The organism is Pseudomonas sp. AC532 (assembly GCF_979258965.1).
The window spans coordinates 2,301,373-2,416,715 of the sequence record NZ_OZ409888.1 but is presented as its reverse complement, the minus strand read 5'-3'; the positions used below and the strand labels follow the sequence as shown (position 1 = coordinate 2,416,715).

At 63.9% G+C, this 115,343-nt stretch carries 92 protein-coding genes and 1 pseudogene (2 of these 93 only partly in view); 50 read left to right on the top strand and 43 right to left on the bottom strand.

What is annotated here, in order from left to right; translation table 11 throughout:
• The 3 genes in view from ACZ0AV_RS11495 to ACZ0AV_RS11485 are tightly spaced (at most 22 nt apart) and all read left to right on the top strand, a layout consistent with a single transcriptional unit that may run on beyond the window.
• On the top strand, positions 1-10,768 hold the 3' portion of the coding sequence (locus tag ACZ0AV_RS11495) for a leukotoxin LktA family filamentous adhesin (RefSeq protein ID WP_499151135.1). Its footprint begins 8,561 nt before the window's first position; only the last 10,768 of its 19,329 coding nucleotides appear in the window; its start codon lies beyond the left edge, outside the window; it ends in the stop codon at positions 10,766-10,768.
• Positions 10,756-12,414 carry a ShlB/FhaC/HecB family hemolysin secretion/activation protein gene (locus tag ACZ0AV_RS11490; RefSeq protein WP_499151134.1) on the top strand — a complete coding sequence of 553 codons (1,659 nt, stop codon included), beginning with the start codon at positions 10,756-10,758 and terminating at the stop codon, positions 12,412-12,414. Before ACZ0AV_RS11495 ends, ACZ0AV_RS11490 begins: the two co-directional genes overlap by 13 nt.
• Before the next feature lie 22 nt (positions 12,415-12,436).
• Entirely contained in the window at positions 12,437-13,177 is a 741-nt protein-coding gene (locus ACZ0AV_RS11485) for a SapC family protein (RefSeq protein ID WP_499151133.1), read from the top strand.
• 59 nt (positions 13,178-13,236) lie between these two features.
• On the opposite strand, the gene ACZ0AV_RS11480 is transcribed toward ACZ0AV_RS11485, so the two are convergent.
• The 4 genes from ACZ0AV_RS11480 to rimA form a co-directional block, all read right to left on the bottom strand.
• Positions 13,237-14,133 carry a S66 peptidase family protein gene (locus ACZ0AV_RS11480; protein ID WP_499151132.1) on the bottom strand — a complete coding sequence of 299 codons (897 nt, stop codon included), beginning with the start codon at positions 14,131-14,133 and terminating at the stop codon, positions 13,237-13,239.
• A 1-nt stretch (position 14,134) separates the two neighbouring features.
• Positions 14,135-15,040 (bottom strand): 30S ribosomal protein S6--L-glutamate ligase, encoded by a 906-nt coding sequence (gene rimK, locus ACZ0AV_RS11475; RefSeq protein ID WP_499151131.1) that lies wholly within the window; start codon positions 15,038-15,040, stop codon positions 14,135-14,137.
• Positions 15,037-15,504: a retropepsin-like aspartic endopeptidase RimB gene (gene rimB / locus ACZ0AV_RS11470; RefSeq protein WP_499151130.1), complete on the bottom strand. Its 468-nt coding sequence runs from the start codon at positions 15,502-15,504 to the stop codon at positions 15,037-15,039. Before rimB ends, rimK begins: the two co-directional genes overlap by 4 nt.
• 77 nt (positions 15,505-15,581) lie before the next feature.
• A complete protein-coding gene (rimA, locus tag ACZ0AV_RS11465) occupies positions 15,582-16,373 on the bottom strand; it encodes a S6 modification regulatory phosphodiesterase RimA (protein ID WP_499151129.1) in 792 nt (263 codons plus the stop codon).
• A gap of 109 nt (positions 16,374-16,482) precedes the next feature.
• Here rimA and ACZ0AV_RS11460 point away from each other — a divergent pair, with 109 nt between their 5' ends.
• Entirely contained in the window at positions 16,483-16,896 is a 414-nt protein-coding gene (locus ACZ0AV_RS11460; RefSeq protein ID WP_499151128.1) for an RNA-binding S4 domain-containing protein, read from the top strand.
• Between the two features lie 4 nt (positions 16,897-16,900).
• Here ACZ0AV_RS11460 and ACZ0AV_RS11455 read toward each other — a convergent pair whose 3' ends face one another.
• Positions 16,901-17,692 (bottom strand): phosphatase PAP2 family protein, encoded by a 792-nt coding sequence (locus ACZ0AV_RS11455; protein ID WP_499151127.1) that lies wholly within the window; start codon positions 17,690-17,692, stop codon positions 16,901-16,903.
• A 219-nt stretch (positions 17,693-17,911) separates the two neighbouring features.
• On the opposite strand from ACZ0AV_RS11455, the gene hslO reads away from it, so the two are divergent.
• The 4 genes from hslO to ACZ0AV_RS11435 all read left to right on the top strand — a co-directional run bounded on the left by hslO (position 17,912) and on the right by ACZ0AV_RS11435 (position 23,971).
• Complete coding sequence (gene hslO, locus ACZ0AV_RS11450; protein WP_499151126.1) at positions 17,912-18,799, top strand: Hsp33 family molecular chaperone HslO; 888 nt, start codon at positions 17,912-17,914, stop codon at positions 18,797-18,799.
• Positions 18,800-18,951: 152 nt separating this feature from the next.
• Complete coding sequence (locus ACZ0AV_RS11445; RefSeq protein ID WP_499151125.1) at positions 18,952-20,493, top strand: phosphoenolpyruvate carboxykinase; 1,542 nt, start codon at positions 18,952-18,954, stop codon at positions 20,491-20,493.
• Between the two features lie 152 nt (positions 20,494-20,645).
• Positions 20,646-22,604 carry a RecQ family ATP-dependent DNA helicase gene (locus ACZ0AV_RS11440; protein WP_499151124.1) on the top strand — a complete coding sequence of 653 codons (1,959 nt, stop codon included), beginning with the start codon at positions 20,646-20,648 and terminating at the stop codon, positions 22,602-22,604.
• A 38-nt stretch (positions 22,605-22,642) separates the two neighbouring features.
• Positions 22,643-23,971 carry an NTP/NDP exchange transporter gene (locus ACZ0AV_RS11435; protein WP_499151123.1) on the top strand — a complete coding sequence of 443 codons (1,329 nt, stop codon included), beginning with the start codon at positions 22,643-22,645 and terminating at the stop codon, positions 23,969-23,971.
• On the opposite strand, the gene ACZ0AV_RS11430 is transcribed toward ACZ0AV_RS11435, so the two are convergent.
• The 14 genes from ACZ0AV_RS11430 to ACZ0AV_RS11365 all read right to left on the bottom strand — a co-directional run bounded on the left by ACZ0AV_RS11430 (position 23,961) and on the right by ACZ0AV_RS11365 (position 43,605).
• Complete coding sequence (locus ACZ0AV_RS11430; RefSeq protein WP_499151122.1) at positions 23,961-24,845, bottom strand: LysR family transcriptional regulator; 885 nt, start codon at positions 24,843-24,845, stop codon at positions 23,961-23,963. The genes ACZ0AV_RS11435 and ACZ0AV_RS11430 overlap by 11 nt on opposite strands.
• Positions 24,846-24,929: 84 nt before the next feature.
• Positions 24,930-27,719 carry a hybrid sensor histidine kinase/response regulator gene (locus ACZ0AV_RS11425; RefSeq protein ID WP_499151121.1) on the bottom strand — a complete coding sequence of 930 codons (2,790 nt, stop codon included), beginning with the start codon at positions 27,717-27,719 and terminating at the stop codon, positions 24,930-24,932.
• Positions 27,720-27,879: 160 nt separating this feature from the next.
• A complete protein-coding gene (gene purD, locus ACZ0AV_RS11420; RefSeq protein WP_499151120.1) occupies positions 27,880-29,169 on the bottom strand; it encodes a phosphoribosylamine--glycine ligase in 1,290 nt (429 codons plus the stop codon).
• Between the two features lie 197 nt (positions 29,170-29,366).
• Positions 29,367-30,971, bottom strand: a complete 1,605-nt coding sequence (purH, locus tag ACZ0AV_RS11415; protein WP_499151119.1) for a bifunctional phosphoribosylaminoimidazolecarboxamide formyltransferase/IMP cyclohydrolase — start codon at positions 30,969-30,971, stop codon at positions 29,367-29,369.
• Positions 30,972-31,045: 74 nt separating this feature from the next.
• A complete protein-coding gene (fis, locus tag ACZ0AV_RS11410; RefSeq protein WP_042554510.1) occupies positions 31,046-31,366 on the bottom strand; it encodes a DNA-binding transcriptional regulator Fis in 321 nt (106 codons plus the stop codon).
• Positions 31,363-32,361 carry a tRNA dihydrouridine synthase DusB gene (dusB, locus tag ACZ0AV_RS11405; protein ID WP_499151118.1) on the bottom strand — a complete coding sequence of 333 codons (999 nt, stop codon included), beginning with the start codon at positions 32,359-32,361 and terminating at the stop codon, positions 31,363-31,365. The genes fis and dusB overlap by 4 nt, the downstream gene beginning before the upstream one ends.
• A 202-nt stretch (positions 32,362-32,563) precedes the next feature.
• Positions 32,564-33,964 carry a DUF3426 domain-containing protein gene (locus ACZ0AV_RS11400; protein WP_499151117.1) on the bottom strand — a complete coding sequence of 467 codons (1,401 nt, stop codon included), beginning with the start codon at positions 33,962-33,964 and terminating at the stop codon, positions 32,564-32,566.
• Between the two features lie 102 nt (positions 33,965-34,066).
• On the bottom strand, positions 34,067-34,945 hold the full coding sequence (prmA, locus tag ACZ0AV_RS11395) for a 50S ribosomal protein L11 methyltransferase (protein ID WP_499151116.1): 879 nt from the start codon (positions 34,943-34,945) through the stop codon (positions 34,067-34,069).
• A gap of 133 nt (positions 34,946-35,078) precedes the next feature.
• Positions 35,079-36,434 carry an acetyl-CoA carboxylase biotin carboxylase subunit gene (accC, locus tag ACZ0AV_RS11390; RefSeq protein WP_499151115.1) on the bottom strand — a complete coding sequence of 452 codons (1,356 nt, stop codon included), beginning with the start codon at positions 36,432-36,434 and terminating at the stop codon, positions 35,079-35,081.
• A 17-nt stretch (positions 36,435-36,451) separates the two neighbouring features.
• Positions 36,452-36,904, bottom strand: coding sequence for an acetyl-CoA carboxylase biotin carboxyl carrier protein (accB, locus tag ACZ0AV_RS11385; RefSeq protein ID WP_499151114.1), 453 nt, complete (start codon positions 36,902-36,904; stop codon positions 36,452-36,454).
• 216 nt (positions 36,905-37,120) lie between these two features.
• Entirely contained in the window at positions 37,121-37,570 is a 450-nt protein-coding gene (gene aroQ, locus ACZ0AV_RS11380) for a type II 3-dehydroquinate dehydratase (RefSeq protein ID WP_499151113.1), read from the bottom strand.
• Positions 37,571-37,689: 119 nt separating this feature from the next.
• The gene (locus tag ACZ0AV_RS11375) at positions 37,690-39,459 is read right to left on the bottom strand and encodes a protein-disulfide reductase DsbD (protein WP_499151112.1); all 1,770 of its coding nucleotides are present in this window, start codon (positions 39,457-39,459) and stop codon (positions 37,690-37,692) included.
• Positions 39,460-39,820: 361 nt separating this feature from the next.
• Entirely contained in the window at positions 39,821-40,864 is a 1,044-nt protein-coding gene (locus ACZ0AV_RS11370) for a methyl-accepting chemotaxis protein (protein ID WP_499153348.1), read from the bottom strand.
• Positions 40,865-41,991: 1,127 nt separating this feature from the next.
• Entirely contained in the window at positions 41,992-43,605 is a 1,614-nt protein-coding gene (locus ACZ0AV_RS11365; RefSeq protein WP_499151111.1) for a diguanylate cyclase, read from the bottom strand.
• 348 nt (positions 43,606-43,953) lie between these two features.
• Between ACZ0AV_RS11365 and ACZ0AV_RS11360 the strand changes: the two genes are divergently transcribed.
• From ACZ0AV_RS11360 to ACZ0AV_RS11325, 8 genes are all read left to right on the top strand, one after another.
• Positions 43,954-45,021, top strand: a complete 1,068-nt coding sequence (locus ACZ0AV_RS11360; protein ID WP_499151110.1) for a DUF2333 family protein — start codon at positions 43,954-43,956, stop codon at positions 45,019-45,021.
• A 3-nt stretch (positions 45,022-45,024) separates the two neighbouring features.
• Positions 45,025-45,558 carry an NUDIX hydrolase gene (locus ACZ0AV_RS11355; RefSeq protein WP_499151109.1) on the top strand — a complete coding sequence of 178 codons (534 nt, stop codon included), beginning with the start codon at positions 45,025-45,027 and terminating at the stop codon, positions 45,556-45,558.
• Between the two features lie 109 nt (positions 45,559-45,667).
• Positions 45,668-46,039, top strand: coding sequence for a translation initiation factor Sui1 (locus ACZ0AV_RS11350; RefSeq protein WP_499151108.1), 372 nt, complete (start codon positions 45,668-45,670; stop codon positions 46,037-46,039).
• 133 nt (positions 46,040-46,172) lie between these two features.
• Positions 46,173-48,086, top strand: a complete 1,914-nt coding sequence (gene speA / locus ACZ0AV_RS11345; RefSeq protein ID WP_499151107.1) for an arginine decarboxylase — start codon at positions 46,173-46,175, stop codon at positions 48,084-48,086.
• A gap of 109 nt (positions 48,087-48,195) precedes the next feature.
• Complete coding sequence (locus ACZ0AV_RS11340) at positions 48,196-48,615, top strand: DUF4174 domain-containing protein (protein ID WP_499151106.1); 420 nt, start codon at positions 48,196-48,198, stop codon at positions 48,613-48,615.
• Between the two features lie 96 nt (positions 48,616-48,711).
• The gene (locus tag ACZ0AV_RS11335; protein ID WP_499151105.1) at positions 48,712-49,161 is read left to right on the top strand and encodes a GNAT family N-acetyltransferase; all 450 of its coding nucleotides are present in this window, start codon (positions 48,712-48,714) and stop codon (positions 49,159-49,161) included.
• Positions 49,158-49,781: an FMN-dependent NADH-azoreductase gene (locus ACZ0AV_RS11330; protein WP_499151104.1), complete on the top strand. Its 624-nt coding sequence runs from the start codon at positions 49,158-49,160 to the stop codon at positions 49,779-49,781. The genes ACZ0AV_RS11335 and ACZ0AV_RS11330 overlap by 4 nt, the downstream gene beginning before the upstream one ends.
• The gene (locus tag ACZ0AV_RS11325; protein ID WP_499151103.1) at positions 49,778-50,209 is read left to right on the top strand and encodes a carboxymuconolactone decarboxylase family protein; all 432 of its coding nucleotides are present in this window, start codon (positions 49,778-49,780) and stop codon (positions 50,207-50,209) included. Before ACZ0AV_RS11330 ends, ACZ0AV_RS11325 begins: the two co-directional genes overlap by 4 nt.
• A gap of 190 nt (positions 50,210-50,399) precedes the next feature.
• Here the strand turns inward: ACZ0AV_RS11325 and ACZ0AV_RS11320 are convergent, their stop codons facing one another.
• Together ACZ0AV_RS11320 and ACZ0AV_RS11315 are read right to left on the bottom strand one after the other, a co-directional pair.
• On the bottom strand, positions 50,400-51,110 hold the full coding sequence (locus ACZ0AV_RS11320; protein ID WP_499151102.1) for an NUDIX hydrolase: 711 nt from the start codon (positions 51,108-51,110) through the stop codon (positions 50,400-50,402).
• Positions 51,107-51,688, bottom strand: coding sequence for an adenylyltransferase/cytidyltransferase family protein (locus ACZ0AV_RS11315; RefSeq protein WP_499151101.1), 582 nt, complete (start codon positions 51,686-51,688; stop codon positions 51,107-51,109). Before ACZ0AV_RS11315 ends, ACZ0AV_RS11320 begins: the two co-directional genes overlap by 4 nt.
• A 99-nt stretch (positions 51,689-51,787) precedes the next feature.
• On the opposite strand from ACZ0AV_RS11315, the gene ACZ0AV_RS11310 reads away from it, so the two are divergent.
• The 3 genes from ACZ0AV_RS11310 to nadE are packed head-to-tail and all read left to right on the top strand — an operon-like array spanning position 51,788 to position 54,487.
• On the top strand, positions 51,788-52,441 hold the full coding sequence (locus ACZ0AV_RS11310; RefSeq protein ID WP_499151100.1) for an isochorismatase family protein: 654 nt from the start codon (positions 51,788-51,790) through the stop codon (positions 52,439-52,441).
• Positions 52,434-53,639 carry a nicotinate phosphoribosyltransferase gene (pncB, locus tag ACZ0AV_RS11305; RefSeq protein WP_499151099.1) on the top strand — a complete coding sequence of 402 codons (1,206 nt, stop codon included), beginning with the start codon at positions 52,434-52,436 and terminating at the stop codon, positions 53,637-53,639. The genes ACZ0AV_RS11310 and pncB overlap by 8 nt, the downstream gene beginning before the upstream one ends.
• Positions 53,640-53,659: 20 nt before the next feature.
• Positions 53,660-54,487 carry an NAD(+) synthase gene (gene nadE, locus ACZ0AV_RS11300; protein WP_499151098.1) on the top strand — a complete coding sequence of 276 codons (828 nt, stop codon included), beginning with the start codon at positions 53,660-53,662 and terminating at the stop codon, positions 54,485-54,487.
• Between the two features lie 77 nt (positions 54,488-54,564).
• Here the strand turns inward: nadE and ACZ0AV_RS11295 are convergent, their stop codons facing one another.
• Complete coding sequence (locus ACZ0AV_RS11295) at positions 54,565-55,908, bottom strand: MATE family efflux transporter (protein ID WP_499151097.1); 1,344 nt, start codon at positions 55,906-55,908, stop codon at positions 54,565-54,567.
• A 321-nt stretch (positions 55,909-56,229) separates the two neighbouring features.
• Between ACZ0AV_RS11295 and ACZ0AV_RS11290 the strand changes: the two genes are divergently transcribed.
• From ACZ0AV_RS11290 to ACZ0AV_RS11265, 6 genes are all read left to right on the top strand, one after another.
• On the top strand, positions 56,230-57,228 hold the full coding sequence (locus ACZ0AV_RS11290) for a DctP family TRAP transporter solute-binding subunit (protein WP_499151096.1): 999 nt from the start codon (positions 56,230-56,232) through the stop codon (positions 57,226-57,228).
• 48 nt (positions 57,229-57,276) lie between these two features.
• Positions 57,277-57,753, top strand: a complete 477-nt coding sequence (locus ACZ0AV_RS11285) for a TRAP transporter small permease (protein ID WP_070880118.1) — start codon at positions 57,277-57,279, stop codon at positions 57,751-57,753.
• A complete protein-coding gene (locus tag ACZ0AV_RS11280; protein WP_499151095.1) occupies positions 57,743-59,041 on the top strand; it encodes a TRAP transporter large permease in 1,299 nt (432 codons plus the stop codon). Before ACZ0AV_RS11285 ends, ACZ0AV_RS11280 begins: the two co-directional genes overlap by 11 nt.
• A gap of 137 nt (positions 59,042-59,178) precedes the next feature.
• Complete coding sequence (locus ACZ0AV_RS11275) at positions 59,179-59,682, top strand: RNA polymerase sigma factor (RefSeq protein ID WP_499151094.1); 504 nt, start codon at positions 59,179-59,181, stop codon at positions 59,680-59,682.
• Positions 59,679-60,623 (top strand): FecR family protein, encoded by a 945-nt coding sequence (locus ACZ0AV_RS11270; RefSeq protein ID WP_499151093.1) that lies wholly within the window; start codon positions 59,679-59,681, stop codon positions 60,621-60,623. Before ACZ0AV_RS11275 ends, ACZ0AV_RS11270 begins: the two co-directional genes overlap by 4 nt.
• A gap of 134 nt (positions 60,624-60,757) precedes the next feature.
• Entirely contained in the window at positions 60,758-63,151 is a 2,394-nt protein-coding gene (locus ACZ0AV_RS11265; protein WP_499151092.1) for a TonB-dependent siderophore receptor, read from the top strand.
• 86 nt (positions 63,152-63,237) lie between these two features.
• Here ACZ0AV_RS11265 and ACZ0AV_RS11260 read toward each other — a convergent pair whose 3' ends face one another.
• Complete coding sequence (locus ACZ0AV_RS11260; RefSeq protein ID WP_499151091.1) at positions 63,238-65,415, bottom strand: TonB-dependent receptor family protein; 2,178 nt, start codon at positions 65,413-65,415, stop codon at positions 63,238-63,240.
• A 313-nt stretch (positions 65,416-65,728) separates the two neighbouring features.
• Between ACZ0AV_RS11260 and ACZ0AV_RS11255 the strand changes: the two genes are divergently transcribed.
• The 5 genes from ACZ0AV_RS11255 to ACZ0AV_RS11235 all read left to right on the top strand — a co-directional run bounded on the left by ACZ0AV_RS11255 (position 65,729) and on the right by ACZ0AV_RS11235 (position 70,859).
• On the top strand, positions 65,729-67,174 hold the full coding sequence (locus ACZ0AV_RS11255; RefSeq protein ID WP_499151090.1) for a cytochrome ubiquinol oxidase subunit I: 1,446 nt from the start codon (positions 65,729-65,731) through the stop codon (positions 67,172-67,174).
• 2 nt (positions 67,175-67,176) lie between these two features.
• Positions 67,177-68,184: a cytochrome d ubiquinol oxidase subunit II gene (gene cydB, locus ACZ0AV_RS11250; RefSeq protein WP_070880112.1), complete on the top strand. Its 1,008-nt coding sequence runs from the start codon at positions 67,177-67,179 to the stop codon at positions 68,182-68,184.
• On the top strand, positions 68,181-68,330 hold the full coding sequence (locus ACZ0AV_RS11245) for a DUF2474 domain-containing protein (protein ID WP_499153347.1): 150 nt from the start codon (positions 68,181-68,183) through the stop codon (positions 68,328-68,330). The genes cydB and ACZ0AV_RS11245 overlap by 4 nt, the downstream gene beginning before the upstream one ends.
• Positions 68,331-68,889: 559 nt before the next feature.
• Positions 68,890-70,023: a methyl-accepting chemotaxis protein gene (locus ACZ0AV_RS11240; RefSeq protein ID WP_499151089.1), complete on the top strand. Its 1,134-nt coding sequence runs from the start codon at positions 68,890-68,892 to the stop codon at positions 70,021-70,023.
• Entirely contained in the window at positions 70,023-70,859 is an 837-nt protein-coding gene (locus ACZ0AV_RS11235) for a nitrate- and nitrite sensing domain-containing protein (protein ID WP_499151088.1), read from the top strand. The genes ACZ0AV_RS11240 and ACZ0AV_RS11235 overlap by 1 nt, the downstream gene beginning before the upstream one ends.
• A gap of 193 nt (positions 70,860-71,052) precedes the next feature.
• Here the strand turns inward: ACZ0AV_RS11235 and ACZ0AV_RS11230 are convergent, their stop codons facing one another.
• The gene (locus tag ACZ0AV_RS11230) at positions 71,053-71,841 is read right to left on the bottom strand and encodes a transporter substrate-binding domain-containing protein (RefSeq protein ID WP_499151087.1); all 789 of its coding nucleotides are present in this window, start codon (positions 71,839-71,841) and stop codon (positions 71,053-71,055) included.
• 157 nt (positions 71,842-71,998) lie between these two features.
• Positions 71,999-73,147: an NADH-dependent flavin oxidoreductase gene (locus ACZ0AV_RS11225; protein ID WP_499151086.1), complete on the bottom strand. Its 1,149-nt coding sequence runs from the start codon at positions 73,145-73,147 to the stop codon at positions 71,999-72,001.
• Positions 73,148-73,350: 203 nt separating this feature from the next.
• On the opposite strand from ACZ0AV_RS11225, the gene ACZ0AV_RS11220 reads away from it, so the two are divergent.
• Together ACZ0AV_RS11220 and ACZ0AV_RS11215 are read left to right on the top strand one after the other, a co-directional pair.
• Positions 73,351-74,265: an AraC family transcriptional regulator gene (locus ACZ0AV_RS11220; protein ID WP_499151085.1), complete on the top strand. Its 915-nt coding sequence runs from the start codon at positions 73,351-73,353 to the stop codon at positions 74,263-74,265.
• 62 nt (positions 74,266-74,327) lie between these two features.
• A pseudogene (locus ACZ0AV_RS11215) lies at positions 74,328-74,585 on the top strand (TldD/PmbA family protein); the annotation flags it as partial.
• Positions 74,586-74,743: 158 nt separating this feature from the next.
• On the opposite strand, the gene ACZ0AV_RS11210 reads toward ACZ0AV_RS11215, so the two are convergent.
• Complete coding sequence (locus ACZ0AV_RS11210) at positions 74,744-75,400, bottom strand: glutathione S-transferase (protein ID WP_499153346.1); 657 nt, start codon at positions 75,398-75,400, stop codon at positions 74,744-74,746.
• Positions 75,401-75,576: 176 nt separating this feature from the next.
• Here ACZ0AV_RS11210 and ACZ0AV_RS11205 point away from each other — a divergent pair, with 176 nt between their 5' ends.
• The 3 genes from ACZ0AV_RS11205 to ACZ0AV_RS11195 all read left to right on the top strand — a co-directional run bounded on the left by ACZ0AV_RS11205 (position 75,577) and on the right by ACZ0AV_RS11195 (position 78,999).
• Complete coding sequence (locus ACZ0AV_RS11205) at positions 75,577-76,140, top strand: TetR/AcrR family transcriptional regulator (protein WP_499153345.1); 564 nt, start codon at positions 75,577-75,579, stop codon at positions 76,138-76,140.
• 97 nt (positions 76,141-76,237) lie between these two features.
• The gene (locus ACZ0AV_RS11200) at positions 76,238-77,680 is read left to right on the top strand and encodes a TldD/PmbA family protein (protein WP_499151084.1); all 1,443 of its coding nucleotides are present in this window, start codon (positions 76,238-76,240) and stop codon (positions 77,678-77,680) included.
• On the top strand, positions 77,680-78,999 hold the full coding sequence (locus tag ACZ0AV_RS11195) for a TldD/PmbA family protein (protein ID WP_499151083.1): 1,320 nt from the start codon (positions 77,680-77,682) through the stop codon (positions 78,997-78,999). Before ACZ0AV_RS11200 ends, ACZ0AV_RS11195 begins: the two co-directional genes overlap by 1 nt.
• A 141-nt stretch (positions 79,000-79,140) precedes the next feature.
• Here the strand turns inward: ACZ0AV_RS11195 and ACZ0AV_RS11190 are convergent, their stop codons facing one another.
• Positions 79,141-80,262 carry a methyltransferase gene (locus ACZ0AV_RS11190; RefSeq protein ID WP_499151082.1) on the bottom strand — a complete coding sequence of 374 codons (1,122 nt, stop codon included), beginning with the start codon at positions 80,260-80,262 and terminating at the stop codon, positions 79,141-79,143.
• Positions 80,263-80,577: 315 nt separating this feature from the next.
• Between ACZ0AV_RS11190 and ACZ0AV_RS11185 the strand changes: the two genes are divergently transcribed.
• Complete coding sequence (locus ACZ0AV_RS11185) at positions 80,578-81,567, top strand: TRAP transporter substrate-binding protein (RefSeq protein WP_499151081.1); 990 nt, start codon at positions 80,578-80,580, stop codon at positions 81,565-81,567.
• A gap of 118 nt (positions 81,568-81,685) precedes the next feature.
• On the opposite strand, the gene ACZ0AV_RS11180 is transcribed toward ACZ0AV_RS11185, so the two are convergent.
• Complete coding sequence (locus tag ACZ0AV_RS11180) at positions 81,686-82,606, bottom strand: LysR family transcriptional regulator (RefSeq protein ID WP_499151080.1); 921 nt, start codon at positions 82,604-82,606, stop codon at positions 81,686-81,688.
• Between the two features lie 116 nt (positions 82,607-82,722).
• Between ACZ0AV_RS11180 and araD1 the strand changes: the two genes are divergently transcribed.
• The 4 genes from araD1 to ACZ0AV_RS11160 all read left to right on the top strand — a co-directional run bounded on the left by araD1 (position 82,723) and on the right by ACZ0AV_RS11160 (position 89,862).
• Positions 82,723-83,721, top strand: a complete 999-nt coding sequence (gene araD1 / locus ACZ0AV_RS11175; protein WP_499151079.1) for an AraD1 family protein — start codon at positions 82,723-82,725, stop codon at positions 83,719-83,721.
• A 56-nt stretch (positions 83,722-83,777) separates the two neighbouring features.
• Positions 83,778-85,355, top strand: coding sequence for an aldehyde dehydrogenase (NADP(+)) (locus tag ACZ0AV_RS11170; protein WP_499151078.1), 1,578 nt, complete (start codon positions 83,778-83,780; stop codon positions 85,353-85,355).
• 1,885 nt (positions 85,356-87,240) lie between these two features.
• Positions 87,241-88,014 carry a ferredoxin--NADP reductase gene (locus ACZ0AV_RS11165; protein ID WP_499151077.1) on the top strand — a complete coding sequence of 258 codons (774 nt, stop codon included), beginning with the start codon at positions 87,241-87,243 and terminating at the stop codon, positions 88,012-88,014.
• Positions 88,015-88,296: 282 nt separating this feature from the next.
• Positions 88,297-89,862, top strand: coding sequence for a TerC family protein (locus ACZ0AV_RS11160; RefSeq protein ID WP_499151076.1), 1,566 nt, complete (start codon positions 88,297-88,299; stop codon positions 89,860-89,862).
• 59 nt (positions 89,863-89,921) lie between these two features.
• On the opposite strand, the gene mscL is transcribed toward ACZ0AV_RS11160, so the two are convergent.
• Positions 89,922-90,335 carry a large-conductance mechanosensitive channel protein MscL gene (gene mscL / locus ACZ0AV_RS11155; protein WP_499151075.1) on the bottom strand — a complete coding sequence of 138 codons (414 nt, stop codon included), beginning with the start codon at positions 90,333-90,335 and terminating at the stop codon, positions 89,922-89,924.
• A 286-nt stretch (positions 90,336-90,621) separates the two neighbouring features.
• On the opposite strand from mscL, the gene ACZ0AV_RS11150 reads away from it, so the two are divergent.
• Together ACZ0AV_RS11150 and ACZ0AV_RS11145 are read left to right on the top strand one after the other, a co-directional pair.
• Positions 90,622-90,876 (top strand): DUF465 domain-containing protein, encoded by a 255-nt coding sequence (locus tag ACZ0AV_RS11150; protein WP_499151074.1) that lies wholly within the window; start codon positions 90,622-90,624, stop codon positions 90,874-90,876.
• A gap of 78 nt (positions 90,877-90,954) precedes the next feature.
• On the top strand, positions 90,955-91,191 hold the full coding sequence (locus tag ACZ0AV_RS11145) for an HP1242/YdcH family protein (protein ID WP_499151073.1): 237 nt from the start codon (positions 90,955-90,957) through the stop codon (positions 91,189-91,191).
• A 685-nt stretch (positions 91,192-91,876) separates the two neighbouring features.
• Here ACZ0AV_RS11145 and ACZ0AV_RS11140 read toward each other — a convergent pair.
• Entirely contained in the window at positions 91,877-92,362 is a 486-nt protein-coding gene (locus tag ACZ0AV_RS11140) for a GNAT family N-acetyltransferase (RefSeq protein ID WP_499151072.1), read from the bottom strand.
• A 135-nt stretch (positions 92,363-92,497) separates the two neighbouring features.
• Between ACZ0AV_RS11140 and radA the strand changes: the two genes are divergently transcribed.
• Both radA and ACZ0AV_RS11130 read left to right on the top strand, forming a co-directional pair.
• A complete protein-coding gene (radA, locus tag ACZ0AV_RS11135) occupies positions 92,498-93,865 on the top strand; it encodes a DNA repair protein RadA (protein WP_499151071.1) in 1,368 nt (455 codons plus the stop codon).
• Positions 93,866-93,972: 107 nt separating this feature from the next.
• Positions 93,973-94,143 (top strand): hypothetical protein, encoded by a 171-nt coding sequence (locus tag ACZ0AV_RS11130; RefSeq protein WP_499151070.1) that lies wholly within the window; start codon positions 93,973-93,975, stop codon positions 94,141-94,143.
• A 75-nt stretch (positions 94,144-94,218) separates the two neighbouring features.
• Here the strand turns inward: ACZ0AV_RS11130 and ACZ0AV_RS11125 are convergent, their stop codons facing one another.
• The 3 genes from ACZ0AV_RS11125 to ACZ0AV_RS11115 form a co-directional block, all read right to left on the bottom strand.
• The gene (locus ACZ0AV_RS11125; RefSeq protein WP_499151069.1) at positions 94,219-94,590 is read right to left on the bottom strand and encodes a PilZ domain-containing protein; all 372 of its coding nucleotides are present in this window, start codon (positions 94,588-94,590) and stop codon (positions 94,219-94,221) included.
• A 142-nt stretch (positions 94,591-94,732) separates the two neighbouring features.
• Positions 94,733-95,359: a response regulator gene (locus ACZ0AV_RS11120; protein WP_499151068.1), complete on the bottom strand. Its 627-nt coding sequence runs from the start codon at positions 95,357-95,359 to the stop codon at positions 94,733-94,735.
• On the bottom strand, positions 95,356-96,732 hold the full coding sequence (locus ACZ0AV_RS11115; RefSeq protein ID WP_499151067.1) for a cache domain-containing protein: 1,377 nt from the start codon (positions 96,730-96,732) through the stop codon (positions 95,356-95,358). The genes ACZ0AV_RS11120 and ACZ0AV_RS11115 overlap by 4 nt, the downstream gene beginning before the upstream one ends.
• Before the next feature lie 267 nt (positions 96,733-96,999).
• Between ACZ0AV_RS11115 and ACZ0AV_RS11110 the strand changes: the two genes are divergently transcribed.
• The 3 genes from ACZ0AV_RS11110 to yjiA all read left to right on the top strand — a co-directional run bounded on the left by ACZ0AV_RS11110 (position 97,000) and on the right by yjiA (position 100,321).
• The gene (locus ACZ0AV_RS11110) at positions 97,000-99,081 is read left to right on the top strand and encodes a carbon starvation CstA family protein (RefSeq protein WP_499151066.1); all 2,082 of its coding nucleotides are present in this window, start codon (positions 97,000-97,002) and stop codon (positions 99,079-99,081) included.
• The gene (locus tag ACZ0AV_RS11105; RefSeq protein ID WP_499151065.1) at positions 99,071-99,274 is read left to right on the top strand and encodes a YbdD/YjiX family protein; all 204 of its coding nucleotides are present in this window, start codon (positions 99,071-99,073) and stop codon (positions 99,272-99,274) included. The genes ACZ0AV_RS11110 and ACZ0AV_RS11105 overlap by 11 nt, the downstream gene beginning before the upstream one ends.
• Positions 99,275-99,355: 81 nt before the next feature.
• Positions 99,356-100,321: a GTPase gene (gene yjiA / locus ACZ0AV_RS11100; protein ID WP_499151064.1), complete on the top strand. Its 966-nt coding sequence runs from the start codon at positions 99,356-99,358 to the stop codon at positions 100,319-100,321.
• Positions 100,322-100,386: 65 nt separating this feature from the next.
• On the opposite strand, the gene rpoD is transcribed toward yjiA, so the two are convergent.
• From rpoD to rpsU, 3 genes are all read right to left on the bottom strand, one after another.
• Positions 100,387-102,231: an RNA polymerase sigma factor RpoD gene (gene rpoD / locus ACZ0AV_RS11095; RefSeq protein WP_499151063.1), complete on the bottom strand. Its 1,845-nt coding sequence runs from the start codon at positions 102,229-102,231 to the stop codon at positions 100,387-100,389.
• A 67-nt stretch (positions 102,232-102,298) separates the two neighbouring features.
• Positions 102,299-104,275, bottom strand: coding sequence for a DNA primase (gene dnaG / locus ACZ0AV_RS11090; protein WP_499151062.1), 1,977 nt, complete (start codon positions 104,273-104,275; stop codon positions 102,299-102,301).
• A 142-nt stretch (positions 104,276-104,417) separates the two neighbouring features.
• Positions 104,418-104,633: a 30S ribosomal protein S21 gene (rpsU, locus tag ACZ0AV_RS11085; RefSeq protein WP_003296736.1), complete on the bottom strand. Its 216-nt coding sequence runs from the start codon at positions 104,631-104,633 to the stop codon at positions 104,418-104,420.
• A 205-nt stretch (positions 104,634-104,838) separates the two neighbouring features.
• Between rpsU and tsaD the strand changes: the two genes are divergently transcribed.
• Positions 104,839-105,864 (top strand): tRNA (adenosine(37)-N6)-threonylcarbamoyltransferase complex transferase subunit TsaD, encoded by a 1,026-nt coding sequence (gene tsaD / locus ACZ0AV_RS11080; RefSeq protein ID WP_499151061.1) that lies wholly within the window; start codon positions 104,839-104,841, stop codon positions 105,862-105,864.
• A gap of 277 nt (positions 105,865-106,141) precedes the next feature.
• Here the strand turns inward: tsaD and plsY are convergent, their stop codons facing one another.
• Positions 106,142-106,711: a glycerol-3-phosphate 1-O-acyltransferase PlsY gene (gene plsY, locus ACZ0AV_RS11075; RefSeq protein WP_499151060.1), complete on the bottom strand. Its 570-nt coding sequence runs from the start codon at positions 106,709-106,711 to the stop codon at positions 106,142-106,144.
• Between the two features lie 74 nt (positions 106,712-106,785).
• Here plsY and folB point away from each other — a divergent pair, with 74 nt between their 5' ends.
• A complete protein-coding gene (folB, locus tag ACZ0AV_RS11070) occupies positions 106,786-107,142 on the top strand; it encodes a dihydroneopterin aldolase (RefSeq protein WP_499151059.1) in 357 nt (118 codons plus the stop codon).
• On the top strand, positions 107,133-107,660 hold the full coding sequence (gene folK / locus ACZ0AV_RS11065) for a 2-amino-4-hydroxy-6-hydroxymethyldihydropteridine diphosphokinase (RefSeq protein WP_499151058.1): 528 nt from the start codon (positions 107,133-107,135) through the stop codon (positions 107,658-107,660). Before folB ends, folK begins: the two co-directional genes overlap by 10 nt.
• Here folK and ACZ0AV_RS11060 read toward each other — a convergent pair.
• The 6 genes from ACZ0AV_RS11060 to ACZ0AV_RS11035 all read right to left on the bottom strand — a co-directional run.
• On the bottom strand, positions 107,657-108,889 hold the full coding sequence (locus ACZ0AV_RS11060) for a multifunctional CCA addition/repair protein (protein WP_499151057.1): 1,233 nt from the start codon (positions 108,887-108,889) through the stop codon (positions 107,657-107,659). The two genes, folK and ACZ0AV_RS11060, sit on opposite strands and share 4 nt — an antisense overlap.
• A gap of 85 nt (positions 108,890-108,974) precedes the next feature.
• The gene (locus ACZ0AV_RS11055; RefSeq protein ID WP_499151056.1) at positions 108,975-110,534 is read right to left on the bottom strand and encodes a SpoVR family protein; all 1,560 of its coding nucleotides are present in this window, start codon (positions 110,532-110,534) and stop codon (positions 108,975-108,977) included.
• Entirely contained in the window at positions 110,531-111,802 is a 1,272-nt protein-coding gene (locus ACZ0AV_RS11050) for a YeaH/YhbH family protein (RefSeq protein ID WP_499151055.1), read from the bottom strand. Before ACZ0AV_RS11050 ends, ACZ0AV_RS11055 begins: the two co-directional genes overlap by 4 nt.
• A gap of 64 nt (positions 111,803-111,866) precedes the next feature.
• Complete coding sequence (locus tag ACZ0AV_RS11045) at positions 111,867-113,789, bottom strand: PrkA family serine protein kinase (protein WP_499151054.1); 1,923 nt, start codon at positions 113,787-113,789, stop codon at positions 111,867-111,869.
• Between the two features lie 490 nt (positions 113,790-114,279).
• Entirely contained in the window at positions 114,280-114,609 is a 330-nt protein-coding gene (gene glpE, locus ACZ0AV_RS11040; protein ID WP_499151053.1) for a thiosulfate sulfurtransferase GlpE, read from the bottom strand.
• On the bottom strand, positions 114,606-115,343 hold the 3' portion of the coding sequence (locus ACZ0AV_RS11035) for a symmetrical bis(5'-nucleosyl)-tetraphosphatase (RefSeq protein ID WP_499151052.1). Its footprint extends 87 nt past the window's final position; only the last 738 of its 825 coding nucleotides appear in the window; the start codon falls outside the window, past its right edge — the gene reads right to left on this strand; it ends in the stop codon at positions 114,606-114,608. The genes glpE and ACZ0AV_RS11035 overlap by 4 nt, the downstream gene beginning before the upstream one ends.

Here is a 115,343-nt window from a genome sequence, read left to right as displayed (position 1 = left end):
CACGCTGACCACCGCCAGCAACAGCAGCGACACCGCGCGCCTGAACAGCGCCACCCGCAACGTGGCAGTGAAGTCACGCCTGCAGGACACCAGCTACAAGCAGGAAACCGTTGCCCGCGTCAGTGCCAGCACGGTCACCGCGAAAGGCGCCAGCAACGTCAGCGCCAGCGACAAGCTGTCGTCCAGCAACCTCGCCGGTAGCGTCGTGGTTGGCGGCACCGCCTTTGGCGCCGGCATTGCCTACACCTTGTCCAACGCCCGCGTCATTGCCGAAGTGCTGGGTGGCAACCTGAACAGCAACGGCCTGACCGTTAATGCCGTGGCGCAAAACCTCAACAGCTCACCGGCGGTCACGGTGAAAGCCATCACCGGCGCTGGTGGGCTGGGCATTGGCCTGGGCGCGGCAGTCGGCGTGGCGGTGATGAACAACCTCGTCAACGCCAACCTCAGCGGCATTGTCGCCAGCACCGGCGCGTTGACGGCCTCGGCCAGCGATAAACAAGCGCTCGACGTGCAAGCCCTTGGCGTAGCAGCCGGCGGCCTCGGCGGCGCCGGGCTGGTGCTGGGCGTGGCGGCGCATAACAGCACCGTCACCACCAACGTGGCCGAAAACTCCAAATTGAGCGGCAGCGATATCGGCCTGAGCGCAAGCTCCCAAGTGCCGGTCAGCCTGAAGGCACAAGGCGCTGCGGGTGGTTTGCTGGTCGGCCTCAATGCTGCGGTGGTCAAGGCTTCGGATGTCAGCAGTGCTGCTGTCACCATAGGCAGCGATGCCGAACTGAAGGCCACCAACAACCTGAGCCTGAAAGCTGAAGCGAGCCCGCAACTGAAGGCAGAGACCCTCAGCGCCGTCCTCGGTGGCGCAGTGTCGGCGGGTGCCTCGGTGATCGATGCGCTGGCCAAAGCCAGTACGCGTGTGATCATAGGCAACGGCGCTCTGCTGCAAGGCAAAAGTGCCAGCCTGAGTGCGCAGATCACTCGCAACGGCAGTAACGATACGGTCAATGTGCACGGCCTCGGCGTCAGTGGCGGCCTGGGCATCTCGGCTAACGCCGTGGTTGCCACCGCCCGCAACGAAAGCAGCAGCCTGGTGCAGACCGATAGCAGCAACCAGTTCGTCGGCCTGGGCGGCGGCAACTGGACCTTCAGCGCCAGCCGCGACAGCCGCCAGCGTGCCGCCGCAGAAGGTTACGCCGCCGGTTTCTTCGCCGTCGGTGCCACCGTGGCCAATGCCAGTGCTACCGGCAGCACACAGGCTCTGGTCAAAGGTCGCTTCAGCGGCAACATCGGCACGTTTACCGTCAGTGCCACCGGGGTCGTCGATAACCTAGCGACCGCAGCCTCCGGGCAGGGCGGCTTGATCAGCGGCGCTGCGGCACTTGCCACGACTGGCGATAGCAGTATCACCAAGGCCATGCTTTATGCACGCGGTAAAGACGACACCGTCGCCAACCGCGACTCACTGTTCCAGAAGGTGGTGCTCAGTGCCTTGCACCAGAGCACCTTCAACGCTTTCGTCGACAGCGTCAACGCGTCACTGGTCGGTGCCAGCGGTGCCCACGCCCAGAACGATTTGACGCTGACCACCACCAGCGAGCTGGCCGGCGGCTCACGCCTGCAAACCTACGCCTACGAGCAGACCGCCAAGGCCCTGGTAACCAAGGCCCAGAGCAGCGACTACAACGTGCGCTCCGGTTCCGGCGGCGTGGTCGACGCGGCCGCGGCGCAGAGCGTCTCTACCCTGGCGCTGAACACCAGTGCCCTGGTGGGGGCCAATGCCTACCTGCACCTGATCGGCGACTTCCGTGTGCCGGTCGACCTGTTGGTCAGCGCCTACAACCAGGTCACAGCTTACGACAAGGTGCGCCTGGACAGCGGTGGCGCAATCGCCATCGCCCTGGCTAAATCACAGGTGAACGTCAAGCAGAGCAAGGCTGGTGTCTCTATCGGTGAAGGCGCAGACCTGTCGAGCATTGGTGACATCGTGCTCAGCGGCAGCGGCGACTACACCATCGACACTGCGGTGATTGGCAAAACCTGGGGGCTGGCTGGTGCGGCCCAGGGAGCGACCCTGGCCAAAGTGGTCGCCGACTACGATGTCGACCTGGCGAAAAACTCCCTGCTGCTGGGCTATGGCGATATCCGCCTGTACGCCGGCCGCAGTGCTACCGGTCGCTCCAGCCAGGCGACGCTGACCGCGCGCACCGACCTGTGGAACAACACCGCCTTTCCGGTGCGGACCAAGCCCGATGCCGACGCTACCTACGAGCGTTACAGTGACATCAGCGTAGCGGCCGGCAGCCAGGTGAACAGCGTCGGCGATGTATTCGCTTACGCTGACAAAGGTTGGGGCAACCTGCTCGGTAAAGGCGTAGCCAAGGATCTTTATACCGAGGCCCTGAGCGCACTCGGCCTGTCGGTCGAAATCGAGTCGGGCAGCGCCACAAACGCCTCCACCAGCGTGGTGAGGGTCGATGGCGCGCTGAATTCCGGCTACTACAACAAGCGCTCGGTGCACATCGAGGGCCTGGAGTACTGGGTAAACGGAGTGAAGAAGACCCTGGGCGAGATCGCCGCGATGACCATCGCCGACAGCGACACCCTGGTGGTGAAGCCGAAGGTGACCACCAGCGACAGCAACATTACCTACCGCCTGAGCGAAGGCGTCTACTCGCAGTTCATCACCCAGCGCCTGGCTGACCTGGACAAACAGCTTGCCGACTACGGCCTCTCCACAGTCGAGCGCACCGCCATGACCGCCGAGCAGACCGTGCTGCGCAAGGCGCTGGACAAGCTCTACACCGAAATGGGCGGCAGCAGCGCCAGTGGCGCCAGCCTGGCCCGCGACCAGGGCATCTGGATCTTCGAATTGGACCCGATCCTGGCCAAGCCGGGCAACGTCTTCGTCACCGGCGATGCCCTGGTTGGCAGCGGCAGGCTCAACGCCCCGGGCGATGCGGCCATTACCGTGACCAACGACAGCTCGGCCTTCCTGCGCATTCTCGGCCTTGAAGTGCCCTACCGTGAAGGCGGCCAGTTGCTGTTCAACGACGCCTCGCTGAGCACCGCCTCGGCGATCAACAACGCCAACGCCACCGGTTACAGGGGCCAGGCCACCTTCTCGGCGATCACCGTCTCGGGCAACTCACCGGATCCGGTCATTACTGTGCTCAACAACTATGACCCGAGCAAAGGCATTGCCGGCCAGGATGGCCTGCGTGCGCCGGCACCGGATATCTATATCGCCGGGCGTATCTTCAACCAGCGTGGCTTGGTCACGGTCAAGGCCGAGTTCGGTAGCATCTACGCCAACGCCGACATCCGCGGCAAGACGCTGGCGATCAGTGCCGGGCGCGACTTCGTGCTCAACTCCGCCGACCCGTTCTTCCACGTCGGCGGCGACCCGGCCACCAACAACGACGGCACCAAGCTCACCAGCCCGGCGGCGGGCTCCGGCGTGGTGGCCGGCAACAACGTGGTGATCAGCGCCCAGTACCTGAACATCAACGGCCTGGTGCAGAGCGGCGTGCCTTTCTGGACCGCCAGCATCGACGCCAGCACCGGACTGGACGCGCTCATCGCTGCCGGCCAGGCAGCCTACGACGCGAAGAGGGGGCCGTCCTTCCTGCAGCTCAAGGCGCGCAACCTGCGTACCGGCGAGCTGGGCTACGGCTACGACTTCGCCACCCGCAGCATTGTGCTCGACTCGGTGGACGTGGCCGGCGGCTACATGGAGCTCACCGGCTATATCATGAGCACCGGCAACGGCCAGCTGAACGTGCTGGACGGCTACAGCCAGGTACTGGTGAGGAACAACAGTCACTACCAGATCGGCCTCAACCAGATCGACCTGGGCTCCGGCACCGAAGGCACCCTGCGTATCAACGATGTACGCCGCGACGCCTCGGGCGACGAATACGTCTGGTCGTCGATCTACACCCGCGATTTCAACACCGCTACCGGCCTTTACAACGTGATGCTGCGCCAAGGCTACAGCAACAACGTGCTGACCCAGGCCAACGTGCGCATCGGCGACGGCCGCGCCGCCACTTACACGCCAGTGAGCGGCCGTTCCTACGTGTGGCTCGGTGGCGCCGACCGTACCGCCACCACCACCAATGTCTATTACAAGGACAGCTTGTGGGGCGCCTTCAACGTGGGCGACGGTAACCTCAGTTCATCCACCACCAGGACCGGCGCCGAGCGCCCGATCGATGGCGCCGAGTACATGGGCACCAGCGGGGGCCTGGCCGGCGGGGTGATCAACAAGGAAACCGAGATCAAGGACACCGGTGACTCCAACACCGAGACCAGCCGCTGGACCAGTTGCGCGAAGAAGTTCATCTGGTGCCAGGTCAAGCGCAGCTGGATGCAGACCGTCACCGCCAAGGGCCAGAAGGTCATCAACCGCTACACCGTGGCGGCAGACAATGCCATCAACATCGGTTTCATCGGTTACGACAGCGGCCTGATCGACGTCAACTCGACAGGCAACGTGGTTGTGCTGGGATCGCTGTTCAACCAGAACGGCGATACCCGCATCAACACCGCAGGCTCCCTTGCCCAGGGCGCCGCCGGCGCAGTGCTACAGGCGAAGAACCTGACCCTGGACGCCGGCGCCGGCATCGGCAGCAGTGCCCAGGCCCTGCGCGTGCAGGTGGGCAACCTGCTGTCGGCCAAGTCGACTCAGGGTGATGTCGCCATCGCTGGTATCAACGGCGGTCTCAACATCAGCCGCATGGACGCGCTGGCCGGCAACCTCAACCTCAAGGCCCAGGGCAACATCACCACCGCCAACGGTGCGGTGCTGCGCGGCCACGGCATCAGCCTGACCTCTACCCACGGCGCCATCGGTGCCGCCGGGGCGCTGCTGAACATCGACACCAACACCGACAACGGTGCCGTCACCAGCTCGGCTGCCAGCCTCAACGCGCAGTCCGTGGGCGGCGTGTTCCTCAACGAGGTGAGCGGCAACCTGTCGGTGGATCAGGTGATCAGCGGTGGCGACGTGCACCTGAAGGTAGTCAACGGCGATATCGTCGATGGCAATACCTCGCTGTCTTATGACGAGCGCGACCTGGCCAAGCTGCGCGCCCTGTGGAGTGAGATGGGGCTCACCGGCGCTGAAGCCGATGCCGCTCTGGTCGAGCAGAAGGCACAAATGATCAAGGCCGGCCAGGCCAGCTACGAGCGCTACTGGAGCCTGCGTGCCGGCCAGGTCTTCGACCTGGAGCAGGTGGCATTCAGCAACGACCAGATCGAGCAGATTAAAAACCTGCTGAAAAACCAGATTCAAAGCCTGGATCCTGCCAAAACCGATGCCCAGGTCAATGCCGAGGTTACCGCCAAGCTCGCCGCCGAGCAGTTGCGTGCCGAGAACGATTACCTGGCGTTGCACGAGCAATTCGGCGGTGCGACCTATGACGCCCATTACCAATACGCTCTTTCGGCCAAAGAAACCGCAGACCTGGACAAAACCGCCAAGTGGAGCGAGGACCAACTGCGTTATTCGTTGTCCGCCGCACTGGTCAACCGTACCGACACCCAGGTGAAAATCGAGAAGGACAACATTCAGGCTGCCAACATCACCCTGGAGGCCAACCGGGTGGGCAAGGTGCTGGCCGACGACGTGCTCGTGGACCTCGGTGCTGGTGTCGCAAACCTGACCCAGGCTCAACTGGCCGCCTTGGGCGGTGCCGAGCTGGACGATATCTACGTCGACGACAAAACCCAGCCGAACAAGCTGCGTATCGTGCAGCGCGATGACCTCAACGTGACCGCTCGCGGCACCATTGCAGTTACCGCCAAGCATGATGTGTACCTGGGTGGCAGCAAAGACTTCAACATCTATAACGTGCAGGGCGATACCGTCCGGATCAAAACCGACGGCAATATCGAAAGTGCCCGGGGCAACAATGTGGTCGTCACCGGTGCCGATGTGGTGCTCGAAGCCTCCGCTGGCAACATCGGTGGCAATGGCAGCCTGCATGTCAATGTCAGTGGTGATCTGACTGCCCGCGCGGGCAAGGCCATCGCCCTGACTCAAGCCGGCAACCTGAACATTCAAAGCCTGACCGCTGGCGCCGGAGTCAACCTCAATGTGGGCGGTAACCTCATGGGCCTCGGCCTGGTTGGCGAGCACATCAAGGCCGGTGGCGACATTCTGCTCAGGCTCGGTGGCAACCTCGGTTCGGCTGCCCAGCGCATTCAGCTCAACAGCCAGACCGACAAGATCGATCTGGACGTTGACCGCAATGCCTATATCGGTGGCCGTCAGGGCACCGCGCAATCGGGCGATCTGAACATCCGCACGGCCAGCGTCGACGGGCTGCTGGATATTGCCCAGACCGATACCCTTACTCAGAGCGGCGACTGGAGCCTGGGCGCATTGCTGATGGACCTGGGTGCTAACTGGAGCATGGGCAGTGGCAACAGCGTCACTGCGCAGACCAGCCTGGACGCTACGCTGGGCAACAACGCCAACCTGGGTGCACTCAGTGTCATGGGCACCACTGGCAATCTGAGCCTCAAGGCCAAGACGTTGCAGAGCAACGCCGACGGTGTGCTGTGGAAAGCAGACTCTGTCAGTCTGACCAGCACGGGCACGCCAACCTCCAGCGGCGATATCGGTGCACTCAGCCGTTACCTGCGCGTACAGGGTAAAGACGTGAACGTCAGCGCCAGCGGCAAGCTGTTCCTCGAGCTGGCAGCAGGCGTCACCAGTGGCAAGCTGATCAGTCAGGGTGTTCTGAGCCTCAAGTCCATGGGCGACCTGAGCCTGGCCAAGGTGCAGAGCAAGACCGGTGCCGTGCAGCTGCGTGGCCTTGGTGTACTGAAAATCACCGAGCTGCTGGCCTACAGCGACATCGACGTGGATGGCAGCGGCTTCAGCCTGGCCAGCACCACGGTCACCAGCGAGCACGGCAATCTGCTGATGAACCTGGGCGGTGCGCTCAGCGCCGACAACGTCAATGCCAGCCAGGGGCTATGGAACCTGAAGGCCGGCAACGCCGATATCGGTACCGCCAGCATCGGCCATGCTGTCGACATGACGCTGGCAGGTGACCTCCGCCTGGATCAGCTGACCGCGGGTGGCGCCTGGACGCTGGATGCGCGCAACGCCAGCCTTGGCGTTGCCGACATCATCGGGCAGGTCAACACCACTCTGAGTGGCGATCTGCAGCAGCTCACCAGGTTGGTTGGCCAGTCCGACTGGACGCTAAAGGCGGTCAACGCCAGCATCGGCGAAGCCGACCTCAAAGGCGCCGTGCAGCAGACCGTAACCGGCATGCTGAACATGACCGACCTGAAAGCCGGTGGCCTGTGGAACCTCTCCAGCAAGACGGCGACCATCACCAAGGCGGACGTCACCGGTGCGGTCGACATGACCCAGACCGGTTTGCTGACGCTGGGTACCCTGCTGGGCGCCAGCACCTGGACGCTCGACGGCACCGATGCCTCGATCGGCAACGCCACCGTGAGTGGCCAGGTCAACACCACACTCAGCGGCAGCCTGCTGCAACTGACCAAGCTGGTTGGCCAGTCCGGCTGGACGCTGAACGCGGTCAATGCCGACATCGGCAGCGCCGATCTGCAAGGCAATGTGCTGCAGACCGTCACTGGCGTGTTGGACATGGACAGCCTGGCCAGCAAAGGCCTGTGGACCCTCAAGGGCCACACCTCGACCATCGGCACCATCTCGGTCGACAAGGCGGTGGACATCATCCAGACCGGCTTGCTGACTCTTAACAACCTGACTGGCAAGCAAACCCTGGTGCTTAATGGCACTGATGCCGTAATCGGTACTGCAGCTATCGCGGATACCAGCGCGATGACCCTGAGCGGCGATCTCAAGCTGGCCTCGTTAGCCAGTGGTGACGACGCCACTCTGAACATCGGTTCCGGTTCGGACATTGGCATCTTGAACGTCACCGGTGACCTGGACCTGAACGTGGCCGGCGTGCTCGACCTCGACTCGGCTACCAGCACCGGCAACACCTTGCTGCATCACCGTGGCCTGGCCGGTACAGCGCTACGTTATGGCGACCTGAATGTGGGCGGCAACCTGTCCGTGACCGGCCCAGGCAACTGGACCGGTAACGAGGCCACCGTAGTCGGCGATGCTACCTACGATGTGGGCAGCGCCGATCTGCACAGCCTGATCAGCAACACCGGCACGCTGTCGCTCGACGCGCTTGGCCTGTTCGCCGCCGATGTACTGAACAGCAAGACCCGCTCGGTGGTGCTGCAGGCGGGCTCCGCGGCGCTGGGAGCCGTCAATGCCGACACCTTCCTCAAGGCCAACACCAACGGCAACCTGACCATCGCCACCGGGCGCAGCGTCAATGACCTGACCCTGACCACTACGGCCGGCTCGCTGGGCACCATTCGCTTTGGCGAACTGATGAATCCGAATGCGCCAGGTGCGCTCGACACCGCGCATCTGAAGTCGGGGGAGAACCTGTACGTCGAGACCGATGGCGATGTCTTCGGTGGCAACGCCGAGGCCGAGTATCTGGTTTCGATCAAGGGCCGCAACATGACCTTCGGCCGTGTGCAGAGCCTGCAGGAAGATGTTTCGCTGATCGCCAGCGGCCTCTATGAAGAGGGCAATGGCAACATCACGGGTCTGCTGGTGGAAGGCAAGCGTGACGTCGGCATCATCGCTGGCGGCAACCTGACCATGCCGGAGGTGAAGTTCGGGCGCGCATACTCGCTGAAGGCCGGCCGCGATCTGACCGTCGGCATTCGTGGTGATCTGAACGTCAACGGCCTGGCAGAGGCCGGCCGCGATCTGCTGTTCAACATCGGCGGTAATGTCGATCTGCAAGGCATCAAGGCGGGTCGCAATGTCGACGTCACCTCCGGCGGCTTCATCAACCTGGATGACCGCATCGACGCCGGCGGGCACGTGAAGCTGCAGGCCAAAGGCGGTGACGTCACGGTCGGCCAGGGGATCTATTCGACCGGGCAGTACGACGGTCACGCCGTGGCCGCCAACGTGGCAATCGATGCCACGGGCAACGTATCCACTCCAGAAATCGTCGCTGCTGGTGGCAGTATCAATGTACAGGGCGGCAGCAACCTGCGTATCGGTACGCTGAGCGCCAAAGACGATACCGACCTGCTGGCAGGTGGCCTGATCCACGTGGCGGGTATCAGCCGCAGTGGCACCGATCAGCGCTGGACGGCCGGCAGCAGCATCGACTTCGGTCGTGTGCTGGCCGGCGGTTCGGTCGATCTCAAGGCGGTTGCGGACATCACTGGCGATGAAGTGGAGGGCAGCCTGATCAAAATCGATGGCCGCAATCTGCGCGTCACCGACCTGTCGTCCGACACGACCACCGACCTGCTGGCAGGTGGCCTGATTCACGTGGCAGGTATCAGCCGCAGTGGCACCGATCAGCGTTGGAATGCCGGCAACAGCATCGACTTCGGTCGCGTGCTGGCTGATGGTTCGGTCGATCTCAAGGCGGTTGCGGACATCACTGGCGACGAAGTAGAGGGCAGCCTGATCAAAATCGATGGCCGCAATCTGCGCGTCACCGACCTGTCGTCCGACACGACCACCGACCTGCTGGCAGGTGGCCTGATTCACGTGGCGGGTATCAGCCGCAGTGGCATCGATCAGCGTTGGAATGCCGGCAACGGCATCGACTTCGGTCGTGTGCTGGCCGGCGGTTCGGTCGATCTCAAGGCGGTTGCGGACATCACTGGCGATGAAGTGGAGGGTAGCCTGATCAAGGTCGCTGGCCACAGCCTGCGGTTTACGGACCTCACCGCCAATACCGATACCGACCTCATGGCTCGCGGCCTGATTCGCATCAGCAGCACCAGCCAGAGCGGCGGTAGCCAGAACTGGCATGCCGATGACAGCATCTTCTTCGACCGTCTTCTGGCGGGCGGCCAGGCGTTGCTCGACAGCATGCTGACCACGCAAGGCAACGTGCTGCGCGCCGATCAAGGCGCGACAATCAACGCCGGCTGGCGCAATGGCGTTGCCAGCAACGCCGATATCCTGCTCGGCCAAGCCACTGCATCGACTCTAAGTCTGTGGGCGGGCAGCCTGATCCGGGTCGCTGATGCCAACATCGGTCATTCGACCGACCTGCACGGCCAGGACATCGAACTCTATGGTCGCCACACCGGCTCCGGGCAGCTCAACCTCTGGGTGGAGGGCAGCGGCCAGGCCCTGGCGCGCCGCTTTGACACTCGCCTGCAAGCCGCGAATATCGTTTCACCGCGCCTGCATGTGATCGACAGCCGTATCGAGACCACCGGCAGCAAGGTGGATCTGCAGGATGCCGCTGGCGTCGACCGTCTCGCCCTGTACAGCGCTCAGGCGGTGCTTATCGCGGACAACACCACGCCGACCTACCGCCAGGACGCGGATGTGCAACTCTATGAGTTGGATAAAGCTTTCCAGCTCAAGCAGGACGGATTGACCACCACCACCAGCGCGTACGTGCTGCACCGCAAGTCGACGCACCAGGTGCTGGTGCAGAACTTCAGTGAGCAGCACGCGGCGACGCCGGGCGAGGGCATGTTGTATCAGGGCATCAGCGCGGCTCGCTACAGCGAGCAGAACCTGTCGGCTGGCTTGAACGAGCAGCGTATCGCGGCTGTCTTGCAGCAGTTGGTTCCAGTGTTGCCACTGGCCTCTGGCTGGGCACCGAGCTGGCGCGCGGCACCGATGGAAACCCGGATGAACCTTGAGATGGGCGCATCCGCGCCGGCTGACGATGGAGTAGAAGCGTGGGAGCTTTGATGATGGGGCGTTTCGCTGCGTTGTGCAGAGTCTCCAGCGGCATGTTGTTGGTGCTGACGGTTCCTTTGGCTCAGGCCCAGGTTCCGCCAGCTGCTATCCCGGGGCAGATCGATCCAGGCCTGCAGCGTGAGCAGTTGCAGCGTAACCAGGAGCAGCGTGCCATCGAAGATCGCGCCCGGCGTGTCGAGGTACCTGCCCTGCGCGGTGATGAGCCCGCCGAGCAGGTACTGCCGGATCAGGGAGAGCGCTTTGAGCTGAGCGGGGTCAGCTTCAACGCGTCGGTATTCCTGCCGCGCGAGCAACTGGAGCAGATTGCCAAGGCCTATGTAGGCCGTCCGATCAGCTTCAGTGACCTCAATGCGCTGCTGCGAGACGTCAATGCACTTTATGAAGCGCAGGGGCAGCTCACCGCGCGGGCAATAATTCCGCCACAGACCCTGGCCGATGGGCAGCTGAAAATCGTTCTGGTGGAAGCCAAGGTCGACAAGGTGGCTTGGCAGAAAACGCCGCGGGTCGATGAGTCGTTCTACACCGACCGGCTTGGCGTCGAGCCAGGCCAGGTGCTCGACAGCCCTGCCTTGATGACCGCCATTCAGCGCTTCAACACCACGACGCCAGGGCCCCAGGTGACGGCGAGCCTGGCGCCGGGGGAAGGTTTCGGCACGACCCGAGTGGATCTCGAGTCGTTCGAGCCAGATCCCTGGCAGTGGTCGGTGTTCGTCAACAATCACGGTACCGAAGGCACCGGGCGCGAGCAGTATGGCGGCAGCCTGACCTGGTTCTCGCCGACCGGTGTTGCCGATGCGCTGAATGCCGTCGTGGTTGCTACCTCCGGTTCTCAGTATGGCAGCCTGCGTTACAGCCGCCCGGTCAATCGCTATAACGGCGTGGTGTACGCCGAAGGCAGCGCCAATACCCTGGAAATCGAAAAGGGGCCGTTCGCAGCGCTGAATATCGAAGGCGACTCGCAATCCTACGGCTTGGGCTATGACCACCCGTTCTGGGTCAACGAGCACTGGAACCTGCAGGCCGGTGTTGGCTACAACCAGCAGGAGTCGGAAACCACCATCCAGGGCCTGAGCCTGAGCGAAACCAGCACCGATGAAATGGTGCTGCGCGGGCAGGTCGAATACCGCGCCGCGCCCTGGTACATGCGCTATGAGCAGCGGCTGCGTCAGGTATCCGCCGACAACCGCACCAACGGTGAGAGCGGTACTTTCCAGTTACTCAATGGCGCGGCCTATCTAAGCCGTGCGTTGGGTGAACGCTTCGAGGCGGTAGGCCGATTCGGCTGGCAGTACGCCAGCGACACGCAGGCCCTGCCGTCTGCACTGCTCTATCAGTTCGGCGGTGTCAGCAGCATTCGTGGCTATGATCCAGGCGTGATCGCCTCACCGCAGGGCGTGACCCTGAACCTGGAAACGTATTGGAACTACAGTGAACGCTGGAGGCCGTTCGTATTCTTCGATTATGGGCGGGCGATGGATTTGGGAACCGCCGATATCGACCTGCAAAGCGTCGGTCTCGGTCTGAATTTCAACTGGGGGCGCCGTTTGAGTATCAACCTGATCGCCGCCAACCCACTCAAGGATGTCGTGCCGGATCAGGACAGTGGTCAGGTTCTCGCGCAGATCATCATCCGCTAACTCATTTCAAGGGGAATCACACATGACCACGATGTTGCTCTACAAAGAAATCAAGGCACTCAACCGCGAAGATCACAAGACGCTGAAGCTCAAGCCCGCCAGCGACTGCGCCTTTGCCGCCAGCACCCACCTGGTGCCACTGGCCGGTCTTGAGTTCTTCCAGGCCGCACGGCATTACCCGATCGTCTTCATCGGTGAAGGCGACAAGGCCATGCCGATCGCGCTGCTGGGCCTCAAGGAAGGCCACAATGGCTACACGGACAGCGAGCATCAGTGGCAGGCGAACACTTATATTCCGGCCTTCGTTCGTCGTTATCCGTTCGTGCTGGCGCAGGACGATGCCAACAACTTCACCGTCTGCTTCGATGCGGCCCATGAAGGCTGGAACGAGGACGACGGGCGTGAGCTGTTTGCCGAAGACGGCAAGAACAGCGAGTTTCTCGAAGAGATGATCCAGTTCCTGCAGAACTTCACTGCGGAGATGGAGCGTACGCGTCTGTTCGTCGACAAGCTTAACGAGCTGGAGCTGCTGTCCAGCCGCACCCTGAAGCTGACTCACACCAGCGGCGAAAGCTTCGTGCTGAGCGACTTCCAGGCCGTTGACGAAGAGAAGTTCCTCAGCCTGCCGGATGACAAGGTGCTCGAACTGCACAAGGCTGGCGTGCTTGGCTGGATTTACGCTCACCTGATGTCGCTGGGCAACACCAACCAGCTGTTCGATGACTACCTGAGCAAGAAGCTGGGTGACGTCACCAAGCACTGATCGGCGCGCTACCCAGGCCGGGCGTTACTTCACGTGACGCCCGGCTTTTTTGTGCGCGCTCACCAGCTCAGGCGGTTGCCTTGCAGCCGCGCATGCCGGCCATACGGCCAGGCGAAGTTGGCGTCGCCGTGGCCGCTGGGCAACTCGCCGTAGAGCGGGATGCCGAAGGGTGCGAGGTACTCGCCGATGATGTCCTCGATGCTGTGCTGCACGCCGCGCCGCGGGCAATCGGTGAAACTGCCCAGGCACACCGCGGCCGGGCGGCGCTCGGCAAAGCTCTCGAACAACTGCCAGAAGCTGCGTTCCAGGCGGTAGTAGGGCTCGCCGACGTCTTCGAGAATCAGGATGGCGTTGTCCGGCAATTGCATGCCGGCGACGGTGCCGCAGCCGCTGGCCAGGGCGGTGAGGTTGCCGCCCACCAGTGGCCCTTCGACGAGCGTTGCGGGGCCGCTGATGTGCCGTACGGGCAAGGGCTGGCCGCAGTCGCGCAGCACATCCCACAGTGAACGCATGGAAGCCAGCCGCTCGCGCTGGCCGGTCGGGGCTGCCAGTGGCTGCAGACCGAGCGCGGTGGCGACCGGCCCATGAATGCCCGGCAGCCCATGGCGGCCGAAGGCATCGAGCAGCAGCGACAGGTCCGAGTAGCCGATCAGCGGGCGCGGGCTGGCGCCTTGCAGCAGCGCCCAGTCGATGCCGGGCAGCAGTTGCGCACAACCGTAACCGCCACGCAGGCACCAGACGGCATCGATGCCCGGCAGCGAGAAGGCTTCGTGCAGATCGTCCAGGCGCTGCGCTGGCGTACCGGCCAGATAGCGGTGGCGGGCGCGCGTATTGTGGCCCAGGTGATAGTCGATGCCCTGCACTTCGAGCTGCGCCAGGGTCGCGTCGAACACCTCGTCGGCAATGGCCGAGGCGGGCGCGATCAGGGCCAGGCGGCCGGCGAACGGCTTGCTCATCTCAACCCTTGCCCTTGGTGCGCGTCAGGTTGGGACCGCCGTTCTTTTCCAGGTACTGGATGATCATCCCGGCGACGTCCTTGCCGGTGGTGACTTCGATGCCCTCCAGGCCTGGCGATGAATTCACTTCCATCACCAGCGGGCCGTGGTTGGAGCGCAGGATATCGACACCCGCCACCGACAGGCCCATGACCTTGGCCGCGCGGATCGCGGTCATGCGTTCCTCGGGGGTGATCTTGATCAGGCTGGCGGTGCCGCCGCGGTGCAGGTTGGAGCGAAACTCGCCAGGCTTGGCCTGGCGCTTCATCGCCGCGATCACCTTGTCGCCGACCACGAAGCAGCGGATATCGGCACCGCCGGCCTCCTTGATGTACTCCTGCACCATGATGTTCTGCTTGAGGCCCATGAACGCCTCGATCACCGACTCGGCGGCCTTCTCGGTTTCGCACAGCACTACGCCGATGCCCTGTGTGCCTTCCAGCACCTTGATCACAAGGGGCGCGCCGTTGACCATCTGGATCAGGTCGGGAATGTCGTCCGGCGAGTGGGCAAAACCAGTCACCGGCAGGCCGACGCCGCGCCGTGACAGCAATTGCAGCGAGCGCAGCTTGTCCCGCGAGCGGGCGATAGCCACCGATTCGTTGAGCGGCACGACACCCATCATTTCGAACTGGCGCAGCACCGCGCAGCCGTAGAAGGTCACCGAGGCGCCAATACGCGGGATCACCGCGTCGAAGTCTTCCAGCGGTTTGCCGCGATAGTGGATCTGCGGCTTGTGGCTGGCGATGTTCATGTAGGCGCGCAGGGTGTCGATCACCACCATTTCATGGCCGCGCTGCTGCCCGGCTTCGACCAGGCGGCGGGTGGAATACAGGCGCGGATTGCGCGACAGCACAGCGATTTTCATTGGGCACCGCTAAGGTCGGTAAGCGAAGGTTTTTCCTGAACGTAGGTCAGCGCCGGATTGACCACCAGTTGGCCGTCGATCAACGCTTTGGAACCGAGCAACATGCGATAGCGCATGGTCTTGCGGCTGGCCAGCGTGAACTCCACCGGCCATGACAAATCACCGAGCATCAGGCTGGTACGAATAACGTAGCGGCTTTGTGCCTGGCCGTTGGAACTCTTGATGCTTTTCACCGTGACCAGGCGCGCTTCGCAGCGATGGCGACGCTGCACCTGGGTGCCGATGTAGGCCGTGAAGCGCACCCACTCTTCGCCATCACGCTCGAAGGTCTGGATGTCGCTGGCGTGCAGGCTGGATGTGCTGGCACCTGTGTCGATCTTGGCGCGCAGGCCGATGATGCCGAGCTCCGGGAGGTTGACCCATTCGCGCAGGCCGATCACGTTGAGGTGGTCGAATGTCTTCAAGAAAGGCTTCCGTGGCTGCTGGATCTGGGCGCGATGGCGCTCATGGTACTGAAAAATTGCGTGGCCATGTGCGCCTGTCAGTGAGCGGTGTCGGCCGCTCGCCAGGCCGCCTCGGCGAGCACTGGCAGCCCCTTGAACTGCGGCTTGGCGAACAGATAGCCCTGCATCAGTTCGATCCCGCTGTCAGCGAGAAAGTCCCGCTCGCCGGGCGTCTCGATACCTTCGGCGATGATCTGGATGCCGAGGTCGCGGCAGATGGCGATGATGCCGCGCACGATGGCCTGGCGGGCCCTGTCCTGATCGATGCTGCGAATCAGCGCCATGTCCAGCTTGATCAGGTCGGGCTGGAAATCGGCCAGCAGGGTGAGCCCCGAGTGACCGGCGCCGAAATCATCGATCGCCGTCTTGAAGCCGAACTCCTGGTACTGACGCAGGATGTTGGTCAGGTGCCGGCTGTCCAGCAGGTGGTCACTCTCGATGGTCTCGAAGATCAACCTGTCCAGAGGGAAATTATGCAGCCGGGCCGCCTCCAGCGTACTGCGGATGCACAGCTCCGGGCGGTAGACGGCATTGGGCAGGAAATTGATCGAAAGAAAGGACTGCATGCCCAGTTGCATCGCCTCGGCAATCGCCTGGGTGCGGCAGCGCTGGTCGAACCGGTAGCGGTTGTCGTCGTTGACGCGGTCGAGCACGCTGAACGCGCCTTCGCCCGCGGGGCCGCGCACCAGCGCCTCGTGGGCGAACACCTGGCGGGTGTGGAAATTCACGATGGGCTGGAAGGCGAAGTTGAACGCGAAGTCCAGCTCCTGGCTAGCCTGGCAGCCACGGCATTTTTCGGGATGGGTGAGTTCGCTGGGAAAATGGGTCACTGCTGCTCCGCAATGGCTGGTGCACGATCAAATACTTGTGTCGTTGTGACAATAGAGACAGGCTGATGTAGCAGCAAATTATGACGATGACTCAATCAACGGTGAGGTGATGGTGGCAAAGCAGGATACCGATGACAAGGTACGGCTGGACAAGTGGCTGTGGGCGGCGCGTTTCTTCAAGACCCGCGCGCTGGCCAAGGCGGCGATCGAGGGCGGCAAGGTGCATTGTCGTGGCGAGCGCTGCAAGCCGGGCAAGGAGCCGAAGGTGGGTGAGGAATATGTGATTCGCACTGGCGTCGACGAGCGCACGGTGATCGTCCAGGCGCTGTCGGTGGTACGCCGGGGCGCTCCCGAGGCGCAGGCGCTGTACGCCGAGACTGGCGAGAGCATCGTGCGCCGCGAGCGTGCCGCCGAGCAGCGCAAGGCTGGCGCCCTGGGCGTGCAGACCGATGGGCGGCCCAGCAAGAAGCAGCGCCGCCAGCTGTTCTATCTGCGCGGCGGCTCCGGCGAGTGGGTGGAGTAGGGCTTCAGCGCCCACCGATCAGGCTGGTCGAGCCCAGCAGCGGTACCTTGGCGAGGCGCTTTATCAGCGGCAGGGTCAGCCGCTCCAGCGCGACGCTGGCACCGAGCGCCAGTGGTGTGTAGCAGCTCCAGGCGATGCCCAGCACGCTGAGCAGCACACCGCCTACCAGGGCGTCCGTGCCCCAGTGGGCGCCGGCCACCAGCCGTGGCAGCATGCCGATCACCGCGACCGCCCAGACCAGCAGGCGGCGCCAGCCGGCCGCGAAAAAGCTGCAGAACATCGCCCAGATCATCAGCACCGAGGCGTGATCGCCAGGGAAGCTGCGGCTGGCGCTGTCCTTGAGGTCCCAGCGCTCCTCCCAGGCCGGGAACATCTCGGTCAATCGAGCGCTGCCCTCCACCACCAGTGACGGGCTGGCGTGCTGCCAACCCATGTACTCGACGAGATCGGCGAACAGCACGCGCATCAGCAGCATGACCGTCAGTGCCACCAGAAAAGCATACAGCCCGGTGCGCACCTGGGCTGCCGGAAAGACCAGGCCGGCGCGCAGCATGATGGCCAGCATCACCACGCCCACCCCGGCATCCACCGGGCGCATGCTGCCGATCGCCCAGAGTTGCGCCCACAGCCCGGCCGCATGCGCCGGGTCGTTGAGCAGGTGGAACAGCCACAGGTCGAATTGATTCCAGTAGTGGCGCGTCAACGGCCACAACCAACTGGCGAACAGCAGGGCGATGAGCAGGTGACTGATGATCAGCGCGCGGGGGCGCCATTGAGCGTGCAAAGCGAGGGGCATGGCGGAGGGCTTTCAAGGAAAACCGCCGATTCTAGGCAGCGCGCGGGTGGCGCTGGGGCCTTTCGGGCAACTGTTCAGCCGGCGTTCAGGAGACCGTCGCTGGGCCGTTCTTCGCATTCAGCTTGGTCGACGTCACGTTTGCGCCTAAAATTGCCGACCCCCAGGCCACCTGGAACGACTTCCCTGGCCTGTCTCGCATCTATAAGCAGGCGATCCGTTATGTCCGACTTCACCCAACGCTTTCTTTTCGACGACACCGATGTGCGCGGTGAATTGGTCGGGTTGTCCGGCAGTTACCAGCAGGTGCTGGCCAAGCATGATTACCCGCGCCCGGTTGCGCAGTTGCTCGGCGAACTGCTGGCTGCGGCATCGTTGCTGGTCGGTACGCTGAAGTTCGACGGCCTGCTGGTGCTGCAGGTGCGCTCCGAAGGCCCGGTGCCATTGCTGATGGTGGAATGCTCGAGTGACGGTGAAGTACGCGGTATCGCCCGCTACGAAGCCGAGCGGATCGCCGACGGCGACGGCCTGCTGCAACTGATGCCCGACGGCGTGCTGGCGATGACCGTCGACCCCAGGCAGGGCCAGCGCTACCAAGGCATCGTGTCGCTGGACGGCGACACCCTGGCCGACTGCCTGACCAACTACTTCGCCACCTCCGAGCAGTTGGCCACACGCTTCTGGTTGTGCGCCGACGGCCTGCGCGCGCGCGGCTTTCTGCTGCAGCAGTTGCCTGCCGACCGGCTGACCGACGACGACGAGCGCGCGGCCAGCTGGGAGCACCTGGTGACCCTCGCCGACACCCTGCAGAACGAGGAATTGCTGGGCCTGGACAACGAAACCCTGCTGCATCGGCTCTACCACCAGGAGACGGTTCGCCTGTTCGAGCCACGCCTCATCCAGTTCCGTTGTAGCTGCTCGCGTGAACGCTCAGCGAAAGCGCTGGTCAGTTTAGGGCGGGCCGATGCCGAGCTGCTGCTCAGCGAGCATCACGGCCGCGTGGAAATCGACTGCCAATTCTGCAATGAGCGCTATGGGTTCGATGCCGCTGACATCGCCCAGCTGTTCGCCGGCGGAGGCAGTCAGCAGCCCTCTGACACCCGTCATTGAGGGCCGCCAGCAACGCGTAGGGTGTTCTGATTGGGGGCTGCACCCGCAGCCTGCTTTTCTGGCATAATCCGCGCACTTTTTTAGCTGTAGTCTGCTCTTTGCATGACTACAAACGTTTGGAAGACTCGGCCGTTCGGCCGACGGGGACTCACATGACGCAAGCCAACAACGCTGTGTACACCGACATCAGCACCGCTCAACTGGTCGAGGAAGCCCTTCGTCGCGGTGAGGGCGAACTGGCGTCCACTGGTGCTCTGGTTGTACGCACCGGCCATCGTACCGGGCGTTCTCCGGTCGACCGTTTCATCGTCGACGAGCCGAGCACGTCGGCAGACATCGGCTGGGGCCCGATCAACCGCAAGTTTCCGGCCGACAAGTTCGATGCCCTGTGGGATCGCGTCCAGGCGTTCTCCGATGCACAGGACAGCTTCGTTTCCCACGTTCATGTAGGTTCCGCCGAAGCTCACTACCTGCCCGTCAAGATGACCACTGCCACTGCCTGGCAGAACCTCTTCGGCCGTCAGCTGTTCATCGAGCCGACCCAGTACAACCCGTCTGGCAAGCAGGAGTGGCAAGTACTCAATGTCGCCAACTTCGAGTGCGTGCCGGAGCGTGATGGCACCAACTCCGACGGCTGCGTGATCATCAACTTCGCACAGAAGAAGGTGCTGATCGCTGGCATGCGTTACGCCGGTGAGATGAAGAAAGCCATGTTCAGCGTGCAGAACTTCCTGCTGCCGGCCGCCGATGTGCTGCCGATGCACTGCGCTGCCAACATCGGCGAAGAAGGCGACGTGACCCTGTTCTTTGGCCTGTCCGGCACCGGCAAGACCACCCTGTCCGCCGATGAAAGCCGCTACCTGATCGGTGACGACGAGCACGGCTGGGGCACTGGCGTGGTGTTCAACATCGAAGGCGGTTGCTATGCCAAGTGCATCGACCTCTCCGAGAAGAACGAGCCGGTGATCTGGAAGGCCATCAAGTTCGGCACCGTGCTGGAAAACGTGGTGCTCGACGAGCAGCGTGCGCCGGACTACACCGACGACAGCCTGACCCAGAACAGCCGCGCCGCCTACCCGCTGGAATTCGTCGAGAAGCGCAGCGAGAAGAACCTCGGCGGCGAGCCCAATGCAGTGATCTTCCTGACCTGCGACCTGACCGGCGTACTGCCGCCAGTGTCGATCCTCAACGAAGAGCAGGCGGCGTACCACTTCCTGTCCGGTTACACCGCGCTGGTCGGTTCCACCGAAATGGGTTCGGGTCCTGGCATCAAGTCGACCTTCTCCACCTGCTTTGGCGCGCCGTTCTTCCCGCGTCCGGCTGGCGTATACGCCGAGCTGCTGATCAAGCGCATCCAGGCCTTCGGCTCCAAGGTTTACCTGGTCAACACCGGCTGGACCGGCGGTGGTTATGGCGTCGGCAAGCGTTTCAACATCCCGACCACCCGTGGCGTGATCGCGGCTATCCAGAGCGGCGCGCTGATCGGTACCGAAACCGAGCACCTGCCAATCATCAACCTGAGCGTGCCGAAGGCCGTTCCGGGCGTCGAGACCAACCTGCTCAACCCGCGCAACACCTGGGCTGACCAGAGTGCCTACGACGAAGCCGCCAAAGGCCTGGCCAAACTGTTCATCGACAACTTCACCAAGTTCGATGTCAGCGATGCCATCAAGAGCGCCGGCCCGCAGCTGTAAGCTCGCGCCGTGTTCGACAAGGCCGCCTTCGGGCGGCTTTGTCATTTAGGGTGCAACACTTCTTCTCACACGTGCAGGCGATGCGCGCTGTGAAACGCTCTCTACACAGGTTACGGTTATTGGCCATTCAGCGGTCAATGGAGTGACAGCGTATGCCCACTACCCTCCAACGTGTCTTCGGTTTCAGTCAGCTTCGCCCTGGTCAGGAGCGCGTGATCAGTGCCGTGCTCGCCGGCCGCTCGGCCGCGGCGATCTTTCCCACCGGCTCCGGCAAATCCCTCTGCTACCAGCTGCCGGCGCTGCATCTGCCGCACCTCACGGTGGTGGTCTCGCCGTTGCTGGCGCTGATGCAGGATCAGCTGGCCTTCCTGCACCGGCACGGTATCAGTGCGGCCAGCATCGATTCGGCGCAGAGCCGTGAGCAGGTCAGCGAAACCATGGCCAAGGCCAAATCCGGGGAGCTGAAGATTCTGATGATTTCGGTCGAGCGCCTGAAGAACGAGCGCTTCCGCAACTTCATCGCCGGGGTGCCGATTTCTCTGCTGGTGGTCGACGAAGCCCACTGCATTTCCGAGTGGGGGCACAATTTTCGCCCGGATTACCTGAAACTGCCGGATTACCAGCGCCAGTTCGGTATCGCCCAGGTGCTGCTGCTCACCGCCACGGCAACGCCTCCGGTGATTGCCGACATGCAGAAGAAATTCGCCATCGCCGCCGATGACGTGGTCACCACTGGCTTCTACCGGCCCAACCTGAATCTGCTGGTCGAGCCGGTGGCCGGGCATGACAAGCAGCGGCGCCTGGGGCAGTGGCTCGGCGCCAGGCAAGGCGAGCCGAGCATCGTTTATGTCACCCAGCAGAAGACTGCCGAGCAGGTTGCCGAACAGCTGAGCCAGCAGGGGCTTTCCGTCAACGCCTACCATGCCGGCATGGCGCACGACGTACGCGAGGCGATCCAGCGTCGCTTCATGGCCGGTGAACTGGGCTGTATCGTCGCCACCATCGCCTTTGGCATGGGCATCGACAAGCGCGACATCCGCAATGTGGTGCATTTCGACCTGCCCAAGTCGGTGGAGAATTACAGCCAGGAAATCGGCCGTGCCGGACGTGATGGCGAGCCGTCCGACTGCCTGGTGCTGGCCAACCGCGACAGCCTCAACGTGCTGGAAAATTTCGTATACGGTGACACGCCGGAGCGCGACGGTATCGAGCGCGTCCTTGAGGAAATCCGCGGTAACGCCAGGGACGGTCAGTGGGAAATGACCCTCAATGCACTCAGCGATCACAGCAACATCCGCCAACTGCCGCTCAAGACGCTACTCGTGCAACTGGAGTTACGCGGCATCATCGCGGCACGCTACGCCTATTTCGCCGAGTACCGTTTCAAGTACCTGGTCGAGCCGGACGCCCTGCTGGCCCGCTTCGAGGGTGAGCGGCGGCAGTTCGCCGAGGCCATCGTCAGTGCCTCGACGCGCGCACGCACCTGGTGCACCGTGGATTTCGATGCGCTGTATCGCACGCACCAGGCGGAACGCGCACGGGTGGTCAAGGCGCTGGACTTCTTCCAGGAGCGCGGCTGGATCGAGCTGGAAAGCAAACAGATGACCGATGTCTATGCGCTGCTGCAGCCTGATTTCGACGCGGCGGTACTGGCCACCGAGCTGCACGATTATTTCCTGGCGCAGGAAGGCAGCGAGATCCGCCGCATCCAGGCGATGCTTGAACTGTTCGCCAGCGAGCAGTGCCTGAGCCACCGCTTGGCGGAGTACTTCGGTGACGAGCAGGCACCACAGCAGTGCGGGCACTGTTCAGTGTGCCGCGGCCAGGTCGCGCGGCTGCCCCAGCCACCTTCGCTCCCGCCGCTGGCCACGCTGGATCGCGACGCCCTGTGTGGCGCATTCAGCGAGCGATACCAGGGTGCACGCGGTGGTGAATTGCCCAGTAACGAATGCCTTGCACGCTTTCTCTGCGGCATCAGCGTGCCGCTGTTCACCCGCCTCAAGGCCCGGCAGATCCGCGGTTTCGCGGCGCTGGAGGACTACCCGTATGGCGAAGTACGGGCGTGGCTGGGCGGTAGCGGGGTATCTGGCGCGATGCCGCTGCCGCGATAGGCCATACTGCAAGGCTTCGAGTTTGGAGCCGGTAAGCCATGACCCTATCCGTGCCACGGCGCATGGCCCGCGCGATCAACGCGCAGCCCGCCGAGCTGGCCGCCGCGCTGGCGGGCTTCGCGTTGTTCTTCTGCCTGTTCTGCGGCTATTTCATGCTGCGACCGATCCGCGAGTCGATGGGTATCCAGGCCGGGGTGGACAACCTGCAGTGGCTGTTCACCGCCACTTTCGTGGTCATGCTGCTGGCCGTGCCGCTGTTCGCCTGGCTCAATTCCCGGGTGCCACGCATCCATTTCATCGACTGGGTCTATGGGTTCTTCTGCCTCAACCTGCTGGCGTTCGCCGTAGCCTTCAGCGTCATGGCCGAGAACCTGTGGATGGCGCGGGCATTCTACGTGTGGATCTCGGTCTACAACCTGTTCGTGGTGTCGGTGGCCTGGAGCCTGATGGCCGACGTGTTCGACTCGCCCCAGGCCAAACGGTTGTTCGCCTTTATCGCCGCTGGTGCCAGTGTCGGCGGCCTGGCCGGCCCGGCGGCGAGTGCACTGCTGGTAGGCGCGGTGGGTGCCAGCGGCCTGGCGTTGCTGGCCGCGCTGCTGCTGGCCGGAGCCTTGGCGCTGAAACACTACCTGATGGGCTGGCGCGAGCGCGCCGGGGCGGGGCGCCCGGGCGCCAGCCAGGCGGAAAATCCGCGGCGGCCGGTGGCCGGCAATCCGTTCAGCGGCATGACGCGGGTGTTCAGGTCTTCCTACCTGCTGGGCATTTCCGCTTTCGTGATCCTGCTTGCCACGGTCACCACCTTTCTCTACTTCGAGCAGGCCCGGCTGGTCGCCGAGCTGTTTCCCGACCGCGACGAGCAGGTGCGGGTGTTCGGCCTGATCGACTTCGTGGTTCAGGCCGGTGCGCTGCTCGCCCAGTTGTTCATCACCGGCCGGGTGGCCCAGCGCCTGGGTGTGCGCACGCTGTTGGCCGCAGTGCCGGTCCTGGTGTGCGTGGGGTTCCTGGCCCTGGCGCTGGCGCCGACCTTCGCCGTGCTGGCCGGCCTGATGATCGTGCGGCGTATCGGTGAGTACGCCTTCGTACGGCCGGGACGCGAGATGCTCTTCGCGCCGCTGGACGCCGAGAGCAAGTACAAGGCCAAGAACTTCATCGACACCGTGGTCTATCGCGGTGGCGATGCACTGAGCGGCTGGGCCAAGAGCCTGATCGACATGCTCGGCTACGGGGTGGCGCTGATCGCCGTGATCGGCGCACTGTGTGCGGCCATCTGGGGCCTGCTCGGCTGGTACCTGGGCGGGCGCGCCGACCGCGGCGACACCGGGCTGCCGCCGCCGCGTGGCGACAGCGGGGCGTCCGTCACGCGTTGATCAGAGCGCGCGCTTCGGCGAAGCAGGCTTCGGCCAGCGGCGAGCGTGGCGCGCTGCGGCGCATGATCAGGCCCAGTGGCGCCAGCGTGTGGGCGTCCTCGATGGGCGTCAGCAGCAGGTCGTTGGTGAACTCGGCCAGGCCGTTCTGCAGCGGCATGATCGAGCAGCACAGGCCGGCGCTGACTGCCTGCAGCAGCTGGTGCACGGCATCGGTTTCCAGTTTCGGCAAGGGGGTCAGCCCGCGGGAGCGGAAGCTGTGGTCGATCGACTGGCGAAAGTGCATACCGGCCGACAGCAGGCCCAGGGGCAGATCGATGAGGCTTTCCCAGCGCAGGGTGGTTTCCGTGAACTGGAAGTGACGGCGGTCGTACAGCAGGCCCATGCGCGTCGCCGCCAGCTCGAGGCTGTCGAAGTGCTCGCGGTCGAGGCGGTCGAGGTACGACAGGCCCAGGTCCAGCTGATTGCTGCCCAGGCGTTCGAGGATCTGGTCGCTGCTCAGCGCGAACAGCTGGAAACGCAGCCCGGGATGCTGTTCGGCGAACAGCTGCACCAGCTCCATCGGATCGAAGCCGGACAGCGGCACCACGCCAAGGCGCAAGGTACCGACCAGTTGCCCACGGCAGGCCGCCGCCTCGGCATACAGCCCGTCATGGGCAGCCATCAGGCTGCGCGCCCAGGCGAGGATGCGCTCGCCTTCGGCGCTGAAACCTTCGAAGCGCTGGCCGCGGCGCACCAGCTCCAGCCCCAGTTCGTCTTCCAGGTTGCGCAGGCGCATCGACAGCGTTGGCTGGGTGACATGGCAGCGCGCCGCCGCCTGGCCAAAGTGGCGGGTCTCGTCGAGGGCGATCAGAAACTTGAGCTGCTTGATGTCCATGGGCGTTTCGTCAGGGCGTAGGGGCCGCTGTCACGGCGCAGGAAGGCCTGCAGGGCAGGCGCAGGCAGGAGTCTAGCAGCCCGATCAGGACACCACCGTGTCGTCTTCGGGCTGGGCGTGGCGCTCGCCGACCCAGTACTCGATAAGGTCACGCAGTTGCGACAGCTCCACCGGCTTGGCCATGTGGCCGTCCATACCGACCTGCCGTGCGCGCTCCTTGTGCTCGTTGAGGATGTGCGCGGTCAGCGCCACCACCGGGGTACGCTGGCGGTGTTCGGCGATTTCCCAGGCACGCAACTGCTCGGTTGCCGAGAAACCATCTAGCACCGGCATCTCGCAATCCATCAGCACCAGGTCGTAGCGCTGCGCCTTCATGGCGCTCAGGGCTTCTTCGCCATTGCTCGCGGTGTCGGGTTGCACGTTGAGCTTGCCGAGCATGCCGCGGATCACCTTGGTGGAAATGCTGTTGTCTTCGGCGACCAGAATGCGGAAGTCCTCCGGCACCACCAGTGCTGCGCTGTTGGTGATCATCGGCGTGGCCTGCCCACGCTGGCGCTGGGCCAGCTCGTCGGCCAGGGTGGCCTTGAGGGTGTAGCCGGCCACCGGTTTGGCGAGGATGCGCTTGATCCCGGCGTTGCGCGCGATGATCTTGCTCGGCGCGTGGCTGATGCCGGTGAGCATGACGATCAGAATGTCGTTGTTGAGGCTCGGGTCTTCCTTGATCTTCGCCGCCAGCTGCATGCCGCTCATGCCGGGCATCTCCTGGTCGAGCAGCACCACGTCGAAATACTCGCGCATGTGCGCCTTGGTGCGCAGCAGGGCCAGTGCCTCCTTGCCGGAAGGCACGCTGCTGACGTTCATGCCCCAGGCGTTGCACTGCTGCATCAGCACCTTGCGGCAGGTGTCGTTGTCGTCCACGACCAGCAGACGGGTGCCTTGCAGAATTGCGTCGATATCGGTGTTCGGCTGCTGCAGGCGCGCGTTGTCCAGCGGCAGGGTCAGCCACAGGGTGGAACCCTGGTTGCCACCGCTCTGGATGCCGAACTCGCCGCCCATGAGGCGGATCAACTGGCGGGCGATCACCAGCCCCAGGCGCCCGCCCATACGGGTGGCCGACAGGAAGTCGCGGCTCTGCAGCTCGGTGTTGAGCAATGCGTCGCGCTCGCTGGCGTTCAGTGGGTGTCCGCTGTCCTGCACGGCGAAGCGCAGGCGCGGTTGCTCGCCACTGGTATCGAGTGCCACCACCAGCAGGATCTCGCCCTCGCTGGTCTGCTTGAAGGCGTTGTCGAGCAGGCTCAGCAGGGTCTGGCGCAGCCGGGTCGGGTCGCCGCTGACGATTCGTGGCACCTGTGGCTGGATGAAGCTGATCAGTTCGATCTTCTGCAATTCTGCCTTGGCGCGGAAGATGTCCAGGCAGTCTTCGGTCAGCGCGTTGAGGTCGAACTGCACGTCATCGAGCTCGATCTGCCCGGACTCCAGCTTGGAGATGTCGAGGATCTCGTTGATGAGGTTGAGCAGCTCGTTGCCGGAACTGTGAATGGTCTGCACGTAATCGCGCTGCTTCGCCGACAGCGGCGTGCCGAGCAGCAGCTCGGTCATGCCCAGTACGCCGTTCATCGGGGTGCGGATCTCGTGGCTGATCTTGGCCAGGAACTCGGCCTTGGCCTTGAGTTCTGCATCGCTGGCCGCCAGGGCCGTGCGAGCCCGCGAGGCGGCGCGCTGCAGGTGCCGCTGGTGTTCGGCCAGGGCCGCGCTGAGCACCACGCCGCTGAGGGTGGCGATGCTGAACACGCCGGTTACCAGCCAGCCGGGGTCGAGCTGGTCGAAGCCGAACAGGATCGGTATGAACAGGCCGAAGCCGATGTTGAAGACCACCATGCCGCCGACGATCAGTCGGGCCGACTGGTAACCGTTATGCCAGTGCACGCCGCTGACCAGCAACACGCAGAGGGTACCGACGAACACGGTCAGGTATACCAGGGCGCTGTACCAGAGCATGCCAGTGATGAGGATGGTTGCCCCCAGGCCGAGCGTCAGCAGCGCATGCACGAGCAGCACCGTATTGAGCTTGCTGTGCTGCATCGGCGTGCTGCGGAAGAAACCGAGCGCGAAGCACGACAGGCAGAGGGCGGCGATCAGCGCGCTGATGTCGGCGATCAGCGACTGGTTGTAGCCCAGGCTTGGCACCCAGGCCGCCAGCATGCCCAGATTCGCTGCCGCGCACACCGCCAGGCCGGCGTGCAGGCCCGCCAGCCAGAGGCTGCAGACCGAACGTGCATAGGCGAAGCGGATCAGGTTGTAGACCACCACCAGCAGCAGGGCACCGAGCAGCGCACCGAACAGGTAGGCGGGCTTCTCCAGGCTGACCAGCTCGCTCTCGTCGATGACCTTGAACCAGGCCATCAGCGGGTGGTTGGAGGTCATCCGTACGTAAACTTCCCGGGCCTGCCCGTCATTGGGAAGCGACATCAGGTAGGCCCGGGAGGGCAGCGGCCGCGAGCTCAACGGCATCGACTCGCCGGTGTGCACGCGCTGCTCGATCTGGCTGCCCTGCAGCAGGTAGTAGTCGAGAAACTGCACGCGCGGTGCAAATACCCACAACCAGTACGGTGCCTGGTGCGGCGGCACGTCGAAGCGCAGCCACACGGCCTTTTGGCTGGGTGGGTAGGTGAAGGCGAGGGTGTCGAGGGGCAGAAACTGGTTGCGCCGGGCGCGCACGTCTTCCAGGGTCATCTGTGCGCCATCGTCGGTAAATACCGACCAGCCGGTGGCATAGGGCGCTGCAACCCGCTGTGGTGCCGCGATGCTCGACGTGCAGGCACCGGCCAGAAGCAGGCTAACGAGTAAACCTATGGCAATCCTGAGCCGTCGCACGTGGCAATCCCTTTAGGTGATACGGCTGCATTATAGCCAGCCGTGGGGGGTGCAGACCATGGAACCGAGACGCATGCTGACAGCCGAAAACCACCGATGCTCAGCGGCTTTCGGCATATTGCCGACCGGCGGCAGCGCCGGCCGCCATGGTCTTGTTACATCAGTTTTCGCCGCGCTCCCGGGCGATCGCCCGGTAGCCGATATCCGTGCGATGGAACATGCCGTTCCAGCTGATTTTATCGGCCAGGCGATAGGCCTGCTGCTGGGCATCGGCGACGCTGGCACCGATGGCGGTGGCGCACAGCACGCGGCCACCGGCGGTGACCACTTGGCCATCTTTCAGGACGGTACCGGCATGGAATACCTTGCCTTCCAGCGCCGCAGCCTCGTCCAGGCCCTCGATCACATCACCTTTGGCATAGTCGCCCGGGTAGCCACCGGCGGCCAGCACAACGCCGACGGTCGGGCGTGGATCCCAGCGCGCTTCGACCTTGTCCAACGCCTTGGCCAGCGCCGCCTCGACCAGCAGCACCAGCGACGACTCCAGGCGCACCATGATCGGCTGGGTTTCCGGGTCGCCGAAGCGGCAGTTGAATTCGATGACCTTGGGCTTGCCAGCCTTGTCGATCATCAGGCCGGCGTACAGGAAACCGGTATACACGTTGCCTTCGGCGGCCATGCCGCGCACGGTCGGGTAGATGACTTCGTCCATCACCCGCTTGTGTACCTCGGCGGTGACCACCGGAGCCGGCGAGTAGGCGCCCATACCGCCCGTGTTGGGGCCGCTGTCGGCGTCACCCACGCGCTTGTGGTCCTGGCTGGTGGCCATCGGCAGCACGTTCTCGCCGTCGACCATGACGATGAAGCTGGCTTCCTCGCCGTCGAGGAACTCCTCGATCACCACCCGCGAACCGGCTTCGCCGAAGGCGTTGCCGGCAAGCATGTCGCGCACTGCGTCTTCGGCTTCCTGCAGGGTCATGGCAACGATCACGCCCTTGCCCGCTGCCAGGCCGTCGGCCTTGATGACGATTGGCGCGCCTTTTTCGCGCAGGTACGCCAGCGCCGGCTCGACTTCGGTGAAGTTCTGGTAATCGGCGGTAGGGATGTTCTGGCGCGCCAGGAAATCCTTGGTGAAGGCCTTGGAGCCTTCCAGTTGGGCGGCGGCGGCCGTCGGGCCGAAGATATCCAACCGGCGGGTGCGGAACAGGTCGACCACGCCTTTGACCAGCGGCGCTTCCGGGCCGACGATGGTCAGTTGCACGTTCTGCTCGGCGAAATCGGCCAGGGCCTGGATGTCCAGCACGTCGATGGCGACGTTCTCGCACTTGGCTTCGGTGGCGGTGCCGGCGTTGCCTGGCGCGATGAAGACCTTCTCGACGCGCTTGTCCTGCGCCACTTTCCAGGCCAGGGCGTGTTCACGACCGCCGCTGCCGATGATCAATACGTTCATGTCTCTCTCCCAATGGAGGCGGGCATCAGCCCGTTAGGTGGATAGCAGAGCGCTGTCCACCCTACAAATTCCGAGGTCGCGATCGGGCTGGTAGATGCAAGGCGCAGCGGGTTTCGATAAGCGGAGTTGCCTGTTGGCAATGAGCATTATCGGAGCCAGCTGCAACGCCGCAGATGCCTGTCCGAGTGCGGCCGATTTTAGTGCCTGAAATGGCGCATGCCGGTGAACACCATGGCAATTCCGGCTTCGTCGGCGGCGGCGATCACTTCGTTGTCACGCATCGAGCCGCCCGGCTGGATCACCGCGGTGATGCCTGCCTTGGCTGCGTTGTCGATGCCGTCGCGGAACGGGAAGAAAGCATCGGATGCCATCACTGCGCCGGGTACCGGCAAACCGGCGTGCTCGGCCTTGATGGCGGCGATGCGCGCGGAGTTGACGCGGCTCATCTGGCCGGCGCCGACACCGACGGTCTGGCGGTTCTTGGCATAAACGATGGCGTTGGATTTGACGAACTTGGCCACCTTCCAGGCGAAGATCAGGTCATGCACTTCCTGCTCGCTAGGCGCGCGCTGGGTGACGATCTTCAGGTCATCTGCGCTGATCATGCCGATATCGCGGCTTTGTACCAGCAGGCCGCCGTTGACACGCTTGTAATCCCAGCCCGGAGCGCGCTCGGCCGGCCATTCGCCGCATTCGAGCAGGCGCACGTTGGCCTTGGCGGCAACCACTTCACGGGCGGCGGCGCTGATTTTCGGGGCGATGATCACTTCGACGAACTGGCGCTCGACGATGGCCTTGGCGGTTTCGCCGTCCAGCTCGCGGTTGAAGGCGATGATGCCGCCGAACGCCGACTCGGTATCGGTGGCGTAGGCCAGGTCATAGGCCTTGCGGATACCGCCTTCGTCTTCGGGCACCACGGCCACGCCGCAGGGGTTGGCGTGCTTGACGATCACGCAGGCCGGTTTGACGAAGCTCTTCACGCATTCCAGCGCGGCGTCGGTGTCGGCCACGTTGTTGAACGACAGCTCCTTGCCCTGCAACTGCACGGCCGTGGCCACGCACGCCTCGTCGGCGTGCTCGACGTAGAACGCGGCCTTCTGGTGCGGGTTCTCGCCGTAGCGCATGTCCTGCGCCTTGATGAACTGGGTGGTGAAGGTGCGCGGGAACAGGCTGCGGTCTTCGGTGGACAGGGTGTCGCGGCCCTGGTCGATGGTGCCCAGGTAGTTGGCGATCATGCCGTCATAGGCCGCGGTGTGCTCGAAGGCCTTGAGGGCCAGGTCGAAGCGCTGCGCGTAGCACAGGCCGCCGATTTTCAGGGAGTCGATGACCGCGGCATAGTCGCCGGAATTGACCACGATGGCCACGTCTTTGTGGTTTTTCGCAGCCGAACGCACCATGGTTGGGCCACCGATATCAATGTTCTCGATGGCGTCGGCGAGGTCACAACCCGGCTTGGCCACGGTGGCGGCGAAGGGGTACAGGTTGACTGCCACCAGGTCGATCGGCTTGATGCCGTGCTCGTCCATCACCGCGCCGTCGAGGGCGCGACGACCGAGGATGCCGCCGTGGATCTTCGGGTGTAGGGTTTTCACCCGGCCATCCATCATTTCTGGAAAACCGGTGTAATCGGCCACTTCCACTGCCGCCACGCCATTGTCCTTGAGCAGCTTGTAGGTGCCGCCGGTGGAGAGAATTTCCACGTTGAGGGCAACGAGCTCGCGGGCGAATTCAAGGATGCCGGTCTTGTCGGAGACGCTGATCAGCGCGCGGCGGACGGGGAGGCGGGTGGTCTGGTCGGTCATTTCAGAATCCATCAGAGCAGAGTATTAGCAAAAAAGGCGGCTTCGTTAGAGCCGCCCTTTTCAGGAGTTCGGGATCAGAGCAGATCGTACTGCTTGAGCTTCTTGCGCAACGTGCCGCGATTCAGGCCGAGCAGCTCCGAGGCTTTGGTCTGGTTACCCTTCACATAATTCATGACGGTTTCCAGCAGCGGGGCTTCCACTTCGGTGAGCACCAGGTTGTAGACGTCAGTGACGTCAGCCCCTTCAAGGTGAGCGAAGTAGTTGTGCAGGGCTTTCTCGACACTGCCGCGCAGGGTCTGGCCTTCTTCGCTCGGTGTGTTGAGGTGCTGTTTCAAACTGGCGTTGTCGCTCACGGGTGCAATCCCACTTCCTAAAGTCTCGTTCAACATGGTCATGCGGCCACCCCTTTTTCGTCGTTGTAGCGCTCACCGAAGAACTGGCGAACGCTTGCACACTGCGCCTCCTGGCTGTCCAGACGATTGAACTCGGCTCGGAATTCACGGGCGCCGGGCAGCGTCGCGAGGTACCAGCCGACGTGCTTGCGGGCGATGCGCACACCCATCACGTCGCCATAGAAGACGTGAAGGGCGGCCAGATGCTCGAGCAGAATGCGTTCAATCTCGTTCAGCGCAGGGGCGGGGCAGTGGGCGCCGGTGCGCAGGTAATGCTCAATTTCTCTGAAAATCCATGGGCGGCCCTGAGCCGCGCGGCCGATCAGCAGGCCGTCGGCGCCAGTCGCGGCCAACACCAGGGCGGCCTTTTCCGGTGAGTCGATATCGCCATTGGCCAGCACCGGAATGGACACGGCTTGCTTGATCGCGGCGATGGTCTCGTATTCGGCCTCGCCGGTGTAAAGGTCGGCACGGGTACGCCCGTGTACCGCCAAGGCGACGATGCCGCACTGCTCGGCGATACGTGCCACCTCCACGCCGTTCTTGTTCTGGCGGTCCCAGCCGGTGCGGATCTTCAAGGTCACCGGTACGTCCACCGCAGCGACCACGGCCTCGAGAATCGCCTGCACCAGCGGCTGGTCCTTGAGTAGCGCGGACCCGGCGGCCTTGTTGCAGACCTTCTTGGCCGGGCAGCCCATGTTGATGTCGATGATCTGGGCACCCAACTGCACGTTGGCGCGGGCTGCCTCGGCGAGCATCTGCGGATCACCGCCGGCGATCTGAACGGAGCGCGGCTCCGGATCGCCGCTGTGAATCATGCGCAGGCTCGATTTGCGCGTATTCCACAGGCGCACATCGCTGGTGACCATTTCCGACACCACCATGCCGGCGCCAAGGCGGCGGCAGAGTTGGCGAAATGGCTGATCGGTGACGCCGGCCATGGGGGCCAGGATCAGTCGATTGGGCAATGTATAAGGGCCGATGCTTAGCGCCGACATAGGGCTTCCCTGCTCAAGAGACGTGCTGTTGAGGCCAGTAGGAGAGTGCGAAAAGGGGGGAGATCATACCCGCTCTGAATGACCGGATAAAGGTTGTTTTGAACAAAATCTGAACAGTTGAGCGGTGGCTTTCGGTCGCATGCCGGGTTCGCCGCGTTGCAGAGGGCTGCCCGCGAGCAGCCGTTGATCGGCTGGTCAGGCCTTACTCGGGGGAGTGGAAATTGAGGCTGTAGTTCACTGCCCGTGCGCCCGGATCGAGGATGTCGAGGGCGATGTGGATCGGCGTCTGCGGCGGCATTTCCGCCTGGCCGGCCAGCTCGCCCGCCAGGTACTCGCTGGGTTTGAAGCGTCGGCTGGCGATCAGTTGGCCATTGAGATCGGCGAAGCGCATCTCCAGCAGCGGGAAAGGCTGGGAGAATGGGGCGCGGTTGTAGAGGATCGCATCGACGACCAGCGCGCCGCTGAATTCCGGGTGGCTGCGCACCACCAGGTTACTGCTCTTGATCTGGCCGATGTCGACTTTGGACGGCAAGGTGCACCCGATCACCGGGCAGGCCTGCTCGAACCATGGCCGGTACTGGTCCTGGCGAGCCAGCTCGGCGTAGTGGTAGATCACGTACTGGCCGGCCAGCGCCGTGGCGGCCAGCAGGTTGAGCAGCCCCCAGCCGAGCCAGCGGCCCCACGGTTTGCGCGGTGGTTGCCAGTCGAGCTGCAACGGCTCTTCCTCAAGCTCGAACAGCGCATCGTCACGCAGGTTCGGTTCGCTGCGCGCGCGCGCGCGGGCGGTGGCCTTGCTCTTTGCCGGTGGCGGCTCATCCGCGTCGTCGCCATCCTCATGCAGCGGCTCGGCGGCGGCCGGTTCTTCGTCACGCTGGGCGCTGAGGCTGAAGCTCGGTTCGGCGTCCTCGCGTGCCACCGGGCGCGGGGCATCGATCAGGTCGCGGATGCCGGGCGTCTTCGGAATCGGCGGTACGTCATCGAATGCCTGGGGGCTTGGCGGTGGCGGCTGGCCGAAGTCCGTCGAGCCCATCGAAGGCTGCTCGATCAGTGGTTCGAGCTCCAGCTTGCTGACCGGCGGATCGTCACGCAGCAGGGCTTCTGCCCAACGCTCGTCATCGGCCGGCTCGTCATCCTCGTCCAGCGGGTCGAAGCGTGGCGTTTGCCGCGTGGGCTGGTCCAGCTCCAGGAATTGGCGGGACAACTGCTGCTCCTGGGCTTCGAGCTTGGCCAGCTCTTCGTCCAGGTCCAGGTCGTCGAGGTCCAGGTCGTCGTGAATCCACAGGGTTTCGTCGTCGCGTTTGCCGGCCGGCTTGGCAGCCGCCGCTTCTGGCGCCACGCTGGGTGCAGGTGCAGGTGCAGGTGCAGGTGCAGGTGCAGGTGCAGGTGCAGGTGCAGGTGCAGGTGCAGGTGGCTTGGGCGCTGCTGGCGCGGCGGCTCGCATGTCGGGGATGTGATGACCCTGCTCGCGCAACTGGCGAGCCGCGTTGAACACCTGCAGGCAGGCGCCGCAGCGCACTGAACCCTGGGCAATACCGAGCTGCGCCAGGTTCACGCGGAAACTGGTGTTGCAGTTCGGGCATTGGGTGACGAAGCTTTCGGTCATGCGTAATCCGACGGCCGCTGGACGGCAAAAACGGGGCGATAGTCTACCCCAACAGAGTGCAAAAGCCGCATTAAGTGCCGTGCCCGCAATGCGGGCATCGGCTTAGCGGCGGACACCGCTGATGCGTACCCAGCCATCCTGGGTGGCGGTCGGATCGAGCTCGAAGTCGGCGGCGTAGGCGGCGCGCACTTCCTCGGCCTGTTCGGCGAGGATGCCGGACAGCGCCAGGCGGCCACCGCTCTTCACCAGGCGGGTGATCTGCGGGGCCAGGCTGACGAGCGGGCCGGCAAGAATATTGGCGACCACCACGTCAGCTGGTTCCTGGGGCAGGTCGGCCGGCAGGTAGACCGGGAAGCGCTCGGCAGCGATGCCGTTGCGCCCGGCGTTGTCGCGTGAGGCTTCCAGGGCCTGCGGGTCGATGTCGGTACCGACGGCGTGCGGGGCGCCCAGTAGCAGCGCGGCAATCGCCAGGATGCCCGAGCCACAGCCGAAGTCGAGCACGCTGCAGCCGTCCAGTGGCTGGCCGTCGAGCCACTGCAGGCACAGCGACGTGGTCGGGTGGGTGCCGGTGCCGAATGCCAGGCCGGGATCGAGCAGCAGGTTGACGGCGTCCGGCTCGGGCGCTTCATGCCAGCTCGGCACGATCCACAGGCGCTGGCCAAAACGCATCGGCGCGAAGCCGTCCATCCAGCTGCGTTCCCAATCTTGATCTGCTATGTGTTCGACCTGGTGCTCGGGTAGTGCGCCGTCGGTCAGCAGTTGCAGGTGGGCGAGCAGGGCATCGGCATCGGTGTCCGCCTCGAACAGCGCCAGCAGGTGGGTATTGCTCCACAGTGGGGTAGTGCCCAGGTCGGGCTCGAAGATTGGCTGATCTTCGGCATCCATGAAGGTCACCGATACCGCGCCGACGTCCAGTAACGCGTCTTCATAGGTCGGCGCCTGTTCTGGGGTGATGGCGAGGCGCAGCTGTAACCAGGGCATGGATGACTCCCGTGAGGGCAGCGCGAGATTTGAGGTTCGGGCTGCAAAAAATAGGCGGTCAATGGTAATACGACCGGAAACAACAAGGGAGCGGCCTTGGCCGCTCCCTTGTGCACAGCAGGCTGCGTGTTGCTTAGTGCTTGTCCATACCCAGTTTCTTTTCCAGGTAGTGGATGTTCACGCCGCCGTCGCAGAACCCCTTGTCGCGAACCAGGTCGCGGTGCAGGGGTACGTTGGTCTTGATGCCGTCGACGACGATCTCTTCCAGGGCATTGCGCATGCGGGCCAGGGCCTCGTCACGCGTGGTGCCGTAGGTGATCAGCTTGCCGATCAGGGAGTCGTAGTTCGGCGGCACCGTGTAACCGCTGTACAGGTGCGAGTCGACGCGAACGCCGAAACCGCCTGGTGCGTGGAAGTGCTTCACCTTGCCGGGGCAGGGCATGAAGGTATCCGGGTCTTCGGCGTTGATGCGGCATTCCAGGGCGTGGCCGAGGAGTTTCACATCCTCCTGCTTGTACGACAGCTTGTTGCCAGCGGCGATGCTGAGCATCTCCTTGACGATGTCGATGCCGGTGACCATCTCGGTAACCGGGTGCTCGACCTGCACGCGGGTGTTCATCTCGATGAAGTAGAAACGACCATCTTCATAGAGGAACTCGAACGTGCCGGCGCCGCGGTAGCCGATCTCGATGCAGGCATCGACGCAGCGTTGCAGTACTTCGGCGCGTGCCGTTTCGTCGATCAGGGGTGCCGGGGCTTCTTCCAGCACCTTCTGGTGACGGCGCTGCAGTGAGCAGTCGCGGTCGTACAGGTGAATGGCGTTACCCTGGCCGTCGGACAGTACCTGGACTTCCACGTGACGTGGATTGCCGAGAAACTTCTCTAGGTAGACCATCGGGTTGCCGAACACCGAGCCTGCTTCACTGCGGGTCAGGCGGGCCGATTTGATCAGGTCTTCTTCCTTCCAGACCACGCGCATGCCACGACCACCGCCGCCGCCCGCTGCCTTGATGATCACCGGGTAACCGACTTCGCGGGCGATCGCCAGCGCGGTCTCTTCATCTTCCGGCAGCGGGCCGTCAGAGCCAGGTACCACCGGTACGCCGGCTTTGATCATGGCGTGCTTGGCGGACACCTTGTCGCCCATCAGGCGGATGGTGTCGGCTTTCGGGCCAATGAAGGCGAAACCCGAGTTTTCAACCTGCTCGGCAAAATCGGCGTTTTCCGCGAGGAAACCGTAGCCGGGGTGGATGGCGGTCGCGCCCGTGACTTCCGCGGCACTGATGATCGCCGGGATGTTCAGGTACGACAGGTTGCCAGGCGCAGGGCCAATGCAGACCGACTCGTCGGCCAGGGCCAGGTGCATCAATTCGCGGTCGGCAGTGGAGTGCACGGCTACGGTCTTGATGCCCAGTTCCTTGCAGGCACGCAGGACGCGCAGGGCGATCTCGCCGCGGTTGGCGATCAGAACTTTTTCCAGCTTCTGCATTACGGGTTCCCCGTGCATCAGACGATGGTGAACAGCGGTTGATCGTATTCCACCGGCTGGCCGTTCTCGCCCAGGATGGATTCGATCGTGCCGCTGGTTTCGGCCTCGATGTGGTTCATCATCTTCATCGCTTCGACGATGCAGAGGATGTCGCCTTTCTTCACGGTCGAACCGACTTCAACGAAGTTGCCCGAGGTAGGCGAAGCGGCGCGGTAGAAAGTACCGACCATTGGCGAGCGCACCACGGTGCCGTTCAGCTTGGCAGCGGCCGGGGCAGCAGCTTCTGCAGCGGCAGCCGGAGCGGCGGCAGCAACTGGTGCCGGAGCCGGTGCATAGACAGGCTGGGCATATGCCGGCTGCTTGCCGTGACGGCTGATGCGTACGGACTCTTCGCCTTCCTTGATTTCCAGTTCGTCGATGCCGGACTCTTCCAGCAGCTCGATGAGTTTTTTGACTTTGCGAATATCCATAGGTGTTCAACTCCCAGTCTGGTCAGGGTCGTTCAAGTTGTGGGAATGAACCGCCGCTTGAACAGATTGTGTGAAAGCTACTGCGCTCGGTCATGCTGCGTTAAAAACCGGCTAAAAATGCTCATTTACACCTCGTAAACTGCGCTTTCTCACCATTTTTCGCCTTGCCTGACCTTCGCTCGCGACGCTTTCACACGATCTGTAATGGCGCCGGTTTCAGGTGTTTTTGCTTGCCAGGTTTTCCAGAGCCGCTTCCAGGGCCAGCCGATAACCGCTGGCGCCGAGACCGCAGATCACGCCCACTGCCACGTCGGAAAAGTAGGAGTGATGCCGGAAAGGCTCGCGCTTGTGCACATTGGAGAGGTGCACTTCGATGAATGGGATGCTCACCGCCAGCAATGCGTCACGTAATGCGACGCTGGTGTGGGTGAAAGCCGCCGGATTGATGATGATGAAATCGACGCCTTCGTCGCGAGCGGCGTGGATGCGATCGATCAGCTCGTACTCGGCATTGCTCTGCAGGTAGAGCAGGTGGTGGCCCGCCTCGCGGGCTCGCTGCTCCAGGTCCAGGTTGATCTGCTCGAGGGTCGTGGCGCCATAAGTGGCAGGCTCGCGGGTACCGAGGAGGTTCAGATTGGGGCCGTGCAAAACCAGTAGGGTCGACAAATCCGGGCTTCCTTGTTTTTAGCTGCGCGGACTCTGCCAGAAGTGCCGTAGGGCTGTCCAGTTTTCGGGAGTAGTCAGCACGATCCAAGCAGGGTTGGCCGGATATGTGACCGAATTACCTAAAAACGTTCTCGTGCCTGGCTCAAGCGCTCGGAAAACGCCGGCGCATCGATCTCGCCGACCACGCGCAGGTCATGCATTTCCGCGCCATTTGCAGCAAACAGCTGGATGGCTGGCGGGCCGAACAATTGATAGCGATCAAGGACCGCGCGCTGGGCGGCCGTGCTGTCGGTCATGTCGAAGCGCACCAGGCGGTAGTCCGCGAGTTGCGGGCCGATCTGCGGTGAATGGAACACCTCGCGTTCGATCTTCTTGCAACTGATGCACCAGTCGGCGTACCAGTCGAGCAGCAGCGGCTGGCCGCTGTTCTTGGCCTGCGCCAGGGCGGCATCCAGTTCTGCCGGTGTGCTGACGGTTTGCCATGCGCCAGCCGTCGCACTGCTCTGCTGGGTGGCCGCAAGCCCGGTGCCGAGCGGCCGCAGTGGATCGTCGCGGCCTTGCAGCGCCCCAGTCCAGGCGGCCAGCGCATACATCAGCAGCGCCAGCCCGGCGAGTTGCGCCAGCTTGCCACGCGAGCTCTTCGGGGTGAACTCCAGGGCGCCGAGAAACAGTGCCACGCCCGCCGCCAGCAGGCCCCACAGCGCCAGCGACAGCTCTCCCGGCAGCACTCGCTCGAGCAGCCAGACCGATACCGCCAGTAGCATCACGCCGAAGGCATTGCGTACGGCGACCATCCAGGTGCCGGACTTGGGCAGCAACGCGCCGCCACCCGCGGCGAAGATCACCAGGGGTGTTCCCATGCCCAGCCCCAGGGCGAACAGTTGCAGGGCGCCGCCGACAGCGTCGCCGGTGCTGCTGATATAAAGCAGCAGCGCCGTGAACGGCGCGGTGATGCACGGTGAAACGATCAGGCTGGACAGCACGCCGAGGGTCGCCGCACCGGCCAGGGTACCGCCCTGGGTTTGCGCCGCCTTGCGGTCCAGGCGCTCGCGGATGAAGGCTGGCAGGCGTAATTCGAACACGCCGAACATGGCCAGTGCGAACAGTGCGAAGAACAGCGCGAACGGCACCAGGATCCACGGCGACTGCAGCATCGCCTGCAGGTTGAGCTTGGCGCCGAACAGCCCCATCAGGGCGCCCAGAGCGGCGTAGCAGGCCGCCATCGGCAGTACGTAGGCCAGTGACAGTGCAAGGCCGCGGCCTCTGCTCGGCCTGCCGCGCAGCACGACACCGGAGAGAATCGGCAGCATCGGCAGCACGCAGGGCGTGAAGGTCAGGGTCAGGCCAGCGGCGAACATCAATGCCAGGTCGGCCCAGCTCCAGCTGGCCTGGCCGGGCAGTGCGCTGCCGGATGGAGCGGCGATCCCGCCGTTGATGGCCAGGATCTCGGTTTCCGGCGGATAGCACAGGCCCTTGTCGGCGCAGCCCTGGTAGCTGACGGCAAGGTTGAGGGGCTGGTTGTCCGGATTGTTCAGCGGGATCTCGACGTCCAGCACCTCGTAGAACACCTGCACGTCGCCAAAGTACTGATCGTTCTTGTGCAGACCTTCCGGCACGTCGACCGGCTTGCCTGCCAGCTCAGCGGGTTCGACCTTGAACTTGAACTGGTGGCGATACAGGTAATAGCCCTCGGCCGCAACGAAACGCACCGTCGCCGAGGTTGGCGAGCTGTTCACCACGCTGAGCTTGAATGCTTCGCGCACGGGCAGGAAATCCGCGCTGTTGTTCAGCGCCTGGCCGAGCGGCGCAGCGTTCGGGCGACTGTCGAAAACGCCCGCGCTGGCAGGCAGAACGACGAGCATCAGCAGCAGGCAAAGGAAACGTGGCATGGGCATCTCGTGGGGCAGTGATCGCGCCATGATAACGGAGCTGGCGCTCTGCGGCATGAACCATGCGGTAAGTGAGCGTTGCACTGGCGGGGTGTCGCCTGGCCTGAGGGGAAACCGTGCGGCATAAGGCCGCGAGCATTATCCGAAATAGCGTTGGCTGGTTGAAGGCAGAAGCGGACGTAGGGTGGATGACGCTCTTTTCATCCACCATTGCGATCGCAGAGCGGTGGGCGGTTCGGGCCGCGTAGGTGAGGCGTCGTCCACCCTACGACCTTGGGAGCGGGCCTTGCCCGCGAATAATCACGGGCATGGCCCGTTCCCACAATGAATCACCGAAAGTCCGCTCTCGCTTTTTGTCGGCCTACACCCGAAACGCCTGTACCGCCTGGTTCAACTGTCCACTCAGCTCCTGCAGTTCGCCACTCTGTTCGCGACCCTGGCCGATGCGCCGCAGGTTGTCGCTGCCCAGGTGGTGGATGCGCTCGCTGTGATCGCGGATTTCGCTGACGGCGCCGCCCTGGTAGGCGGTGGCGTCGGCGATGCGGCCGGCCATGCTGGCAATGGTGCGAATCGCGCTGACGATTTCGTCCAGTGCGCCGTCGGCGGCGCGCGCCTGGCCCGCCGTGGCTTCGGCGTGTTCGACCTGGCTGCGCATCGCCACCAGTGAGCCGTTGGCGGCCTTCTGCAGGCGGCCGATCACGTCCTGAATCTGCGTGGTGGCAGCGCTGCTGCGCAGCGACAGGGTGCGTACTTCGTCTGCTACCACGGCAAAGCCGCGACCCGCTTCGCCCGCGCGAGCGGCTTCGATGGCGGCATTGAGGGCCAGCAGGTTGGTTTGCTCGGCGATACTGTGGATGACCGTCAATACGCTGCCGATGGTGTCCGTTTCCCGGGCCAGGCGTTCGATGGCCTGGGCGTTGCCCTGCACCTCCTCGACCAGTGCATGCAGGCCGGTCAGGCTGTTGCCGATGACTCTCTGGCCCTGGGCCAGGGCGCGATCGGCGTCGTGGCTGGCGGTGGCGGTCTGGCTGGCATCTTCGGCAACCTGCAGGATGGTCGCTTCCAGTTCGCCAAGGGCGTCGCGGATCTGTGCGGTATCGCTCGCCTGGCGTTCGGCGCCGTCGTGCAGGCCGCCGCTCAGGTCCGCCAGAGTGTGGCTGGACGCGGAAACCTGGGCAGCATGCTGGTGAATGGTGCCAACCAGATCGACCAGGTAGGCGCGCAGGCGATTGAGTGATTCCTCGATGTCACGCAGTTCACGGGTATTGGTGGCCAGGTGAACCTCGCGGCTGAAATCGCCGGCGGCCCAGGCCGACAGGGCCGGCACCAGGCGTTCGAGCAGGCGGCTGAGGCGTCGTTGCAGGGTGTCGATGACCAGTGCGATGAACAGGATCAGGGCCACCATGATGCCGAGGATCAGGCGCACTTCGCCCTGGATGCGACCATGCTCGGCGCGCACCTGGGGCTCCAGGGTGGTGAACGATTGCTGCACGGCAGCCAGCCGGGCGCGGGTGGCGCCGGCGAGCCGGCTGCGCTGTTCAATCAGGCCGCGGGTACGCGCCAGTTCGCCGGGGTAGCGGCTCAGCAGGCTGATGAGTTCGCGTTTGAGGGCGATGCCGCGATCCTCTTTCTCGGCTTGCTGATCGCCATTGTCCAGCCCCATCAGCGAGGCGAAGGCGTTAGCGCCTGCGGCTTCATCCGCAACACCGAGCAGTGCCAGGCTGTCCAGGACTCTGGCCTGCTCCTGCAGTGATTGCACCTCACGTTCTACGTCTGCGGCCAATTCACTGCGCCCACTGCTGACCAATTTGTCGCGGGCCAATGCCAGGCGAGTGAGATGTTGCGACGCCTCGAATAGCGGGCGGCGATAGGTTTGCGCCAGATTGCCACCCCCTTCGTCGGCATATCTGGCGATCTGCGACAGGGTGTCGGCAATTTCCCGCTCGGCCTGAATCAGCAAGCCCTGAGGGTCTGCTGACAGCTTGCCGGCCGCGAGCAACTGGTCGGCGGCGAAGGTTTTCAGCTCCTGCAAGCTGTTGCCCAGATCGCCCGCCAGATTGGCCGGTAGCTCGGCAACGTTCGCCTGCAACGCATCGAGGCTCTGCACCGCCGCGCTGTGACGTAGCGCGTCACCGCTCTCCATATAACCCAGAATATTTCCCGCGGCTTCCCGCTGAAATTGCTGGGACAGGCCCAGGTACTGCTCCATCAGTACGTAAGGGCGCTCCAGTGCCCGCTGTGACCACCATAGTGTGCAGGCCAGGGCGATGCCGACGCCGACCAGCAGCAGGGTGTTGAGGTTGGTAAGTGATTTAAGGCGCATGGGGCTCGACCGACGACTGAACGGTGCTGGCACTGCGCCATGCAGTGCGGCGGTATCGGTACGGTATTGCGCCTTCATGACAGCGGTATGACGCTGAGGGCTGCGTCACATCAATGACGCCAAAAACATACGAGGGGCCTGGGCGCGCCATGCTGGCGACAGGCGATAGCAACCCGACAGGCAGGTCGCCGGCCAGGGGTCGAGTCAGCCTAGCGATACACCTCGACGCGATTACGCCCGCCATTTTTGGCGACGTACAGCGCTTCGTCCGCACGCTGCGACAAGTGTTTGCTGTCGAGGTCATCGTGCATTTCGGCGATGCCGCAACTGAAGGTGCAACTGAGGTCTTCGGGCTGCGCGGGGTAGCGGATCTCGGCAAAGCGCTTGCGCACTTCATCGAGCACCCTGGCGGCCGTTCGGGCGTCGGTGTTGGGCATCACCACGGCGAACTCCTCGCCACCGTAACGCCCGATGCAGTCGCTCTTGCGCAAGCGCTGCTTGAGGAACAGCGCCAGGCTCTTGATCACTCGGTCGCCCATCGGGTGGCCGTAGTTGTCGTTGACCTTCTTGAAGAAGTCGATATCGAGCATTGCAAAACTCAGTGGCTCCCCGTCGCGCTGCGCACGGAAGCGGGCGTCCTCGAGCAACTGCAGCGTGTGCGTGTGATTGAACAGGCCGGTGAGGCTGTCGCGGACCATGCGCGCCTTGAGATTGCGTGCGCGGTCGGCCCGGTTGCGCACGGTGGCGATCAGGTGGCGCGGCTTGATCGGTTTGGTGAGGAAGTCGTCACCGCCTTCACTCATGGCATCGAGTTGCTTGTCGAGGTCGTCCTCGGCCGACAGGTAGATGATCGGCACACTGACGTAACGGTCGTTGTGGCGGATCACCTGGGCCAGCTCGGTACCGCTGCAGGCCGGCATGTACATGTCGAGGATGATCAGGTCCGGCTGGAACTCGGCCAGTTCGGCCATCGCCTGAATGGGCTCGGTGAGCGTGCGGGTAACGATGCCGGCGCTGTTCAGCACGCGCTCGGTGTGGGTGGCCTGGGCGCGGGAGTCGTCGACGATCAGTACCCGGTACGGTTCGTACTGGGCAACGTGGGTCAACACCTCGATGCGTTCGAGCAGGCTGGAGGCGTCCAGCGTGCCGGTGAAGAATTCGCGGCCCCCGGCGCGCACCGCAGCGAGGCGCGTCGGCGTATCGGTGTCCTCGTGGCTGTAGAACAGCAGCGGAATCTTTTCCTGCAGGCCTTCCTGCACCGCCTGAGCCAGTAGCAGCCCGTTGCCCGGGCCGGCGAAGTCGATCTCCATGAGGATGGCCGCGGGGTGGCGTTCGAGCATGGCGGCGCGAAAGGCGTTGGCGGTGTCCAGCGGCTTGGCGTTCATGCCAAAGAAATCCAGCTGCTGGGCCAGGCGCTCGGCGCGCTCCAGGTGTTGCAGCGCCAGGTACACCGGCTTGCGTAGCGGCGGCAGGGTGGTTTGTTCGAAGCGGTCGCCATGGCGCAGGCCGGTGCGGGACAGGCGCTGCATCAGCTGGTTGAGTTCGCTGATCACGTCGCTGTTGAGGCGGCCGCGGTTGGCGCCCACCGTGCTCAGGCACGCGACGACCTGCTGGGCGAGCTGACGATGCTCGGCCTGCTCGAAGCGCTCCGCATAGCGCTGCAGGAGTTGCGCGGCTTCGCGCAGCTCGTGCATGCCCGCATCGGTCCATTCGGCACGCTGCAGGCGCTGCCACACCTCCAGTACCTGGCGGGCCTGGTGAATGACGCGCTGGGCAAAATGCTGCTTGAGGCGGTCGCGGCTGGGGTCTTCGTGCTCGGGCATGGGTCTTGATCTGCTGCGGGTGGCGGCGAGTCGCTACCGAGTGATGGCTCCATGCTATCACCGGGCGATTATTTTGACAGTCATTTGGCACTAATGTTGTGAATCGCCCCGCAGGGTGGCCATAGCATGCAAAGCGATCTTCGGCTGGCAGGCAGCATTGACGGTACTCGTGGACCGTGTCGGCGCCGTCATGTCGTGAACAGGTTGTCACGCTGCGCGCACGGGCAGCCTTCCCTTATAGTAGGCGGCGTAGGCTGAACGGCCTGGCGGGTTGGCCAAGTATTAGCGCAACCCTGCAAGCGGCCTGTGGTCGAAGGCCTGTACGTCGCACATCAAAGGAAAATCGCCATGCTCGATTGGAAGAACCGCTCCACTGGCACTCACGGTGCCGACGAGGGCGCGACCGCAGGATCACGCCGCCGCGCGGGTGGGCGACTCGGTGGTCTGCTCGTCGGTTTGCTGGGTGCCTACCTGCTGGTGGCGCTGGTCGTCGGCTGGTACTGGAGCCAGGAGCCGGATCTGTTCCCGGTCCAGCAGCGCGTGCAGGCTGCCGCCGAAAGCAGCCAGCGCCAGGTAGTCAATGGTTATACCTCGGTGGAGACCCTCAAGCAGGTCGCCGAGACCCTGCTCGACAAGCCGGGCGGCTACCTGGCCAATGACCTGGCGCCGCCGGGGCTGTGGCTCGACAACATGCCCAGCTGGGAATATGGCGTGGTGGTGCAGGTGCGTGATTTCTCCCGCGCGCTGCGCAAGGACTTCGCCCGCTCGCAGTCGCAATCCACCGAGGACGGCGACCTGGCCCGCGCCGAGCCGAACTTCAACTTCGACAACCGCAGTTGGGCGCTGCCATCGACCGAGTCCAAGTACCGCGAGGGCATCGACTCGCTGGACCGCTACCTCGCTCGGCTGTCCGAACAGGGGCAAGGCGGCGCACGCTTCTACACCCGCGCCGACAACCTCAACAACTGGTTCGGCGACGTCGCCACGCGCCTCGGCTCCCTGTCGCAGCGGCTATCGGCCAGCGTTGGCCAGGTACGCCTGAACAGTGATGTAACCGAGACCACGGAGCTGGCCGAAGGGCAGGTGCCCGAGGTGGTCGAACGCACCTACGAAACGCCGTGGCTGCAGATCGACAACGTGTTCTACGAGGCACGTGGCCAGGCCTGGGCGCTGTCGCACCTGCTGCGCGCCATCGAAGTGGATTTCGCCGACGTGCTGGCCAAGAAGAACGCCACGGTCAGCGTGCGGCAAATCATCCGCGAACTGGAAGCGGCACAGGCCACGCTGTGGAGCCCGATGGTGCTCAATGGCAGCGGCTACGGCGTTCTCGCCAACCACTCGCTGGTCATGGCCAACTACATTTCGCGGGCCAACGCCGCGGTCATCGACCTGCGCCAGCTGCTGTCCCAGGGCTGATCGATGGCCATCGCCGAAACCGAGGTGGCGCACCGCGCCGCCTCGGATGCCGAGCTGATCGCCTGGGTCGACGAGCACGACAATGTGCTGGGCGCGCTACCGCGCGCCGAACTGCGCACTCGCGGCCTGATCGGGCGGGGCACCTTTATCCTGCTGTTCAATGCGGTCGGTGAGCTTTGCGTGCATCGGCGTACGTTGAGCAAGGCGGTGTACCCCGGTTATTGGGATATCGCCGCCGGTGGCATGGTGGCGGCAGGCGAAGGGTATGCACAGTCGGCCGAGCGCGAGCTGGCCGAAGAGTTGGGCATTCGTGAGGCGCCGCTGCGTGACCATGGGCGGTTCTTCTTCGACCAGCCGGAAAACCGCCTGTGGTGCGCGGTATTTTCGGCGGTGTCCGATGCGCCGCTGATCCTGCAGCCCGAGGAAGTGCTCGAAGCGCGCTTCATGACGGTTGCGGCCGCGCAGCTCGACACCCATGCCAAGCCCTACTGCCCTGACTCGCTGCAAGCCCTGCAGCATTATCTCGCCCATCGCTAGTCGCCGTGCGGAGTCGCCAATCCATCAGGGGTTGGCGCATTTCGCTTCTTAGCATCGCCGGCCTTTGTCGTTACACTGCGCCGCTCCCATCCACTGAGGAAAAAACGCGGTGGTCAAGAAAGCCTCTTCATTCGCCGGCCTGGGTGGCCTGGTGTTCTCCACGGATGCAGGTCGGCATTGCCCGGATTGCTCGCAACCGGTGGACGCCTGCAACTGTTCGAGCACGGCGATTCCCGAGGGCGATGGCATTGCCCGGGTGCGCCGTGAGACCAAAGGCCGCGGCGGCAAGACGGTGACCACCGTCAGCGGCGTGCCGCTGGCCGAGGAGCCGCTCAAGGAGCTGGCCTCGGCGTTGAAGAAACGCTGTGGCTGCGGCGGCTCGCTGAAGGACGGCGTCATCGAGATTCAGGGCGAGCACGTCGACCTGTTATTGGCCGAGCTGCTCAAGCGCGGCTTCAAGGCCAAGAAGTCCGGCGGCTGAAAGCCGCCGGCAGACAACGTTCTAAACTTACCGATTGCCCGGCCAGTCCATTGCCGAGCAACCGTCATTTTCAGGCCTTATGCTCGTCGACCTGATCGACCGCATCAGCCAATCCGCTACAGGGGAGACCTCGATGGCCGCACGACGCACACGCAAGGACGATGGAAGCCAATGGACGGTGGCCGACAGCCGCAGTGTCTATGGCATCCGCCATTGGGGCGCGGGTTATTTCTCGATCAACGACGCAGGCCGTGTCGAAGTGCGCCCCAACGGGCCGGACAGCACACCCATCGACCTCTACGAGCAGGTCGACGAGCTGCGCCAGAGCGGCCTGTCGCTGCCTTTGCTGGTGCGTTTCCCGGATATTCTGCAGGACCGCGTACGCAAGCTGACCGGTGCCTTCGACGCCAGCATCGCGCGCCTGGAATACGGCAACCGCTACACCGCGTTGTACCCGATCAAGGTCAACCAGCAGGAAGCGGTGGTCGAGAACATCATCGCTACCGAAAACGTTTCCATCGGCCTGGAAGCCGGCTCCAAGCCCGAGCTGCTGGCCGTGCTGGCGCTGGCGCCGAAGGGTGGCACCATCGTTTGCAATGGCTACAAGGACCGCGAGTTCATACGCCTGGCGTTGATCGGCCAGAAGCTCGGCCACAACGTGTTCATCGTCATCGAAAAGGAATCGGAAGTTTCCCTGGTGATCGAAGAGGCGGCCGAGCTCAAGGTCGCGCCGCAGATCGGTCTGCGCGTGCGCCTGTCGTCACTGGCGTCGTCGAAGTGGGCCGACACCGGCGGTGAGAAGTCCAAGTTCGGTCTGTCGGCGGCGCAACTGCTGTCCGTGGTCGAGCGCTTCCGCAAGGCCGGCCTGGATCAGGGCATTCGCCTGCTGCACTTCCACATGGGCTCGCAGATCGCCAACATCGCCGACTACCGCAAGGGCTTCCGCGAGGCCATTCGTTACTACGGCGAGCTGCGCGCGCTCGGCCTGCCGGTCGACCATATCGACGTTGGCGGCGGTCTTGGCGTGGATTACGACGGCACCCACTCGCGCAACGCCAGCTCGATCAACTACGACATGGAAGACTACGCCGACGCGGTGGTCGACATGCTCAAGGAGTTCTGCGACCGCCAGGAAATCCCGCACCCGCACATCTTCTCGGAAAGCGGTCGGGCGATGACCGCGCACCACGCCGTGTTGCTGGTGCAGGTGACCGACGTCGAGCGCCACAACGACGACGTGCCTGTCATCGACCCCGGTCAGGAACGTCCGGAAGTATTGCAGGTGTTGATCGACCTGCTCGAGGACAGCGACCCGGAGATGGTCGCCGAAACGTACTGGCGCGCGACCCACTACGTCAGTGAGGTGGCTGCGCAGTATTCCGCCGGCAAGCTCGATCTGCCGCAGAAGGCCCTGGCCGAGCAGTGTTACTTCGCCATTTGTCGCCGCCTGTACAACCAGCTCAAGGCCCGCCAACGCTCTCACCGCCAGGTGCTCGACGAGCTCAACGACAAGCTGGCCGACAAGTACATCTGCAACTTCTCGGTGTTCCAGAGCCTGCCGGACACCTGGGCGATCGGTCAGATCCTGCCGATCCTGCCGCTCAATCGCCTGGACGAGGAACCGTTGCGCCGCGCCGTGCTGCAGGACCTGACCTGCGATTCGGACGGCAAGATCAATCAGTACGTCGACGAGCAGTCCATCGAAACCAGCCTGCCGGTGCACGAGCTGCGCGACGGCGAGGATTACGTGCTGGGCATTTTCCTGGTCGGCGCCTATCAGGAAATCCTCGGCGACATGCACAACCTGTTCGGTGACACCGACTCGGTGAACATCTACCAGAACGCTGACGGCAGCATCTACCACGCCGGTATCGAGACCCACGACACCATCGAGGACATGCTGCGCTATGTGCACCTGTCGCCCGAGGAACTGATGACCCACTACCGCGACAAGGTGGCCAGCGCCAAGATCACCGTGCGGGAGCGTACCCAGTACCTCGACGCGCTGCGCCTGGGGCTGACGCGCTCCTCGTACCTGTCGTACTGATCCGGCGGCGAGGCACCCGGCCGATCGACGAAGCTGTCTGGTCGAGCGGGTGCCGATGGCGTCACACTCATCGGCCACTTCAGGTGGCACCCGCCAGAGGAGACGCATGATGAAGAGCCTGTTGAGCATGCTGTTAGCGGCGTTGCCGGTGCTGGCTCAGGCGGCGGACGATCCGCTACAGGCCGAGCGCTGGAAAACCCGTCCGCTGATCGTGCTCGCCGCAAGCGCTGATGATCCCTTGCTGGCGCGCGTGCAGCGGGCCTTGCAGGAGCCTGCCAACCGTGAGGCGTTCGTCGAGCGCGACATGGTGCTGTATACCGTGGTGGGGCAGCAGGGCAGCCGCAACGACCAGCCGCTGGACGGCATCGCCACCAAGCGCCTGCTGCTGGCGCTGGACGCCGGCACCAGCCGCCCGCAGGTGATTCTGGTCGGCAAGGATGGCGGCAAGAAGGTTCAGGAAGGCGCCGATGCCGACCTGCAGGCGATCTTCAGCACCATCGACCGCATGCCGATGCGCCAGAGCGAATGATCCGCTGATGGATCAGTGCTTTTGCACGATCTTGGCTCTATTGGCAGGGCCAGCCTGGCCATAAAGTAGCGTCCATCGATTGCCGAGGACGCACCCATGTCTAGCTCCATAATCCTTCGTGCCGTGGATGACGAGGCCCAGACCCTCGCGTGCTTCGCGGTCATGTGCCAATTGCGTCCCCACCTCCAGGATGCCCAGGCGTTCGCCGAGCAGATCGGTCGTCAGGCCGTTCAGGGGTATCGGCTGCTCGCTGCCTGGCGAGGTAACGAGGTGGTCGCCGTGGCAGGTTATCGGCTGCAGGAAAACACCCTCTACGGGCGGTTCGTCTACCTCGATGACCTGGTGACCCGCGTAACCGAGCAGCGCAGCGGCGTGGGTCAGCAACTGATCGAGGCGGTACGCGGCGAGGCGCTGCGTAACGGCTGTGCCCATCTTGTGCTGGACACCGGCCTGGGCAATGCCCTGGCGCAACGCTTCTACTACCGGCAGGGCCTGCTCGCGCGCGGCATGCACTTCGCCCAATCGCTGCAGGAGATCGGCGCATGAAACGCATCCTGTTACTCGAATGCAGCCCTCATGGGCTACACGCGCGCGGCAATCGCCTGGCCCGCCAGGTGATCGAGCAACGTTGGCCGGCTGCCGAGCTAATTGAACGAGACCTGTCAGGCCAGCCGCTGCCTCCGCTGAGTGCCGACTATGCGACGGCGCTGACGCGTTCTGCGCCGCTCGATGCCCCGGCGTTTGCCTGCTCGGAGACGTTGATCGGCGAGCTGGAGCGCAGCGATTGCCTGATCATCGCCACGCCCATGCACAACTTTGCGGTGCCCGCGGCGCTCAAGCTGTGGATCGATTACGTGTTGCGCATCCACCGCACATTCGCCGCCACGCCGCAGGGCAAAGTTGGCCTGCTCGAGGATCGGCCCACGCTGGTGCTGGTCAGCGCAGGCGGCTTCTACCAGGGCGAGCGTGCGCGGCAGCCGGACTTCCTCACCTCGTACCTGCGCCATGTGCTGGGCACGCTAGGCATCACGCAGGCGGAATTCGTCCATCTGCAGGGCATGGCCCACGGTGCCGACGCGGAGCAGGCCGCGCTGCAGGGCGCGTTGCAGCAGCTGGAACGCACGGCCTATTTTCCCCTCACTCTGTCTAAGGATATCGCCTCATGAGCACCTTGCGCCTGCCTTACAGCCAGTTGTCGCCGGACGCCTACAAAGGCCTGCTGGCCACCAAGAACGCCCTGGCTGTCAGCAGCCTGGGGTTGCCGCTGATCGAACTGGTCTACCTGCGTATCTCGCAGATCAATGGCTGCGCTTTCTGCCTGGAGATGCACGCCAAGGCCCTGCGCCAGGGCGGCATGGCACAGAGCAAGCTCGACAGTCTGGCTGGCTGGCGGATCAGTGCGCATTTCAGCGCCGCTGAGCGCGCGGCGCTGGCCTGGGCCGAGTCGCTGACCGACGTGGCGCGAACCAATGCGCCGGATGAGGCTTTCGAGCCGCTCAAGGCCCATTTCGACGAGACGCAAATCAGCGATCTGACCTTCGCCATTTCGCTGATGAATGCCTTCAATCGGCTGGCGATCGGCATGCGCCAGTAGCCCGCAGAGACGCTAAGAGGCGAGAGCAACCGTAGGGTGGATGACGCTCTTTTCATCCACCATTGCAATCGCAGAGCGGTGGACGGGTCGGGCCGCGTAGGTGAGGCGTCGTCCACCGTACGACCGGTCGCTTGCGCCGCTTTGCTGCCCTTCATACTCAGCAGCAGTACAGCCGCTCCGAGTACCAAGATCAGCTACCTGCGCGGTCTGCCAGCAGGCTGCGGTCGAACACGTAGATGCCGTCGGCCTGCTCGGTCAGCTCCCAGAGCTGCTGGGGGCGGCCCATCTTCGGGAAATTCTTTTCGCCGGTATCGCGAATCCAGCCGGCTTCCTTCATCCGCTCCAGGCGCTTGCGCAGCGAGGTGTTGTTGATCGTCGTCCCCAGGCAGGCCTGGGCGGCGTTCAGGGCGTCGAGCACGGTGAAGCGCGGCGGCGCGAGGTACAGCGGCAGGCTGGTGTAGACGGATTTGCCGGCCAGGCGCTCGACGCCCAGGCGCACCAGTTGCTGGTGGTCGAAGGGCAAGGCGAGGCGCCCGTCGAGCACCTCGTCGAGCGGCACGAAGCGCAGGCCGTCATCGGCGGTTGCGGTATCCGGCGCCAGCAGTGCCAGGTAATAGGTGCTCATTGACCAGCCGCGCGGGTCACGCTCGGCGCTGCCCTCGGTGCCGACCTGTTCGAGGTGGCGTGGCAGCACCTGGGCCTTGTCGCGCAGCACACGGTGGGCTGCTTCTTCGAGATTGGCGTCGCGGGTGCTGCCATTGACGATCACCCCAGGCAGCGCCCACTGGCCCATGAACGGCTCACGCTCGCGGCGGTGCAGCAGCACATGCAGCCGGCGGCTCTCGGCCTCCATGCGCAAGGCGATCAGGTCGACACTGGCCAGAACTTCAACAGAACTCACATCGCCCTCCTGTAAATAGTCATGTCAGCCTGGATTTCCGGCAGTTGCCAGGCTGCGGGAATCGCTTGTCCGCTGACGATCATCGCGCGAATCGCGCTGCTGTGCACGGTCATCTCCTCGCTTGCCACCAGCAGGCCAAAGCGCTCACGCAGTTCGGCGGCGCGGTGGAAGGTGGCGAGCCGCGTCAGGTTATCCTCGCCGATCACCAGCGCCAGGCGCTGCGAAGCCAGGGCGTGATCCTGAGCGATTCGGCTCATCAGGTCGTAGCTGTAGACCACCCGGCCGTCAGCGCCCAGCTCGTGCTCCACGGGCGAGCACGTTACCCGCTCACCGAAGCGTGCGGCCATGCGTTCGACCCAGGCGCAGCGCAGGTCGAAGTCGGCCATGCGCTTGGCATCGGCGTGTCGGTAGCTCGGTACCACCAGCACGTGATCGCAGCTCTCCAGTGCGCGGCGGATCACGCTGGCATGGCCGGCATGAGGCGGATCGAAGGCGCCGCCATAGACGGCCACGGCGAAGCGCTGCGGCATCGGCTGGTCCGCACCGGCCGCGAGACACTGCAGGGGGGATGGCGTCATGGTGAATCTCCTTGCAGGTGGGTGTTGACACACATAATACACCTGGTGGAATATGTGTCCATCCCGCAGTGATGCGGCTCCACCAGCAGGAGGTGTCAGATGAAGATCGCCACGTTCGATGTCGATGCGCAGAAAGGCTTCACCCACCTGTGCCCCGATGAACTGCCAGTGGCAGGCGGCCACGAGATCGCCGCGCCGCTCAACGACATGGCGCGTCGCGGCACTCTGCGCCTCGGTAGCAAGGATGCCCACGCCGCCAATGCCATCTGGGTGGTCGGCAGCCATGCGCAGATGCTCCAGCCGCTGACCCACGCCAACGCCGACCTGACCTGGGTCAGTCACTGCGTGCCGGGCACGCCGGGCTTCGAACTGCTGGATGCGTTGCCCGCCCCGATCGACTATGACTTCTTCGTCTGGAAGGGTGTCGAACCCGATCTGCACCCCTACGGCGCCTGCTTCCACGACCTGGCCGGCAAGCGCAGCACGGGCGTCATCGAATACCTGAAAGTCGCCGGAGTGGAGGCCGTGGTGGTCGGTGGCCTGGCTCTGGATTTCTGCGTGAAGAACACCGCCCTGCAACTGCGTAGCGCCGGCTTGCAGGTGTTGCTGTATCTTCCGGCGTGCCGAGCCATTTCCGAAGCTGGCGCAACGCAAGCCATCGACCAGATGCGTGCGCAGGGCATCATCATCTGCGCCGATAGCGGAGCGCTCGATAGCGAGCTGGCCCGCCTCGAGGAGAGTGACCATGAGTGAGAGCGTATTCGCCCCCAGCATCATCCAGAACCTGCTGGACACCGACTTCTACAAGCTGACCATGATGCAGGCGGTGCTGCACAACTACCCCAACGTCGAAGTGGAGTGGGAATTTCGCTGCCGCAGCAATGAGGACCTGACGCCTTATCTGGCCGAGATCCGCTACCAGATCGAACAACTGGTCAACACCTCGATCACCCCGGACCAGCTCGCCTACCTGGAGAAGATCCCCTTCATCAAGGCCGACTTCATCCGCTTTCTCAGCCTGTTCCGCTTCAACATGCGCTACGTGCACGTCGGCACCGACGATGCCGGCCAGTTGGCGATCCGTGTGCGCGGCCCGTGGCTGCACGTGATCCTCTACGAGATCCCGCTGCTGGCCATCGTCTCGGAAGTGCGCAACCGCTATCGCTACCGCGAGGTGGTGATCGAGCAGGTGCGCGAGCGGCTCTACGAGAAGCTCGACTGGCTCAAGGGCGAGGCCACCGCGTCCGAACTGGCGGGCTTCCAGCTGGCCGACTTCGGCACCCGTCGGCGCTTTTCCTACCGGGTGCAGGAGGAGGTGGTGCACATCCTCAAGCGCGATTTCCCAGGCCGCTTCGTGGGCACCAGCAACGTGCACCTGGCCCGCGAATTCGACCTCAAGCCGATCGGCACCATGGCCCACGAGTGGTTCATGGCGCACCAGCAGCTCGGCCCGCGCTTGATCGACAGCCAGAAGGCCGCGCTGGAATGCTGGGTCAAGGAGTACCGTGGCCTGCTGGGCATCGCGCTGACCGACACCATCGGCATGTCCAGCTTCCTCGAAGATTTCGATCTGTACTTCGCCAAGCTGTTCGACGGCCTGCGCCATGACTCCGGTGACCCGCTGCAGTGGGCCGAAAAGGCCATCGCCCACTACGAGAGCCTGGGCATCGACCCGCAGAGCAAGACGCTGATCTTCTCCGACGGTCTGACGCTGCCCAAGGCGCTTGAACTGTACCGCGCGCTGCATGATCGCATTAATGTCAGCTTCGGCATCGGCACCAACCTGACCTGCGACATTCCCGGTGTCGAGCCGATGAACATCGTCATCAAGATGATCGACTGCAACGGCCAGCCGGTGGCGAAGATCTCCGATACACCCGGCAAGACCCAGTGCCGCGACCCCAACTTCGTGACCTACCTGAAACATGTTTTTCGCCTCGAAGCCAACTGAAGCGAACCAAGGGAGACACCATGAGCAATCGACAAGCTGAAATCGCCAACGCCCTGGGCGTCATCGCCCCGTTCACCTCGGACGCCGACGTGGACGCCGAGATCGCCCGGCGCATCGCCTTCATCAAGGACACCCTCATCGCCTCGCGCACCAAGGCGCTGGTGCTGGGCATCAGTGGCGGGGTGGATTCCACCGCAGCCGGTCGCCTGGCCCAGCTGGCGGTGGAGCAGTTGCGTGACGAAAAACAGGATCAGGACTACCGCTTCATCGCCATCCGCCTGCCGCACAAGGTGCAGCACGACGAATCGGACGCCCAGGCCGCGCTGGCCTTCATCGCCGCCGACGAAGTGCAGACCATCGACATCGCCCCGGCGGTAGCGGGGCTGGCGGGGCAGATCGGTGAGCTGGCAGAGTTGGCATCGTCACGCCGCGACTTCGTGCTCGGCAACACCAAGGCGCGCATGCGCATGCTGGCCCAGTACACCGTTGCCAACGCCCGTAACGGGCTGGTCATCGGCACCGACCACGCGGCCGAAGCGGTGATGGGTTTCTTCACCAAGTTCGGTGACGGCGCCTGCGACCTGGCGCCGCTCAGCGGCCTGGTCAAAGGCCAGGTGCGGCAGATCGCCGAACGCCTCGGCGCACCTGCCGCGGTGTTCTCCAAGGTGCCGACCGCCGACCTGGAAGACGAGCGCCCGGGCATCCCCGACGAGCAGGTGCACGGCGTCAGCTACGCAGACATCGACGCCTTCCTGCAAGGCAAGCCGGTCAGCGACACGGCCTACCAGGCCATCGTGCAGACCTACGACAAGACCCAGCACAAGCGCGAATTGCCGCTGGTGCCTTGAACCCTGCAGCGTGACCCGCAAGCCCGCCTCTTCAGGCGGGCTTTTTTATGGTCAGGGCGACTGCGGGCGTGGCGCGCTTATCCGCCGGGCGCCGCCAGCCATCGATCGCGACGCGCCAAATGCCAGGCCAGGGCGCCGAGTGCCAGGCCGCGCAGTGCCATGAAGATCAGGAAGGCGATCCATAGTCCGTGGTTACCGAAGCCCTGTAGCGCCAGCGCAATGGGCAGGCCGAGGGCCAGGGCCACCAGCATCGCGTTGCGCATTTCGCGGGCGCGGGTGGCGCCGATGAACAGGCCATCGAGCAGGTAGCTCCACACCGCGAACAGCGGCAGCAGGGCGAGATAGGGCAGGTACTGCATGGCGGTTTCGCGCACGGCGGGGATGTTGGTCTGCAGATTGACGAACAGGTGGCCGCCCGCAGCGAAGAACAGCGCGAACAGCAGGCTGGCCAGCAGCGACCAGAGGCCGGCGACGATCAGGCTGCGCCTGAGCGCCAGGCGATCACGCGCGCCGATGGCGTGGCCGCACAGCGCTTCGACCGCGTGGGCCAGGCCATCCAGCGCGTAGGCGGTGACCAGCAGGCCGTTGAGTAGCAGCGCATTCGCCGCCACCGTGGCATCGCCGAGGCGCGCACCCTGGATGGTGATCAGCAGGAACACCGCCTGCAGCGCCAGCGAGCGTAGAAAGATGTCGCGGTTGACTGCGAGCAGTGCTCGCCAGCTCTGCCACTTGCCCATCGCCGCCCACTGCGTACGGCCAGGGTGACGGCGCAGCGCACCGCGGGTCAGCGCCAGGCCGACCAGCAGGCCGCCCCACTCGGCGAGCACCGCAGCGCGCGCCGCGCCGACCACCTCCCAATGCAGGCCGAGCACGAACCACAGCGACAACACGATGTTCAGCAGGTTGGTGACCAGCAGCATCACCAGCGGCGCGCGCGCGTTCTGCGCGCCGAGCAGCCAGCCGATCAGCGCATAGTTGGCCAGCGCAGCAGGCAGGCCGAGCAGGCGGGTCTGCAGGAACTCGCGGGTCAGCGCATCCAGCTCCGCCGACGGGTTCATCAGCCCGAGGGCCAGACCACTGAACGGCACTGCCAGCGCGCCAAGGGTCAGCGCCAATACCGCGGCGAGCAGCAGGCCCTGCACCAGTACCTGGCGCAACGCGCCGCCATCACCGCGCCCACATGCCTGCGCGGCAAACCCGGTGGTGCCCATGCGCAGGAAACCGAGCAGCCCGACGATCAGGATGTACAGGCTGCTGCCCACCGCCACCGCGCCCAGTTGATGGGCATGTGGCAGGTGGCCGACCACGGCGGTATCGACCAGTGCCACCAGCGGCACGGACAGGTTGGAAAGAATCATCGGCGCGGCGAGCGCCCACACCTTGCGGTGGGTCGGCGCATGGCGCCAGGCATCACGAAACATGCAGGGCTTCCTTTGGACTGCGCATTATAGGGGCAGAACCGCCGAATGCCGCGGGCTTGGTGGCGCGCATGCAGCGCTCACGATGATATGGCATGCACGCCGCGCTTCTGGGATAGTTGCCTCACGTCGTATCACTGCAAGGTGGCCCGCTCGTCCACAAGACGGCTTGGCTGCGCTGGCGCCCCAGGGTGCCGTTTTCCGTGCCGACCCCGGCACGTCTGGCGAACCATCCGCTCGCCGCTGGATCTGCTGCGCTGTTGACCTTGGTCGAGGCGTACGCACTTAAAACAACTAGAACCGCGATCCATTCAAGGATGCCCCATGAAATTCACTCGCTTCTTTGCGGCCGTGGCCGCAACTGCTGCACTGTCGGCCGGCTTCGCTGCCCAGGCTCGCGAATATTCCGTGTCTACCGTCCTGTCGGATGCCTTCCCGTGGGGGCAGGCCGCGCAGAAATGGGCGGATCTGGTCAACGAACGGTCCGAGGGGCGCATCACTCTGCGCGTCTACCCCAACGCCCAATTGGTCGCCGGTGACCAGACCAAGGAGTTTTCGGCGATGCGCTCCGGGCTGATCGACATGGCCGTCGGCTCGACCATCAACTGGTCGCCACAAGTGCCTGAGCTGAACCTGTTTTCACTGCCATTTCTGATGCGCGACAGCGCCGACCTGGATGCCATCACCGGAGGCGAGGCCGGCGAGCAGGCGTTCGCGGCCATCGAGCAGCGCGGCATCGTCCCGCTGGCGTGGGGCGAGAACGGTTTTCGCGAAGTCTCCAACTCCTCCAAGCCGGTACGAACCCCCGCTGATCTGGCGGGCCTGAAAATCCGCGTGGTCGGCTCGCCGTTGTTCCAGGACACCTTCAGCGCGCTGGGCGCCAACCCGACGCAGATGAGCTGGGCAGATGCCAAGCCGGCGTTGACCACCGGCGCCGTCGATGGCCAGGAAAATCCGCTGTCGGTGTTCGACGTGGCGCGGGTCGATCAGGTCGGCCAGAAGTACCTGACGCTGTGGCACTACATGGCCGACCCGCTGATCTTCGCGGTCAACCAGCGCGTGTGGAAAACCCTGCCGGAAGCCGACCGTGAATTGCTCGAACAGGCGGCGATCGATGCCGGCAAGTGGGAGGTCGAGCTGTCGCGTGGCCAGCAGGCCAAGCGCCTGGAAGACATCCGCAGTCGCGGCGTTGAAGTGGTCGAGCTCAGTGAGGCCGAACGCCAGGCGTTCGTCGATGCGACCCAGAGCGTCCACGAAAAGTGGGCACCGAAAATCGGTGACAAGCTGCTCGACGCTGCCCGCAGCGCCATTGCCCAGCCCTGATAAGTGCGAGGGAGCCGGCCCCGGCTCCCGTTTTGCTGCGAGAACCTCATGAACAAACAAGCGGACGCGCCGCTCGAGCGCGGGCTCGCCACCCTGGCGCTGCTGATCATCGGCCTGATCAGCCTGGCCAACGTGGTGGTGCGCTACTTCACCAATGCCTCTTTTGCCTTCACCGAAGAATTGTCGGTGTTCCTCCTGGTCGTCCTGACGTTCGCGGGCGCCTCGGTGGCGCTGCGCCGCAATCGGCATATTCGTATCGGTTTTCTCGAACGGCTGTGCCCGGCGCTGCGCACGCCGCTGATCATTCTGCAATGGCTGGCGGCCACGCTGGTGTTGGGGCTGGTGCTGTGGTTCGGCGGGCAATTCGCGCTGGAGGAATATCAGTGGCAATCCGAGTCGCCGGGCCTGGGGCTGCCGAACTGGTGGTACGTGGTCTGGCTGCCGGTGCTCAGCCTGCTGATGTTCGTGCGCTTGTGCCAGATGACCCTGGAGCGGCTGCGCGGGGGCGAACACGATGAGTCCTGATCTATGGTTGATCGCCAGTTTTCTGGTGTTGCTGCTGCTCGGCGTGCCGGTGGCGTTTGCCCTGGGGCTTTCTGGCGCTATCGGCATCATCGCCGGGCTGTCGCCGGAGATGCTCGCGACCCTGGGCACCAACACCTACAACGGCGTGGCCAAATACCCGCTGATCGCCATCCCGCTGTTCATTCTTACCGGCCTGGTATTCGAGAAGGCCGGGGTGGCGCTGCGTCTGGTGCGCTTCGCCCAGGCGATGATCGGCCCGCGCCACGGTGGCCTGGCGATGGTGGCGGTGCTGGTGTGCCTGATCATGGGCGGCATGAGCGGCTCCGGCCCGGCGGACGCGGCCGCGGTGGCCATGGTGATGCTGCCGAGCATGACCAAGGCGGGCTACCCCAAGCCGTTTTCCGCAACCCTGATCGCAGCATCGGCCTCGACCGCCATCCTCATTCCGCCGTCGATCGCGCTGATTCTGTATTCGATCGTGGTGCCGGGCGTCGACCTGCGTGCGCTATTCGCGGCCGGCCTGTTTCCCGGCATCCTGGCCGGTGCGGTGCTGTTGTTGCCGGTCTGGCTGCTGTCGCGGCGTTATGGCTGGGAATCACCCGAGGGCGTCGAGCGGCCGCCGTTATGGCCCAGTTTCAAGCAGGCATTGCCAGCCCTGCTGGCGCCGGTACTCATCCTTGGTGGCCTGCGCAGCGGCCTGTTCACACCCACCGAAGCAGCCGTGGTAGGCGTGGCTTATGGCGTGGCGGTCGGGCTGTTCGTCACCCGTGAGCTGGATTGGCGCAGCCTGTGGCGCCTATGTGGCGAGGCCGCGGTGATTTCCGGGGTGGTGATGCTGATCATCGCCCTGGCCGGGATTTTCGCCTGGGCCGGCACCATGCTCGGCACGTTCCGGCACATGGCCGAATGGCTGATCTCGCTGTCCGATAACGGCACGGTGCTGCTGGTGCTGGTGATGATCGCCGTGCTGCTGGCCGGCATGCTGCTGGACGCCATCTCGATCTACCTGATCCTGATGCCGATCCTCATCCCGGTGATGCAGCACTTCGGCTGGAACCCGGTGTGGTTCGGCATCCTACTGGCGATGAACATCGCCATCGGCCAGTTCACCCCGCCGGTGGCGATCAACCTGATGGTCACCACCGAAGTGGCGAAGATTCGCCTGGAACAGACCATCGGCTGGGCGCTGTTGTTCGTTGCGGTGATGGGTTGCGCGCTGGTGCTGGTCGCGGCGTTCCCGGAGATCGCGCTGTGGTTGCCGCGGGTGTTGGGGTACGCGGTCGATTGAGCCGCTGGGCACCGGGTGCTTGGATGCGGCGCCCGGTGCCCAACGCGTCATGCAAGCGGTCGACGGTCGCCTTTTGTTGAAAATAGTTATCAGCGGCGATATGTTCGCAACCCGTTCCCCTGCACGAGATTTCTCGAGTGCGTCCGCCCCACGACTCCGATGCCCAGGACGGCCAGTTTCAGCGCCATGCCGGTGAGCTGCTGCGCTTCTTTACCCGCCAGGTGAAGTGCGACGAGCTGGCCGCTGACCTGCGCCAGGAAACCTGGCTGCGCCTTCAGCGTCGTGGCAGCGGCGATGTGGAGAACCTGCGCGCGTTTCTCTACCGCATCGCCCGTAACCTGATCATCGACCACCGACGCCAGCAGCAGACGCGGCCGGTGCAGGAAAGCGTGTCGGTCGAACTGGAGTCGGATCAGCCCGGGCCCGAACAGATCGTCGAGGGCGGCCAACAGCTTGCCCGCCTGCAGGATATTCTTCAGGATCTGCCACCCCACCTGCGTCAGGCCCTGTTGTGGAACCGCCTCGAGGGCCTGACCCAGAAGGAAATCGGCCTGCGTCTCGGCGTCTCCGAAAGCATGGCCGGGCGCTATATCCTCAAGGCCCTGGAGCAGTGTCAGCAGAAAATGGATTTGATGCCGTGACCACCGATTCAACGCTTCTCGCCCAGGCCCGGGAATGGCAGGTGCTGCTGCATTCCGGCCGCGCTACGGCGGCTGATCGCCTCGCCGCCAGTGCCTGGCGTTGCACCTCGCCTGCGCACGAGCAGGCCGCCATGGACGTGGAACGGTTGTGGGCGTTGCTCGGCCAGTTGGCTGAACAACCGGCCAGCGAACCAGCCGCTGCGCAAGTGCGCCCGCTGCGTCGGCGACGGTCACTGCGCTGGGCCGTGCCGCTGGCGAGCGCCGCGCTGTTGGTGCTGGCGCTTTGGCTGCCGCAGGGCGTTTGGAGGAGCTGGAACGCCGACTTCGCCACCGCGCCGGGCGAGATACGCAGCGTCGAACTGGAAGACGGTTCGATCCTCACCCTCAACGGTGCGACCGCGCTGGACTGGACGATCAGCGAGGGCCGCCGGGAGATTCGTTTGTACCGCGGCGAAGCGGACTTCCAGGTGGCCAAAGATGCCACACGGCCTTTTTTCGTCGAGGCCGGCCCCGCGCGCATTCGCGTCACCGGCACGCGGTTCGATGTCGACTACGACGGCAAGGACGTCGTGCTGGCAGTGACGCAAGGGCAGGTGCAGGCCAGCGATGCCCGGGCGCAGCCGCTGTTGGTCGGTGCCAGCCAGCAGGTGCGCTGGAGCGGCGCGCGCCTGCAGCCGCTACAAGCCCTCGATGCCCGTCAGCAACTGGCCTGGCAGCGCGGCAAGCTGGTGTTTCGCGCGCAGCCGCTGAGCGAGGTGTTCACTGAGCTGGAACGCAGCCAGCGCCAGCGGGTTATCTTTCTCGACCAGAGCGTGCGCGACCTCAAGGTGACTGGCGTATTCGCCCACGATGACCCGCAGGCGGTGCTGCGTGCCATCGAAAGCAACCTGCCGGTGCGGCTGGTGCGCCTGCCTGGTCTGCTGCTGGTCAGCCGCACTTGAGGGCTTGCTCGCCCCTGAAGCGCGCGCAATGAAAAATAGTTTTCATTGACGGTTCAGAAGTGCCTGGCTGTTTCGTCTTCCGTTTCTGCAAATGCGACTTTTTCGCATGATCTTTCGCAGAACAGGACACCCGCATGCGTATGACGCGTTCTCCTCTTTTCCAGGCACTGGCTGCCGCCCACCTGCTGCTCGCCGCCGCCAGCGCGTCGGCAGTGGAGTTCGACCTTCCGGCCCAGCGCCTCGACGTGGCGCTCACCGATTTCGCTGAGCAGGCCAACGTGCGCCTGCTCTACGACGCCAGCCTGACCGAAGGCGACCGTCAGGCGCCGGCGCTGCAGGGTGACTATTCGGTTGCCGAAGGCCTGCAGCGGCTGTTGCAGGGCAGTGGCCTGAGCTACCTGATCGGCACCGACGGCACGGTCAGCCTGGTGCCGCTGAGCAGCGATGCCAGTTCGCTGCAGCTCGACGCCACCACCGTCAGCGGCCAGGCCGAAGGGCGCCTCGACCTGCCGGTGGAATACGCCGGTGGCCAGGTCGCCCGCGGTGCGCGCATCGGCATGCTGGGCAATCAGGATATGCAGGACGTGCCGTTCAGCGCCGCCAGCTATACCAACGAACTGATCGAGAACCGCCAGGCGCGCAGCCTCGGCGAGGTGCTGGCCAGCGACCCGGCGATTCGCCAGTCCAACGGTTTTGGTAATTTCTCCCAGGTATTCGTGGTGCGCGGCTTCCAGCTGTACACCGACGATATTGCTTTCAACGGCCTGTACGGCATTTTGCCGCGGCAGATCATCTCCACCGAAGCGGTCGAACGCGTTGAGGTTTTCAAGGGCGCCAACGCCTTTCTCAATGGTGTCGCGCCAGGTGGTAGCGGGGTGGGAGGGGCCATCAACGTGGTTTCCAAGCGCGCCGAGGACACGCCCAACCGCAGCATCACGCTCGATTACGCCAGCGACTCGCGCACCGGCGGCCATGTCGACCTCGGCCGCCGTTTCGGCGAAGACAACCGTTTCGGAGCCCGCGTCAATGTGGCCAAGCGCGACGGCGAAACGGCAATCGACGGTGAGCATTCGCACTTCAGCCTGGCCACCGTCGGCCTGGATTACCGTGGCGAGCGCCTTCGCCTGTCCACCGATTTCGGCTATCAGAAACAGCGCATCAACGAAGGCCGCTCGGTGGTCTACCTGACCCCCGCCGGGTTGGGCGGCAAGGTGCCCAAGGTGCCTGACTCCGACGCCAACTATTCGCAGCCCTGGAGCTGGTCACAACTGGAAGACACCTACGGCATGTTCAACGCCGAATACGACCTGAGTGAAAACTGGACGGCGTACCTGGCCGGTGGCGGCAAATACACCCGTGAGAACGGTGTGTATTCCTCGGTGTACGTGGCATCATCGGATGGTCGTGGGGAGGTAGGGCGGCTGTATTCGCCCCTCGATCAGGAAACCTTCAGCAGCGTGGCGGGCCTGCGTGGCAACCTGCAGACCGGTCCGGTGAGCCATCAGCTTAACGTTTCCATGAATGGGCTTTGGCAAGAGCGGCGCAACGCGTTCGAGTCGACCAGTGCAGCCAATCGGGTGCCGGGCAGCCTCTATGATCCGCAACCGGTGCGCGAACCGGTCGCCAGCGTCAGTGGCGATCTGCACGACCCGCGCAAGACCGCCAAGGTGATCACCCGCAGCGTGGCCGTTTCCGACACGCTGGGTTTTTTCGATGACCGGCTGCTGGTGACGCTTGGGCTGCGCCGCCAATCCATCGGCGCGGATGCCTGGAGCGCGGGCACCGGCGCTCGCACCGCCAACTACCAGGACAGCATCACCACGCCTGCTTACGGCCTGGTGTTCAAGGCGACCGATGTCGTGTCGCTGTATGCCAACCGCATCGAGTCCCTGCAGCAGGGGCCGACTGCGCCGGCTGCCGCCAGCAACCGCGGAACGATGTTCGCGCCCTATCGCACCAAGCAGATCGAGGCCGGCGTCAAACTGGACTGGGGCACCTTTGGCGGCAGCCTTGGCGTGTACCGGATCGAACAGCCGCAGGGCGTGACCCAGAACGGCACCTTCAGCGTGGACGCCCAACAGCGTAACCGCGGTGTGGAACTCAACCTGTTCGGCGAGCCACTTTCCGGGCTACGCGTGCTGGCGGGCGCGACGCTGATGGACACCGAACTCAGCGGTACGGCGAATGGCGCCAATGATGGTAACCGCGCCGTTGGCGTGCCCGAGTTTCAGTACAACGTGGGCGCTGACTGGGACGTGCCTGGCGTTGCCGGCCTGAGTTTCAACGGCCTGCTACTGCGTACCGGCGGGCAGTACTACGACACCGCCAACACCCTGAGCATTCCCGCCTGGACCCGCGTGGACCTGGGTGCCCGCTACGCCCTGAAACTGGATGAAGAGCGCCAGCTGACCTTGCGCGCCGGCCTCGAAAACGTTGCCGACAAGGCCTACTGGGCGTCCACCAATGGCGGTTATCTAACTCAGGGCGAGCCGCGTACGTTGAAGGTATCGGCCACCCTGGATTTCTGATCACGCCAACGCACCCGCGGCGCTTGGCGGGTAATGCTCCCGGGTGTCGCTGCGCTCGACCCAGGCTACTGGGTAGGGCGCCGGGCTCAATTGAAGCTGTACGACACGCCGACGAACGCCCCGAAACCTTCGCCCGGAGTCGAGCGGGCAACGTCGGCGCCGTTGTCGTCGTAGCCTGGCGTGACGGTGGCGGCGTAGCGTTTGTCGGTCAGGTTGCGCAGGTCCAGCCAGGTCTGCCAGTCGTCTTTCGGCGAGGCGTACCCAAGGGTCGCACCGAAGATCGCGTAGGCGTCGGCGTAGTAGGAATTGGCGTAGTCCACCGCGACCTTGGAGGCGTACTGGCTGTTGAGCCCGGCGTAGAAGCCGCTCGGGTGGTCGTAGCGCAGCTCGGCCTGGTAGTAATGGCGCGGCAGGCCCGGCAGGCGGTTGTCGCCGAAGGCATCGTCGTCGCGGTAGTGGAAGTCGCTGTACGTGTAAGCCTGGCGCAGGGCCAGGGCGCCGGCTGCGCCGCCGTTCCACAACGGGCTGTCGAGGCCGAGCTCGATGCCCTGGTGGATGGTCGGGCTGGCGTTGGATTCGGAGGGAGGGATCCCAGGAGTGATTTCCACCGTCAGCAGTTCATGGCGCACTACTGAGTAGTAGTAAGCGAGATCCCACTGGCCCAGCACGGAGTCGCCACGGCCGCCGATTTCAAAGGTCGTAGCCGTCTGGTTATCCAGCGAGATCGGCGCGCGCTGGCGAGCGCTGTAGGGCTGATTGCTGTTCGGGAAGCGCAACGGCGAACTCCAGAGCATCGACCAGGCATGGGGCGGCTCGACCGAGCGGCTGATATTGCCGTACAGCTGTACGTCCGGGTTGAGTTGGTAGCGCAGGCCGATGCGCGGCGCGTAATCCCAGGTGTGTTCGCTGAGCTTGTCGTCGGTGGCCGGCCAGGTCACCTGTACTTCACGGCGCGTGTAGATCAACGCCAGGCCGCTGGTCAGCCACAGATCGGGCGCCAGTTCGGTTTCGTTGCCGATATGCAGCACGTTGTCCGAACCCAGGTGCTCGTAGGCGCGCATCAGGGTGCCGGCCGGGTAAGTGGCTGTCGGGCCGCCGCTCGCGCCGACGGTTATTGGTAGCGCAGCATTTTCCCTGGACTTGCTGCTCGGCAGGTTGGTGGTGCTGCGAAAACCGAGGGTGGTGGTGCTGTCGAGGCCGAACAGGGTGTGACGACGAGTGTAGTTCAGGGTGCCGCTGACATCGCTGTAATCCACGCGCACCCGGTACGTGTTGCCGTTGGGCGAGCTGTTCTCGACGATATCCATCGGGTAGTGGTGGTAGGCCAGGCCCGCCACCAGCGTCGAATCGTCGTCGATTTGCCAGGTGGTCTTGTTGGCCAGCCAGGTGCTGCCGGGTTGATCGCGGTGCGCATCGATACGCAGGTTGTTGGCGGCTGCAGCCCTTGGGTCGTGCTTGATCTGCGCTTTGGTCAGGCGGCCCGGTACCTCGTGTTCGGTCTCCCGATAACGCAGGTAGAAGCGCGTCTCGAGGTTCTCGTTGAGGCGATAGCCGACGTTGGCCGCCACGCCCTGGCCTTTGCCCGAGGCGTGGTCCTGATAACCGTCGTAGCGGCTATCGGTGACATTGATGTAGTAATCGAAATCGCCCAGTACCTGGCCGGAGCTGATGCTGCGTTTCTGGTAGCCGTGGCTGCCCGCCTCGTAGCGCAGCTGTAGCGTGTCGGCATCGCGGCCGGTGCGGGTGATGTAGTCGACGGCGCCGCCCAGCGCCAGCGAGCCCTTGTCGAAGCCGTTGGCGCCGCGCAGCACTTCGGCGCGGCTCAGCCACAGCGGCTCCAGCAGCTCATAGGGCGTGCCGCCCGGGCCGGTCAACGGCAGACCGTCGAGCATGATGTGGTTGCCCGAGGCGTGGGAGCCGGTGCCGCGGTTGATGCCCGAGCCGCGGATGGCAATCTTGATGCCCTCGTTGCCGGGCGATTGCGCATACACGCCCGGCTGGTAGGCCAATACATCCTGATTGCCAGCCACGCGGCCTTCTTCGACGCGCTGCAGATCAACCAGGTTGGTGCCGCCCGGTACCCGCTTGAGCTGCTCCGCCGCCGCCTGCCGTTCGGTCAGCGGCTGGTCGGATACCCGTATGCCGTCCAGCTGCACGGCGCCCGGTGTGGTCTGGGCGTGGGCAACGGGAAGCGCCGCACAGGTCAGCAGGCTGGCTGCCAGCAGGTGGCGCGGGCGCAGGGCAAAGGGGGGCAGGGAACGCATTATCGGGAATCTCCATGGGAACAGCTGGCAGCGGTTGTAGCAGGCAGCGCCGGATAGGACGGCCGCCGCGCAGGATAAGCCACGTATTCCCTTCGTCCGATAGTCCGCACAGCGACCAGGCTCATGGAACTAAGTCAGAACGCCGCACGTGACGGCCTGTCGCGCGGCAACCCACCACGGCGGCAAGACGCGCGGTGGGGCGTAGTCTTCTGCAGAGCGGTTGATCCAGGTCAAGGCGGTGTTTGCCGGACCTGCTCGAGCCGTTGCAGACAACCAGAAGTCGGTCAACGACAAACCTGATGAGGACGCCTACATGTTCGGCCTAGAGGCTTTGGATCTTGCACGCATCCAGTTCGCCTTCACCATTTCCTTCCACATCATCTTCCCGGCCATCACCATCGGCCTGGCGAGTTACCTGGCGGTGCTCGAAGGCCTGTGGCTGAAGACCGGGCAAACGGTGTACCGCGACCTGTACCACTTCTGGGCGAAGATCTTCGCGGTCAACTTCGGCATGGGCGTGGTGTCCGGCCTGGTGATGGCCTACCAGTTCGGTACCAACTGGAGCGCCTTCTCGGATTTCGCCGGCTCGGTGACCGGGCCGCTGCTGGCTTACGAGGTGCTTACCGCGTTCTTCCTCGAAGCGGGCTTCCTTGGTGTCATGCTGTTCGGCTGGAACCGCGTCGGGCCGGGGCTGCACTTCTTCTCGACGATCATGGTGGCGGTTGGCACGCTGATCTCGACCTTCTGGATTCTCGCCTCCAACAGCTGGATGCAGACGCCCCAGGGCTTCGAGATCGTCGACGGTCGGGTGATCCCGGTGGACTGGTTCGCCGTGGTGTTCAACCCTTCGTTCCCGTACCGCCTGGCGCACATGGCCACCGCTGCCTTCCTCGCCACCGCGTTCTTCGTCGGCGCCTCGGCAGCCTGGCACCTGCTGCGTGGCCGCAACACCCCGGCGATGCGCAAGATGTTTTCCATGGCCCTGTGGATGGCCTTGCTGGTCGCGCCGGTGCAGGCGGTGATCGGCGACTTCCACGGCCTCAATACCCTGGAACACCAGCCTGCCAAGATCGCCGCCATCGAGGGCCACTGGGACAACAGCTCCGGCGAGCCGACGCCGCTGATTCTGTTCGGCTGGCCGGACATGGAGCGCGAGGAAACCCGCTTCAAGGTCGAGGTGCCGTACCTGGGCAGCCTGATTCTCACCCACAGCCTGGACAAGCAAGTGCCGGCGCTCAAGGAGTTCGCCAAGGAAGACCGGCCCAACTCGACCATCGTTTTCTGGTCGTTCCGGGTGATGGTCGCCATGGGCCTGCTGATGATCCTCACCGGCCTGTGGAGCCTGTGGCTGCGCTGGCGCGGCGGGCTCTTTGAGTCGCGGCCGTTCCTGTACTTCTGCCTGTGGATGGGGCCCTCCGGGCTGATCGCCATCCTCGCCGGCTGGTTCACCACGGAGATCGGCCGCCAGCCCTGGGTGGTGTACGGGATCATGCGCACCGCCGACGGTGTGTCGGCGCACAGCGCCGGGCAGCTGGGGCTGACCCTGGTGCTGTTTGTGGTCATCTACTTCGCGGTGTTCGGCGCCGGCATGAGCTACGTGATGCGCCTGGTGCGCAAAGGGCCGGTCACCGGTGAAGGTGACCATCAGGACGACGGCGGGCCGGGCACCCGGCATACGCCCGCGCGGCCGCTGTCTGCACCCAAGGAGGGGACGCACGACAGTGACCACGGTGGTGAAAACGCAGAAGGGAGGGCATGACCATGGGTATCGATCTCTCGATCATCTGGGCGGTGATCATCGTCTTCGGCGTGATGATGTACGTGATCATGGACGGCTTCGACCTGGGCATCGGCATTCTCTTCCCGTTCGTGCCGGACAAGGGCGAGCGCGACATCATGATGAACACCGTGGCGCCGGTCTGGGACGGCAACGAAACCTGGCTGGTGCTCGGCGGCGCCGGGCTGTTCGCAGCGTTCCCGCTGGCCTACTCGGTGGTGCTCAGTGCGCTGTACCTGCCGTTGATCTTCATGCTGCTGGGGCTGGTATTCCGCGGCGTGGCCTTCGAGTTCCGTTTCAAGGCCCGCGATCACAAGCGGCACATCTGGGACAAGGCCTTTATCGGCGGCTCGGTGGCGGCGACCTTCTTCCAGGGCGTGGCGCTCGGCGCCTTCATCGAAGGCATTCCGGTCGAGGGGCGGGCGTTTTCCGGTGGCTCGCTGGACTGGCTGGCGCCGTTCCCGCTGTTCAGCGGCCTGGGCTTGATCGCCGCTTACGCACTGCTCGGCTGCACCTGGTTGATCATGAAAACCGAAGGTCGCCTGCAGCAGCAGATGCACGACATGGCCCGCCCGCTGGCGCTGGCCCTGCTGGCGGTGATCGGCATCGTCAGCCTGTGGACGCCGCTGTCCCAGGCGAGCATCGCCGAGCGCTGGTTCACCCTGCCCAACCTGTTCTGGTTCGCCCCGGTGCCGCTGCTGGTGCTGGCGAGCTTCTTCTACCTGCTGCGCTCGGTGGCCAACTACGACAACAGCAAGCCCTTCGTGCTGACCCTGGCGCTGATCTTCCTCGGCTACAGCGGCCTGGGCATCAGCCTGTGGCCGAATATCGTGCCCGGCTCGCTGACCATCTGGCAGGCCGCCGCGCCGCCACAAAGCCAGGGCTTCGCGCTGGTCGGCGCACTGCTGATCATCCCGATCATCCTCGTCTACACCGCCTGGAGCTACTACGTGTTCCGCGGCAAGGTCACACCGGATCAGGGGTACCACTGATGCCAGGCAAACCCACCGAAAAGAAACCCCTCTGGCAACGCATCGCCTGGCTGGCCGGCATCTGGACGGTCAGCGTGCTGAGTTTGGGGCTGGTGTCGTACCTGCTGCGGCTGTTCATGAATGCGGCGGGGTTGAGTACGCCGTAGCAGCGCTGATCATTCCTAAGCAGAGCGTGGAATGTTCCGAACGTAGCAGGGCAAGACCTAGAGCGGGGGCACATGCCGTGCAGGCCCGTGTTCTGACTGGGTGCTCTGAGTGCGGTGGACAAGCTCCGCGTTGTCCGCCGTTGGACCTACGCATGTTCGGGCTATTCGCTGTTCATTAGCGCGGCGGGGCTGAGGGCGCCTTAGGCCAGCAGGCGCTCGCCAAGGCGGAGCCGTGAGCGAACTTCGCGCCTGTGTGCCGAACCGCGCACCAAGCTGGTGAGCAACGTGCATCTCGATCCGTGTTGGATACTGGCCAGGTGCCGCCTGGCAGCACCCTCGGAGCGTTTTCGGCGCGCTGGCATCGTTTCTGCATTGCGTCCTTCACGAAATATACGGGCAGGGTTCATCCTGCAGGGCAATGGCGCCTGATGCACTGCGGCTTTGATCGCGGTGCTTCAGGCGTTTTTTTTGCGGATATGGCCTGGACGGTAGCGCCTGAAGTTGCCATGCCTTGGCAACCGCTAAGCGAAATCATTTGCGGCGCTCGGCGGAGAATAAAATGATGAAGTGGCTTAGCTACCCCGTGCTGCTGGTGCTGCGCGAACTGGGCGTCGTTGGCATGCTGCGCATCTTGCTCGGCATCGCCCTGACGAGCACTGCCCTGACCCTGTGGGCGACCGCGCAACCGGCCTTGCTGGCCTGGGCGTTGTTGGCCTACCTCGCGATTTCCAGCCTATGGCTCCTGTGGCACGAGCTGCTGCTGTTGCAGGGCTATCACGAGTCGCATGCCGAGCAGGCGGGCCAGGAGCCCTTGGGCACCGACTGGACATTACTGCAGCCGATCGGTCGCAGCCTGCAGCAATGGCTGCACCATGAGCGCCGCCAGCAACAGCTTCTGCAGCAACGCCTGGACGAGATATCGCATTCCTCCCGAGAGCTTGAGCGTAGCGCCGTGCTGGTGACTCGCAACGCCGAGGATCAGAGCGACGCGGCGAGCATGGCGGCGGCCGCTGTCGAGCAATTGAATGCAAGCATCGTCCAGGTCGCGGCGTTGGCCGAGCAGTCGCGGCAGAGCAGTCTGGTGGCTAGCGGGCAACTGAGTGATGGCATTGCGCGGCTCGGCGAGCTGGTTCAGCAGGTCGCGGATATGAGCCAACAGGCGGAAACCACTAACGAGCTGATTCTGTTGCTCAACGCCAACTCGCATACCATCAATCAGATGTCTGGCACCATCCGGGGTATCGCCGACCAGACCAACCTGCTGGCGCTGAACGCAGCGATAGAGGCCGCGCGCGCCGGTGAAAGTGGTCGCGGCTTCACCGTCGTCGCCGACGAGGTCAGACGCTTGGCCCTGCACAGCCAGGAGTCGGCGGCAGAAATCAGCCGCAACATCGTCGCGGTGCAACAACACATACAAAGTGCCACGGTGAAGGTGGCCGGCCTTAGCGAGATGGCCCGATACAGCGCAAGCAGCTCAGAAACGGTGTGCTGCCTGCTCGAGCAGGTTCAGCAGTGCACCCGGCAACTGACCGAGCAAGTCGACCAGGTGGCCGTCAGCACCGAGCAGCAGGGCAAGGCGGTGGCGGAAATCGCCGAACTGTCCGACCGCGTGCGCCAGGGCAATGTCGATAACCTCAAAGCAGCCGACCAGGCGCGCGCCATCGCCCATCATCTGGCGAGTCTGACGGGGTAATGACTATGGATGCATGGTACGGCTTCGCCTCTGCCGCGTGCGTGCTGATCGCTCTGGCGCTGCTGATCTTCGTGTTGCATCACCGTCGGCTGCGACACAGGCAGGCGCACATTCGCTCCAATATTCGTCAGCTGGCCCTGTTGCGCGTCCTGATCGCCGGGCTCCAGCGCCATCGAGGCCTGAGCAACGGCGTGCTCTGTGGCGACGTCGGGCTGAGCCAGGAACTGGCCGCAACCCGGCAGTCGCTGGACGAGCATATGCGCACCGCCGCGGGCTTCAGTGGTAGCCACGGCGATGCCTGGAACGGCCTGATCGATCACTGGTCGCGCCTCCATGAAGGGCGCAGCACCGATGCAGCCAACAGCCTGGCACAGCATCACCTGATCATCCGCAACAGCATTTTTCTGATGGAAGACGTGGCCAGCGAAGTCGACCTCAGCGAAGGTCGTGCCGACTTCGGCTACCTGCCGTGCATCTGGCGCGAGGTGGTGCAGGCGGCCGAATGGGCTGGCCAGGCCCGGGCGCTGGGCACCGGAATAGCCGCTGCAGGCAAGAGCAGCGCCGAGCAGCGGATACGGCTACGTTTTCTCTACCAGAAGATCGAGCAATTGGCAGCTGACGCCTTCGTTACCCTGCAACCTCAGCGTGAGCTGTTCCGCCTGTCCCAGCGCCAGCAGGTGATCGATGCGTTTTTGCTGTGCATCGACCGGGAACTCCTCGGCCAGGAGCAACCCACCATCGTTGCAAAAGTTTACTTTCAGTACGCCACCCAAGCCATCGAGGAGCTGCTGGGCCTGGTCGATACGGCGTTGCAGCAACTGCAGCCTCAGGCTTGAACAGCGCTCGGTGGCGCCTTGCTAGCGAACCAGATCGCAATGCCCGCGAAGCAGCATGCTGCTGACATTCGCTGCTGCGTATCCGTTACTGCCTGACGACTCGTCAAGCCTAACCGCCAGTAGTTGATCCACCACGCCACTCGTTCCCATACTGCCCCGTCACCACCAGCCAAGGGGGCCTCATGTTGGATCGTTATTGCCCCGGCACCGCCAGCCAGTGACCTAGCGTCTTCTGATAGGCGCCGGTGGCCTTGCTCAAGTGCAGCCACTGATCGACGTAGCTTTTCCAGGTCATGTCGTCGCGGGGCAGCAGGTAGGCTTTCTCGCCGTATTGCATATAGTCCGTCGGGTTGACGGCACACAGGCCGGGCATGCGTTTCTGCTGATACAGGGCTTCGGACGAGTCGGTGATCATCACATCGGCGCGCTTATCCAGTAGCTCCTGGAAGATGGTCTTGTTGTCATGGAAGTTCAGCTGAGCTTTCGGCAGGTGGGCTCGCGCAAAGGCCTCGTTGGTGCCGCCGGCCGGTTCGATCAAACGCACCGAAGGCTGGTTGATCTGCTCGATGGTCTGGTAGCGCGAAACGTCTTCACAGCGCACCAGCGGAATCTTGCCGTCGACATCCAGGGTGCTGCTGAAAAAGGCCTTCTTCTGGCGCTCCAGCGTCACCGAAATGCCGCCCATGCCGATATCGCACTTACCCGCCACCATATCCGGCATCAGGGTTTTCCAGGTGGTCGGTACCCACTGCACCTTCACCCCAAGGCTCTGTGCGAGCGATTGGGCCATCTCGATATCGATGCCTTCGTACCCGCCGTCCTGACGCAGGAAGGTGTAGGGCTTGTAATCACCAGTGGTGCACACCGCCAGCTGTCCCTTCTCCAGCACCTTGTCCAGGTGTGATGGCGTTTCCTGAGCCTGGGCAAAACCCGACAGGCCGATAAGCAGGGTGGTGATGGCGCTGATTTTTAGATTTTTCATGGTGGATGAGGCTCGCGGTTGAGGGCGGGGTAAAGCGAGCGGACAAGGTAAGGACAAGAGCATGGCTGGAGCAAGGCCCAGAGAAGGGGGCGTGTTCTGCATCAGGTGCTCTGAAAAAGGCGGACAAGCTTCGCGTTGTCCACCAATCCGGCATCCATCAGGCGCTTGCGGGGGTGTCCTCGAGGAGGGGGAACCAGCCCTTTGCCATCTGGATGACGCCCCACAGCTTGTCAGGGATCAACAGGTTCGGCACGAGCTTGGGGTCGAGCTCGGTGGCAATCTCGGCTGCTTTGCCTTGGCCTGCGAGTTCCACCCAAGTTGGGTTTATCACCAGGCCCTGGCCGACGGCGACCAGTGACAGGCCGGCGTTCAGCGCTTGCTCTGCGTCCTCGGGCGTGCGGATAAGGCCCGCAGCAATCAGCGGCAGGCGCTCACCGACATACTCGGCAAGCAGCTCGGCGGTCGTGCGCTCATGGCCTATCGGGCGAGCATGCGGGATGTTGAAGAGCGAGGCATGGAGGTAATCGATACCAGCCTCAATCAGTCGGTCTATCAGCACGAAGCTGTCGTCGATGCGCAGCCCGCCTTCTTCCGATTCTTCCGGCGATATGCGGTAGCCCAGCAGGAACGGCTGCTTGGCGTGCTCGGCGATGACGCGCTGCACTTCCTGCACCACGGCCAAGGGGAAACGCATGCGGTTTTCAAGCGAGCCACCCCACTGATCGTCGCGCTGGTTGTACAGGGGCGAGAAGAAGTTCTGGATGAGGAAACCATGCGCGCCATGCAGCTCGATGCCGTCGAAACCGGCCTCGATGGCGCGGCGAGCGGTTTCACCGAAGGCTTTGATGATCGTCTCGACTTCTGTTTCGCTCAGTGCATCGCTGGTCACTTCGGCGTTGTTGAATGGGCTCGGTGGCACCTTGAGTGCGCTGGCGCTGACTACGCGGCCATCGGGTACCAGGTACGGCAAGGCTTTGTTGCCGGCATGGAATATCTGCAGGATCGCCGGCGCACCACCGCTCTTGGCTGCCTCGGCGAGGCTGCGCAGGCTGGGGGTAAAGCTGTCGTCGTAGCTGGCAAACTCGTCGGTGAAGCCGATGCCGTCTGGCGTTACGTGGGTGCAGCCGGTAATCACCAGGCCAACGCCGTTGACGCGAGCGCGGTAGTAGGCGAGCTCTTGTGCGGAGAGGGTGCCGTCGGGGTTTGCCGACCATGTGGTCATCGGTGCCATGACGACGCGGTTGCGCAAGGTCAGGCCATTGTTGAAAGTCAGAGGCTGGAACAGCCTCGATTCGCTAGACGTCATAGCACTGCATCTCCGTGAGCTGAATAGGGCATCGTGGTTGGGGGGCAGTATCACGGCGAAGGGATGCTGGGCGGTTGCCGGAATCGTTTTGTTTTTTGCCTGATTTGATGAGGATCGCTCGTTTGTCGAGTGGCTTGTTAGACGCGCTGCTAAGCTTTTTTCATCTAGGTCAATGGTGGGCGACCAATTTAATGGGGATTTAAATGACGCTTAAGGCTGGCGCGGGTATCGACAGACTTTCCGATTTGATTGCGGAAATTGCCCAATTTGATGGGGACTACGACACTGCGATTCCGACGTTGAAGATGCGCCGCTGCAGTTCCACTACTGAGCCTATGCCCTGTATCTACGGTCTGGGCCTGGCGCTGATCGTGCAGGGCGGCAAGCGGTTGATGTTGGGCGACGAGATATTCGACTACGGCCCAGGGCAAACGCTGATCACCACTGTGGACATGCCCGTGGTCGCCTATGTCACTCGCGCCAGTTCGGCAGAGCCTTTCCTCGGCATGTGGTTGCAACTGGATGCACGAATGATTGCCCAGGTGGCAGCGGAAATGGAGTTTGCGACGCCTATTCAGGCTTCAGCAGGGCGCGGAATATCCCTGGCAGCGCTGGATACTGGGCTGCAGGAGGCGTTGACCAGGCTGATCCGGCTACTGGCCGAGCCGGCGCTGATTTCCTCCATCGCACCGCTGATCCAGCAGGAGATCGTGGTTCGCTTGCTCAGTGGTGGGCATGGCCCCAGCCTGCGCCGTCTGATTGCGGTGGGCTCGCCGAGCCAGCAAGTGGCCAAGGTCGTTGCCTGGCTCAAGCAGCATTACACCGAGAGCGTACCGATGGATGACTTGGCGGCTAGAGCACACATGAGCCCGTCGACATTTCGTCAGCATTTTCGTGCTGTGGTCGGCATGAGCCCCCTGCAGTATCTGAAAAACCTGCGCCTGCTCGATGCCCGGCAACTGATGCTCAATGAACACCTGGATGCCGGGAGCGCAGCTACCCGTGTCGGCTATGAGAGCGCCTCCCAGTTCAGCCGCGAGTACAGCCGTTTATTCGGCTACCCGCCGAACCGCGATATAAAACGGGTGCGAGGGCTGAGAGAGAGCCATGCCTACTGAGAATAGTGCGTGGTTGATCGCACTGCGGGGTTCTCATACTGGCCTCCTTTGCCTGAGCCTCGATGTTCGCCCTTTGCGATACCCTGCAACGCCGCTTCGCCGCGCTGAAAAGCCATGCCGATTTCTGGTCGCTGCGCCATGTGCAGGAAAGCCGGGAGTCCTACTGGGTTAGGCGGCATGTGGCGCAGGTACTGTCCTTGGTCGACGATGCCGGCGCCATGTTGATTGCGCGCTATGCAGGCGTCGAAGCCTATGCGGCCAACAGCGATCTCAGCCTTGCCGGGTTGCAGGCCGCGTTGGAGCGGGCCGAGCAGTTGGCAGTACGGCTCACCATTGCTCAACGTGACCTTCGACCCGAAGGTTACGGGCGAGCGGGCCAGCTATCGCCAGGTGCTTTGAAAGCGGCGGACAAGTTTCGCGTTTTCCGCCCTCGTGTCTTGCAGCGTATATCAGACCATCCTGTGGCTAGCCGCAACGGTCAACCCAATGGCTCGCCTTTTTCAACCAGTGCGGCCCACGCCACTACGCTGGGGCGCTTTTGCATCCGGGCGTACCACTCGCGAAGCGCTTCGCATTCCTCGGGAACCGATAGCTCCACGAGCGTCGAGAAGATCATGCCGCCAATCACGGCGATATCTGCCATGGAAAACGACGATCCAGCTACGAATGGTTGGCTCTTCAATACATCATTGAGGTAGCGCATGCCTCGTACGGCCTTGTCGCGCATGCGCAGGCCCCATTCCTCATTCTGATAGAGCTCGACGTGTGGGCCCAGGCCCGGGGTGGCATGGTGAAAGTACAGGCTCACGGCATCGAGAAACTCGATTTCGGCGCGCTTGGTCATCATGTGGATCAGACCTTTCTCAACGGCGGTTTTGCCGGTAAGCGTGGGTGAGCCATCCAGATCGTCCAGATACTGGGTGATAGCCGTGCATTCCGCGATGCGGGTGCCGTCCTCCAGCTCCAGAACCGGAAGCGTGCCCGAGTAGTTTATTTCGAGAAACTCAGGCGTCTTGTGCTCACCTTTCCAGAGGTTGATCGATACGAAATCAACCTTTTGGAAAAGGTCTTTCTCTGCGAGCGCTATGCGAACTCGCGCCGGGTAAGGGCCGTTGTACCAGTCGTAGATTTTCATCGGCGAATGGCGGGTGTCGGTGTGGAGGTGTGAAGTGTTCATGTGAATACCTATCTATCAGTTGGTAGGTATAGGTATAGGCTCATTTCTCCTGCTGTCAATGCCTATCTATCAGTTGGCAGGTTAGTGAGTTGCGGTTAGCATCCAAGTCATCTTCTAACCGGAAAGGTGGCGGTGTGAGTACAAATGCAAAAGAAGCCATCCTGGCGGCTGCCAAGCAGGCGGCGCAGTCCCATGGCTACGGCGGGCTGAATTTCCGCGACCTGGCGGCTGCAGTGGGCATCAAGAGCGCGAGTATCTACTACCACTTTCCCAGCAAGGCCGATCTCGGTTCTGCGGTAGCCAGGCGCTACTGGGAAGACACTGCAGCCGAACTGCAGGCGATGCAGGCAGGGGCTGACAGCCCGCTTGAATGCCTGCAGCGGTATCCCTCGATTTTTCGACGGTCGCTCGAGAGCGACAACAGGTTGTGCCTTTGCAGTTTCATGGCCGCGGAGTACGAAGACCTTCCCTCGCAAGTGAAGAGCGAGGTGCAGGCGTTCGCCACCGTGAACGTGGCCTGGCTTTCCAAGGTTTTGCTTGCGGCCGGGCTCGGCGATCCGGCAGCGTGCGAGGAGCGAGCAAACGCGATTTTTGCTGCCGTTGCCGGTGCCCAGCTCATGGCCCGCAGCCGCGCCGATATCGCGTTGTTCGACTCGCTTCTGGATGGCTACCGGAAGGCTGGGCTCCTGCCTGCCTGAGTTTCAGGCTTTGTGGCTGACACACAATAGCCTCCGTCACGTGCAGCCTTGCAGGGTTGTTAGACTGTCCTCCTTACCGCCATTCAAAGGGGATTCCATGTTCGCCCTCAGCGAAACCCTCCAACGCCGCTTCGCTACCCTGCACTCCACCGCCGACTTCTGGTCACTGCGCCATGTGCGGGAGACCACCGAGCGCTATTGGGTGCGCCGCGATGTGGCGCGGGCGCCGTCGTTTTCCGACGATGCGGGCGCCATGCTCAGCGTGCGCGTCGCTGGCGTGGAGGCCTACGCGGCTACCAGCGATCTCAGCCAGGCCGGGTTGCAGGCGGCGCTCGACAAGGCTGAGCGGCTGGCGCGGCAGTTGGCGGGGCGCAATCTGCTCGATCTGCATGAGCTGCCGGTGCCCCATGGGCAGGCCGATGACGTGATGCCCGGTTACCAGCGCACTCTCGCCAGCCCGGCACATTGGTACGAGCTACTGGCGGCCGAGTCGGCGCGGGTGCCGCGGGACGAACGGCTGGTGGACTGGTATGCCGGCCTGAGCTTTACCGCCACCGAGCAGATCTACCTCAACAGCGTCGGCGCCCGTTTGCGCCGCGCTCAGCACTATGTATTTCCGCAGCTAGGCGTTACCGCCAGTGATGGCGCCGACAGCCAGAGCCGCAGCTTCGGCGGTACTCATCTGGCGCGCCAGGGCGGTGCCGAGGTGATCGATGAGCTGGGCGTAGTCGGCACTGCCGGTCGTATCGCCGACGAGGCGCTGCAGCTGTTGCTGGCGCCGAATACGCCGAGTGGCCACCGCGACCTGCTGCTGATGCCGGACCAGATGATCCTGCAGATCCACGAGTCCATCGGCCATCCGCTGGAGCTGGATCGTATCCTCGGTGACGAGCGCAATTTCGCCGGCACCAGCTTTATTCGCCAGGAAGATTTCGGCCGCTATCAGTACGGCTCGCCGTTGCTTAATGTCACCTTCGACCCGACGGTCGCGGGCGAGCTGGCCAGCTATCGCCATGACGACGACGGCACCCCGGCGCAGCGCGACTACCTGATCCGCGAGGGCATCCTGCAGCGGCCGCTCGGTGGCGCGCTGTCGCAGTGGCGCAGCGGGCTGGCCGGCGTGGCCAACAGCCGTGCCTGCAGCTGGAACCGGCCGACGCTGGACCGCATGGCCAACCTCAACGTCGAGCCCGGCGCGCAGCGGCTGGAGCAGCTCATCGGTGGTATCGAGCGCGGCATTCTGATGAGCAACAACCGCTCCTGGTCGATCGACGACGCGCGCAACAAATTCCAGTTCGGTTGCGAGTGGGGCCGGCTGATCGAGAACGGCGAACTCAAGGGCGTGGTGAAGAACCCCAACTACCGCGGCATCTCCGCGCGCTTCTGGCGCAACCTCAAGGCGGTCGGCGACGCCAGTACCTTCGAGGTGCTGGGCACGCCGTATTGCGGCAAGGGCGAGCCGAACCAGGTGATCCGCGTCGGGCACGCCACGCCAGCGTGCGTGTTCGCCGATATCGATGTATTTGGGGGGGTCGCCTGATGAACGCACGTCGGCATTTCGAGGATTTGCTCGCCTACCTCACTACCCAACTGCAGGCCGGTGAAGGTTTCACCCTGGAGTACCAGGCCGAGGCCTCGGACTTCATCCGCTTCAACCACGCCCGCGTGCGCCAGGCCGGCCAGGTGCAGCAGGTGTACGCCACCCTGGCGCTGTATCAGGGCGAACGGCATGGCGACTTCGAACTGGCCCTGAGCGGGGTGATCGACGATGACCGGCCGCGTCTCGACCAGGCGTTGCAGCGCCTGCGCGCGGTATTGCCGACGCTCGCCGACGACCCCTACCTGCGCCTGAACCGCGAGGCCTGGCGCAGCGAGACTGCGGCGGGTGAGGCGGCTCAGTACAGCGAGGCGGCCATCGCGCAAATCGTCGAGGCCTCGGCCGGGCTGGATCTGGTCGGCTTCTACGCCGCCGGGCCGCAGTACCAGGGTTTCGCCAGTTCCTGGGGCGCCTTTGGCTGGCACGCGGCGAGCAGCTTCAACTTCGAATTTAGCCTGTTCCACCAGAACGGCCAGGCAGTGAAAAGTATCTACGCCGGCGAGCAGTGGGATGCTCAGGCTTTTGCCCGCAAGTTGACATTCGCCCGCGAGCAACTCGAGTACCTGGGCAAGCCTGCCCATGAGCTGAAGCCGGGCGCTTATCGCGCTTACCTGACGCCAGCGGCGCTGGAGGAACTGTTCGGGCTGTTCGCCTGGGGCTTTTCCGCCGAGGCGCTGGCCACCGGTGGCAGCCCGCTGCAGCGGCTGTTCGCCGGCAGCGCCAGCCTGAGCGACAAGCTGACGCTCGACGAGCGTATCGAAGGTGGCCTGGCGCCGGCCTTCACCCGCGAGGGGCCGCGCCAGCCGCTGCGTTTGGTGAGCGCAGGGCGGCCGGGCGAACGCCTGGTCAGCTCACGCAGCGCCGCCGAACACGGGCTGATCGCCAACGGCGCGGGCAGTGGCGAGTACCCATTCGCGCTACACCTGCACGGCGGCGAGCTGGAGGAGGGCGAGATCCTGCAACGCCTCGGCACCGGGCTGTATATCGGCAACCTCTGGTACAGCAACTTCTCCGACCTGCCGGCCGGGCGCCTCACCGGGATGACCCGCTTCGCCACTTTCTGGGTCGAAAACGGCCGCATCCAGGCGCCGGTAGATACCATGCGTTTCGACGATTCGCTGTTCGATTTCCTCGGCCCGAATCTGGAAGCGTTGACCCGTGAGCCGGAGCTTCTGTTGCCGAACGGCACCTATGGCGCCCGGCAGACCGGCTCGATGGCGTTGCCGGGGGCATTGCTGTCGCGCTTTACCTTGACGCTGTAGGTCGGCGGTGCCCGTTCCTGGGTATCGCTGCGCTCAACCGCAGGCTACGCGGTCACAACGCTCTGGTAGCCCGGCGTTGAGCGCAGCGATACCCGGGGAGCGGTAGAGAGTCTGCCAAACATGCAAGCTGACCCGACACGCTTATTTGGTCGCCCTGAGCACCACGAACTTCGGCGTGGCCGCCACCTGGTCGACGCCGCGGAACAGGCGCGCCAGCTTGGTGTGGTAACCCAGGTGGCGGTTGCCGACGATCCACAGCTCGCCGCCGGTGACCAGGGCGTTACGCGCCTGCTGGAACATCCGCCAGGCGAGGAAGTCGCCGACCACCTGTTGCTGGTGAAAGGGCGGGTTGCACAGCACCAGGTCGAGCGAGTCGGCCGGCTGTTCGGCCAGGCCGTCACCGGCGCGCACGGTTACCGGGCGGTCGCCTAGCGCGGCCCGCCAGTTCTCAGTGGCGGATTGCACGGCCATGTAGGACTCGTCCACCAGGGTCAGCTCGGCACCAGGGCTGTTCAGTGCGTAGGCGATGCCCAGCACTCCGTTGCCGCAGCCCAGGTCGGCGACCCGCCGGTTGTCCAGATGCTTTGGCAGGTGAGGCAGAAACGCTCGGGTGCCGATGTCCAGGCCTTCGCGGCAGAACAGGTTGGCGTGGTTGCTCAGTTCCAGCGCCGGCTTGTCGAGGCGGTAGCGGGTCGGGTAGGGCGAGGTCGGTGCGGCTTTGGCTTCTGGCGTGGCATGCAGCAGGCGGGCTTTTTTCACCGCCAGCGAGGCCTGTACCGGGCCGATGTATTTCTCCAGCAGGTCGCCCGCCGCACGCGGCAGGTGCTTGATCATGCCGCCGGCAATCACCTGGGCGCCCGGCGCCAGCTGGCCGTGCAGGCGGATTAGCTGTTCTTCCAGCAGCGCCAGGGTTTTCGGTACGCGGATCAGCACCCGATCGAAGGGCCCGCGTACCGGCTCGCTGGCCGGCACGAAGGTCACGGCATCTTCGGCCAGGCCGTTGCGCGCCAGGTTCAGGCGCAGCGCCAGGTGGCCGAGGTGCGAGTCACCGCTGCTGGTGACCTGGGCGCGCCCAGCCAGCGCGCAGGCCAATGCGCCGAAGCTGTCGTTGAGCACCAGCACGCGGGTGGTGGCAGGTAGCGCCTGAGCCTGCTCGAGCAGGTAGGCGTCGGCGGCGTCGAACGCCTGCAGCGGCATGCCGGGCTGCTCGGGCTGACGCTGCAGTTCCAGGGTGGCGAACGGGGTGACGAAGGACGACGACATGCTGATCTCGTGATGGTGTGGCGGCGCGCATTCTGCCATGGCGCGGCTATTGAATCTTCAAGCTGTGCAGCAGTTGGCGTAATTGCGGCTTGTTCGGCGGCGGGGGATCGACAAGAATCGCGCACCTGCCAAAACGCGCCGGTTAGCCCGAGCCGTTGCCGCAGCCCCTCCAATAATAGTCGGACACCCGCGCCACGCGTCGGGCGCAGCCGACAGCGCTTCACCGATACCTCGCTTGAGGTCACTCGATAACTCTATTTCCTTCAGGTGCCTGCCTCGCGCATGCGCCTTCGCCTGCCATTGCCAAGGTGTTGCATGTCCAAGTCCGTATTGTCCATTGCCCTGTCAGCGCTGCTGCTGATCTGCACGTCGGCCACCGCCGCCGAGCCCATCGTCATCAAGTTTTCCCATGTGGTCGCCGAAGACACCCCCAAGGGCCGAGGCGCGCTGCTGTTCAAACAATTGGTGGAAGAGCGCCTGGGCGACAAGGTGAAGGTCGAGGTGTACCCGAACTCCACGCTGTTCGGTGACGACGACGAGCTGCAGGCCCTGCGCGATGGCAAGGTGCAGCTGCTGGCACCGTCGCTGTCGAAGTTCGATGCCTACACCAAGCAACTGCAGGTGTTCGACCTGCCATTCCTGTTCGATGACCTGGAGGCGGTGAAGCGCTTCCAGAAACGCGAGAAGAGCCGCGAGCTGCTGCGCTCCATGGCGAGCCACGACATCTACGGCCTGGCGTACTGGAACAACGGCATGAAGCAGCTCTCCGCCAACCGGGCGCTGAAGCTGCCGGCCGATGCCAAGGGCCTGGCGTTCCGCATTCAGCCATCGCCAGTTCTGGAGGCGCAGTTCGCGCAGATCGGCGCGACCACCAGCAAGCTGGCTTTCAGCGAAACCCTGGCGGCGCTGCAGAAGGGCACCGTGCAGGGTGCGGAAAACCCCTGGTCGAACCTGGCCAGCCAGAAGCTCGACAGCGTGCAGCCGTTCATCACCGAAACCAACCACGGCTCGCTCAACTACATGCTGATCAGCAATTCCAAGTTCTGGGTCAGCATTCCCTATCAGCTGCGTACGCAGCTTGAAGCGATCATCGAGGAAGTGAGTTTCAAGGTTAACCAGGATGCCGAGGAGCTGAACCGCAAGAGCCGCGAGCAGATCGTTGCCGCCGGTCGCGCGCAGATCCTCACCCTGACGCCCGAGCAGCGCGAGGCCTGGCGTGAAGCGATGCGCCCGGTGTGGCAGCGGTTCGAGGCGGAGATCGGGGCTGATGTGCTGCGTGCGGCGCAGACCGTCAATCGGCGCTGAGCACCTCTGTCGGCTCGGCACGCAGTTCGTAGGGTGGACGACGCTTCACCTACGCGGCCCGACCCGTCCACCGCTGCAATCGTAATGGTGGATGAAAAAAGCGTCATCCACCCTACAACTACGAAGCGCGCAGCTCCTCCAGCAGCAAACGGGCGGGTGATGAAAGCGGCGCGCCGCGCCGGCTGATCACCCCGTAGGGCTCGCTGCGCAACACCTGATCCAGCTCCAGGCACGCCAGCGTGCCGAACCGCGCCGCCGACTGGGCGGTTTCTCGCGGCATCAGCGCCACCAGATGCGGGTCTTCCTGCAGCAGCATCAGGGTGGCGAAGGTCGAGGCGGTTTCCAGCGGGTAACGTGGAAACTCCAGCGCGGCGTCGCTGAACGCCCGCTCCAGCACCAGGCGCATCGGCATGTTCGCCGGGAACACCACCCAGCGGTAGGCGGCCAACTGCGCCAGGCTCAGGCCCGGCGTGGAAGCCAGCGGGTGCGCGGTGTTGGCCACCACCTTCAGCTGTTCGTCATGCAGGCTCAGGCAGTCGTAGTCATCTGGCCGGCGGCTGACGCTGGTGCGGCAGATTGCCAGGTCCAGGCGGCCCTGATCGATAAGGCTGAGCAGCCGCGCGCTGGTGTCTTCGACGATTTCCACCGACAGCTCCGGCTGGCGCGCCCGCAAGCGCGACAGTGCGCGTGTCAGGTGAGGCACCGCGCCCATGATCACCCCCACCACCAAACGCCCGCCCTGGCCCTGCAGGATGCCCAGCATCTCCTCGCGCAGGTGCGCCAGGTCACTGTGGATCAGCCGCGCGTAGCGAATCGCGCAGCGCCCCAGGTCATTGGCCTCCAACCCCTGGCTGGTACGCGTGAACAGACGCGTGCCGAATGCCGATTCGATTTCGTTGAGCGCTTTCGTCGCCCCCGGCTGGCTGATCGCCACGGCTTCGGCGGCCTTGTGCAGCGAGCCCTGCTCGTCGAGGGCGATCAGCAGGCGCAGCTGTTTGAGGCGCAGTCGGGAAACCAGGGCGGGCAGGGAAGCGAGCATGGTGATAACCATCGGTTATTGCTTGATCAGAGCCTGTCATTAGGCAGGCTGGCGCGCAGTTCGTAAAGTCTGCCCTATACCCGTTCGGGCCAACCGCCAAACAAGAGAGATAAGCCATGCGACTGATCCAGTTCGAATCCACCGAGGGCCATCGCCAGGTTGGCGTTGTCGGCGGCGACACCGTCCGCACCGTGCGCGGCGTTGCCAGCACCCGTGAGCTGGCGCTCGCGGCGATCCGCGCCGGGCGCAGCCTGCAGGGCGAAGTCGATAGCCGCGGCAGCGACACCGGCCCGGCGTATGCCGAGCTGCAGCAGAGCGGACGTATCCTGCCGCCGCTGGATCATGAAGACCCGGCGCATTGCCTGATCACCGGCACCGGCCTGACCCACCTGGGCAGCGCTGCGACCCGCGACAAGATGCACCAGCAGAAGGCCGCTCAAGACGAGACCGCGCTGACCGACACCATGCGCATGTTCCGCTGGGGCCTGGAAGGCGGCAAGCCCGGTGCAGGCAAGGTCGGCGCGCAGCCGGAGTGGTTCTACAAGGGCGACGGCGGCATCGTCGTGCGCCCCGGCGCCGACCTGCCGGTACCGGTGTTCGCCGAAGACGGTGGCGAGGAGCCCGAGTTGGTCGGGCTGTATGTGATCGGTGACGACGGCAAGCCATATCGCCTCGGTTATGCGCTGGGTAACGAGTTCTCCGACCACGTGCTGGAGCGCCGCAGCTACCTGTACCTGGCGCATTCCAAGTTGCGCTTCTGCGCCTACGGTCCGGAGTTGCGCGTTGGTGAGCTGCCGGCGCACCTGTCCGGCACCAGCCGCATTCACCGCGATGGCGCCGTGCTGTGGGAGAAGGAGTTTCTCAGCGGTGAGGAAAACATGTGCCACAGCCTGGAGAACCTGGAGTTCCACCACTTCAAGTACCAGCAGTTCCTGCGCCCGGGTGATGTGCATGTGCATTACTTCGGAACCGCTACGCTGTCTTATGCCGACGGTATCAAGGCCCAGCCTGGCGATACCTTCGAGATCGAAATGAACGAGTTTGGCGCACCCTTGCGCAACGGGCTGGTAGCGGCCGACGAGCCGCTCGAGCCAGGCGGTGTTACCGCCCTCTAAACAGCATTCACCGGGGCCTTCAGGCCCCGCTTGGTTTTTGCACAGGAGGAATATTCATGTCCGTTAACGGCCATAACATCATCGGCGGCGCCTACAGCGCCCGTGGTTCGGTGAACCTGCAGAGCGTCGATGCCACGACCGGGGAAGCGCTGCCTTACGCATTCGTCGAAGCCACCCCCGATGAAGTCGACGCTGCTGCCGAAGCGGCCGCGGCGGCCTACCCGATTTACCGCAGCCTGCCGGCCACCAAGCGCGCCGATTTCCTCGACGCCATCGCCGACGAGCTGGACGCCCTGGGCGACGAATTCGTCGCTACCGTGTGCCGCGAAACCGCGCTACCTGCCGGCCGTATTCAGGGCGAGCGTGGCCGTACCAGTGGCCAGATGCGCCTGTTCGCCACCGTGCTGCGCCGTGGCGATTTCTTCGGCGCGCGCATCGACCGTGCGCTGCCGGATCGCCAGCCGCTGCCGCGCCCGGACATTCGCCAGTACCGCATCGGCCTCGGCCCGGTGGCGGTGTTCGGCGCCAGCAACTTCCCGCTGGCGTTCTCCACCGCGGGCGGCGACACCGCCTCCGCCCTGGCTGCCGGCTGCCCGGTGGTGTTCAAGGCGCACCCCGGCCATATGGCCACCACCGCGCTGGTTGGTGCGGCGCTGCTGCGCGCGGCCGAGAAAACCGCCATGCCGAAGGGCGTTTTCAACATGATCTACGGTGGTAGCGTTGGTGCTGCGCTGGTCAAGCACCCGGTCATTCAGGCCGTCGGCTTCACCGGTTCGCTGCGTGGCGGTCGCGCGCTGTGCGACATGGCTGCGGCGCGCCCGCAGCCGATCCCGGTGTTCGCCGAGATGAGCAGCATCAATCCGGTGATCCTGCTGCCCGAAGCCCTGAAAGCACGTGGCGAGAAAATCGCCGGCGAGCTGGCGGCTTCGGTGGTGCTCGGCGCTGGGCAGTTCTGTACCAATCCTGGCCTGGTGCTGGGTATCCGTTCGCCGGAGTTCACGGCGTTTCTGGAGCGCCTCACCGCTCACATGGCTGAACAACCGGCCCAGACCCTGCTCAACGCAGCTGGCCTGGAAAGCTACGGCAAAGGCGTGGCTGCACTTGCCGCGTACGCTGGCATCACCCATTTGAGTGGTGCCACACAGGAAGGCAGCCAGGCTCGACCGCAGTTGTTCAAGGCCGATGTCAGCTTGTTGCTGAACGGTGACGAGCGGCTGCAGGAAGAGGTTTTCGGCCCGACCACTCTTGTAGTCGAAGTGGCCGACAAGGCCGAATTGCTGGCTGCCATCAAGGGTCTGCATGGCCAGCTGACCGCCACGCTGATCACCGAGCCGGGCGACCTGGCAGGCAGCGAAGAACTGTTCGCACTGCTTGAACAGAAAGTCGGCCGCGTGCTGTTCAACGGCTACCCGACTGGTGTGGAAGTTTGCGATTCGATGGTGCACGGCGGCCCGTACCCGGCGACTTCCGATGCCCGTGGCACCTCGGTGGGCACCCTCGCCATCGACCGCTTCCTGCGGCCGGTGTGCTACCAGAACTGCCCGGACGCCCTGCTGCCCGACGCGCTGAAGAACGCCAATCCGCTGGGTATCGCCCGCCTGGTTGACGGCGCCAGTAGCCGCGACGCGCTGTAAGAAACGGCTCAGCGCTACGGCGCCCGCCCGCTTTGGGGTGGAAGAAAAGCCGACCTCAGGGTCGGCTTTTTCGTGTGTGCGGTTTGATACATGGGTAGCGCAACGCCCTTCCCGGGTATCGCTTCGCTCAACCCAGGCTACGGGTCTCTAGGAGCCGCACCCCGCGGTGAATGGTGGCCGTGATGCGGTGGTGCGGTATGGCCACCATCGCATCGCGCCGAGGTCGACGCTCCTACGCGATGGGCAGCGGCACGCCCAGGTTTCATCCTGCCACCACGAACCTGTAGGAGCCGCGACCCCGCGGCGAATGGTGGCCGTGATGCGGTGGTGCGGGATGGCCGCCGCCATCGCATCGCGCCGGGGTCGACGCTCCTACGCGATGGGCAATGGCACGCCTGGGTTTCATCCTGCGACCACGAACCTGTAGGAGCCGCGACCCCGCGGCGAATGGTGGCCGTGATGCGGTGGTGCGGGATGGCCGCCGCCATCGCATCGCGCCGGGGTCGACGCTCCTACGCGATGGGCAATGGCACACCTGGGTTTCATCCTGCGACCACGGACCTGAGGAGCCGCGACCCCGCGGCGAATGGTGGCCGTGATGCGGTGGTGCGGTATGGCCACCATCGCATCGCGCCCGGGTCGACGCTCCTACGCGGCGGGTGGCGGCACGCCTGGGTTTCATCCTGCGACCACGAACCTGTAGGAGCCGCGACCCCGCGGCGAATGGTGGCCGTGACGCGGTGGTGCGGTATGGCCGCCGCCATCGCATCGCGCCGGGGTCGACGCTCCTACGCGATGGGCAATGGCACGCCCAGGTTTCATCCTGCGACCACGAACCTGTAGGAGCCGCGACCCCGCGGCGAATGGTGGCCGTGATGCGGTGGTGCGGGATGGCCGCCGCCATCGCATCGCGCCGGGGTCGACGCTCCTACGCGGCGGGTGGCGGCACGCCTGGGTTTCATCCTGCGACCACGAACCTGTAGGAGCCGCGACCCCGCGGCGAATGGTGGCCGTGATGCGGTGGTGCGGGATGGCCGCCATCCCATCGCGCCGAGGTCGACGCTCCTACGCGATGGGCAGCGGCACGCCCAGGTTTCATCCTGCGACCACGAACCTGTAGGAGCCGCGACCCCGCGGTGAATGGTGGCCGTGATGCGGTGGTGCGGTATGGCCACCATCGCATCGCGCCGAGGTCGACGCTCCTACGCGATGGGCAGCGGCACGCCCAGGTTTCATCCTGCCACCACGAACCTGTAGGAGCCGCGACCCCGCGGCGAATGGTGGCCGTGATGCGGTGGTGCGGGATGGCCGCCGCCATCGCATCGCGCCGGGGTCGACGCTCCTACGCGATGGGCAATGGCACGCCTGGGTTTCATCCTGCGACCACGAACCTGTAGGAGCCGCGACCCCGCGGTGAATGGTGGCCGTGATGCGGTGGTGCGGTATGGCCACCATCGCATCGCGCCGAGGTCGACGCTCCTACGCGACGGGTGGCGGCACGCCTGGGTTTCATCCTGCGACCACGAACCTGTAGGAGCCGCGACCCCGCGGTGAATGGTGGCCGTGATGCGGTGGTGCGGTATGGCCGCCATCGCATCGCGCCGAGGTCGACGCTCCTACGCGACGGGTGGCGGGCACGCCTGGGTTTCATCCTGCGACCACGAACCTGTAGGAGCCGCGACCCCGCGGCGAATGGTGGCCGTGATGCGGTGGTGCGGTATGGCCACCATCGCATCGCGCCCGGGTCGACGCTCCTACGCGGCGGGTGGCGGCATGCCCAGGTTTCATCTTGCGACCGCTTGGCGCTCTTGTCCCTGATCTTTGCCGGTGTTTACCGGCTTGGCTTTGCGCGACACTAGGCGCATGAGTCCTGATGGAGCCCGCGATGAGCAGTGACGACAAATTCACCCGCCAGACCTTGCTCGAGGTGCACACGCTCACCCCGAGCCTGTTCACCCTGCGTACTACCCGTGACGCGGGATTCCGGTTTCGCGCCGGGCAGTTCGTGCGCCTGGGGGTGGAGAAGGCTGATGGTTCGGTGGTCTGGCGGGCCTATTCGCTGGTGTCGGCGCCCCATGACGAGCACCTGGAGTTCTTTTCCATCGTGGTGCCGGGCGGCGAGTTCACCAGCGAGCTGAGCCGCCTGCGCGCCGGTGATACGCTGCTGGTGGAAAAGATGGCCACCGGGTACCTGACCCTCGATCGCTTTGTCGATGGCCGGGACCTCTGGCTGCTCGGCAGCGGCACGGGCATCGCGCCGTTCTTGTCGATGCTGCAGGACTTCGAGGTGTGGGAGCGTTTCGAGCGCATCGTGCTGGTGTACAGCGCGAGGTCGCTAGACGAACTGGCCTACCAGCCGATGATCCACGGTTTCGCCGAGCTGGAGCACCTGGCCGAGTACACCCACAAACTTACCTACCTGCCGGTGGTGACCCGCGAACAGGCGCCGGGCTGCCTTAACGCGCGCATCACCGAGCTGCTCGACAATGGCGAGCTGGAGCGCGCCGCCGGTCTGGAGCTGACCCCTGAACGTTCGCGGCTGATGATCTGCGGCAACCCGCAGATGATCGACGATATCCGCCAGCGCCTGAAGGCCCGTGGCCTGAACTTGAGCCTTACGCGGCGTCCCGGGCAGGTGGCCGTGGAGAACTATTGGTAAAGAACCGTTACAAACTGAGCGCTTTCAGTGTGACTCGCGCTCCAGTAGATTGCCGGGTCTGTTTCCCATTTTCCGGTCTTCATGGACAGCGACAGTAGACGATCGCCCTCGCCACTATGGACGAGGGCGTCACTTCCCAGAGGCAGCACCGCCCGGTGCACGCCTTCCGCGCAGCAGAGCGTTGCGCTTTCTTCCCGTCAGTCGAGCCTTCGCGCGCATGCCCTGCGCCTGCGTGCCGTATTCGGCTGCCTTCGTTTTCCCCTAGAGAGAGCTACACACTAAATGGAATGGATCGCCGATCCGACGGCCTGGCTGGGCCTGTTGACCCTGATCGTCCTGGAAATCGTCCTGGGCATCGACAACCTGGTGTTTATTGCCATCCTCGCCGACAAGCTGCCGCCCGAGCAGCGAGACCGCGCGCGGGTCATCGGCCTGAGCCTGGCGCTGATCATGCGCCTGGGCCTGCTGGCCAGCATGGCTTGGCTTGTCACGCTCACCGACCCATTGATCGAGGTGTTCGGCAAGACCTTCTCGGGTCGTGACCTGATCATGCTGTTCGGTGGTGTGTTCCTGCTGTTCAAAGCCACAATGGAGCTGCACGAGCGCCTCGAAGGGCGTGTGCACCAGCCCGGTGGCGCGCGCACCTATGCCAAGTTCTGGCCGGTGGTGGCACAGATCATCGTGCTCGATGCGGTGTTCTCCCTGGACGCGGTCATTACCGCCGTGGGCATGGTCGAGCATCTGCAGGTGATGATGATCGCAGTGATCATCTCCATCGGCCTGATGATCGTTGCCAGCAAGCCGCTGACCGCCTTCGTCAACGCGCGGCCGACGGTGATCATGCTGTGCCTGGGCTTCCTGATGATGATCGGCTTCAGCCTGACCGCCGAAGGCCTGGGCTTCCACATCCCGAAAGGCTACCTGTATGCGGCCATCGGTTTTTCGATCCTCATCGAGTTGTTCAACCAGGTCGCCCGTTCGCGCCGCAAGCGCAGCCTGCAGGGCCAGCGTGGCCTGCGTGACCGTACCGCCCACGCCGTGATGCGCATGCTCGGCGGCAAGGTGCAGGCCGACGAAGTAGGCGATGACATCGCCGACATGCTCGAGGGCGAGCAGGGCGTGGCCGCGCTGTTCGACCGCCGCGAGCGGGTGATGATCAGCGGCGTACTGAACATGGCAGAGATGTCGATCCAGAAGGTCATGACCGACCGTATGGAAGTCGACCGCATCGACCTCGACGACGACCCGGAGAAGATCCAGCAGGCCCTGCTCGACTCGCCGCATTCGCGCCTGGTGGTGACCCGCAGCGACTCCCGTGAGGAACCCCTGGGCTATATCCACAAAAAGGAGCTGTTCAAGGAACTGCTCAAGGGCCAGCAGCCGGATATCGAAAGCCTGGTACGTGCGCCGATCAACCTGCCGGACAGCTCCAGTGTGCTCAGCGCCCTGGAGCAGATGCGCCAGGGCTCCACGCATGTGGCATTCGTGGTCAACGAGTTCGGCGGTTTCGAGGGCTTGCTGACCCTGACCGACATTCTCGAAGCGATTGCCGGCGAACTGCCGGATGCCAGTGAAGTGGATGGGCCGGACGTCGAGGAAGTGGACGGTGGTTTTCGCGTCAACGGTGCGGTCAACCTGGCGGTACTGCGCGAGCGCCTGGATTTCGCCGCGCGCCCGACCGATGACTACCAGACCCTTGCCGGCCTGGCCATGAGCCTGCTCGACCGCCTGCCGCTGATCGGCGACAAGGTCGAGTACCTGGGCTGGGAGCTGACGGTCATCGAGGTCAAGGAGCGCCGGGTCACCCGTGTGCTGCTCAAGCCCGGGGTCGGCGAACCAGCACGCTGACGGCCTGCTAGCCAAAAAAAACGGCGCCCATTGGGCGCCGTTTGCTTGTGCGGTAGCGGTCAGTCCTTGTGCTGCTGGGTTTTCAGCAGGTCACGAATTTCCGTCAACAGCACTTCCTGGGTGCTTGGCGCCGGCGGCACCGAGGGCGCCACGGCTTCTTCACGCTTGAGACGGTTGATGGCCTTGACGCCCATGAAGATGGCGAAGGCAACGATGACGAAGTCGAGCACCGTCTGGATGAAGCGACCGTAGGCCAGGACCACGGCGGGCAGCTCGCCTTCGGCGGCTTTCAGCGTGATGGCCAGGTCGGAGAAATCCACCCCGCCGATCAACAGGCCCAGCGGCGGCATGATCACATCGCCAACGAAGGACGAGACGATCTTGCCGAAGGCGGCGCCGATGATGATGCCGACCGCCATGTCGACGACATTGCCCTTGACGGCGAACGCCTTGAATTCGTTGATGATGCTCATGTGCAACTCCCCTGGTCTGATTTCGTGCGGTGAAGTGTAAATCACCGCTGCCGGTCTGCCATGCACCGCGGCATGGCCTGCGTTAGCTTTGTGACCCCGCGATGGGCAGATTATCCGAATTTATTACCATTTGTGGCCCCGGGCGCTCAGCCAGCGAGCTTCGATGCGGTGATTGGCGGCTCGTCGACAGGCGCTTGCGTGGCACCCAGGCGTCGTTGACGAAGATCAACACCCGCGCACTTTTGCCTGGTTACAGTGCGCTCATTCATCCGACGGGAGCCTGGCCATGCACATCGATTCCTCCGCCCAGTCCGACAGCGCCTCCCTGCTGCGTGGCAACCCTGCCTACGCGGCACTGGTCGAGCAGCACGACGATGTCGACCGGCGCATCGCGCGTATCGAGAGCGGCCTGGAACGGCCCGAGGGGCTCAGCCTGGCTGCCCTGAAGCTGCGCCGCTCCGGTTTGCGCGAGGACCTGGCACGCCAACGCCGCAAGGCACGGGGTGAGTGCTGCAATTGCGGCAACAACTGCGGCGGCTGATGCTGCTCGTCGGGCGGTTCGTGCGGGTGGTGATGGGCTAAGGTCAATGCATCATCACCCAACAGAGAGGAGCGCCCCATGACTGCCGAGCACAATCTGCGCGAGGAATTTCGTGAGTATGGCGATGCCCTGAGCGAGCGTCGCAAGAGCCACCCGGGTTTCGATGGCCTGGTGGGCCGTTATCAGGACCTGGACAAACGCATCGTCGAACTGGAATCGGGCAATCAGCCCTTCGATGACGAAACCCTGGGCCGCCTGCGCCGCGAGCGGGTGTTGCTCAAGGACAAGATCGTCCAGGAGCTGACTGACGGCTGAGCTTAGGCCGAGGTTGAGCGCGGCGATGCTCTGAGTATTTACCGACGGATTCCCGGGTATCGCTTCGCTCAACCGCAGGCTACGAGCTGGTTTTCTGTAGCCTGGGTTAGCCGCAGGCGTAACCCGGGTTGGACATTTCTACTGAGTCTTTACCGACGGATTCCCGGGTATCGCTTCGCTCAACCGCAGGCTACGAGCTGGTTTCTGTAGCCTGGGTTAGCCGCAGGCGTAACCCGGGTTGGACATTTCTACTGAGTCTTTACCGACGGATTCCCGGGTATCGCTTCGCTCAACCGCAGGCTACGAGCTGGTTTTCTGTAGCCTGGGTTAGCCGCAGGCGTAACCCGGGTTGGACATTTCTACTGAGTCTTTACCGACGGATTCCCGGGTATCGCTTCGCTCAACCGCAGGCTACGAGCTGGTTTCTGTAGCCTGGGTTAGCCGCAGGCGTAACCCGGGTTGGACATTTCTACTGAGTCTTTACCGACGGATTCCCGGGTATCGCTTCGCTCAACCGCAGGCTACGAGCTGGTTTCTGTAGCCTGGGTTAGCCGCAGGCGTAACCCGGGTTGGACATTTCTACTGAGTCTTTACCGACGGATTCCCGGGTATCGCTTCGCTCAACCGCAGGCTACGACTTGGTTTCTGTAGCCTGGGTTAGCCGCAGGCGTAACCCGGGGATTCGTCAGGCCTGCACCACAAAACGCCGCAGCCCCGGTGCTTCAGGCTCTTCATCCAGCTCGCGCATCTCGTATGGCAGCTCACTCAGCACCTGTAGGCAGAACCGACTGCCCAATTCATCTTGCTCGTAACAGCACAGCAGCCAGCGACGTCCATCGCTGACGGTCTGCTGCAGCAGCGCGCGGCCGATGCCCAGGCGGCGGTATTTCTTGAGCAGGAACAGGTCGGCGAATTCCATGTCGGCGATGCCCGGGGCCTCGCAGGCTTCCAATAGAAGGAATCCGGCGATGGAGTCGTCGACCAGAATCAGCTGCGCGCTCCAGCCGTCGTCCTGCCAGTAGCGTTGCAGGTGCGCTTCGTGCACGTAGAAGCGGCCGTCGACCTCGACGTCTTCCTGCTCCCAGTCCGACGACTCGTAGGCGTAGAACTGGTAGAGGTTGCGGATCAGCGGCAACTGCTCGGCGGTGGTGGGGACAAGCCTGATCGACATGCTGGGTACCTGTAGATGAGCGGCGCATTATCGGCAAGCGCGCCGGCGGCTGATAGCCCAGGTAGCGAAAGTCTGTAAATTTATCCAGTTGTTCGGTATCGTTTCGGCCTCGATTCATCAGGCAGGACGACTCCCATGGCCAAGGCCAAACGCTTGTACGGCTGCACCGAGTGCGGCGCGACCTTTCCCAAGTGGGCCGGGCAATGCGGCGAGTGCGGCGCCTGGAACACGCTGACCGAAACCATGATCGAGGCCGGCGGCGCCGCAGCGCCCAGTGGCCGAACGGGCTGGGCCGGGCAACAGGCGCAGTTGAAGACCCTGGCCGAAGTCAGTGTCGAAGAGATGCCGCGCTTTTCCACCGCCTCGGCCGAGCTCGACCGGGTGCTGGGCGGCGGCCTGGTGGATGGCTCGGTGGTGCTGATCGGCGGCGACCCGGGTATCGGCAAGTCGACCATCTTGCTGCAAACCCTGTGCAATATCGCCCAGCGTCATCCGGCGCTCTACGTCACCGGCGAGGAATCCCAGCAGCAGGTGGCGATGCGCGCACGGCGCCTGGGCCTACCGGAAGACAAGCTCAAGGTGATGACCGAGACCTGCATCGAAAGCATCATCGCCACGGCCCGCCAGGAAAAGCCCAAGGTGATGGTGATCGACTCGATCCAGACCATCTTTACCGAGCAGTTGCAGTCGGCGCCCGGCGGCGTCGCCCAGGTTCGCGAGAGTGCGGCGCTGCTGGTGCGCTTTGCCAAGCAGAGCGGCACGGCGATTTTTCTGGTCGGCCATGTCACCAAGGAAGGCGCGCTGGCCGGGCCGCGTGTGCTGGAACACATGGTCGACACCGTGCTGTATTTCGAGGGTGACCCCGATGGCCGCCTGCGCCTGTTACGCGCGGTGAAGAACCGCTTCGGGGCGATCAACGAGCTGGGTGTGTTCGGCATGACCGACAAGGGCCTCAAGGAGGTCAGCAACCCGTCGGCGATTTTCCTCACCCGGGCCCAGGAAGAGGTGCCGGGCAGCATCGTCATGGCGACCTGGGAAGGCACCCGGCCGATGCTGGTGGAGGTGCAGGCGCTGGTCGATACCAGCCACATGGCCAACCCGCGCCGGGTGACGCTGGGCCTGGACCAGAACCGCCTGGCCATGCTGCTGGCGGTGCTGCACCGCCATGGCGGTATTCCCACCTACGACCAGGACGTTTTTCTCAACGTGGTCGGCGGGGTGAAGGTATTGGAGACGGCCTCCGACCTGGCGCTGATGGCCGCGGTGATGTCCAGCCTGCGCAACCGACCATTGCCCCATGACCTGCTGGTGTTCGGCGAGGTCGGCCTGTCCGGTGAAATCCGCCCGGTGCCCAGCGGTCAGGAGCGTCTCAAGGAGGCGGCCAAGCATGGCTTCAAACGGGCCATCGTGCCCAAAGGCAACGCGCCGAAAGAGCCGCCTGCCGGCCTGCAGGTGGTTGCCGTAACGCGCCTGGAACAGGCGCTGGATGCATTGTTCGAGTGACTGCGGCGTTCTGCCGCCGAGGGTACATGGCGGTTATTGACCGGCGTCAATGGCAGGGCAGGGCGGCAGTTGCAGGATGAAGGCGTACCCACGGAGGAGTTGCCATCATGCTGCTGTTCTACGACATCATCGCCAGGGCTTGTTCATCGCAAGTGGACCGCCTGGGCCTCAGCCGCAAGCACCAGGCAGTCATCGATCTGCCGGCCCGGCACGTGCAGAACCGACGCGCTCGCCGCCGCGAGGCCGATGCGGCCTGCTGCGAATTCACCATTCATTGAGCGGCCGACTTGGCGGTGGCATCTTCAACGGCCGCACCCGAAAAGCCCCGCTCGGCCGTTGCCGGTTTGCGCGTGTCAGCTGTCTTCTTCACAGAGCGCCGCCAGTTCGCGGTCCAGCAGTTCTTCGTCGCCCAGGTTGAGTTCGACCAGGCGGCGCAGGTGGCTCATGGAGTCCAGGTCTATGTGGTGGCAGAGAAAGCCCAGCACGCGTTCTTCGCGGTGCACCAGCTCGACTTGCATCGCGACGTGCAGTTTGTCATCGAGGGTGACGCGTACCAGGTAATCCTGGCCGGCATCACCGTCCCAGTTCCAGGGGCGACGTACCAGCACGCCCTTGAACGAGATATCGTGCAGCTCCACTTGCCAGGTCCGGTCGCCCTGGACGATTTCAGCGGGGGCATCGAAAGCGATGCGCTGGAAACGTCGGCGTTCGTGGGTGTCGCTCATGGGGGTGTCCTCTGGGTATTTCATCCACTATAGCCAAGCCGGCGCATCGCCGCCGGGGCTGGATGAGGTTGTCTGCCGGTCGACTGACAGGCGTGCATGGCTTATCTGATCGCGGCCAGCGACAAACATTCCTGACCGGTCGCTAGGTTTCTGGTGACCAGCCGTATTCCATGGCGTGCTTGACCAGATCGGCCGGCTTTTCGATATCCAGTTTGCGGCGAATGTTCAACCGGTAGGTCTCCACGGTGCGCACGCTGATCGCGAGTTCTCGGGCCATGGCCTTGTTGTTCAGCCCCTGGGCCATCATCAGCAGCACCTGGCGTTCGCGCGGCGTGAGTTCGCCTTCCTCGGTTTCTTCCTGGGACAACTTGCGCGCCACGTCGCCGCTGTAAAAGCGTCCGCCGACGGCGAGCACATCGATCGCCGAGATGATTTCCTGGGACGGCGCCTCCTTCAGTACGTAGCCGGAGGCGCCCATGCGCAGTGAGCTGCTGACGTATTCCTGATTGTCGTACATGCTCAGGATCAGCACCTTGATGGCCGGGTGGCGCTTCTTGATGATGCCGGTCAGTTCCAGGCCGTTGATGTCCTTGAGGCCGATATCCATCAGCAGGATGTCCGGCTGCTCCCGCGCTACCAGCGCCAGGGCTTCGCTGCCGCTGCCGGCCTCGCCGACGATGTCGAAATGCTCGACCATCGACAGCAGCGTGCGGATGCCGTCACGTACCAGTACATGGTCGTCGACGAGTGCGATGCGGATCCTCTTCATAGCGGCTGATCCTCTTGTACGGGGCTGGCGCTGGCCAGTGGCAGGGTGACGTCGAGCCGGGTGCCGGACGAGGTCGAGGTCACGTTGAAGTCGCCGCCGAAGTGTTCGACCCGCTCGCGGATATTGCGCAGGCCGATGCCGCCACTGTGTTGTTCGGCCATCCGTGGGCTGAAGCCGCCGCCATCGTCGGCGATGCGCAGGTTCACCCGCCGGTTGCCGCCCGTCAGGCTGATCGCCACGCGGCTGGCATGAGCGTGGCGTTCGATGTTGGTCAGTGCTTCCTGGAGGATGCGGAACAGGGCCACGTTCATGTCATCGCTCAGCCGGGTATCACCCAGGCTGTTGTGGTAGTCAACGCTGAGGCCACTGCGTTGCTCGAATTCGCTGGCCAGTTGGCCGATCGCCGAGGCCAGGCCAAGGGTGTCGAGCAGGGAGGGGTGCAGGTCGTGGGAAATGCGCCGTACTTCGCCAATCGCCCCGGCCAGGCGCTCGATGCCCTGGCGCAGGGTGCCGGCTGCACTTGCCTTGCCGGCTTCCAGTTCGTGGGCGGCGAGCTCGAACTGGAACTTGATCGACACCAGCAACTGGCTGATGCCGTCGTGCAGCTCACGGGACAGGCGCGAGCGCTCTTCTTCCTGGGAGGTGATGATGCGCTGTGTCAGTTGCTGCAGCTTGCGGTCGGCGAGGCGGTGTTCGCTGACGTTGAGGGTCAGGCCGCTGGCGAACACCAGCAGCACGGCGATCAGGGCGACCACTGCGATGGCCAGCATGGTGGTGCGGATACCGCTGCCAACGTCATGGCGTACCTGGGCGATGGCGTTGTCGACGTCCTCCAGATAGATCCCGGTGCCGAGCATCCAGCCCCAGCGATCGAGCATGGTCACGTAGGCGAGCTTGTCGGCCATCTGGCCAGTGGACGGTTTCTGCCAGCCATAGCGCTGGAAACCATCGCCGCGGGTAGCGCTGCGAATCAGCGCCTGGATCACCAGCAGGCCGTGTGAGTCGGTCATGTGCCACAGGTCCTTGCCCACCAGGGTGCCCTGGCGTGGGTGCATCAGGTTTTTGCCGTTGCGGTCATAGACGAAGAAGTAACCGTCGCTGCCAAAGTTGATCCGCGCCAGCAGGGCGAGGACCTGACGCTTGGTTTCGTCATCGTCCTGGCCGCTCTCGTACAGCGGCTCGATGGTGCTCAGGGCCATCTCCACGTAGTGCTTGAGTTCGGCCTGCTTGCTGCTGAGGATGCTGTGCTCGATGAGCTGGGCCTGCTGGTTGCCCAGCCGCTGATTCTGGATCAGCACCAGCAGGCACACCACTGCCACGGCCAGCAGCATGGGCAGCAGGCTGAGGGCGACGATCTTGTGTTTGAGCTGCATCGATTCACTCCGGCCGGGCGATACCGGCGGGCTGGGGCAGGGCGCCCGTTGAGCATGGCTGGTGCAATGGCCGGCAGAGCATACACAAAACCGCGCATTGACCGTCGCCAGGTGACGGTGCTTCTGCGTAGTTCTACGCAGTGGCGCGTGGGTAGTTTTGCGAATTTCGGGAAGCGGCACTTCGATGGATAGTTGCCGGGCTCTCGATTGCGGAGCACAACAATAACAATGAGCGTCGCAGGCCCGAACTGCGGCAGGAGAGGTCAAATGACCAGAATGGCTAGCCATATTGCCTGGTTTGCCGTCGCCTTACTGGGCGCCTTCGCGCTGGGTACGGTGGCGCTGAACCGCGGCGAGTCGATCAACGCCCTGTGGATTGTCGTCGCTGCCGTGGCGATCTATCTCGTTGCCTATCGCTACTACAGCCTGTTCATCGCCACCAAGGTGATGCAACTCGACCCCACCCGCGCCACCCCGGCCGTGGTGAACAACGACGGTCTGGACTACGTCCCGACCAACAAGCACATCCTCTTCGGTCACCACTTCGCCGCCATCGCTGGCGCCGGCCCGCTGGTCGGCCCGGTACTCGCCGCGCAGATGGGCTACCTGCCGGGCACCCTCTGGCTGATCGCCGGCGTGGTGCTCGCCGGTGCCGTGCAGGACTTCATGGTGCTGTTCATTTCCACCCGTCGCAACGGTCGCTCGCTGGGCGAGCTGGTGCGCGAGGAAATGGGCCAGGTGCCTGGCACCATCGCCTTGTTCGGCGCCTTCATGATCATGATCATCATCCTCGCGGTGCTCTCGCTGATCGTGGTCAAGGCGCTGGCGGAAAGCCCGTGGGGCATGTTCACCGTGATGGCGACCATTCCCATTGCGATGTTCATGGGCGTCTACATGCGCTATATCCGCCCGGGGCGCATCGGCGAGATTTCCCTGATCGGGGTGATCCTGCTGCTCGGTTCGATCTGGCTCGGCGGCGTGGTTGCCGCCGATCCGGTGTGGGGCCCGGCGTTCACCTTTACCGGTGTGCAGATCACCTGGATGCTGATCGGTTACGGCTTCGTCGCCGCGGTATTGCCGGTGTGGCTGATCCTCGCGCCACGCGACTACCTGTCGACCTTCCTGAAGATCGGCACCATCATCGCCCTTGCCATCGGCATCCTGGTGGTCATGCCCGAGCTCAAAATGCCGGCCCTGACGCAGTTCACCGACGGCACCGGCCCGGTATGGAAAGGCACGCTGTTCCCCTTCCTGTTCATCACCATCGCGTGCGGCGCGGTATCCGGCTTCCACGCGCTGATCAGCTCGGGCACCACGCCCAAGCTGCTCGCCAATGAATCCCATGCCCGCTACATCGGCTATGGCGGCATGCTGATGGAATCCTTCGTGGCCATCATGGCCATGGTCGCCGCTTCGGTGATCGAGCCGGGCGTCTACTTCGCCATGAACAGCCCTGCTGCGCTGGTCGGCTCGGATGTGCAGTCGGTTGCTGCGGCGGTCAGCAGCTGGGGCTTCGTGATTACCCCCGAGGAGCTGGAAGCGGTTGCCCGGGACATCGGCGAGAACACCATCCTGGCTCGCGCCGGTGGCGCACCGACGCTGGCCGTGGGCATTGCGCAGATCCTCCACAATCTGCTGCCGGGTGAGAACACCATGGCCTTCTGGTACCACTTCGCGATCCTGTTCGAGGCGCTGTTCATCCTCACCGCGGTGGATGCGGGTACGCGTGCCGGTCGTTTCATGCTGCAGGACCTGCTCGGCAACTTCGTACCGTCCCTGAAGAAGACCGAGTCCTGGACCGCCAACGTCATCGCCACGGCGGGCTGTGTCGCGCTGTGGGGCTGGCTGCTGTATCAGGGCGTGATCGATCCGCTGGGTGGCATCAACACGCTGTGGCCGCTGTTCGGCATCTCCAACCAGATGCTTGCCGGCATCGCGCTGATGCTCGGTACCGTGGTGCTGATCAAGATGAAGCGTGAGCGATACGTGTGGGTGACCCTGGTTCCCGCCGTCTGGTTGTTGATCTGCACCACCACCGCCGGGTTGATCAAGCTGCTCGACCCCAACCCGGCCGTCGGTTTCCTGGCCCTGGCCAAGAAGTACCAGGCAGCCGTGGATGCCGGTCAGATTCTTGCCCCAGCCAAGGACCTGGGCCAGATGCAGCACGTGATCTTCAACGCCTATACCAACGCTACCCTCACCGTGCTGTTCCTGTTCGTGGTGCTGAGCGTGCTGTTCTATGCCGTCAAGGTCGGACGTGCCGCCTGGCGCAAGGAACTGCGCAGCGATCAGGAAGCGCCCTACCAGGCACTGCCTGCTGACGCCCCGGAGGTCGCTCGTGTTCAATGATCTCAGCCGCATGGGCAAGTACCTTGGCCAGGCCGCGCGTATGCTGGTGGGCATGCCCGACTACGACACGTACGTCGAGCACATGACCAGCAAGCACCCGGACAAGCCGGTGATGAGCTACGAAGCCTTCTTCCGTGAGCGTCAGGAAGCGCGTTATGGTGGCGGCAAGGGGCGGCCCATCCGCTGCTGTTGATCCCTCCGGGCCTTATTGCCCGGTTCAGGAACCACACGCCACGCCTCGTCGTGGCGTGTGTCATTCAGAGGAACGCTTTTCATGTCCTTAGCACCCATTCCGGTCACCGTACTCAGCGGTTTTCTCGGTGCCGGTAAAACCACCCTGTTGCGCCATGTCCTCAAGGCCGAGCATGGCCTGAAGATCGCGGTGATCGAGAACGAATACAGCGAAGTGCCGATCGACAGCCAGTTGCTGGGCAGCGAGCCGGTGCAGGTGATGACCCTGGCCAACGGCTGCGTGTGCTGCTCGATCCATGTCGAGCTGGAGAAAGCGCTGTTTCTGCTGCTGGAGAAGCTCGACAGCGGTGAGCTGGTCTTTGATCGTCTGGTCATCGAGTGCACCGGCCTCGCCGATCCGGCTCCCGTGGCGCAGACCTTTTTCGCCACCGAAGAACTGTGCGATCGCTACGTGCTGGACGGCATCATCACGCTGGTGGATGCCGCCAATGCCGAGCGCCACCTGCAGGAAACCATTGCCCAGGCACAGGTCGGGTTCGCCGACCGCATCCTGCTCAGCAAGACCGACCTGGTCGATGAGGCCCGCCGCGAGGCGCTGATCACGCGCTTGCAACGCATCAATCGGCGCGCACCTATTCGCGTGGTCGAGCACGGTCGCATCGATCTGGGCGAGCTGCTCGACGTGCGTGGTTTCAACCTCAACGCCGATATCGCGCCAAGCTTGCGACCGGTGATGCCGGGCAAGAGCAGCGATCGCATCGCCACGCTGGTGCTGACCAGTGATGCGCCGCTGGATCTGGATCGGCTCAGTGCTTTCATGGAAAACCTGCTGGAGGAGCACGGCAGCTCGCTGCTGCGTTATAAAGGCGTGCTGAGCATTGCCGGCGAAGAGCGGCGCATGGTCTTTCAAGGCGTATTGCGGCTTTACGGCTTCGACTGGGACAGCGCATGGGGGGCCGACGAGAAGCGCGAGAGCGTGATCGTGTTCATCGGCGACAATCTGCCCGAGGAAGCGATCCGCCAGGGTTTTGCCGCGGCGAGTGGCTGATGGCGGTTTTCAGCGGGCCAAAAAAAATGCCGGTCAGTGACCGGCATTTTTCATTCCCGTGAACCTTACTCGTCGAGGAACGAGCGCAGGTGTTCGCTACGGGTCGGGTGGCGCAGCTTGCGCAGTGCCTTGGCTTCGATCTGACGAATACGCTCACGGGTGACGTCGAACTGCTTGCCCACTTCCTCGAGGGTGTGGTCAGTGTTCATGTCGATACCGAAACGCATGCGCAGCACCTTGGCTTCGCGGGCAGTCAGGCCGGAAAGCACTTCGCGAGTGGCTTCCTTGAGACTTTCCACGGTGGCCACGTCGATCGGGGACTGCATGGTGCTGTCCTCGATGAAGTCACCCAGGTGCGAATCTTCGTCATCGCCGATCGGGGTTTCCATGGAGATCGGCTCTTTGGCGATCTTCAATACCTTGCGGATCTTGTCCTCGGGCATTTCCATGCGCTCACCGAGTTCTTCCGGAGTGGGTTCGCGGCCCATTTCCTGAAGCATCTGACGGGAGATGCGGTTGAGCTTGTTGATCGTCTCGATCATGTGCACCGGAATACGGATGGTACGTGCCTGGTCGGCAATCGAGCGAGTGATCGCCTGACGGATCCACCAGGTGGCATAAGTCGAGAACTTGTAGCCGCGACGGTATTCGAACTTGTCCACCGCCTTCATCAAACCGATATTGCCTTCCTGAATCAGATCGAGGAATTGCAGGCCACGGTTGGTGTACTTCTTGGCGATCGAGATCACCAGGCGCAGGTTGGCTTCGACCATCTCTTTCTTCGCGCGGCGGGCTTTCGCCTCACCGATCGACATGCGACGGTTGATGTCCTTGATCTCGGCGAGCGTCAGGTCGCTCTCGTCCTGCAGGGCGATCAGCTTCTGCTGGCAGCGCTGAATGTCCGCCTCCAGATTGCCGATGGCTTCCGCGTACTTGGACTTGCCCTTGGCCAGACTGGCTGCCCAGTCGAGATCCACTTCGTTGCCTGGGAACAGACGCAGGAAGTCGGCGCGCGGCATGCGCGCATCACGCACGCACAGCTGCATGATGGCGCGTTCCTGGCCACGCAGGCGATCCAGTGCTTCACGCACACGCACCACGAGGGCGTCGTACTGCTTGGGCACCAGCTTGATCGGCATGAACAGCTCGGCCAGCGCCTTGAGCTCTGCAATGGCCTGCTTGCTGCTGCGGCCATGCTTCTTCAGCGCCTTCTTGGCGATTTCCAGCTGATCGGAGACCGCGGTGAAGCGGCGCAGGGCCTCTTCAGGATCCGGGCCGCCATCGCCTTCCTCTTCCTCGTCGTCGCTGTCGCCGTCTTCTTCCTCATCGTCCTTTTCTTCGGCGGCGTCGCCCGTGGCAGGCACGGGGGCAGCAGCTTCGGCAGGCACGATGCCGTCATCCGGATCGATATAACCACTGAGTACTTCGACCAGGCGGCCGCCCTCGGTGGTGACACGCGTGTATTCGGCGAGAATGCTGTCGACGGTACCCGGGAAGTGGGCAACGGCGCCCATGACTTCGCGGATGCCTTCCTCGATGCGCTTGGCGATTTCGATCTCGCCTTCACGGGTCAGCAGTTCCACGGTGCCCATTTCACGCATGTACATGCGCACTGGGTCCGTGGTGCGACCGATATCGGTTTCAACCGCAGCCAACGCAGCAGCAGCTTCTTCAGCGGCGGCTTCGTCGGTGTCGGCATCAGCCAGCATCAGGGCGTCTGCATCCGGAGCACTCTCGTGTACCGGGATCCCCATGTCATTGATCATGCGGATGATGTCTTCCACCTGCTCAGGATCTGAAATATCCTCGGGCAGGTGGTCGTTGACCTCTGCGTAAGTCAGATACTTCTGCTCACGACCCAGGGTGATCAACTCTTTGATACGAGATTGCTGTTGCGCTTTTCCGGACATAACACCCTATCCACTGAAGGTCTTGGCGGGCTGAAAACAAGCCGAGGATTATACCTCAGCTCGGCGCTCAGGCGCCAGTTGGGGTCTTGCTGGGCGAGGCAAGGCTGCTGTAATGCTCTCGGAGCATGGCCTTTTCCTCGTCGGTGAGTTCGCTCGGGCTTTTCTGCATGACGCTGCGCAGAGCGGTTTCGCGTCGCCTAAGCGACTGACTATGGACAAGTGTAGTTATGGTGTCGAAAAACTGCCGTTCAAGGTTGTCGTGATCGATTAACCATTCTTTTTCTGCCAATACCTTGAGCAGGCGACCCTGCTCGGTGCCGTGCCAGCGGGCGATCAGTTGCAGCGAGCGCAGGTTTGGCTGCTTCTGCAAGGTGCCTACCAGAGCCACCAGCAACTGAGCGTAGGTGTCGCCTTCTGCCGCGAAATTGCTGACATCGTCGACCCTCTGCGCCAGTTCCGGGTGGTGCAGCAAGCTGCGCAGCGCGCTCAGATGTGGCGATTCGACGCTGACTGCCGTGCGCGGCGGGTGATAATCGTCGCGACCCTTCTTGCTCCACTTGCCGCCTTCCTTCTTCCACTCACCTTTACCCTGCTTTCTGGCTGGGCGTTCGAAGGTGGGGGCCTGCTGCTCCTCATAGCTCGGTGCCACATCGTAATAGGCGCTGTCGGGGATGGTTTCAAGGGCGGGCGGATGGCCGTTGTCGGTTTGATGGATGGGCGCAGGCGCTTGTCGTCCTGCCGGTGCCGACATCTGGTTCAAGGCCTCGACGCTGAGGCCGGTAATCTGCGTCAGTCGCTGGCGCATCAGGGCGCGTAGCGTGTTGCCGGGGATCTTCTCGATCAGCGGCGCTGCCAGCGTGACCAGGTGCGCCTTGCCTTCCAGCGAGCGCGGGTCGGCCTCTTCGCTCAGTTGCTGGAAGAAGTAGTCGGCCAGGGGCTGGGCATGCTGATGAATGCGTGCGCGAAAGGCGTCGGTGCCTTCGCTGCGCACCAGGGTGTCCGGGTCTTCGCCCTCGGGCAGGAACAGAAATCGCGCGCGGCGGCCGTCCTGCAGGTTCGGCAATGCTGCTTCCAGGGCGCGCCAGGCGGCGTTGCGGCCAGCCTGGTCGCCGTCGAAGCAGAACAGCACGCTGGGCACCAGGCGGAAAATGCGCTTGAGGTGTTCTTCGCTCGTCGCGGTGCCCAGGGTCGCGACGGCATTGCGCAGGCCCTGCTGGGCGAGCGCGATGACGTCCATGTAGCCCTCGACCACCATGATCTCGTCGAGGTTGCGGTTGTGCTTGCGCGCCTCAAACAGGCCGTAGAGCTCCTGCCCCTTGTGGAACACCGGGGTTTCCGGCGAGTTCAGGTACTTGGGTTTGTCGTCGCCCAGCACCCGGCCACCAAACGCGATGACTCGGCCGCGGCTGTCATGGATGGGGAATATCACCCGGTCACGGAAGCGGTCGTAGCGTTTGCCGCTGTCGGGATTCTCCACCAATAGGCCTGCGTCGATCATTGCCTTGTGCTGCAGGCTGTCGCCGGCCAGGTGCTTGAGCAGGTTGTCCCAGCCCGGTGGCGCGAAGCCGAGGCCGAAATCCCGGGCGATCTCGCCGGAAAGGCCGCGGCCTTTCAGGTAATCCACCGCGGCGCGGCGTTGCGGATGACTCTTCAGTGCCTGGCGATAATAGTCTGCTGCGGCCTTGAGCAGGGCGTAGAGCGGCGAGTCGGAGGGCTGGCGGGGCTTGCCGCCGCGGCCACCGTCTTCACGCGGTACGTCCATGCCGGCGCGTTTGGCCAGCTCCTCGACGGCCTGGGGAAACTCCATCTGGTCGTGATCCATCACGAAGCCCAGGGCGTTGCCGCCGGCGCCGCAGCCGAAACAGTAATAGAACTGCTTGTCCGGGCTGACGGTGAAGGAGGGAGATTTTTCCTTGTGGAACGGGCAGCAGGCGCTGTAGTTCTTGCCGGTCTTCTTCAGTTGGATGCGCGAGCTCACCACGTCGACAATGTCGGTGCGGTTGAGCAGGTCATCAATGAAAGACTGCGGGATCAGGCCGGCCATAGGTGCTCAATAGTGCCGTGGCACGGTACGAAACAGTAGCGGCAAAAACGCAAAAACTCCGATCATTCGCCAGGAGGCGATGCGGAGTCTTTGACGATAATGCCCGACGCGAGCCGGGCATTCACAGGTTGCGCGTACTGTATTAGTACAGGCGAACGCTGCGGCGCTGTTCGCGCTGGACTTTCTTCGCGTGACGCTTAACAGCGGCAGCGGCTTTACGCTTACGCTCGGAAGTCGGCTTTTCGTAGAATTCACGGCTACGAACTTCGGCCAGAACACCGGCCTTTTCGCAGGAGCGCTTGAAACGACGCAGAGCTACGTCGAAGGGTTCGTTCTCTTTAACTTTGACGGCTGGCATCCAGGGCTACCTTCTTTATTACGGAGGTTTGTGTCTTCCTGGCAACAGCGCGGAAAGATCACAGGTTTTTAAGGGTTGCGGATGTTACCGCCTCGTCAAGCGGAATGCAAAGCCTCTGATCGAAAACCACTGGTCTGTGCCGCTTGGCGGCGATTATTATGCCGGCCTTTCACGCCCTGTGGGCTGTTTAATTCAAGGCGAAACCATGCTGGTGCTGGGATTGGAAACTTCGTGCGACGAGACCGGTGTCGCGCTCTACGACAGCGAGCGTGGCCTGCTCGCCGATGCGCTGTTCAGCCAGATCGACCTGCACCGCGCCTACGGCGGCGTGGTACCGGAGTTGGCCTCGCGTGACCATGTCAAGCGCATGCTGCCGCTGATCCGCCAGGTATTGGACGAGGCGGGCTGCGTGGCCACCGACATCGACGCCATCGCCTACACCGCCGGCCCCGGGCTGGTCGGCGCGCTGCTGGTCGGTGCGTCATGCGCGCAGGCATTGGCGTTCGCCTGGGACGTGCCGGCCATTGGCGTGCACCACATGGAGGGCCATCTGCTGGCACCCATGCTGGAAGACGCGCCGCCGGCCTTTCCCTTCGTGGCGTTGCTGGTCTCCGGCGGGCATACCCAGTTGGTCCGCGTCGATGGCATCGGCGAGTACCAGTTGCTGGGTGAATCGCTCGACGATGCGGCCGGAGAAGCCTTCGACAAGACCGCCAAGCTGATGGGACTGCGCTATCCCGGCGGCCCGGAAATCGCCCGACTGGCCGAGCGCGGCGCGCCGGGACGCTTCGTCTTTCCGCGGCCGATGACCGACCGGCCGGGCCTGGATTTCAGCTTCAGCGGCTTGAAGACCTTCACTCTGAATACCTGGCAACAGTGCTGCGCCACGGGCGACGACAGCGAGCAGACCCGCTGCGATGTGGCCCTGGCGTTCCAGCAGGCGGTGGTCGAGACGCTGACCATCAAGTGCCGCCGGGCTCTCAAGCAAACGGGCCTGAACAGCCTGGTAATCGCCGGTGGGGTCAGTGCCAACCGTGCGCTGCGCACGTCGCTCGAAGACATGACGGCAGCGCTCAAGGGCAAGGTGTTTTATGCCCGTCCTGCATTCTGTACCGACAACGGCGCGATGATCGCCTATGCCGGTTGCCAGCGCCTGCTGGCCGGGCAGCACGAGGGACTGGCGATCGGCGTGCAGGCGCGCTGGCCGATGGAGCAGTTGCCGGCTTTGTAAGAGGCCGGATGTGTTGGTGGTGTGCTGGTGAAAGGGCGGCTAAAAGGTAGAAGCAGCCGTCACTTATCCATTGTGGGAGCGGGCCATGCCCGCGAAAAATCACGGGCATGGCCTAGGCGTCCCCGCCCGTTCCCACGGATAATGCGTAGGGTGGATGACGCTTTTTTCATCCACCATCGCGATCACGGAGCGGTGGACGGGTCGGGCCGCGTAGGCGAAGCGCAGCTACGAGCCCCGATCCACCCTACTGCATATTCATGTAGTGGTTGAGCCCAGATCAGAAATGCCGCTCACGGCCAGCCCACAGATCACGTAGATTGCTGCGGTGCCGCCAGACGATCAGCCCGCTGAGTACGCACATCGGCAGCAGCGCGGCCGGTTGCTGCCAGGCGAGCAGGGGCAGCGTCATGGGCGCCGCGGTCAGCGCGGCGAGGGAGCTGGTGCGGGTCAGCACGAAGGTCAGCAGCCAGGTACAGAGCGCGAGCAGGGCAGCAGGTGGGTAGAGGCCCAGCAGCATGCCGGCGGCAGTGGCCACGCCCTTGCCGCCACGGAAGCGGAAATACAATGGATACAGGTGGCCTATAACCGCAGCCAGCCCTAGCCAGGCCTGCTGCTGGAGCCCGAAGCCGAGGTGCGCGGCGAGCATCACCGGCAGCAAACCTTTGAATAGATCGCCAATCAGCGTGAGAATGGCCAGGCGCTTGCCGGCCACCCGCAGCATGTTGGTGGCGCCGGGGTTGCCCGAGCCACTGGCGCGCGGGTCTGCCAGGCCACTCATGCGGCTGAGCAGGATAGCGAAGGACAGCGAGCCGAGCAGGTAGGCGAGGATCGCCAGCAGCCAAAACATGGTATCCATTCCGCGCCGGGGGATGCCTGATTCTAACGAGGTACGGCCAGCTTGTCGTGCCGTGGAGAGCGTGCTTGGACACAGTGTTTATCGCGGGCCTGGAGGTCGACACCGTCATCGGTGCCTACGACTGGGAGCGCACCATCCGCCAATGCCTGCAGCTCGATCTCTGGCTGGGTTGGGACAACCGTCCCGCCGCCAAGGATGACGACTTGAGCAAGGCGCTGGATTACGCGTCGGTGTCCGCGCGTATTCAGGCGTTCGCCAGCGAGTCGCAGTTCATCCTCGTGGAAACGTTCGCCGAGCGCCTGGTCGACCTGCTGATGAACGAGTTCGCGATTCCCTGGGTGCGCCTGCGGCTGACCAAGCCGGGTGCAGTACCCGCCGCCCGTGGCGGTGTCGGTGTGGAGATCGAGCGCGGATGTCGCTAACCCCGATCTTGCTGGGCCTGGGCAGCAACATCGAGCGCGAGGTGCACCTGTGCGCCGGGCTGGATGCATTGGCAGACATCGTCACCGACATGCGCTGCTCGCCGGTGTTCGAAAGCCTGGCCGTGGGCATCAAGAGTGGCCCGTTCTTCAACCTGGTGATCGCCGGGCACACCGCCCTGCCGTTGCCTGAACTGGATCGCCGGCTGAAATTCATCGAGGCCGACAACGGCCGCTACGCCCCTGATCGCAAGGGTTTGCCGCTGGATATCGACGTGCTGATGTACGACGCGCTGGTGGGCAGTTTCGATGGGCTGGTGCTGCCCCGTGCGGAGATTCTAAGGAACGCCTTCGTGCTCAGGCCGCTGGCGCTGCTGGCGCCCGATACCCAGCACCCGGGCGTTGGGCAGAGCTTCGCCGAGCTGTGGAGGGAGGCGCGCATCGAGCAGCAGCTGTGGCCGGTGGCCTTCCAGTGGCGCGGCGTCGAGCTGACGCCCACCGACCTGCTGCCCTCGCCTTAATCCGCCTGCACTGCCTGCTTGAACGCCTTGAGCGCAGCCAGGCGCTCGCGGTTCAAGGCTTCGCCGAGTTCCGCGCCCTTGTAGCCACGCTCCAGCAGCGGCTGCACGGTAACCTTGCGGACTGCGTGCATGGCGTCCAGAAGGTAGGCGGCTTGCGGATAATCACGCTGCTCGAGGCCGTGGCGACCCCGGGCATCCATCTCGCAGGCGGCGACGAACGCTTCGAACCGCTGCGGCCGACGGAACACGTCGAATCGCTGCATCAGCTCCAGCAACGTAGTGGGGCGCAGCTCCAGGGCGCGGTGGGCATGGGTGTGCAGCTCGCCGACCAGCTCGGCGAGCTCCTGACACTCCCGGGGCACCTTGCAGCGGCTGTTGATCGTCTTGATCAGCGGGATGCCGCGGTGCTCGTGTGCGATGTGCCGCGGCCAGTCGGCCTGCCTGGTGAGCCCCTTGCCCACATCGTGGAGCAGGCAGGCCCAGCGTACCGGTAATGGCTGCTGGTGTTCGGCGCACTGGCGCAGCACGGCCAGCACGTGAACGCCGGTGTCGATTTCCGGGTGATGGGCCGGCGGCTGCGGCACGCCGAACAGCACGTCGACCTCGGGCAGCAGGGCTGCGAGCGCACCACAGTCGCGCAGCACCTGTATGAAAACGTCCGGGCGCGGCTCCATGAGTGCGAGGGAGATTTCCTTCCAGCTGCGCTCGGGAGTCAGTGCATCCAGCTCGCCCGATTCGGCAAGCTGGCGCATCAATGTCAACGTCTCGGCCGCCACGCTGAAACCCAGTGGCGCATATCGGGCGGCGAAACGGGCCACGCGCAGCACACGCAGTGGATCTTCTGCGAACGCCGGGGATACGTGGCGCAATTGCCTGTCGGCCAGGTCGCGTTGCCCGCCGTACGGGTCGATGAGCTGCCCGTGCTCATCTTCGGCAATGGCATTGATGGTCAGGTCGCGGCGTATCAGGTCCTGTTCCAGGGTCACGTCCGGGCTGGCGTAGAAGGTGAAACCGCCGTAGCCACGGCCACTCTTGCGCTCGGTGCGTGCCAGCGCATATTCCTCGCCGGTTTGCGGGTGCAGGAACACCGGAAAATCCGCGCCCACCGGGCGGAAACCCTTTTCCAGCATGGCCTCGGCAGTAGCGCCGACCACCACCCAGTCAACTTCGGTAACCGGGCGGTCGAGCAGGCGGTCGCGCACGGCACCGCCAACTTTGTAGATGTGCATAGGGTCCTCCGTCATGACGCAGAGGATAACCGCTGCGCCGGAGGCTGTCGTTGCGCAGAGGTGTTGAGCCCTTTCGGGCCCAGGGTCAAAGCGGCGGGATGTGCAGGTCCAGGCGTGGAAACTCGCCCTCGGCCGATTTGTCGCTCCTGGGCGGCACATGTTGGGTGTTGACGATCTGCTCCCCCTGCAGGGTCTGCAGGTGGATATCGAAGCCCCAAAGGCGATGCAGGTGCTTGAGTACCTCCTCGGTGGAGGTGCCCAGTGGTTTGCGGTCGTGCTGGAAGTGGCGCAGGGTCAGGGAGCGGTCACCGCGGCGGTCGATGTTCCAGATCTGCACGTTGGGCTCGCGGTTGCCCAGGTTGTACTGGGCCGCCAGGGTTTCGCGGATGGTGCGGTAGCCCGGCTCGTCATGAATGGCCGGCACACTGAGCTCGTCCTTCTGGTCGTCGTCGAGGATGCTGAACAGCTTGAGGTCGCGGATCACCTGGGGCGACAGGTACTGCAGGATGAAGCTTTCGTCCTTGAAGCTGGTCATGGCGAATTTCAGGGTGCTCAGCCAGTCGCTGCCAGCGATGTCGGGGAACCAGTGGCGATCCTCGTCGGTGGGCGCCTCGCAGATGCGCCGGATGTCACGGTACATGGCAAAACCCAGGGCGTAGGGGTTGATGCCGCTGTAGTAGGGGCTGTCGAACGAGGGCTGGAACACCACGCTGGTGTGCGACTGCAGGAACTCCATCATGAAGCCATCGGTGACCAGGCCTTCATCGTAGAGGTCGTTCATCAGGGTGTAGTGCCAGAAGGTCGCCCAGCCTTCGTTCATCACCTGGGTCTGGCGCTGCGGGTAGAAATACTGGGCGATCTTGCGCACGATACGGATCACCTCGCGCTGCCAGGGTTCGAGCAGCGGCGCATGTTTCTCCAGGAAGTAGAGAATGTTTTCCTGCGGCTCGGCGGGAAAGCGCTTGTTGTCCTGGTCGCTGGTCTTGCTGGCGCTTTTGGGAATGGTCCGCCACAGGTCGTTGATCTGCCGTTGCAGGTGCTCCTCGCGATCCTTCTGGCGGCGTCGCTCCTCCTCGGCGGAAATCGGGTAGGGGCGCTTGTAGCGGTCCACCCCATAGTTCATCAGCGCATGGCAGGAGTCGATCAGGTCCTCGACCGCATCGATGCCGTGGCGTTCTTCGCACTGGGTGATGTACTGCTTGGCGAACACCAGGTAGTCGATGATCGACGCCGCGTCGGTCCAGGTGCGGAACAGGTAATTGCCCTTGAAGAAGCTGTTGTGCCCGTAGCAGGCGTGGGCGATCACCAGCGCCTGCATGGTGATGGTGTTTTCCTCCATCAGGTAGGCGATGCACGGGTCGGAGTTGATCACGATCTCGTAGGCGAGGCCCATCTGCCCGCGACTGTAGGACTTCTCGGTGCTGAGGAACTGCTTGCCGTATGACCAGTGGTGGTAGCCCAGGGGCATGCCGACGGAGGCGTAGGCGTCCATCATCTGTTCGGCGGTGATCACCTCGATCTGGTTCGGGTAGGTATCCAGGGCATAGCGCTCGGCGAGGCGGCTGATTTCCCGGTCGTAGTCGCGGATCAGTTCGAACGTCCATTCCGACCCGGTGGAGAGGGGCTGGCGTTTCTTGGCACTCATGTCGTTAGCCTCCGCTGGAACAGTTCGCGGAACACCGGGTAGATATCGCCTGCCGATACCAGCTGTTGCTGGGCGAAGGTCTCGTCATAGGCTTCGGCGACCCGTTCGTACTCGAACCACAGCGCCTGGTGCTCGCGCGGGGTGATCTCCACGTAGGTGAAGTACTGGACGAAGGGCATGATCTGCCTGATCAGGATATCGCGGCATACCGGCGAGTCGTCGTTCCAGTTATCGCCGTCCGAGGCCTGGGCGCCATAGATATTCCACTCGTTGACCGGGTAACGCTCGGCCATGATCTCCTGCATCATTTTCAGCGCGCTGGAGACGATGGTGCCGCCGGTTTCCCGCGAGTAGAAGAATTCCTCCTCGTCGACTTCCTTGGCGCTGGTGTGGTGGCGGATGAACACCACCTCGATCTTGTCGTAGTTACGCTTGAGAAACAGGTACAGGAGGATGAAAAAGCGCTTGGCGACATCCTTGGTGGCCTGGGTCATGGAGCCGGAGACGTCCATCAGGCAGAACATCACCGCCTTGGAGCTGGGGTTGGGATGCTTGACCAGTAGGTTGTACTTGAGGTCGAAGGTGTCGAGAAAGGGCACGCGGTGTATGCGGGCGCTGAGGCGTTCGATTTCCGCTTCCAGGAGCTGAATGTCGCCGAAATTGTCGGGTTCTTCGCGGCGCAGGCGTTCGAGTTCGGTCTTGGCCTCGCGCAGCTTCGCCCGGCTGCTGCCGGACAGCGCAATGCGCCGGGCGTGGGCCGAGCGCAGGGTGCGGATGATGTTGATGCGTGAAGGGTTGCCCTCGTTGCTGATGCCGGCGCGCACGGTCTTGAACGTTTCGGCGCCGGTCAGGTGGCGCTTGACCAGGTTAGGCAGCTCCAGGTCCTCGAACATGAAATCGAGGAATTCCTCCTGGGTGATCTGGAAGACGAACTCGTCCATGCCATCGCCGGAGTTGCTCGCCTTGCCGGCGCCCTGGCCGCCGCCACCGCCCTGCGGCCGCGGTATGCGTTCGCCGGCCACGAACTCCTTGTTACCGGGATGCACGACGGTCTGCTTGCCGCCACGGCCGTGGTGCAACACCGGCTCATCGATGTCGCGGCCGGGGATGCTGATCTGCTCGCCGTGCTCCATGTCGGTGATGGAGCGGCGACTGACCGCCTCTTCCACGGCCTTCTTGATGTGGTCACGGTAACGACGGATGAACCGCTGGCGGTTCACCGTGCTCTTGTTCTTGCCATTCAGGCGACGGTCGATCACGTAGCTCATACAAGCCCTCCGGGCGCTGCAGGCGCCAGACCACGGCTGCACGGTGGCCTGGCGCCCGGGCCGCTTACTGCGATTTACGTACGCGCAGATACCATTCCGACAGCAGGCGAACCTGCTTTTCGGTATAACCGCGCTCGACCATGCGTTTGACGAAGTCGTTGTGCTTCTGTTGATCCTCCTTGCTGGCCTTGGCGTTGAAACTGATGACCGGAAGCAGATCCTCCGTGTTGGAGAACATCTTCTTCTCGATCACCACCCGCAGCTTCTCGTAGCTCAGCCAGGTCGGGTTCTTGCCGTTGTTGTTGGCCCGGGCGCGCAGCACGAAGTTGACGATTTCATTACGGAAATCCTTCGGGTTGCTGATGCCGGCGGGTTTCTCGATCTTTTCCAGTTCCTCGTTGAGGGCCACGCGATTGAGGATCTCGCCGGTTTCCGGGTCGCGGTATTCCTGATCCTGAATCCAGAAATCCGCGTACAGCACGTAGCGGTCGAAGATGTTCTGGCCATACTCGCTGTAGGACTCCAGGTAGGCGGTCTGGATTTCCTTGCCGATGAACTCGATGTAGCGCGGCGCCAGGTATTCCTTGATGAAGCGCAGGTAGCGCTCGCGTACTTCGCCGGGAAACTGTTCCTGCTCGATCTGCTGTTCCAGCACGTACAGCAGGTGCACCGGGTTGGCGGCAATTTCATGGGGGTCGAAGTTGAATACCTTGGAGAGAATCTTGAAAGCGAAGCGGGTCGACAGGCCGTTCATGCCTTCATCGACACCGGCGGCATCGCGATATTCCTGGATCGATTTGGCTTTGGGGTCGGTGTCCTTGAGGTTCTCACCGTCGTAGACCCGCATCTTCGAGTAGATGTTGGAGTTGTCCGGCTCCTTCAGGCGCGACAGGGTGGAGAACTGGGCGAGCATCTTCAGGGTGTCCGGTGCGCAGTGGGCATCAGCCAGCGAGCTGCTCGTCAACAGCTTGTCGTAGATCTTGACCTCGTCGCTGACGCGCAGGCAGTACGGCACCTTGACGATGTAGATGCGGTCAATGAACGCCTCGTTGTTCTTGTTGTTGCGAAAGGTGTGCCATTCCGACTCGTTGGAGTGCGCCAGGAGGATGCCGCTGTAGGGAATCGCTCCCAGACCTTCGGTGCTGTTGTAGTTGCCTTCCTGGGTGGCGGTGAGCAGCGGGTGCAGCACCTTGATCGGCGCCTTGAACATTTCGACGAATTCCATGAGGCCCTGGTTGGCCCGGCACAGGGCCCCCGAATAGCTGTAGGCATCGGCGTCGTTTTGCGGATACTCCTCGAGCTTGCGGATGTCCACCTTGCCGACCAGGGCCGAGATATCCTGGTTGTTCTCATCACCTGGCTCGGTCTTGGCGATGGCGATCTGGTTGAGGATCGATGGGTAGAGCTTGACCACGCGGAACTGGCTGATATCCCCGCCGAACTCGGCCAGACGCTTGCTGGCCCAGGGCGACATGATGCTGCCCAGGTAGCGCCGCTCGATACCGTAGTCCTCTTCGAGAATCGCGGCGTCTTCCGCGGCGTTGAACAGCCCCAGTGGCGATTCGAATACCGGCGAGCCCTTGATGGCGTAGAAGGGCACCTTCTCCATCAGTTGCTTGAGCTTCTCGGCCAGGGACGATTTACCGCCACCGACCGGGCCGAGCAGGTAAAGGATCTGCTTCTTCTCTTCCAGACCCTGGGCCGCGTGGCGGAAGTAGGAAACGATCTGCTCGATGCATTCTTCCATACCGTGGAAATCGGCAAAGGCGGGGTAGCGACGAATCACCTTGTTGGAAAAGATGCGTGACAACCGAGCGGTGTGCGACGTATCGAGCAGCTCCGGTTCGCCAATCGCCATCAGCAGCCTTTCGGAGGCACTGGCGTAGGCGCTGCGATCCTGTTTGCACAGTTCGAGGTACTCCTGCAGCGAGTACTCCTCCTGGCGGGTCGCCTCGAATCGTTGCTGGAAGTGACTGAAAATGCTCATGACTTCACCTCGCTCGATGCTTGGAAGCGGCCGGGATCGGTCGAGCGGGTGCATGCAGGCCCGGCGCTTGCGCAGCCGGGATGAATCCCCCGAGCACCCCCGCAGTCAGCCAGAACCTCATGATCGGCCTGTCCGTGGCATGGCAGGTTCAAGGACAGCCGCCGCCGAGGTATTTGCCCCGCGGCGTATCGGCTGCCTTCCCCGCCATGACCATGCAACGCATGGCCTGACCGTCTGCTGAAGGTGGTTACCGATGGCCCGTCGGCCGATTGGCCGGCTACCTGAATTGGGATGGCCTGAGGTAAGGATAGTTCGGAATCGCCAAGATCAAGGCGCAATCGCAGGCAGGTACGCCACGGCGGCGCGCGGGAACAGGTCAAGCCCAGTGCTGGCGGGGGCCGCGCCGCTGAAAATTTTTATGCCCTGGCTTGGCGGCAAGCCATGACGCAGGTTCTCGCCAGCGACCGTCAGCCGTGCTGCTGGCGTGATGTCATTGCGGCTGGCCGTGGGCGGTTTCCTGCGGGAAGGTACTGCGCCACAGCTCGAAGCCGCCGTCGAGGCTGTACACGTCGGAAAACCCCTGGCCGACCAGGTAGGCGGCGGCGCTCTGGCTTGAGTTGCCGTGGTAGCAGGCGACGATCACTGGCGCATCGAGATCGGCCTTGGCGATGAAGTCAGCCAGGGAATAGTTGTCCAGGTGTTGCGAGCCGGCAATGTGCCCGGCGGCAAAGCTTTGCGGATCGCGGATGTCGACCACTACTGCGCCCTGCTCGCGCAGCGCCTGGGCCTGTTCCGGAGGGATGCGTTTGAATTCGCTCATGCTGTTTCCTCGCTACAGTCGCAACGATGGTATTCGCCGCTGTCGATGTTCATCAGGGTCATGCTGCCGCCCCATACGCACCCCGAGTCGAGGGCGAACACGCCGGGCTCGTCACAGCGTCCTTCGAGAGAGGCCCAGTGGCCAAAGATGATCGTGTGGCCGCGGGTTTTGCGCTGCTTGTGGCTGAACCAGGGCAGGTAGCCGGCTGGCGCGGTGCCAAGGCCTTCCTTGCTTTTCAGGTCCAGGGTGCCGTCCGCCTTGCAGAAGCGCATGCGGGTGAAATAGTTGGTGATCACCCGCAGGCGTGTCACGCCTTGCAGTTCCTTGTCCCAGCGCGCCGGCTCGTTACCGTACATGCCATCGAGAAACATCGGGTAGCGCGCATCGTCACGAAGCGCCTCCTCCACCTCGGCAGCACGCCTGAGCGCTTTTGCCATGTTCCATTGCGGAGGAATGCCGGCGTGCACAAGGGCCGTGTCGCGTTGTTCGTCGTAATGCAGCAGCTTTTGCCGGCGCAGCCAGTCAAGCAGGTCGTCACGGTCCGGCGCCTCGAGGATTTCGCGCAAGGTGTCGCCGCGCTTGAGGCGCTCGACATGGCGTGCGGCCGCCAGCAGGTGCAGGTCATGGTTGCCCAGCACGCAGACCAGCGCCTCGCGCATGCCGTACAGAAAGCGCAGTGTTGCCAGCGACTCGGGACCGCGGTTGACCAGGTCGCCAACCAGCCACAGGCGGTC

Bases quoted from the DNA above. Each gene is read 5' to 3' on its own strand.
- accC (WP_499151115.1), bottom strand. From the start codon at position 36,434: ATGCAGAAGCTGGAAAAAGTTCTGATCGCCAACCGCGGCGAGATCGCC.
- ACZ0AV_RS11060 (WP_499151057.1), bottom strand. From the start codon at position 108,889: ATGCACATCTACAAAGTTGGCGGTGCCGTGCGCGACCGCCTGCTCGAC.
- speA (WP_499151107.1), top strand. From the start codon at position 46,173: ATGGCCGCACGACGCACACGCAAGGACGATGGAAGCCAATGGACGGTG.
- ACZ0AV_RS11440 (WP_499151124.1), top strand. From the start codon at position 20,646: ATGCCCACTACCCTCCAACGTGTCTTCGGTTTCAGTCAGCTTCGCCCT.
- ACZ0AV_RS11480 (WP_499151132.1), bottom strand. From the start codon at position 14,133: ATGAGCAAGCCGTTCGCCGGCCGCCTGGCCCTGATCGCGCCCGCCTCG.
- ACZ0AV_RS11400 (WP_499151117.1), bottom strand. From the start codon at position 33,964: ATGACCGAAAGCTTCGTCACCCAATGCCCGAACTGCAACACCAGTTTC.
- mscL (WP_499151075.1), bottom strand. From the start codon at position 90,335: ATGAGCATCATCAACGAATTCAAGGCGTTCGCCGTCAAGGGCAATGTC.
- ACZ0AV_RS11430 (WP_499151122.1), bottom strand. From the start codon at position 24,845: ATGGACATCAAGCAGCTCAAGTTTCTGATCGCCCTCGACGAGACCCGC.
- ACZ0AV_RS11160 (WP_499151076.1), top strand. From the start codon at position 88,297: ATGGAATGGATCGCCGATCCGACGGCCTGGCTGGGCCTGTTGACCCTG.
- ACZ0AV_RS11195 (WP_499151083.1), top strand. From the start codon at position 77,680: ATGAACGCACGTCGGCATTTCGAGGATTTGCTCGCCTACCTCACTACC.
- cydB (WP_070880112.1), top strand. From the start codon at position 67,177: ATGGGTATCGATCTCTCGATCATCTGGGCGGTGATCATCGTCTTCGGC.
- nadE (WP_499151098.1), top strand. From the start codon at position 53,660: ATGAGCAATCGACAAGCTGAAATCGCCAACGCCCTGGGCGTCATCGCC.
- ACZ0AV_RS11325 (WP_499151103.1), top strand. From the start codon at position 49,778: ATGAGCACCTTGCGCCTGCCTTACAGCCAGTTGTCGCCGGACGCCTAC.
- ACZ0AV_RS11180 (WP_499151080.1), bottom strand. From the start codon at position 82,606: ATGCTCGCTTCCCTGCCCGCCCTGGTTTCCCGACTGCGCCTCAAACAG.
- rpoD (WP_499151063.1), bottom strand. From the start codon at position 102,231: ATGTCCGGAAAAGCGCAACAGCAATCTCGTATCAAAGAGTTGATCACC.
- dusB (WP_499151118.1), bottom strand. From the start codon at position 32,361: ATGTCGGCGCTAAGCATCGGCCCTTATACATTGCCCAATCGACTGATC.
- ACZ0AV_RS11235 (WP_499151088.1), top strand. From the start codon at position 70,023: ATGACTATGGATGCATGGTACGGCTTCGCCTCTGCCGCGTGCGTGCTG.
- ACZ0AV_RS11125 (WP_499151069.1), bottom strand. From the start codon at position 94,590: ATGAGCGACACCCACGAACGCCGACGTTTCCAGCGCATCGCTTTCGAT.
- ACZ0AV_RS11445 (WP_499151125.1), top strand. From the start codon at position 18,952: ATGACGCAAGCCAACAACGCTGTGTACACCGACATCAGCACCGCTCAA.
- purH (WP_499151119.1), bottom strand. From the start codon at position 30,971: ATGACCGACCAGACCACCCGCCTCCCCGTCCGCCGCGCGCTGATCAGC.
- dnaG (WP_499151062.1), bottom strand. From the start codon at position 104,275: ATGGCCGGCCTGATCCCGCAGTCTTTCATTGATGACCTGCTCAACCGC.
- radA (WP_499151071.1), top strand. From the start codon at position 92,498: ATGGCCAAGGCCAAACGCTTGTACGGCTGCACCGAGTGCGGCGCGACC.
- ACZ0AV_RS11260 (WP_499151091.1), bottom strand. From the start codon at position 65,415: ATGCGTTCCCTGCCCCCCTTTGCCCTGCGCCCGCGCCACCTGCTGGCA.
- ACZ0AV_RS11315 (WP_499151101.1), bottom strand. From the start codon at position 51,688: ATGACGCCATCCCCCCTGCAGTGTCTCGCGGCCGGTGCGGACCAGCCG.
- ACZ0AV_RS11295 (WP_499151097.1), bottom strand. From the start codon at position 55,908: ATGTTTCGTGATGCCTGGCGCCATGCGCCGACCCACCGCAAGGTGTGG.
- ACZ0AV_RS11280 (WP_499151095.1), top strand. From the start codon at position 57,743: ATGAGTCCTGATCTATGGTTGATCGCCAGTTTTCTGGTGTTGCTGCTG.
- ACZ0AV_RS11265 (WP_499151092.1), top strand. From the start codon at position 60,758: ATGCGTATGACGCGTTCTCCTCTTTTCCAGGCACTGGCTGCCGCCCAC.
- hslO (WP_499151126.1), top strand. From the start codon at position 17,912: ATGTCCGACTTCACCCAACGCTTTCTTTTCGACGACACCGATGTGCGC.
- ACZ0AV_RS11370 (WP_499153348.1), bottom strand. From the start codon at position 40,864: ATGGTGGCCCTGATCCTGTTCATCGCACTGGTCATCGACACCCTGCAA.
- ACZ0AV_RS11330 (WP_499151104.1), top strand. From the start codon at position 49,158: ATGAAACGCATCCTGTTACTCGAATGCAGCCCTCATGGGCTACACGCG.
- ACZ0AV_RS11285 (WP_070880118.1), top strand. From the start codon at position 57,277: ATGAACAAACAAGCGGACGCGCCGCTCGAGCGCGGGCTCGCCACCCTG.
- ACZ0AV_RS11055 (WP_499151056.1), bottom strand. From the start codon at position 110,534: ATGAGTGCCAAGAAACGCCAGCCCCTCTCCACCGGGTCGGAATGGACG.
- yjiA (WP_499151064.1), top strand. From the start codon at position 99,356: ATGTCCTTAGCACCCATTCCGGTCACCGTACTCAGCGGTTTTCTCGGT.
- ACZ0AV_RS11435 (WP_499151123.1), top strand. From the start codon at position 22,643: ATGACCCTATCCGTGCCACGGCGCATGGCCCGCGCGATCAACGCGCAG.
- rpsU (WP_003296736.1), bottom strand. From the start codon at position 104,633: ATGCCAGCCGTCAAAGTTAAAGAGAACGAACCCTTCGACGTAGCTCTG.
- ACZ0AV_RS11355 (WP_499151109.1), top strand. From the start codon at position 45,025: ATGGCCATCGCCGAAACCGAGGTGGCGCACCGCGCCGCCTCGGATGCC.
- ACZ0AV_RS11455 (WP_499151127.1), bottom strand. From the start codon at position 17,692: ATGCCCCTCGCTTTGCACGCTCAATGGCGCCCCCGCGCGCTGATCATC.
- fis (WP_042554510.1), bottom strand. From the start codon at position 31,366: ATGACCATGTTGAACGAGACTTTAGGAAGTGGGATTGCACCCGTGAGC.
- ACZ0AV_RS11460 (WP_499151128.1), top strand. From the start codon at position 16,483: ATGGTGGCAAAGCAGGATACCGATGACAAGGTACGGCTGGACAAGTGG.
- tsaD (WP_499151061.1), top strand. From the start codon at position 104,839: ATGCTGGTGCTGGGATTGGAAACTTCGTGCGACGAGACCGGTGTCGCG.
- ACZ0AV_RS11240 (WP_499151089.1), top strand. From the start codon at position 68,890: ATGATGAAGTGGCTTAGCTACCCCGTGCTGCTGGTGCTGCGCGAACTG.
- ACZ0AV_RS11185 (WP_499151081.1), top strand. From the start codon at position 80,578: ATGTCCAAGTCCGTATTGTCCATTGCCCTGTCAGCGCTGCTGCTGATC.
- araD1 (WP_499151079.1), top strand. From the start codon at position 82,723: ATGCGACTGATCCAGTTCGAATCCACCGAGGGCCATCGCCAGGTTGGC.
- ACZ0AV_RS11365 (WP_499151111.1), bottom strand. From the start codon at position 43,605: ATGCCCGAGCACGAAGACCCCAGCCGCGACCGCCTCAAGCAGCATTTT.
- ACZ0AV_RS11225 (WP_499151086.1), bottom strand. From the start codon at position 73,147: ATGACGTCTAGCGAATCGAGGCTGTTCCAGCCTCTGACTTTCAACAAT.
- ACZ0AV_RS11050 (WP_499151055.1), bottom strand. From the start codon at position 111,802: ATGAGCTACGTGATCGACCGTCGCCTGAATGGCAAGAACAAGAGCACG.
- glpE (WP_499151053.1), bottom strand. From the start codon at position 114,609: ATGAGCGAATTCAAACGCATCCCTCCGGAACAGGCCCAGGCGCTGCGC.
- ACZ0AV_RS11120 (WP_499151068.1), bottom strand. From the start codon at position 95,359: ATGAAGAGGATCCGCATCGCACTCGTCGACGACCATGTACTGGTACGT.
- plsY (WP_499151060.1), bottom strand. From the start codon at position 106,711: ATGTTTTGGCTGCTGGCGATCCTCGCCTACCTGCTCGGCTCGCTGTCC.
- ACZ0AV_RS11045 (WP_499151054.1), bottom strand. From the start codon at position 113,789: ATGAGCATTTTCAGTCACTTCCAGCAACGATTCGAGGCGACCCGCCAG.
- ACZ0AV_RS11220 (WP_499151085.1), top strand. From the start codon at position 73,351: ATGACGCTTAAGGCTGGCGCGGGTATCGACAGACTTTCCGATTTGATT.
- ACZ0AV_RS11310 (WP_499151100.1), top strand. From the start codon at position 51,788: ATGAAGATCGCCACGTTCGATGTCGATGCGCAGAAAGGCTTCACCCAC.
- accB (WP_499151114.1), bottom strand. From the start codon at position 36,904: ATGGATATTCGCAAAGTCAAAAAACTCATCGAGCTGCTGGAAGAGTCC.
- ACZ0AV_RS11335 (WP_499151105.1), top strand. From the start codon at position 48,712: ATGTCTAGCTCCATAATCCTTCGTGCCGTGGATGACGAGGCCCAGACC.
- ACZ0AV_RS11140 (WP_499151072.1), bottom strand. From the start codon at position 92,362: ATGTCGATCAGGCTTGTCCCCACCACCGCCGAGCAGTTGCCGCTGATC.
- ACZ0AV_RS11375 (WP_499151112.1), bottom strand. From the start codon at position 39,459: ATGCCACGTTTCCTTTGCCTGCTGCTGATGCTCGTCGTTCTGCCTGCC.
- ACZ0AV_RS11340 (WP_499151106.1), top strand. From the start codon at position 48,196: ATGAAGAGCCTGTTGAGCATGCTGTTAGCGGCGTTGCCGGTGCTGGCT.
- ACZ0AV_RS11130 (WP_499151070.1), top strand. From the start codon at position 93,973: ATGCTGCTGTTCTACGACATCATCGCCAGGGCTTGTTCATCGCAAGTG.
- ACZ0AV_RS11210 (WP_499153346.1), bottom strand. From the start codon at position 75,400: ATGAAAATCTACGACTGGTACAACGGCCCTTACCCGGCGCGAGTTCGC.
- ACZ0AV_RS11115 (WP_499151067.1), bottom strand. From the start codon at position 96,732: ATGCAGCTCAAACACAAGATCGTCGCCCTCAGCCTGCTGCCCATGCTG.
- ACZ0AV_RS11190 (WP_499151082.1), bottom strand. From the start codon at position 80,262: ATGTCGTCGTCCTTCGTCACCCCGTTCGCCACCCTGGAACTGCAGCGT.
- folK (WP_499151058.1), top strand. From the start codon at position 107,133: ATGTCGCTAACCCCGATCTTGCTGGGCCTGGGCAGCAACATCGAGCGC.
- prmA (WP_499151116.1), bottom strand. From the start codon at position 34,945: ATGCCCTGGTTACAGCTGCGCCTCGCCATCACCCCAGAACAGGCGCCG.
- ACZ0AV_RS11170 (WP_499151078.1), top strand. From the start codon at position 83,778: ATGTCCGTTAACGGCCATAACATCATCGGCGGCGCCTACAGCGCCCGT.
- rimK (WP_499151131.1), bottom strand. From the start codon at position 15,040: ATGAAAATCGCTGTGCTGTCGCGCAATCCGCGCCTGTATTCCACCCGC.
- pncB (WP_499151099.1), top strand. From the start codon at position 52,434: ATGAGTGAGAGCGTATTCGCCCCCAGCATCATCCAGAACCTGCTGGAC.
- ACZ0AV_RS11255 (WP_499151090.1), top strand. From the start codon at position 65,729: ATGTTCGGCCTAGAGGCTTTGGATCTTGCACGCATCCAGTTCGCCTTC.
- ACZ0AV_RS11110 (WP_499151066.1), top strand. From the start codon at position 97,000: ATGACCAGAATGGCTAGCCATATTGCCTGGTTTGCCGTCGCCTTACTG.
- ACZ0AV_RS11150 (WP_499151074.1), top strand. From the start codon at position 90,622: ATGCACATCGATTCCTCCGCCCAGTCCGACAGCGCCTCCCTGCTGCGT.
- ACZ0AV_RS11290 (WP_499151096.1), top strand. From the start codon at position 56,230: ATGAAATTCACTCGCTTCTTTGCGGCCGTGGCCGCAACTGCTGCACTG.
- ACZ0AV_RS11230 (WP_499151087.1), bottom strand. From the start codon at position 71,841: ATGAAAAATCTAAAAATCAGCGCCATCACCACCCTGCTTATCGGCCTG.
- ACZ0AV_RS11145 (WP_499151073.1), top strand. From the start codon at position 90,955: ATGACTGCCGAGCACAATCTGCGCGAGGAATTTCGTGAGTATGGCGAT.
- ACZ0AV_RS11360 (WP_499151110.1), top strand. From the start codon at position 43,954: ATGCTCGATTGGAAGAACCGCTCCACTGGCACTCACGGTGCCGACGAG.
- ACZ0AV_RS11165 (WP_499151077.1), top strand. From the start codon at position 87,241: ATGAGCAGTGACGACAAATTCACCCGCCAGACCTTGCTCGAGGTGCAC.
- ACZ0AV_RS11200 (WP_499151084.1), top strand. From the start codon at position 76,238: ATGTTCGCCCTCAGCGAAACCCTCCAACGCCGCTTCGCTACCCTGCAC.
- purD (WP_499151120.1), bottom strand. From the start codon at position 29,169: ATGAACGTATTGATCATCGGCAGCGGCGGTCGTGAACACGCCCTGGCC.
- ACZ0AV_RS11485 (WP_499151133.1), top strand. From the start codon at position 12,437: ATGACCACGATGTTGCTCTACAAAGAAATCAAGGCACTCAACCGCGAA.